This is a genomic window from Aliisedimentitalea scapharcae, assembly GCF_045277565.1.
Lineage (GTDB): Bacteria > Pseudomonadota > Alphaproteobacteria > Rhodobacterales > Rhodobacteraceae > Aliisedimentitalea > Aliisedimentitalea scapharcae.
Genome location: NZ_CP123584.1, coordinates 340,176 through 455,518 on the forward strand (window position 1 = coordinate 340,176; position 115,343 = coordinate 455,518).

Annotated in this window: 74 protein-coding genes, 2 tRNA genes and 2 riboswitches (2 of these 78 cut by a window edge); of the genes, 41 read left to right on the forward strand and 35 right to left on the reverse strand. The window is 59.7% G+C overall.

The window, feature by feature from the left end; genetic code table 11:
• The 3 genes from QEZ52_RS01695 to QEZ52_RS01705 all read right to left on the reverse strand — a co-directional run.
• On the reverse strand, positions 1 to 456 hold the start of the coding sequence (locus QEZ52_RS01695) for an SIS domain-containing protein (RefSeq protein ID WP_406647422.1). 510 nt of this gene lie to the left of the window's left edge; the window shows 456 of its 966 coding nt (coding positions 1-456); its start codon is at positions 454 to 456; the stop codon falls past the left edge of the window.
• Positions 453 to 1,067 (reverse strand): ribonuclease D, encoded by a 615-nt coding sequence (locus tag QEZ52_RS01700; protein WP_406647424.1) that lies wholly within the window; start codon positions 1,065 to 1,067, stop codon positions 453 to 455. Before QEZ52_RS01700 ends, QEZ52_RS01695 begins: the two co-directional genes overlap by 4 nt.
• A gap of 189 nt (positions 1,068 to 1,256) precedes the next feature.
• Positions 1,257 to 1,342: transfer RNA gene (locus QEZ52_RS01705), tRNA-Leu, on the reverse strand.
• 211 nt (positions 1,343 to 1,553) lie between these two features.
• Between QEZ52_RS01705 and QEZ52_RS01710 the strand changes: the two genes are divergently transcribed.
• Positions 1,554 to 2,537: a complex I NDUFA9 subunit family protein gene (locus QEZ52_RS01710; RefSeq protein WP_406647426.1), complete on the forward strand. Its 984-nt coding sequence runs from the start codon at positions 1,554 to 1,556 to the stop codon at positions 2,535 to 2,537.
• Between the two features lie 100 nt (positions 2,538 to 2,637).
• Here QEZ52_RS01710 and QEZ52_RS01715 read toward each other — a convergent pair whose 3' ends face one another.
• Positions 2,638 to 3,444 (reverse strand): undecaprenyl-diphosphate phosphatase, encoded by an 807-nt coding sequence (locus tag QEZ52_RS01715; RefSeq protein ID WP_406647428.1) that lies wholly within the window; start codon positions 3,442 to 3,444, stop codon positions 2,638 to 2,640.
• A gap of 241 nt (positions 3,445 to 3,685) precedes the next feature.
• Between QEZ52_RS01715 and QEZ52_RS01720 the strand changes: the two genes are divergently transcribed.
• The 9 genes from QEZ52_RS01720 to QEZ52_RS01760 all read left to right on the forward strand — a co-directional run bounded on the left by QEZ52_RS01720 (position 3,686) and on the right by QEZ52_RS01760 (position 16,055).
• On the forward strand, positions 3,686 to 5,125 hold the full coding sequence (locus QEZ52_RS01720; protein WP_406647430.1) for an NAD(P)-dependent oxidoreductase: 1,440 nt from the start codon (positions 3,686 to 3,688) through the stop codon (positions 5,123 to 5,125).
• Positions 5,126 to 5,254: 129 nt separating this feature from the next.
• The gene (locus QEZ52_RS01725) at positions 5,255 to 5,692 is read left to right on the forward strand and encodes a GFA family protein (protein WP_406647432.1); all 438 of its coding nucleotides are present in this window, start codon (positions 5,255 to 5,257) and stop codon (positions 5,690 to 5,692) included.
• The gene (locus QEZ52_RS01730; protein WP_406647434.1) at positions 5,689 to 6,150 is read left to right on the forward strand and encodes a GFA family protein; all 462 of its coding nucleotides are present in this window, start codon (positions 5,689 to 5,691) and stop codon (positions 6,148 to 6,150) included. The genes QEZ52_RS01725 and QEZ52_RS01730 overlap by 4 nt, the downstream gene beginning before the upstream one ends.
• Positions 6,147 to 10,679 (forward strand): glutamate synthase large subunit, encoded by a 4,533-nt coding sequence (gltB, locus tag QEZ52_RS01735; RefSeq protein ID WP_406647436.1) that lies wholly within the window; start codon positions 6,147 to 6,149, stop codon positions 10,677 to 10,679. The genes QEZ52_RS01730 and gltB overlap by 4 nt, the downstream gene beginning before the upstream one ends.
• 154 nt (positions 10,680 to 10,833) lie before the next feature.
• Positions 10,834 to 11,211, forward strand: coding sequence for a DUF4189 domain-containing protein (locus QEZ52_RS01740; protein ID WP_406647438.1), 378 nt, complete (start codon positions 10,834 to 10,836; stop codon positions 11,209 to 11,211).
• 77 nt (positions 11,212 to 11,288) lie between these two features.
• Complete coding sequence (gene mtgA, locus QEZ52_RS01745) at positions 11,289 to 12,026, forward strand: monofunctional biosynthetic peptidoglycan transglycosylase (RefSeq protein ID WP_406647440.1); 738 nt, start codon at positions 11,289 to 11,291, stop codon at positions 12,024 to 12,026.
• A gap of 58 nt (positions 12,027 to 12,084) precedes the next feature.
• Positions 12,085 to 12,750 carry a glutathione S-transferase family protein gene (locus QEZ52_RS01750; protein ID WP_406647442.1) on the forward strand — a complete coding sequence of 222 codons (666 nt, stop codon included), beginning with the start codon at positions 12,085 to 12,087 and terminating at the stop codon, positions 12,748 to 12,750.
• Positions 12,751 to 12,840: 90 nt separating this feature from the next.
• Positions 12,841 to 13,869: a tRNA epoxyqueuosine(34) reductase QueG gene (queG, locus tag QEZ52_RS01755; RefSeq protein WP_406647444.1), complete on the forward strand. Its 1,029-nt coding sequence runs from the start codon at positions 12,841 to 12,843 to the stop codon at positions 13,867 to 13,869.
• A gap of 179 nt (positions 13,870 to 14,048) precedes the next feature.
• The gene (locus QEZ52_RS01760; RefSeq protein WP_406647446.1) at positions 14,049 to 16,055 is read left to right on the forward strand and encodes a hydantoinase/oxoprolinase N-terminal domain-containing protein; all 2,007 of its coding nucleotides are present in this window, start codon (positions 14,049 to 14,051) and stop codon (positions 16,053 to 16,055) included.
• Between the two features lie 126 nt (positions 16,056 to 16,181).
• Here QEZ52_RS01760 and QEZ52_RS01765 read toward each other — a convergent pair whose 3' ends face one another.
• Positions 16,182 to 16,604 (reverse strand): glyoxalase, encoded by a 423-nt coding sequence (locus QEZ52_RS01765; protein WP_406647448.1) that lies wholly within the window; start codon positions 16,602 to 16,604, stop codon positions 16,182 to 16,184.
• 142 nt (positions 16,605 to 16,746) lie between these two features.
• Between QEZ52_RS01765 and ade the strand changes: the two genes are divergently transcribed.
• The 3 genes from ade (at position 16,747) to QEZ52_RS01780 (ending at position 20,458) form a co-directional block, all read left to right on the forward strand.
• Positions 16,747 to 18,564, forward strand: coding sequence for an adenine deaminase (gene ade, locus QEZ52_RS01770; RefSeq protein WP_406647451.1), 1,818 nt, complete (start codon positions 16,747 to 16,749; stop codon positions 18,562 to 18,564).
• The gene (locus QEZ52_RS01775; protein ID WP_406647454.1) at positions 18,561 to 20,027 is read left to right on the forward strand and encodes an AMP nucleosidase; all 1,467 of its coding nucleotides are present in this window, start codon (positions 18,561 to 18,563) and stop codon (positions 20,025 to 20,027) included. Before ade ends, QEZ52_RS01775 begins: the two co-directional genes overlap by 4 nt.
• A 143-nt stretch (positions 20,028 to 20,170) precedes the next feature.
• Positions 20,171 to 20,458 carry an HU family DNA-binding protein gene (locus QEZ52_RS01780; RefSeq protein ID WP_406647456.1) on the forward strand — a complete coding sequence of 96 codons (288 nt, stop codon included), beginning with the start codon at positions 20,171 to 20,173 and terminating at the stop codon, positions 20,456 to 20,458.
• Between the two features lie 220 nt (positions 20,459 to 20,678).
• On the opposite strand, the gene QEZ52_RS01785 is transcribed toward QEZ52_RS01780, so the two are convergent.
• From QEZ52_RS01785 to QEZ52_RS01835, 11 genes are all read right to left on the reverse strand, one after another.
• Complete coding sequence (locus QEZ52_RS01785; RefSeq protein WP_406647458.1) at positions 20,679 to 21,956, reverse strand: ABC transporter permease; 1,278 nt, start codon at positions 21,954 to 21,956, stop codon at positions 20,679 to 20,681.
• Positions 21,953 to 22,873 (reverse strand): ABC transporter permease, encoded by a 921-nt coding sequence (locus tag QEZ52_RS01790; protein ID WP_406647461.1) that lies wholly within the window; start codon positions 22,871 to 22,873, stop codon positions 21,953 to 21,955. Before QEZ52_RS01790 ends, QEZ52_RS01785 begins: the two co-directional genes overlap by 4 nt.
• Positions 22,874 to 22,884: 11 nt before the next feature.
• Positions 22,885 to 23,997, reverse strand: coding sequence for an ABC transporter ATP-binding protein (locus QEZ52_RS01795; RefSeq protein ID WP_406647463.1), 1,113 nt, complete (start codon positions 23,995 to 23,997; stop codon positions 22,885 to 22,887).
• Positions 23,998 to 24,127: 130 nt separating this feature from the next.
• A complete protein-coding gene (locus QEZ52_RS01800; protein WP_406647465.1) occupies positions 24,128 to 25,246 on the reverse strand; it encodes a PotD/PotF family extracellular solute-binding protein in 1,119 nt (372 codons plus the stop codon).
• A 441-nt stretch (positions 25,247 to 25,687) separates the two neighbouring features.
• Positions 25,688 to 26,833, reverse strand: coding sequence for an iron-containing alcohol dehydrogenase (locus QEZ52_RS01805; RefSeq protein WP_406645369.1), 1,146 nt, complete (start codon positions 26,831 to 26,833; stop codon positions 25,688 to 25,690).
• 35 nt (positions 26,834 to 26,868) lie between these two features.
• Positions 26,869 to 28,251, reverse strand: coding sequence for an aldehyde dehydrogenase family protein (locus QEZ52_RS01810; RefSeq protein WP_406645368.1), 1,383 nt, complete (start codon positions 28,249 to 28,251; stop codon positions 26,869 to 26,871).
• A 103-nt stretch (positions 28,252 to 28,354) separates the two neighbouring features.
• A complete protein-coding gene (locus QEZ52_RS01815) occupies positions 28,355 to 29,716 on the reverse strand; it encodes a glutamine synthetase family protein (protein WP_406647467.1) in 1,362 nt (453 codons plus the stop codon).
• Complete coding sequence (locus QEZ52_RS01820) at positions 29,713 to 30,465, reverse strand: N-formylglutamate amidohydrolase (RefSeq protein WP_406647468.1); 753 nt, start codon at positions 30,463 to 30,465, stop codon at positions 29,713 to 29,715. The genes QEZ52_RS01815 and QEZ52_RS01820 overlap by 4 nt, the downstream gene beginning before the upstream one ends.
• A complete protein-coding gene (locus QEZ52_RS01825) occupies positions 30,462 to 32,144 on the reverse strand; it encodes a Na/Pi cotransporter family protein (RefSeq protein ID WP_406647470.1) in 1,683 nt (560 codons plus the stop codon). The genes QEZ52_RS01820 and QEZ52_RS01825 overlap by 4 nt, the downstream gene beginning before the upstream one ends.
• Before the next feature lie 4 nt (positions 32,145 to 32,148).
• Complete coding sequence (locus QEZ52_RS01830; protein ID WP_406647473.1) at positions 32,149 to 32,922, reverse strand: inositol monophosphatase family protein; 774 nt, start codon at positions 32,920 to 32,922, stop codon at positions 32,149 to 32,151.
• Positions 32,906 to 33,709: a DeoR/GlpR family DNA-binding transcription regulator gene (locus tag QEZ52_RS01835; protein WP_406647475.1), complete on the reverse strand. Its 804-nt coding sequence runs from the start codon at positions 33,707 to 33,709 to the stop codon at positions 32,906 to 32,908. The genes QEZ52_RS01830 and QEZ52_RS01835 overlap by 17 nt, the downstream gene beginning before the upstream one ends.
• A 178-nt stretch (positions 33,710 to 33,887) precedes the next feature.
• Here QEZ52_RS01835 and QEZ52_RS01840 point away from each other — a divergent pair, with 178 nt between their 5' ends.
• The 4 genes from QEZ52_RS01840 to msrA all read left to right on the forward strand — a co-directional run bounded on the left by QEZ52_RS01840 (position 33,888) and on the right by msrA (position 37,577).
• Positions 33,888 to 35,429, forward strand: coding sequence for a sulfatase-like hydrolase/transferase (locus tag QEZ52_RS01840; protein WP_406647478.1), 1,542 nt, complete (start codon positions 33,888 to 33,890; stop codon positions 35,427 to 35,429).
• 160 nt (positions 35,430 to 35,589) lie between these two features.
• Positions 35,590 to 36,480, forward strand: a complete 891-nt coding sequence (locus QEZ52_RS01845) for a DMT family transporter (RefSeq protein WP_406647480.1) — start codon at positions 35,590 to 35,592, stop codon at positions 36,478 to 36,480.
• A 138-nt stretch (positions 36,481 to 36,618) separates the two neighbouring features.
• On the forward strand, positions 36,619 to 37,068 hold the full coding sequence (gene msrB, locus QEZ52_RS01850; RefSeq protein WP_406647482.1) for a peptide-methionine (R)-S-oxide reductase MsrB: 450 nt from the start codon (positions 36,619 to 36,621) through the stop codon (positions 37,066 to 37,068).
• Positions 37,065 to 37,577 carry a peptide-methionine (S)-S-oxide reductase MsrA gene (gene msrA, locus QEZ52_RS01855; RefSeq protein ID WP_406647484.1) on the forward strand — a complete coding sequence of 171 codons (513 nt, stop codon included), beginning with the start codon at positions 37,065 to 37,067 and terminating at the stop codon, positions 37,575 to 37,577. Before msrB ends, msrA begins: the two co-directional genes overlap by 4 nt.
• Positions 37,578 to 37,645: 68 nt before the next feature.
• Here msrA and QEZ52_RS01860 read toward each other — a convergent pair whose 3' ends face one another.
• Positions 37,646 to 38,545 carry a LysR substrate-binding domain-containing protein gene (locus tag QEZ52_RS01860; protein ID WP_406647486.1) on the reverse strand — a complete coding sequence of 300 codons (900 nt, stop codon included), beginning with the start codon at positions 38,543 to 38,545 and terminating at the stop codon, positions 37,646 to 37,648.
• Between the two features lie 160 nt (positions 38,546 to 38,705).
• On the opposite strand from QEZ52_RS01860, the gene QEZ52_RS01865 reads away from it, so the two are divergent.
• The 4 genes from QEZ52_RS01865 (at position 38,706) to QEZ52_RS01880 (ending at position 42,653) form a co-directional block, all read left to right on the forward strand.
• Positions 38,706 to 39,461, forward strand: coding sequence for a class II aldolase and adducin N-terminal domain-containing protein (locus QEZ52_RS01865; protein WP_406647487.1), 756 nt, complete (start codon positions 38,706 to 38,708; stop codon positions 39,459 to 39,461).
• Between the two features lie 69 nt (positions 39,462 to 39,530).
• Positions 39,531 to 40,649: an aromatic ring-hydroxylating dioxygenase subunit alpha gene (locus QEZ52_RS01870; protein ID WP_406647489.1), complete on the forward strand. Its 1,119-nt coding sequence runs from the start codon at positions 39,531 to 39,533 to the stop codon at positions 40,647 to 40,649.
• Complete coding sequence (locus QEZ52_RS01875) at positions 40,646 to 41,485, forward strand: 3-methyl-2-oxobutanoate hydroxymethyltransferase (RefSeq protein WP_406647491.1); 840 nt, start codon at positions 40,646 to 40,648, stop codon at positions 41,483 to 41,485. The genes QEZ52_RS01870 and QEZ52_RS01875 overlap by 4 nt, the downstream gene beginning before the upstream one ends.
• Before the next feature lie 136 nt (positions 41,486 to 41,621).
• Positions 41,622 to 42,653, forward strand: coding sequence for a sterol desaturase family protein (locus tag QEZ52_RS01880; protein ID WP_406647493.1), 1,032 nt, complete (start codon positions 41,622 to 41,624; stop codon positions 42,651 to 42,653).
• 38 nt (positions 42,654 to 42,691) lie between these two features.
• Here QEZ52_RS01880 and QEZ52_RS01885 read toward each other — a convergent pair whose 3' ends face one another.
• Positions 42,692 to 43,636 carry a GlxA family transcriptional regulator gene (locus QEZ52_RS01885; RefSeq protein WP_406647496.1) on the reverse strand — a complete coding sequence of 315 codons (945 nt, stop codon included), beginning with the start codon at positions 43,634 to 43,636 and terminating at the stop codon, positions 42,692 to 42,694.
• Between the two features lie 36 nt (positions 43,637 to 43,672).
• The gene (locus tag QEZ52_RS01890) at positions 43,673 to 44,308 is read right to left on the reverse strand and encodes a class I SAM-dependent methyltransferase (protein WP_406647498.1); all 636 of its coding nucleotides are present in this window, start codon (positions 44,306 to 44,308) and stop codon (positions 43,673 to 43,675) included.
• Between the two features lie 74 nt (positions 44,309 to 44,382).
• Between QEZ52_RS01890 and QEZ52_RS01895 the strand changes: the two genes are divergently transcribed.
• The 3 genes from QEZ52_RS01895 to QEZ52_RS01905 all read left to right on the forward strand — a co-directional run bounded on the left by QEZ52_RS01895 (position 44,383) and on the right by QEZ52_RS01905 (position 46,750).
• A complete protein-coding gene (locus QEZ52_RS01895) occupies positions 44,383 to 45,219 on the forward strand; it encodes an SDR family oxidoreductase (RefSeq protein WP_406647500.1) in 837 nt (278 codons plus the stop codon).
• A gap of 84 nt (positions 45,220 to 45,303) precedes the next feature.
• Positions 45,304 to 46,020, forward strand: coding sequence for a class II aldolase/adducin family protein (locus QEZ52_RS01900; protein ID WP_406647502.1), 717 nt, complete (start codon positions 45,304 to 45,306; stop codon positions 46,018 to 46,020).
• Entirely contained in the window at positions 46,010 to 46,750 is a 741-nt protein-coding gene (locus QEZ52_RS01905; protein ID WP_406647504.1) for a hypothetical protein, read from the forward strand. The genes QEZ52_RS01900 and QEZ52_RS01905 overlap by 11 nt, the downstream gene beginning before the upstream one ends.
• Here QEZ52_RS01905 and dxs read toward each other — a convergent pair whose 3' ends face one another.
• From dxs to QEZ52_RS01940, 7 genes are all read right to left on the reverse strand, one after another.
• Complete coding sequence (gene dxs, locus QEZ52_RS01910) at positions 46,751 to 48,679, reverse strand: 1-deoxy-D-xylulose-5-phosphate synthase (protein ID WP_406647506.1); 1,929 nt, start codon at positions 48,677 to 48,679, stop codon at positions 46,751 to 46,753. It abuts the gene before it with no gap.
• 38 nt (positions 48,680 to 48,717) lie between these two features.
• A complete protein-coding gene (locus tag QEZ52_RS01915; RefSeq protein WP_406647508.1) occupies positions 48,718 to 49,584 on the reverse strand; it encodes a polyprenyl synthetase family protein in 867 nt (288 codons plus the stop codon).
• Between the two features lie 4 nt (positions 49,585 to 49,588).
• Positions 49,589 to 49,831, reverse strand: a complete 243-nt coding sequence (locus QEZ52_RS01920; RefSeq protein WP_406647510.1) for an exodeoxyribonuclease VII small subunit — start codon at positions 49,829 to 49,831, stop codon at positions 49,589 to 49,591.
• Positions 49,828 to 50,766: a histone deacetylase family protein gene (locus QEZ52_RS01925; RefSeq protein WP_406647512.1), complete on the reverse strand. Its 939-nt coding sequence runs from the start codon at positions 50,764 to 50,766 to the stop codon at positions 49,828 to 49,830. The genes QEZ52_RS01920 and QEZ52_RS01925 overlap by 4 nt, the downstream gene beginning before the upstream one ends.
• 250 nt (positions 50,767 to 51,016) lie before the next feature.
• Positions 51,017 to 51,502, reverse strand: coding sequence for a hypothetical protein (locus QEZ52_RS01930; protein ID WP_406647514.1), 486 nt, complete (start codon positions 51,500 to 51,502; stop codon positions 51,017 to 51,019).
• A 188-nt stretch (positions 51,503 to 51,690) separates the two neighbouring features.
• Complete coding sequence (locus tag QEZ52_RS01935; protein ID WP_406647516.1) at positions 51,691 to 52,392, reverse strand: response regulator; 702 nt, start codon at positions 52,390 to 52,392, stop codon at positions 51,691 to 51,693.
• The gene (locus QEZ52_RS01940) at positions 52,389 to 52,901 is read right to left on the reverse strand and encodes a MarR family winged helix-turn-helix transcriptional regulator (protein ID WP_406647518.1); all 513 of its coding nucleotides are present in this window, start codon (positions 52,899 to 52,901) and stop codon (positions 52,389 to 52,391) included. The genes QEZ52_RS01935 and QEZ52_RS01940 overlap by 4 nt, the downstream gene beginning before the upstream one ends.
• Before the next feature lie 160 nt (positions 52,902 to 53,061).
• On the opposite strand from QEZ52_RS01940, the gene QEZ52_RS01945 reads away from it, so the two are divergent.
• Entirely contained in the window at positions 53,062 to 53,928 is an 867-nt protein-coding gene (locus QEZ52_RS01945; protein ID WP_406647520.1) for a branched-chain amino acid aminotransferase, read from the forward strand.
• A 61-nt stretch (positions 53,929 to 53,989) separates the two neighbouring features.
• On the opposite strand, the gene QEZ52_RS01950 is transcribed toward QEZ52_RS01945, so the two are convergent.
• Entirely contained in the window at positions 53,990 to 54,928 is a 939-nt protein-coding gene (locus QEZ52_RS01950; protein WP_406647522.1) for a DMT family transporter, read from the reverse strand.
• A 95-nt stretch (positions 54,929 to 55,023) separates the two neighbouring features.
• Between QEZ52_RS01950 and QEZ52_RS01955 the strand changes: the two genes are divergently transcribed.
• Positions 55,024 to 56,526 carry a malonate--CoA ligase gene (locus QEZ52_RS01955; RefSeq protein ID WP_406647525.1) on the forward strand — a complete coding sequence of 501 codons (1,503 nt, stop codon included), beginning with the start codon at positions 55,024 to 55,026 and terminating at the stop codon, positions 56,524 to 56,526.
• Between the two features lie 12 nt (positions 56,527 to 56,538).
• Here the strand turns inward: QEZ52_RS01955 and QEZ52_RS01960 are convergent, their stop codons facing one another.
• Genes QEZ52_RS01960 through aroC form a run of 3 tightly spaced genes read right to left on the reverse strand, consistent with a single transcriptional unit; the run spans position 56,539 to position 59,260 of the window.
• The gene (locus QEZ52_RS01960) at positions 56,539 to 57,483 is read right to left on the reverse strand and encodes an AEC family transporter (protein WP_406647527.1); all 945 of its coding nucleotides are present in this window, start codon (positions 57,481 to 57,483) and stop codon (positions 56,539 to 56,541) included.
• Positions 57,480 to 58,157 carry an HD domain-containing protein gene (locus tag QEZ52_RS01965; protein WP_406647529.1) on the reverse strand — a complete coding sequence of 226 codons (678 nt, stop codon included), beginning with the start codon at positions 58,155 to 58,157 and terminating at the stop codon, positions 57,480 to 57,482. Before QEZ52_RS01965 ends, QEZ52_RS01960 begins: the two co-directional genes overlap by 4 nt.
• The gene (gene aroC, locus QEZ52_RS01970; RefSeq protein WP_406647531.1) at positions 58,157 to 59,260 is read right to left on the reverse strand and encodes a chorismate synthase; all 1,104 of its coding nucleotides are present in this window, start codon (positions 59,258 to 59,260) and stop codon (positions 58,157 to 58,159) included. Before aroC ends, QEZ52_RS01965 begins: the two co-directional genes overlap by 1 nt.
• Positions 59,261 to 59,482: 222 nt before the next feature.
• Positions 59,483 to 59,575: riboswitch (TPP riboswitch) on the forward strand.
• 32 nt (positions 59,576 to 59,607) lie between these two features.
• Between aroC and thiB the strand changes: the two genes are divergently transcribed.
• Genes thiB through QEZ52_RS01985 form a run of 3 tightly spaced genes read left to right on the forward strand, consistent with a single transcriptional unit; the run spans position 59,608 to position 62,796 of the window.
• Complete coding sequence (gene thiB / locus QEZ52_RS01975) at positions 59,608 to 60,585, forward strand: thiamine ABC transporter substrate binding subunit (protein ID WP_406647534.1); 978 nt, start codon at positions 59,608 to 59,610, stop codon at positions 60,583 to 60,585.
• On the forward strand, positions 60,561 to 62,117 hold the full coding sequence (locus tag QEZ52_RS01980; RefSeq protein WP_406647536.1) for a thiamine/thiamine pyrophosphate ABC transporter permease ThiP: 1,557 nt from the start codon (positions 60,561 to 60,563) through the stop codon (positions 62,115 to 62,117). The genes thiB and QEZ52_RS01980 overlap by 25 nt, the downstream gene beginning before the upstream one ends.
• On the forward strand, positions 62,104 to 62,796 hold the full coding sequence (locus QEZ52_RS01985; RefSeq protein WP_406647538.1) for an ATP-binding cassette domain-containing protein: 693 nt from the start codon (positions 62,104 to 62,106) through the stop codon (positions 62,794 to 62,796). Before QEZ52_RS01980 ends, QEZ52_RS01985 begins: the two co-directional genes overlap by 14 nt.
• Before the next feature lie 21 nt (positions 62,797 to 62,817).
• On the opposite strand, the gene QEZ52_RS01990 is transcribed toward QEZ52_RS01985, so the two are convergent.
• Positions 62,818 to 63,252, reverse strand: coding sequence for a 6,7-dimethyl-8-ribityllumazine synthase (locus QEZ52_RS01990; RefSeq protein WP_406647540.1), 435 nt, complete (start codon positions 63,250 to 63,252; stop codon positions 62,818 to 62,820).
• A gap of 78 nt (positions 63,253 to 63,330) precedes the next feature.
• Positions 63,331 to 63,482: riboswitch (FMN riboswitch) on the reverse strand.
• A 195-nt stretch (positions 63,483 to 63,677) separates the two neighbouring features.
• Between QEZ52_RS01990 and QEZ52_RS01995 the strand changes: the two genes are divergently transcribed.
• The 4 genes from QEZ52_RS01995 to QEZ52_RS02010 all read left to right on the forward strand — a co-directional run bounded on the left by QEZ52_RS01995 (position 63,678) and on the right by QEZ52_RS02010 (position 67,203).
• Complete coding sequence (locus QEZ52_RS01995) at positions 63,678 to 64,280, forward strand: glutathione S-transferase (protein WP_406647542.1); 603 nt, start codon at positions 63,678 to 63,680, stop codon at positions 64,278 to 64,280.
• A 211-nt stretch (positions 64,281 to 64,491) separates the two neighbouring features.
• Positions 64,492 to 65,052 carry a ubiquinol-cytochrome c reductase iron-sulfur subunit gene (petA, locus tag QEZ52_RS02000; RefSeq protein ID WP_406647544.1) on the forward strand — a complete coding sequence of 187 codons (561 nt, stop codon included), beginning with the start codon at positions 64,492 to 64,494 and terminating at the stop codon, positions 65,050 to 65,052.
• A gap of 12 nt (positions 65,053 to 65,064) precedes the next feature.
• Complete coding sequence (gene petB / locus QEZ52_RS02005; RefSeq protein WP_406647546.1) at positions 65,065 to 66,393, forward strand: cytochrome b; 1,329 nt, start codon at positions 65,065 to 65,067, stop codon at positions 66,391 to 66,393.
• Positions 66,394 to 66,408: 15 nt separating this feature from the next.
• Positions 66,409 to 67,203, forward strand: a complete 795-nt coding sequence (locus QEZ52_RS02010) for a cytochrome c1 (protein ID WP_406647548.1) — start codon at positions 66,409 to 66,411, stop codon at positions 67,201 to 67,203.
• Between the two features lie 171 nt (positions 67,204 to 67,374).
• On the opposite strand, the gene mtaB is transcribed toward QEZ52_RS02010, so the two are convergent.
• Positions 67,375 to 68,637, reverse strand: coding sequence for a tRNA (N(6)-L-threonylcarbamoyladenosine(37)-C(2))-methylthiotransferase MtaB (mtaB, locus tag QEZ52_RS02015; protein ID WP_406647550.1), 1,263 nt, complete (start codon positions 68,635 to 68,637; stop codon positions 67,375 to 67,377).
• Entirely contained in the window at positions 68,637 to 69,491 is an 855-nt protein-coding gene (dapF, locus tag QEZ52_RS02020) for a diaminopimelate epimerase (RefSeq protein WP_406647553.1), read from the reverse strand. The genes mtaB and dapF overlap by 1 nt, the downstream gene beginning before the upstream one ends.
• A gap of 106 nt (positions 69,492 to 69,597) precedes the next feature.
• Between dapF and QEZ52_RS02025 the strand changes: the two genes are divergently transcribed.
• The 5 genes from QEZ52_RS02025 (at position 69,598) to QEZ52_RS02045 (ending at position 108,864) form a co-directional block, all read left to right on the forward strand.
• A tRNA-Lys gene (locus QEZ52_RS02025) sits at positions 69,598 to 69,673 on the forward strand.
• A 570-nt stretch (positions 69,674 to 70,243) separates the two neighbouring features.
• The gene (locus tag QEZ52_RS02030) at positions 70,244 to 81,463 is read left to right on the forward strand and encodes a tandem-95 repeat protein (protein ID WP_406647555.1); all 11,220 of its coding nucleotides are present in this window, start codon (positions 70,244 to 70,246) and stop codon (positions 81,461 to 81,463) included.
• 554 nt (positions 81,464 to 82,017) lie between these two features.
• The gene (locus QEZ52_RS02035) at positions 82,018 to 86,172 is read left to right on the forward strand and encodes a beta strand repeat-containing protein (protein WP_406647557.1); all 4,155 of its coding nucleotides are present in this window, start codon (positions 82,018 to 82,020) and stop codon (positions 86,170 to 86,172) included.
• A gap of 1,128 nt (positions 86,173 to 87,300) precedes the next feature.
• On the forward strand, positions 87,301 to 88,347 hold the full coding sequence (locus QEZ52_RS02040; RefSeq protein WP_406647559.1) for a helix-turn-helix transcriptional regulator: 1,047 nt from the start codon (positions 87,301 to 87,303) through the stop codon (positions 88,345 to 88,347).
• Between the two features lie 891 nt (positions 88,348 to 89,238).
• Positions 89,239 to 108,864, forward strand: coding sequence for a beta strand repeat-containing protein (locus QEZ52_RS02045; protein ID WP_406647561.1), 19,626 nt, complete (start codon positions 89,239 to 89,241; stop codon positions 108,862 to 108,864).
• A gap of 443 nt (positions 108,865 to 109,307) precedes the next feature.
• On the opposite strand, the gene QEZ52_RS02050 is transcribed toward QEZ52_RS02045, so the two are convergent.
• Positions 109,308 to 111,647: an aldehyde dehydrogenase family protein gene (locus QEZ52_RS02050; protein WP_406647563.1), complete on the reverse strand. Its 2,340-nt coding sequence runs from the start codon at positions 111,645 to 111,647 to the stop codon at positions 109,308 to 109,310.
• Positions 111,648 to 111,731: 84 nt separating this feature from the next.
• Positions 111,732 to 112,721 carry a deoxyribose-phosphate aldolase gene (gene deoC / locus QEZ52_RS02055; RefSeq protein ID WP_406647565.1) on the reverse strand — a complete coding sequence of 330 codons (990 nt, stop codon included), beginning with the start codon at positions 112,719 to 112,721 and terminating at the stop codon, positions 111,732 to 111,734.
• 198 nt (positions 112,722 to 112,919) lie between these two features.
• Here deoC and QEZ52_RS02060 point away from each other — a divergent pair, with 198 nt between their 5' ends.
• The 3 genes in view from QEZ52_RS02060 to QEZ52_RS02070 are tightly spaced (at most 5 nt apart) and all read left to right on the forward strand, a layout consistent with a single transcriptional unit that may run on beyond the window.
• Positions 112,920 to 113,879, forward strand: a complete 960-nt coding sequence (locus QEZ52_RS02060; RefSeq protein ID WP_406647567.1) for a metal ABC transporter solute-binding protein, Zn/Mn family — start codon at positions 112,920 to 112,922, stop codon at positions 113,877 to 113,879.
• A 2-nt stretch (positions 113,880 to 113,881) separates the two neighbouring features.
• Positions 113,882 to 114,688: a metal ABC transporter ATP-binding protein gene (locus tag QEZ52_RS02065; RefSeq protein ID WP_406647570.1), complete on the forward strand. Its 807-nt coding sequence runs from the start codon at positions 113,882 to 113,884 to the stop codon at positions 114,686 to 114,688.
• Positions 114,689 to 114,693: 5 nt separating this feature from the next.
• Positions 114,694 to 115,343: the 5' portion of a metal ABC transporter permease gene (locus QEZ52_RS02070; protein ID WP_406647573.1), read on the forward strand. The gene runs 556 nt beyond the window's last position; 650 of the gene's 1,206 nt are visible here — the first part of the coding sequence; it begins with the start codon at positions 114,694 to 114,696; its stop codon lies beyond the right edge, outside the window.

A 115,343-nucleotide genomic window follows, 5' to 3' on the forward strand; every position in this document is an offset into this window, starting at 1 on the left:
CGGAACGATGCCGGATCCGCAGGCTTCGGGCGCCGCGGGCAGCAACAGCGCCACATCGGACTGCTTCAACAGGGTCGATTCCGCCCGGCTGGCCACACCGATCAACGGAATGGCAAAACGGCGGGTATAGGCGACCATATCGGCCAGCTCTGGTGTTTCGCCAGAGTTCGACAGCACCAACGCCACGTCGCCCTGGGCCATCATGCCCAGATCCCCATGGCTGGCCTCGGCCGGATGTACGAAATGCGCCGGAGTTCCGGTCGATGCCAGGGTCGCCGCAATCTTGCGCGCGATATGGCCCGACTTGCCCATGCCCGAGATGATCACCCGACCTGTTGCATTCAGCAACGTGTCCACGGCCTGGTCAAAGCTGTCATCCAGGCTGTCAGCCAGCAGGCTCAGTGCCTGGGCTTCGATGCCGACAACCCGGCGGGCGGTGTCCTGAAACCCGCTCATGAGTGTGCAAAAATGTCGATTTCGGGCCAGCCTGCCAGGTCCAGCTTTGCCCGCATGGGCAAAAAGTCGAAACAGGCCTGGGCCATCTCGGTACGTCCTTCGCGGGCCAAACGTTTGTCCAGCTGTTCACGCAGACGGTGCAGGTGCAGAACATCGGATGCGGCATATTCCAGTTGCGCATTGGTCAGGGTTTCGGCCCCCCAATCACTCATTTGCTGCTGTTTGGAAATGTCGACCCCGATCAACTCTTGTGTCAGGTTCTTGAGCCCATGGCGGTCTGTATAGGTGCGTACCAGCCGGCTCGCGATTTTGGTGCAATAGACCGGGGCGGTCAGCGCGCCAAAGGCATTGTACATGGCGGCAATGTCAAACCGGCCGAAATGAAACAGCTTGAGCACGTTGGGGTCGGTCAGCATTGCGCACAGGTTGGGGGCTTGGGTCTGGCCTTTTTCGACCTGCACGATATGTGCATTGCCGTCGCCTCCGGACATCTGGATCACACACAGGCGGTCGCGATGCGGGTTCAACCCCATGGTTTCACAGTCGATGGCCACGATTGGGCCCATATCCAGCCCATCGGGCAGATCGTTTTTGTACAGATGGTTGGCCACGATGTCGTCCCTTTGGAGAATATATGGATCGGGACTGAGATAGGCGCTTTGGCGGGCAAACTCAACGGGCGGGCACCTGCAATCGCGCCGTTCGCCATTCCCCGCTGATGCACAGACCCGATAGTCCGACAAAGCACCGCGATTCGTGGCGGAGCTGGATTTTATCTGTGAGATTTCGATCGGGGAATTTGGTGCCCAGGAGAGGACTCGAACCTCCACGTCCAAAAGGACACTAGCACCTGAAGCTAGCGCGTCTACCATTCCGCCACCTGGGCAGGTGTCGTGAGGGGGCGTTTAAGCCCAGTCGCTGAGGGTGTCAATCGGAATAATCCGATTTTTTTCAAACTTCTTGAACATTCCTGTGGAAAAAAATGGTGCCGTATCGGCGGCAACGCAGCGAAGCCTGCAAAAGCGGCGTTTTGCGCCTTGTTTGCCGGGGTTCAGAGCGGTAGATCGGTGTCAAAGCTAACTCGCAGGAGCCATACCATGTCCAAGCTGGTCACGATTTACGGCGGTTCAGGCTTTGTCGGGCGTTATATTGCGCGCCGCATGGCCAAAGAAGGTTGGCGCGTTCGCGTCGCCGTGCGTCGCCCGAACGAGGCAATGCATGTCAAACCTTATGGTGTCGTGGGGCAGGTTGAACCCGTGTTCTGCAATGTCCGCGATGATGCATCGGTCGCCGCCGTTATGCAGGATGCGGATGCGGTCGTGAACTGTGTCGGAATTCTCAACGAAACCGGCAAGAGCACATTTGACGAGGTGCATGTCCAGGGCGCTGGGCGGATTGCCCGGATCGCAGCTGATCAGGGTATCGCCACAATGGTGCACCTGTCCGCAATTGGCGCGGATGCAGAGGCCGCGAGCGCGTATTCCCGCAGCAAGGCCGCTGGCGAAGCCGCTGTTCTGGCGCATATGCCGGGTGCCATGATCCTGCGCCCGTCGGTTATCTTTGGGGCCGAAGACGGGTTCTTTAACTTCTTTGCCGGGACAACCCGGTTTGGTCCGGTTTTGCCGATTGCCGGGGCCGACACGCTGTTTCAGCCGGTTTATGTGGATGATGTGGCCAAAGCAGCGGTCAAAGGGCTGTTGGGCGAAGTGCCGGGCGGTATCTATGAATTGGGTGGCCCAGAGGTCAAATCGCTCGGGGCGCTGCTCGACCAGATGCTGGACGTGATTCACCGTCGCCGTTTGGTATTGCCGATGCCCGGATTTGTCGCGCGCCTGTTGGCCGGTAGCCTGGATATCGTGCAATTTGTCAGCTTCCAGCTGATTTCCAACAACATCCTGACGCGTGATCAGGTGCGCAGCCTGAAGACCGACAATGTTGTGGCCGAAGATGCGAACAGCTTTGCTGAGCTGGGGATCAAGCCGGTAACTCTGGCGTCGGTTCTGCCGGATTACCTGTGGAAATTCCGGCCTTCGGGTCAATATGATGCGATCAAGGATTCGGCCAAGAACCTGCAAACCTGACGGGTGTCTTGGACACTGGAACAATGCAGCGCGTCAGCCAATCAGGTTGGCGCGTTTTCTTTTGCATGGGGGTCGGGATTGCCGGGCTGTGGCGCACCCCTTAGTTGCTGTAGGCGATGATCAGCAGAACGGATCCCAGAACCACCCGATAGATCACATATGGGGTGAAGCTGACGCTTTGCAGCAACCGCATCATCAGGCTTAGCGCGGCCAAGGCTGAAACACAGGCAAGCCCGGCTGCGATCAGCGCATCCCGGATGACGCCGGTGTCTGCCTGGACCGCGACTTGGGTGCCCAGCAGGATGCCCGAGGCCAGAATCGTAGGGATCGACATCAGCATCGACAGGCGTGCCGCATCGGTGCGGTCATATCCCAGGGTGCGGGCACCGGTAATGGTGATGCCGGACCGAGAGGTGCCTGGGAGCAAGGCCAGAACCTGCCACAGCCCCATGATCAGCGCATGTTTTGCTGTCCAGTCTTTGGCCGTGTTGGTGGACGGGCTGTGGGTGTCGGCCCAATACAGAACCACGCCGAATCCCAACATGGTCCAGCCGATGACGGTCATGGACCGCATGGCATCGCTGAGCCCGGTGACATGCAGGATCGCCCCGGCGATCACGGTCGGGATCGTGGCAATGATCAGGCCCAGCGCCAGCTTTGCCCCCGGTGTATCGCATCGCCCCATGGCGAGCCGCGGTAGCCCTGCCAGGCCTGTTGAAACGTCGCGCCAGAAATAGATGACCACGGCCACCAGGGTGCCCACATGAACCGCCACGTCGATGGTTTGTCCCTGGTCGTCCAGTCCGGTCAGGCTGGGCAACAGAATCAGGTGACCAGAGGACGAAATGGGCAAAAATTCGGTGATACCCTGGATCACGGCAACGAGTATCAATTGAAAAAGCGGCATGAGGCAAAAAACCTGAGGAGTATTGAGGGGGCGTGTGGGTTTAGGGATCGGTATAAAGTGCCTGTTTTTAAAGGGAAGGAAATAAATAGGTCCGATATGAAGCCTAAAAATGCTGTACATTTTGGCAAAGCTTGGGCAAATCAAAGCTGAGATCGAAATTTAGGTCAGCATAGTTGACTTTTAATCCGCAACGCTACGGTTTATCACCAGCCGAAGCCAGCCAAACGACGGAGTCCCAGCCATGGCAAAGCAGCCAATGCTCAAATTTGTGCAGATCGACCGCGACATGCCGCAAAAGCGTGCAGCGACTCTCCGCAAAAATGACTTCGATGAGATTTATGCAGAGTACGCCGCCGCCAAGGCCGAGGAACAGGCCAGCCGGTGCAGCCAATGTGGCGTGCCCTATTGCCAGTCGCATTGCCCGCTGCACAACAATATCCCAGACTGGCTGCGTCTGACCGCCACCGGGCGGATGGAAGAGGCCTATGCCACCAGCCAGGCCACCAATACCTTTCCCGAGATCTGTGGTCGTATCTGTCCGCAGGACCGCCTGTGTGAAGGCAACTGCGTGATCGAGCAATCCGGCCACGGCACTGTCACCATTGGTGCGGTCGAAAAATATATCACCGATACGGCGTGGGATCAGGGGTGGGTCAAACCCATCGTTCCCGCAGCAGAGCGCACTGAAAGCGTTGGCATCATCGGGGCCGGTCCCGGTGGGTTGGCAGCAGCGGATATGCTGCGCCGCGCCGGTATTCAGGTGACGGTCTATGACCGGTCCGACCGTGCCGGCGGGTTGCTGATGTACGGCATCCCCGGCTTTAAATTGGAAAAGGACGTGGTGCAGCGGCGCAATGATCTGTTGGCCGCAGGCGGGGTCACATTCGAGCTGAATTGTGACATTGGCGACGACGTCACATTTGATGCTGTGCGGGCCAAACATGACGCCATCATCATTGCTACCGGTGTCTATAAATCCCGCGACCTGTCGATGCCGGGCAGCGGGGCCAAAGGCATTGAAAAGGCGATTGATTTCCTGACCGCGTCCAACCGCAAAAGCTTTGGCGATGCGGTCAAGGAGTTCGATTCCGGGCGGTTGAATGCCGAGGGCAAAAAGGTCGTCGTCATCGGTGGTGGCGACACGGCCATGGATTGTGTGCGGACCTCCGTGCGTCAGGGCGCGACTTCGGTCAAATGCCTGTATCGTCGTGACCGGGCCAACATGCCGGGATCACAGCGCGAAACCCAGAACGCCGAAGAAGAAGGCGTGGTGTTCGAATGGCTGAGCGCGCCCAAGGGATTCACCGACGCCAAGGGCAAGGTCACCGGGGTGATGGTGCAGAAAATGCGTCTGGGCCAGCCCGATGCCACCGGCCGTCAGGCCCCGGAGGTGATCGAAGGCGCGGATTATGTCGAAGAGGCCGATTTGGTGATCAAGGCACTGGGATTCGAGCCCGAAGACCTGCCGACATTGTGGGATCAGCCCGAGTTGCCGGTGACCCGCTGGGGCACCATCAAGGCGGCGTTCCAGACCGGGGAAACCGACATGGACGGGGTCTATGCGGTGGGTGACATCGTACGTGGTGCGTCGTTGGTGGTCTGGGCGATCAAGGACGGGCGCGACTGTGCCGACGCGATCATTGCGCGTTTGAATGCCAAGGCTGCAGTTGCAGCAGAATGACCTGGTAACCGGGGGGTGACATGCGTGCACCTTGCGTGCACCACCCGTACACCGCCGCAACGCAGAAGAAATGCTGCAACACAGCCAAAAGGTCACCCGGTGTGACCCATCGCCAAGGGGACAGATGTCATGACTGAATTGAGAGGCCAATGTTTGTGTGGTGCGGTCACGGTCACTGCGACCCCGGACCGGTCTGCGCTGGCCGCCTGTCATTGTGAAATGTGCCAACGCTGGGGCAGCGGCCCATTCCTGAGCTTTCAGGCGGCGCAGGGCTATGCGGCGCTGGGCCCGGTGAAAACCTATCAGTCGTCCAGTTGGGCAGAGCGGGCGTTTTGTGGCCAATGCGGATCGTCGCTGTGGTACCGGATGACGGGCCCCGGATCGCATCAGGGCCAGACCCAGATGTCGGCTGGTCTGTTTGAAGATGCCGCTGGTGCCCGGCTCAAGCTGGAAATCTATGTGGACAAGAAGCCGGACGGCTATGGGTTTGACGGCAATTGCCGCAAGATGACCGAGGCGGATGTGATTGATGCCTTTGCGCCTGCACCGGTCGAGGGGTCGACATGAGCCAGACCAGAACCGGACATTGCATGTGCGGTCGCGTCCGTTTTGTCGCGCGCAATGTGCCCCAGGTATTCGGGGCCTGTCATTGCGACATGTGCAAACGCTGGTCCGGGAACATGTTCAACGGGGTGTCGGTTGTGTCCGGCGATCTGGATTTGACCGGTCAGGACCATATCAGACGCGTCCAGACGTCCGAGTGGGCCGAACGCGCCAATTGCGAGAGCTGCGGATCGCCGCTGTGGTACCGGGTGACGGAACCGGAGTTCGAGCCCAAGACCCATAACATGGCCCTGGGCCTGTTCGACGACACCAGCGGCATGACGCTGGGACATGAATTTTTTGTGGATCGCAAAACATCGGCCAACGATCTGCCCAAAGACCGGAAACAGTTTACCGAAGCGGAAACCCTGGCGCTGTTCGCGCCCGAGGACGCATCGCACGACCAAGGAGACAAGCAATGACCAAATTTGATGCCAATTGGGTGCGCGCCGAAGAAGAAAAGCGCAAGTGGATGGCCGAAAACGGTCTCTATGCCGAGGAAGAAGAGCATTCTTCGTGCGGCGTTGGTCTGGTGGTGTCGGTTGACGGCAAGAAAAGCCGCAAGGTGGTCGAAGCCGGGATTGATGCGCTGAAAGCGATCTGGCACCGCGGTGCTGTGGATGCGGATGGCAAGACCGGCGATGGCGCGGGCATTCACGTGCAGATCCCTGTGTCGTTCTTTTACGACCAGATCCGCCGTACCGGTCACGAACCGCGCATGGATCAGCTGATGGCCGTTGGGCAGGTGTTTCTGCCGCGCACCGATTTTGGGGCCCAGGAACGGTGCCGGACCATCGTGGAATCCGAAGTTCTGCGCATGGGCTATTACATCTATGGCTGGCGGCATGTGCCGGTGGATGTGACTTGTTTGGGGGAAAAGGCCAATGCGACCCGCCCCGAGATCGAACAGATCCTGATTTCCAACACCAAGGGCGTCGACGAAGACACATTCGAGCGCGAGCTGTATGTGATCCGTCGCCGCATCGAAAAGGCTGCGGCTGCTGACAATGTGACCGGTCTGTATATCGCGTCGTTGTCGTGCCGGTCGATCATCTACAAGGGCATGATGCTGGCCGAACAGGTGGCGGTGTTCTACCCGGACCTGATGGACGAGCGGTTCGAATCGGCATTCGCGCTGTATCACCAGCGGTATTCGACCAATACCTTCCCCCAGTGGTGGCTGGCCCAGCCGTTCCGCATGTTGGCCCATAACGGCGAGATCAACACGCTGCGGGGCAATCTGAACTGGATGAAGAGCCACGAGATCCGCATGGCGTCGTCGTTCTTTGGCGAAATGGCCGAGGACATCAAACCGATCGTGCAGGGCGGATCGTCGGATTCGGCGGCGTTGGATGCGGTGTTCGAAGTCATGGTGCGCGCGGGCCGGTCGGCGCCGATGGCAAAAACCATGCTGGTGCCGGAAAGTTGGTCGAAACAGGCGGTGGATCTGCCACAGCCGTGGATCGACATGTATTCCTATTGCAATTCGGTGATGGAACCCTGGGATGGCCCGGCTGCTTTGGCGATGACCGATGGGCGGTGGGTCTGTGCCGGTCTGGACCGCAACGGGCTGCGCCCGATGCGTTATGTGGTGACAGGTGACGGGTTGCTGATCGCGGGATCCGAGGCCGGCATGGTGCCGATCGACGAGGCTGGTGTTGTCGAAAAGGGCGCATTGGGTCCGGGGCAGATGATCGCCGTCGATATGGCCGAAGGCAAATTGTTCCACGATACCGAAATCAAGGACACCCTGGCGGGATCGCGTCCGTTTGGGGAATGGGTCGGTAAGATCCACAATCTCGAAGAGGATCTGAACGGGGTCGAGGAAACACCGCTGTTCACCGGCGAAGAGCTGCGCAAGCGTCAGATCGCGGCGGGGTATTCGGTGGAGGAGCTGGAGCAGATCCTGTCCCCGATGGCCGAGGACGGCAAGGAAACGCTGGCTTCGATGGGGGATGACACCCCGTCCGCCGTGCTGTCGAAAATGTATCGTCCGCTGAGCCACTTCTTTCGCCAGAACTTTAGCCAGGTGACCAACCCGCCGATCGATTCGTTGCGTGAATTCCGGGTGATGTCGCTGAAAACCCGGTTCGGCAACCTGAAGAACGTGCTGGACGAAGACAGCAGCCAGACCGAGATCATCGTGCTGGAAAGCCCCTTTGTCGGCAATTCCCAATGGGACAAGCTGGAAGCGGCGTTCAATGCGCCGATGGCGGAAATCGACTGTTCGTTTGAACCGGGCACCGGCGCGCTGAGCGCGGCGCTGGCCCGGATCCGGTCCGAGGCCGAGGACGCCGTGCGGTCGGGCGCTGGGCATCTGGTGCTGACGGATGAACATTCGGGGCCGGGCAAGGTCGCGATGCCGATGATTCTGGCCACATCGGCGGTGCATTCGCATCTGACCCGCAAGGGGCTGCGCACCTTCTGTTCGTTGAACGTGCGGGCCGCCGAATGTATCGACCCGCATTATTTTGCCGTGTTGATCGGCTGTGGCGCCACGGTCGTGAACGCCTATCTGGCCGAAGATTCGATTGCCGACCGAATCGAGCGCGGGTTGTTGGACGGGACGTTGACCGAAAACGTCGCACGTTATCGCGAAGCCATCGACCAGGGTCTGTTGAAAATCATGGCCAAGATGGGGATTTCGGTGATTTCGTCCTATCGCGGCGGTCTGAATTTCGAAGCCGTGGGTCTGAGCCGTGCCATGTGCGCCGAATTCTTCCCCGGCATGACCAGCCGGATTTCGGGCATCGGTGTCACCGGTATTCAGTCCAAGGCCGAAGAGATCCACGCCAAGGGCTGGACCAGCGGGTTGGACGTGCTGCCGATTGGCGGGTTCTACAAGGCGCGCAAATCCGGCGAAACCCACGCGTGGGAAGCCACGTCGATGCATATGTTGCAGATGGCGTGCAATCGCGCGTCGTTTGAGCTGTGGAAACAGTATTCAGCCAAGATGCAGAGCAACCCACCGATCCATCTGCGGGATCTGTTGGACATCAAACCGCTGGGCAAATCGGTGCCGATCGAAGAGGTCGAATCGATCACAGCGATCCGCAAGCGGTTCGTGACACCGGGCATGTCGTTGGGCGCGCTGAGCCCGGAGGCGCACAAGACGCTGAACGTGGCGATGAACCGGATTGGGGCAAAGTCTGACAGCGGCGAGGGCGGCGAAGATCCGGCGCATTTCGTGCCCGAACCCAATGGCGACAATCCATCCGCCAAGATCAAACAGGTGGCATCGGGCCGGTTTGGTGTGACCGCCGAATATCTGAACCAGTGTGAAGAGCTGGAAATCAAGGTGGCCCAGGGTGCAAAACCGGGCGAGGGTGGCCAGCTGCCGGGCATGAAGGTCACCGACCTGATCGCGCGTCTGCGTCATTCGACCAAGGGCGTGACCCTGATTTCACCACCGCCGCACCACGACATCTATTCGATCGAGGATCTGGCGCAGCTGATTTACGATCTGAAGCAGATCAACCCGTGCTGTAAGGTGACGGTGAAATTGGTGGCGTCATCCGGGGTGGGCACGATTGCCGCCGGTGTGGCCAAGGCCAAGGCCGACATCATCCTGATTTCGGGCCACAATGGTGGCACCGGGGCGTCGCCTGCGACGTCGATCAAATATGCGGGTCTGCCGTGGGAAATGGGTCTGACCGAAGCGCATCAGGTTCTGTCGATGAACAACCTGCGCGAACGCGTCACCCTGCGGACCGATGGCGGTCTGCGCACTGGCCGTGACATTGTCATGGCCGCGATGCTGGGGGCCGAGGAATACGGCATCGGCACGGCGGCGTTGATCGCCATGGGCTGTATCATGGTGCGTCAGTGCCAGAGCAACACCTGCCCGGTTGGGGTCTGTACCCAGGATCAGGCGCTGCGCGACAAATTCACCGGCAGCGCCGACAAGGTGGTCAATCTGATCACGTTCTACGCACAGGAAGTCCGCGAGATCCTGGCCAGCATCGGAGCGCGGTCGCTGGACGAGGTGATCGGTCGGGCCGATCTGTTGGCGCAGGTCAGCCGGGGGTCCGCACATCTGGACGATCTGGACCTGAACCCGCTGTTGATCACCGTCGATGGCGCAGCCGACATCGTGTACAACCGCGACAAGGACCGCAACGCGGTGCCCGATACGCTGGACGCGGAAATCGTGCGCGATGCGGCGCGGTTCCTGCAGGATGGCGAGAAAATGCAGCTGTCCTATGCAGTGCAGAACACCCATCGGACCGTGGGCACGCGGACATCGTCGCATATCGTGCGCAACTTTGGGATGCGCAATGCGTTCCAGCCGGATCATCTGACGGTGAAGCTGCAGGGGTCTGCCGGGCAGTCGTTGGGCGCGTTTGCAGCACCGGGGCTGAAGCTGGAAGTGTCGGGCGATGCCAATGATTATGTCGGCAAGGGTCTGTCGGGCGGCACCATCGTGGTGCGCCCACCGCAGGTCAGCCCATTGAATGCGTCCGAAAACACCATCATCGGCAATACGGTTCTGTATGGGGCCACCGATGGGCATCTGTTTGCCGCCGGTCGCGCCGGGGAACGGTTTGCGGTGCGCAATTCGGGTGCATCCGTGGTGATCGAAGGCTGTGGCACCAATGGGTGTGAATATATGACCGGCGGGATTGCGGTGATCCTGGGCAGCATCGGGGCCAACTTTGGCGCGGGCATGACCGGCGGCATGGCCTATCTGTATGACCCGGATGGTCAGGCGGCGAGCGTGATGAACATGGAAACATTGGTGAACTGCCCGGTCACGGTGGACCATTGGGAGGCCCAGCTGAAGGGGTTGATCGAGCGCCACGTGGCCGAGACGGGCAGCCGCAAGGGGGCCGACATCCTGCAGCATTGGGATCTGGAGCGGGCCAATTTCCTGCAGGTCTGTCCCAAGGAGATGCTGAACAGCCTGCCTCATCCGCTGAGCATCGAAGAAAGCGCCATCCCGGCCGAATGATCGGGATTGCCTCTGCGGAAAACCCCGTCGGCCTGTGGTCGGCGGGGTTTTTCGTTTGACGACAGAGGGTTGCGAGAAAATTTCCAGACTCTTCGGAAAATATGTTCAGATGAAACCCTGAGACGAATGTCGATTTGAACCGGGGAGATTTGCGATGAAGATGAAGACTGCGACCCGAATTCTGTCCGTTGTGGCGGCAACATTGGGATTGGCCGGGACCGCGACAGCGGGAAGTTGCGGATATGACTATTGTTGGGGCGCTGTGGCTGTGGGGCCCAATGGGGCCTATGGGTTTGCCCATTCCTGGGGATCGGAACAAGAGGCCCATGATGTCGCCAATTCCGGGTGCGAATGGGACTGTACGATCACCCGCACATTCTACAACGCCTGCGCGGCGATTGCGGTGGCGGACAATGGCGGCTGGGGATGGGCGTATGAGTCGAGCCGGGAATTGGCCGAAAGCAGCGCCATGAGCTATTGCATGGACAACGGATATAATTGCCGGGTCCGCGTCTGGAGCTGTTCAAAATAGCCCTCCAAGGCAGGGTTTGTTGACCGGTCCCAAATCCCTGTCTTTTTCGATGGCCCCGAGTGGCCTATAGAGTGGCTATGGCGAAGGCAGTACAGAAAAAGACCCGACCGGCAAAAAGGGCCAAGACGGAGCGCAAACCGTTCCGGCCGATCCGCTGGGTCGGGCGTGTGGCTCTCAGGGTGATTTCGGTTTTTGTGGCGGTCGTGACGCTGATGATTTTCCTGTTTGCCTTTGTTGATCCGCCGATCACCCATACAATGTGGTCCGAACGGAGCCGATTGGGCGAATTGGACCGCGAATGGGTGGCGATGGACGATATCGCGCCTGTGATGGCCCGGTCGGTTGTTGCCGCCGAAGATGCCCGGTTCTGTCAGCATTGGGGATTTGACGTGCAGGCCATTCGCGCCGCCATTGCCGGGGGCGGATCGCGGGGCGCGTCGACGATCACACAGCAAGTCGTCAAGAACGTGTTTCTGTGGCAGGGGCGCAGTTGGATCCGCAAGGCGTTGGAAACCCTGATCACCCCGGCCGTCGAGGCGGTGTGGTCGAAACGGCGTATTCTGGAGGTCTATTTGAATGTGGCCGAGATGGGCGAAGGCATCTTTGGGGTCAAAGCCGCAGCCCAGGCCAATTTTGGCGTTGGTCCGGATCAGTTGAGCCCCCGTCAGGCGGCGTTGATTGCCGCTGTTTTGCCCGCACCACGGGTGCGATCGCCAAAACAACCCACCTCAAATATCAAACGCAAGGCGTCCCGGATCATGGATGGGGCGGCCACCATCCGCGCAGATGGGCGATCCGACTGTTTCGAGGATTGAAAAACCTGACGTGGCAGGGCATTCCTGCACAACACCCTTTTTGAATTTCTGGACGCACATGGCCCGCCTTTATCACGTTCCGCTTTCCCCGTTTTGTCGCAAGGTCCGTTTGGTTCTTGCGGAAAAGAAGATCGAAGTCGAATTGGTGGAAGAGCGGTATTGGGAAAAGGACCCGGATTTTCTGCGCCGCAACCCGGCGGCCAAGGTCCCGGTGGTGCGTTTGGACGGCAAGATGATGGCCGAAAGCGCGGCGATCTGCGAATATCTGGAAGAAACCCGCCCGGATCCGGCCTTGATGCCTTCCGATCCCGAAGGGCGTTTTGAAGTGCGCCGGTTGGTGAGCTGGTTTGATGACAAGTTCCACAATGAAGTGACGTCAAAATTGTTGTACGAGCGGGTCAACAAGAAGGTAACCGGCGAAGGATACCCGGACAGCCGCAATGTGAAATCCGGGGCGAAGGCGGTCAAATACCATCTGGATTACATGGCGTGGTTGCTGGATCATCGGCGTTGGCTGGCCGGGGATCAGATGACGTTGGCCGATTTTGCCGCCGCGGCGCATCTGTCGTCGCTGGATTATATTTCGGATGTGGATTGGAACCGGTCCGAAGTGGTCAAGGATTGGTATGCCAAGATCAAGTCGCGCCCGGCGTTTCGGTCGATCCTGGCCGATCAGGTGCCGGGGTTTCGCCCGCCCGCCCATTACACCGACCTGGATTTCTGATAGGGGTTCGGGGATGGGGGCGCTGCCCCCCGCCCTGGAATTCGGTGAATTCCAAGGCTCCCCCCGAGGTATTTGGGACCAGAAAGAAGCATGAGCGCCGAGCTGAAAGAAAAACTGGTGGCGCGGGCCCTGGAAGAGGGGTTCGTGGCGGCGCGGATTTGTCGCCCCTGGGATGTGCCGCAGGTGCCCGACCGGTTGCAGGCCTATGTCGATGCCGGGTGGCATGGGCAGATGGGGTGGATGGCAGAGCGCATGCAGTGGCGCGGCAACCCGGCGGCATTGTGGCCCGAGGCACGATCCGTGATCATGTTGGCCGAGAGTTACACCCCCGAGGAAGATCCGATGGCCGTTGTGGGCTGTCCGGATCGCGGTGCGGTGTCGGTCTATGCACGGGCCAAGGATTACCATGATCTGGTCAAGAAGCGGCTGAAGCGGCTGGCGCGGTGGCTGATCGCCGAGGGCGGTGGCGAGGTCAAGGTGTTTGTCGATACCGCACCTGTGCCAGAAAAGGCATTGGGTCAGGCGGCCGGGTTGGGATGGCAGGGCAAACACACCAATCTGGTCAGTCGGGATTGGGGCAATTGGGCCTTTTTAGGGTCTGTTTTTACCACATTGGAGTTGCCGGAGGACACGGCCGAGCCGGACCGCTGTGGGTCGTGCCGGTCCTGTCTGGACGTCTGTCCGACCGATGCCTTTGTCGCCCCCTATCAGTTGGATGCGCGCCGGTGCATTTCCTATCTGACCATCGAGCACAAGGGGCCGGTGGCGGAAGATCTGAGGGCGCGGCTGGGCAATCGGATCTATGGCTGTGACGATTGTCTGGCAGCCTGTCCGTGGAACAAGTTCGCAGTGGCGGCCAGCGATCTGCGGTATGCGGCGCGCGCGGAATTGAAAGCGCCAAAGCTGGCCGAGTTGGCGGAGTTGGATGACGCTGCATTTCGCGCGTTTTTTTCCGGCTCGCCGATCAAGCGGGTCGGGCGCGACCGGTTTGTGCGCAATGTGTTGTATGCCATCGGCAATTCCGGTCAGGCAGAGTTGCGGTCGGTGGCACAGGGGTTGTGTGACGATCCCGATCCGACAGTGGCCGATGCGGCCCGTTGGGCGGTGGCGCGTCTGTAGAGCGTTGCCGATTTCACGCGGTACCTCTTGACGCTGCCTGAAATCAGAGATTTCAACGCGGCAAGAGATGGAGAGCGTTTCAGTTTAAAAATCGAAACGCGTGAGATGACGCAAACAGGCGGGACGTGTCGCGAAACCTTGGTAGACCGTTCCAGCGAACAGTCAGGGAGGAACGCGGCATGGCGCTGGCGTTGGGGGTCGATACAGGTGGAACCTATACGGATGCGGTGTTGATCCGTGACGAGCGCGAGGTGATTGCCTCGGCCAAGTCGCTGACCACACGACAGGATCTGGCCATTGGTATTGGCGGCGCGATCCGGGCGGTTTTGGCCGACAGTGGCGTGGCCGCTGCGGATGTGGGGATGGCGGCGTTGTCCACGACTTTGGCCACCAATGCGTTGGTCGAAGGGCAGGGCGGGCGCGTGGCGTTGATCTATATCGGGTTTCGGGCCGAAGATCTGGAGCGGCACGGGTTGGCCGAGGCGCTGAAGGGCGATCCGGCATTGGTCATGGCGGGGGGGCACACCCATGCTGGAGGCGAGGCGGCGGCGCTGGATGTCGAGGCGTTGAACGCATTTCTGGAGAGCGAGGCCAAGGGGGTGACCGGATTTGCGGTTGCCGGTGTCTTTGCCACCCGCAACCCGGGACATGAATTGGAAGTGGCGCGGATCATCGGTGAGACCACCGGACGGCCCGTAACCTGTTCGCACCAGTTGTCGGCCAAATTGAACGGACCCAAGCGCGCGGTCACGGCGGTGTTGAATGCGCGGTTGATCGGGATGATCGACCGGTTGATTGGGCGGGCGCAGGAGACATTGGTGGATCTGGGCATTCAGGCGCCGATGATGGTGGTGCGCGGAGACGGGGCGTTGATGTCGGGCGAACAGGCCCGCGAGCGGCCGATCGAGACGATTCTGTCCGGGCCTGCGGCGTCGATTGTCGGGGCGCGCTGGATGACCGGGGTCGAGGATGCGTTGGTGTCCGACATTGGCGGGACAACGACGGATGTGGCGTTGTTGAGCGGCGGAAAGCCAGCGATTGATCCGGCCGGTGCCCGGGTTGGCGGGTTTCGCACCATGGTGGAAGCGGTTGCCATGCGCACCAGCGGGCTGGGCGGTGACAGCCAGGTCCATATGAACACCTCCGGGTTGGCCGGGGGGCTGTTCCTGGGGCCGCGCCGCGTTTTGCCCGCGTCGCTGATTGCCATGGAGGCCCCGGAGCTGGTGCACGACACATTGGATGCGCAGCTGCGATCGTCCACGGCCGGGGAATATGACGGGCGGTTTGTGCGGGCGGTTCCGAACATGCCGGTGGTTGGCCTGTCGGGGCGCGAAGAGGTGGTGCTGGAGCGGATCGGGGACCGGGTGCTGCCGATGGGGGATGTGCTGAGGACCCGGATGGAGCAGGGCGCGCTGAACCGGTTGGTCGATCGTGGCGTGGTGCAGGTGTCGGGGATTACCCCATCGGATGCCAGCCACGTATTGGGCCGGGTCGACGCCTGGGACCGGGATGCGGCGGACAAGGCGCTGACCCTGTTTGCGCGACGCCGGATCGGGTCCGGCGACATGGCCGCGACCGGGTCACAGCAGTTGGCTCAGATGATCATTGACCAGCTGACCGAGCAGACGGCGCTGACCCTGTTGGAAGCGGCCTTTGCCGAGGAAGCGGATGGATTTGGCATTCCCGGTGATCAACTGGCGCGTCACGTGCTGATGCAGCGGGGGTTGGACAAACACCGGGGGCTGATCGCGCTGGATGCATCGGTGAACGTGGATGTGGTTGGTTTGGGCGCATCGGCACCCAGCTATTACCCGGCAGTGGGCGACCGGCTGCATTGTCGGATGATCCTGCCACCGCACGCCGGTGTGGCCAATGCGATCGGAGCTGTTGTGGGCCGTGTATCGGTGCGGCGCAGCGGCACGGTCACCAGCCCGTCGGAGGGACGGTACCGGGTGCATCTGGACACCGGACCGGAGGATTTCGAGGCGTCCGATGCGGCGTTGGAGATGCTGGAGCGTGCTTTGACACAGGACGCGCGGTCGGCGGCTGAAGAGGCCGGGGCCCAGGATATCAACATCCATGTGGAGCGGGACCTGAGGACTGCTTTGGTGGAGGCCAAGCAGGTGTTTGTCGAAGGCATGTTGACGGTTGAGGCCAGCGGCCGGCCGCGGGTGGCCGTGGGGTGAGCCCAGCGTGAGGGGCTGGATGTGGTGAACCGGAAACGGCGGGCTCCCGCCCGGTCTTATTGCATCAAAATGCAATGCGCCCCGTTGGGCGTGGCAGCGCGGCACGCCGCGCTGCGGGCAGGCGGGTCAGTCTTTTGGGCGGCTTGGCACCCAGGCATATCCGTTGGCACATAGAATATAGGCTTCGCGCAGGCCGTGGGGTTTGTCGGAGGGCGGTTGCAGCACCATGGCCCCGAACGCCGTGGCCCGTTGCACGGCGTCATCCGGGTCGGTGTCATACAGACGGATTTCCAACCCGGCCCCGCGTGGCGGGTTTTCCGGCAGCAGGTTCAACAGCGGGTTGGCGTGATAGGTGCCATCCGCGTGCAGCTGAAACACCTGGTCGCCATAGGTGACGATGGCGAAATCTGCTGTGACCTGATGGCCCGTCATATCAAAAACAGTCTCTAAAAAGGCGATTTCGCCGGGAACATCCTGCACCAGCAGGTTTATTCCGATCCCTTTGAGGCCACGCCCAAAGCTGTCTGCATCTATTGTGTCATACTCCATGCGCCAAGGTTCGCCGGTGCGGGCAGTTCAGGCAAGCGGAGAATTGCGATTGGCCCCGGATTTGACGCCCGTTGTCATTGTATTGTCATCGCGCACCAGTAGCGGGGGTTGAACTCTGACGCACAATCATAACAATTGGTTCATGGAACAGACGCATTTCCCGACATGGCCCGAAACCGCCCCGAAACTCATCTCTGTTGCTGCAGGTCGTGCCCCTGCGGACACGGTCATTCGTGGTGGGATCTGGGTGAATGTGCACACGCGCGAGGTGCTGCCCGGGCATGACATTGCCATTGTCGCGGGGCGGATTGCCTGTGTGGTGCCGGATGCCACATATTGCACCGGGCCCGACACCCAGATCATCGAGGCCAATGGGCGGTACATGATTCCGGGGCTGTGTGATGCGCATATGCATATCGAAAGCGGTATGCTGACCCCGGCGGAATTTGCCCGCGCGGTCATCCCGCATGGCACCACCAGCATGTTCACCGACCCGCATGAGATCGCCAATGTCATGGGGTTGGAGGGCGTGCGGCTGATGCATGACGAGGCGCTGTTGCAACCGGTCAACATCTTTACCCAGATGCCATCCTGTGCGCCGTCGGCACCGGGATTGGAAACCACAGGGCATGAGATTTCACCCGAAGACGTGGCCGAGGCGATGACCTGGCCCGGCATTGTCGGGTTGGGGGAAATGATGAATTTCCCCGGCGTTGCCAACGCGGACCCCAAGATGCTGGCCGAAATCGCGGCGACCCAGAATGCCGGGAAAACCGTGGGTGGGCATTATGCGTCGCCCGATTTGGGGCCTGATTTTGCGGCCTATGTGGCCGGTGGCCCGGCGGATGACCACGAAGGCACCTGCGAGGCGGACGCCATTGCGCGGATGCGACAGGGGATGCGGTCGATGATCCGGTTGGGGTCGGCGTGGTACGATGTGGAAACCCAGATCACCGCGATCACCAAAAAGGGGCTGGATCCGCGCAACATGATCCTGTGCACCGATGATTGTCATTCCGGCACGCTGGTCAATGACGGCCATATGAACCGGGTGGTGCGCCACGCGATCGACTGTGGCTGTGATCCGGTGGTGGCCTTGCAGATGGCGACGATCAACACCGCCACGCATTTCGGGTTGGAGCGGGAGATCGGATCGCTGACGCCGGGACGCCGGGCGGATGTGATCCTGACGTCGGATCTGCGCACGCTGCCGATCGAGGTGGTGGTTGCGCGCGGACAAGTGGTGGCCAAAAGTGGCTCTATTACGGTGGAATGTCCGCATTTGCAGTGGCCGGACCATGCGCGGGGCACCGTGCATCTGGGGCATGCGCTGAGCGATGCGGATTTCCGGATTGCGGCACCCGAGGGGGCCAATCAGGTGCGCGCCAATGTGATCGGTGTGGTCGAAAACCAGGCCCCGACACGGGCGTTGCAGTTTGATCTGCCGGTGCGCAACGGGTTGGTCGAGACCGGGGAACTGTCCGGGGAGGCCGACGTTTGTCAGATCGCTTTGGTGGAGCGGCATCGCGCGACCGGGGGCGTGACCAATGCCTTTGTCTCTGGGTTTGGATACCAGGGCTGTATGGCGATGGCGTCAACCGTGGCGCATGACAGCCACCATATGATTGTGGTGGGGACCGACCGGGCGCAGATGGCGTTGGCGGCCAACCGATTGGCCGAGGTCGGCGGCGGTATCACCGTGTTCCGCGATGGTCAGGAATTGGCGCTGGTCGAATTGCCGATTGCCGGGTTGATGTCGGACAGCCCCGCCACAGACGTCGCGGCCAAGGCGCAGGCGATGATGGAGGCCATGCAGGCCTGTGGCTGTCAATTGAACAATGCCTATATGCAGCATTCGCTGTTGGCGCTGGTCGTCATTCCAGAACTCAGGATTTCGGATCTGGGGTTGGTGGATGTGCGATCTTTCACGAAAATCCCAGTATTAGAGCCTGTTTCATGATCAACCTGTGTCTGCCACCGGATCTTCCGGCCCCCGAAACCTTTACCGATGCCACGGCAGCGGTGGATCGGTTGGTGGAGCTGTATGAAAGCGCCACCGAATATCTGTGTACCGAATTTTCCCGCGCCATGGTCAAGGGCGCGCCGGATTGCCGGATCCGCGCCTATTACCCGGAAATTCGGGTCACAACATCCAGTTTTGCCCAGGTCGACACGCGGCTGAGCTATGGCCACGTGGTGTCGCCGGGCACCTATGCGACCACCGTGACCCGACCCAGCCTGTTTCGGCACTATCTGACCCAGCAGATTGATCTGCTGATCTGCAATCACGGCCAGCCCGTCACCATTGGCCCGTCAAACACGCCAATTCCGCTGCATTTTGCGGTTGCCTCGCAGCCCGGCCTGACCGTTCCCCAAGAGGGGGCGGCGGGGTTCACGTTGCGCGATGTGTTTGATGTGCCGGACCTGAGCACCACCAACGACGATATCGTCAATGGAACGGTCCAATCGGATAGCGCAACAGGGCCGCTGGCCTTGTTCACCGCCCAACGGATTGATTATTCGCTGGCCCGGCTGTCGCATTACACGGCAACCGAGCCCGAACATTTCCAGAACCATGTTCTGTTCACCAACTATCAGTTCTATGTGGCCGAATTCGAAGCCTATGCGCGGGGACAGCTGGCAGACCCGAAATCCGGCTACGTCAGCTTTGTTTCGACGGGGAATGTCGAAATTACAGATCCGGATATGGCGATTGCGCCGGTTGAGAAACAACCGCAAATGCCGACCTATCACCTGAAACGCGCCGATGGCAGCGGCATCACCCTAGTCAATATCGGGGTTGGCCCGTCAAACGCCAAAACCGCGACGGACCATATTGCTGTGCTGCGGCCGCATGCCTGGTTGATGGTGGGCCATTGCGCGGGGCTGAGGAATACGCAGGCGCTGGGCGATTTCGTGCTGGCGCATGCCTATCTGCGCGAGGATCACGTGCTGGACGATGACCTGCCGGTGTGGACTCCGATCCCGGCGCTGGCCGAGATCCAGATCGCGTTGGAACAGGCCGTGGCCGAAGTGACCGAGCTGAAGGGGTATGACCTGAAGCGCATCATGCGGACCGGCACAGTCGCCACCATCGACAACCGCAACTGGGAGCTGCGCGACCAATCCGGGCCGGTTCAGCGGCTGTCGCAATCGCGCGCCATTGCGTTGGATATGGAGAGCGCAACGATTGCGGCAAACGGGTATCGGTTCCGGGTGCCTTATGGCACGTTGCTGTGTGTCAGCGACAAACCGTTGCACGGGGAACTGAAGCTGCCGGGGATGGCGTCAGATTTTTATAAAACGCAGGTGGCACGCCATTTGATGATTGGTATACGTGCTATGGAACAGTTGCGCGGTATGCCGCTGGAACGGTTGCACAGCCGGAAATTGCGTTCATTTGACGAGACCGCGTTCCTGTAACCCCACGGAAATTGCGATTTTCTGGTGGAAAAGGCGCGATTTTCCCTTGTTTTCTTACACAATCCGTTGTGTTCATACACTACATACCGTTAAAGTTACGCGATGAGGCCCCATAAGTCGGGCAGTCTTAAGGAGAAAAAAAGATGGCCAAACCGATGACCAAGACCCAGCTCGTAGCTGCTCTGGCCGAGGAAATGGGCACTGACAAAAAAGCGGCTGGTGCCGCTCTGGATGCAATCAGCGCCCTGATTACCCGTGAAGTTGCAGGCGGCGGTGCCGTGACTCTGCCCAACATCGGCAAGATCTATTGCCGCGAGCGCCCCGAGCGTATGGTGCGCAACCCTGCCACTGGCGAACAGTTCAAGAAAGAAGCCGACAAAGTGGTCAAGATGACCATTGCCAAGGCTCTGAAAGACAGCGTCAACGGCTGATAGAAACCAGGATTGGTTTTTTGGAAAGGGTCGCCTGTGGGTGACCCTTTTTGTTTGTGTGATGCCACGTTCGAGTTTTGAACACGCGTTTGCCCCGTGCCCTGGGTTCAGGTTGGTGAGAGAAAAGCGGCGGGCGGTTTTGATCCGATACGCGGGATGCAAAAAGCCCCCCGGCGCAGGCGCGCGTCGGGGGGCTTTCAGGTTTGAGCTGATGCGATGATCAGTTGTCTGTATCCGTCGACAACGTGCTGGGTGCAAACACATTGCCAAACCCGGAGTCGTTGGAAGGCGCTTTGGATTCTTCCTCTTCTTCGCCGGATTCGTCGGACTGTAGGGTATTGGGGGCAAACACACCGCCAAAGCCCGAGTTGTTGGATTTGGGCTGGGTGGTTGTGTCTTCCTGGGTTGTGCCCTCTTCCGCAGCCTTGGCGGCCGCTTCGGCAGCGCGGGCGGCGCGTTCTTCGCGCAGTTTCTGGATCCGCAGTTCTGTTTCCAGTTTTTTCTGTTCCTTGATGCTGGCCACGCATTGCGCCGGGCTGTGCACCATGGCGGTGCCGACCACGGTGATCGACCCGATCACAAAGAGCACCAGCGCCATGGCCGCAGCATTGCCGGTCAGCAGACGAGGCAGGCGGAAGCCGGTGGAGACGTCTTTGACCGAGGCGCCTTTGCGCGCCAGTGCGGCCAGTTCCTTGCGTTTGATGTTGGCTTCGTTGAACAGCGCGGCAAAGATGGTCAGCACAACGATCATAAAGGCCAGGGCCGAAATCGCAGGTGTGATGCCATAGCGGACCTTTTGTGCCAGTTCGATGGTCAGGGTCGGATATTCGCCAAAGGTGAAGGTGGTGGTGTTGTAGTTTTCGAATGACGCCAGGAACGCCAGCACCGCCGCAGATGCGATCGCGGGCCGCATGAAGGGCATCAGGATCTTGCGGAAGGCCTGGGCATGGGTGGCGCCCAGATCCAGAGCCGCTTCGGTCAGGGCGATGTCATAGCGTTGCAGGCGCGCCACCAGCACCAACATGCAGTAGCTGGCGATAAAGGTGGATTGCCCGATGATGGTCAGGAACAGCCCGTTGGACAGGAAGCTGTCAGCCCCCAGCCCGAGAAAGCGGTTGACCCGGTCCCAGAACACCAGCGTCGAAATCCCCAGCACCACGCCCGGAATCAGGATCGGGGCAATGATGATGGTGTAATAGGTCGCCCGCAGCTTTGGCCAGATCTGGGTCAGCATCAGCGCCCCGGCCAGCCCCATGGTCACCGACAGGATGACGGTGCCAAAGCCGACCAGGATCGAGTTTTTGATGCCGTTCAGTATGCGTTCGTCCTGAAACAGAGCCGAAAACCATTCAAACGTCAGGCATTCCCAGGGGGCCGCCCGCGGAAACCCGGGCGAGTTGAAGGCGGTGATCGACATGATCACCAATGGGCCCAGCAAATAGGCAAAGAAGAGCGCCAGATAGGCCCAGATCGAAAGGCGCAGGAAGGAATTTTTCATTTGCCGATGTCCCCCATGTTCACCTTGAACAGGCGCATCACGGCCAGAACCAACAGGATACAGGTGACAAGCAGAACCACCGCATAGGCCGCGCCCTGGGGCCAGTTCGAATTGTCATTGAACCATTGATAGATGATCTGAGTGAACCACAGGGACGAAGGACCGCCCAGGATTTGTGGCGCAGCCAACGCGCCGGCCGATAGCATGAAGACCATGGTACAGCCCGAGCTGATCCCCGGTTTGGCATAGGGAATGACCACCCGCCAATGGATCCGCCACCAGGGTGCGCCCAGGTCGCGGGCGGCTTCGATCTGGTTGTGATCCAGGCTTTCGATGACGTTGTACATCGGAAAGATCATCAACAGGATATAGGCATAGCCCAGCCCGGCATAGAGCGCGATGTCATTGCGGATAAAGTCGAACGGGGTGTCGAATACCCCCAACCCCACCAGTGCCGTGTTCAGCACGCCGGATTCGCCAAAGATGATGCGCAGGGCAAAGGCGCGCAGGATTTCATTGATCCAATAGGGAATGATCAGCATCAGCGCAAAAATGCGGATATGGTTGCCTTTGGTCTGACCCAGGTAATAGGCGATCGGATAGCACAGAATCAGGTTGAAGATGGTCACCAGCACCGCCGCAATCAAAGTGCGGTAGAACACGGTCAGATCAACCGCATTGTAATCCTGGCTGCCACCTTCGGGGCCAAAGACCAGGTATTTGTAATTCTGCAGCGTATAGACGTCGTTGGGTCCGCCGATTTCCGGGGGCGGCAGGTTGGGACGGAAGGAAAAGTCGAGCATCGACAATTGAGGGAGGATGATCAGGCCAATGGTCCAGAACAGGACCAGACCCAGCATCACGGAACCCATCAATGTGCCGTTGCGATTGAAGAAGTCTTTCAAAAAGCGTGGCATGATCTGGATCCCTATTCCGCCGCCAGTTCGCCGGCGGGAACGACCACGGCGTTGTGGACTTCGTATTCCAGGGTCATTTTCTGACCGGTGTGATCGTCAAAGGATTGTCCCAGGTTCGGAATCGACACTTTCAGTTCCTTGCCGCCATCGCCCTGGCAGAAGATGTTGAAGCTGTTGCCTTCGAATTCTTCGTGTTTGACCTGGGCGGTGACGAAATGATCGCCCTGGGTGCCGGTGGGCGCGATGGACAGGGCTTCGGGGCGGATGAACAGCATGGCGTCGTCGCCCACATTCATCCTGCCCTGGTTGGCCGTGGTGATCCGGGCCATCAGGTCGCCCGAGCGGTTGGTGCGGATCAGGGCTTCGTTTCCGATGATCTTGGAGACTTTGCCGCGGAAGACGTTGTTTTCACCGACAAAGGAGGCGGCAAAGGCGGTCGAGGGATCGTTGTAGATGGTTTTGCCATTGCCGATCTGGTCGATCACGCCCGCGCGCATCACCGCCACATCATCGGACATGGTCAGAGCTTCGCCCTGATCGTGGGTGATGTAGATAAAGGTGATGCCAACCCGTTTCTGGATTTCGCGCAGTTCGGTGCGCATGTGCTGGCGCAGCTTCAGGTCCAGCGCCGACAGCGGTTCATCCAGCAGCAGCACATCGGGTTCCGCACACAGCGCGCGGGCGATGGCCACCCGCTGACGCTGGCCACCGGACAGTTCGCTGGGCAGCTTGTCGCCCTGACCGGGCAGGGCGATCATGTCCAGCAGTTCGTCGGCCCGTTTGCGCCGTTCGCCAGCAGATGCGCCTTTGATTTCGAGCGAAAAGGTAATGTTTTCCCAGACCTTCATCAGTGGGAACAAGGCCAGGTTTTGAAAGATCAGCGCCGTGGGGCGTTTGTTTGGCCCGATCCCCGCCATGTTGCGCCCGCCGATCAGGACATTGCCTTCGGACGGTTCCAGGAACCCGGACACAGCGCGCAATATCGTGGTTTTGCCACAGCCCGATGGGCCCAGGAACGAAAAGAAATCGCCACCCTTGATATGAACATTGGCGTCACGCACAGCAACGAAATCGCCAAAGCGGATCCAAATATTTTCGAGATCAACGCCGACTCCAGCACTCATCTGGCTACTCCCTGATGCCAAATTCCACCGCGTCCAATTGGGCGCGTGATTTGGTCTTGGATTTGTTGTTATTGGTCGTGTGTCCGCGCCCCCAGAGCCGATCCGGGGACGCGGTGATCAGCGCCAGAAATCAGGCGCTCTTGAACTTGTTGACGAATTCCGTCCGCACATCCGCATACCACGGTGCTTCGGCCGGCCAGGGGTTCAGATTGGCCAGGCTGTCGCCGGGATAGGCTTCGGCAAAGTTCTTCTTGTAGGTGTCCCCCGAGAAGGTATCGGCACCCAGAACTGGCGAATTGTAGCCATGGCTGTCGATCGCCTTGCCCGCCGGTTGCTTTTGGTAGGCATAATTGATGAAGGCATAGACCTGTTCGGTATTGGTCGCGCCAACCGGCATGGAAATGCCGTCAACCCAGGCCATCGCGCCTTCGACCGGTGCCTGATAATGCACCGGCTCACCGGCGGATTTCAGAGCCAGTGGCGGCCCGTCCCAGGTCTGGCCAACGACAACACCTTCGTTCAGCAGGCCGTTCTTTTGGGTGTCGGCATCGTTCCAGATCAGTTTGATCCGCGATTTGTAAGAGATGCACCAATCCGCGATCTGTCCCCAGACCTTGCGCATGGTGTCTTCGTCACCATAAGCCGCCCAGACCGATCCCGGTTCCATCTGACCCGAGGCCTCCATGTACAGACCCGCGCCCAGCATCATCGAATGCGCGCGCCCCATGGTTTTGCCGGCGTTTTCTTCGCTCCAGACATCGCCATACGACGGGGCATCCCCGGCGGGCAGCCATTTGTCAGTGCGATAGGCAATGCCTTCGGTGCCCCAGATATGCGGCAGCCAATGCGACCCCTGATCTGCAAAGTTCCAAGCAACCGTGCCGATCTTGGCCATCGCGGGGTTCACCGCGTCGATATTGACCTTGTTCATGTCAAAGGGCTGCAACAGTTCCAGCGGGCCCCACTGCAAGGACCGGTTGTTGGTGGGCGATACGATATCGAATCCCTGACCCTTGGTGGCTTTCATCTTGTTGATGATTTCTTCGTTCGACCCGATGCCGGTGTAATTCACCTTGATCCCGGTTTCGGCTTCGAACCCGGCGATGAATTCCGGTGGCAGGTAATCGGACCACATCAGAATGTTGACTTCGCCGGACGAGGCAAGTGCGGATTTCGAATAAAGCGGTGCAGCCAGCGCCGCAGCCCCGGACATTTTCAGAATTGAACGACGTGAGATTTGTGTTTTCATAATATTCCCCTTGTTGGTTCTTTGTCGGCCTTATGTCTTGCCGATTTTGTGGAAACGTTTGGTTGATTGCTCCTTTGACTTCTCCTGTGACAGGTCTCGGCGTTTATGAAACCAGGCGACTTCGCGGTCATGCCAGATCATTTTGACAGTTATGTAAACGAGACCAAGATCTCCAAATTTTCAGTTCCTTCCGAGACAGCCGGGCCTCAATTTTCAAAGCCTCTGAAATCGAGGGGCGGCCCCGACGTCCGTGAATACATGGAAACAGGAACTGGACCGCGGTCTGTCCTCTTTACGAAACGCCCAAGTCGGCCACTTGTCCAGACATTTATCGGGCTCCGTGGCGGGAGCTTTGTGTCGTTGTGTGGTTTTTTGGGCTTTTCTGGGTGTATTTTATGGGCGGTGCGGCTTGGTGCGCCGCCCTTTGATTTTGGGGGTGTTTCAGATTGATTGATTGAAGAGCTGCGTGAGGTTTTGTTGGGTGAGTGTGACGGGGTTTCCGCCGCATGAGGGGTCTGTGAGCGCGCCTGCGACGAGGTCTGGGATTGCGTCTGCTGTGACGCCGAGCTCGGTGAGTTTGCGGGGGATGGCGAGGCTGTCGTTGAAGGTCTGGACAAAGGTGCAAAACCCGTCAAAGCCGCCGGTGATGCCCAGATAGGCGGCGGCCTGATCAAACCGGTCGGCGATTTCGGGTGCGTTCAGCGCCAGCACGGCGGGCATGCAGACCGCATTTGTGGTGCCGTGGTGGGTGTTGAACATGGCGCCGACGGGGTGGCTCATGGCGTGGATGGCCCCGAGACCCTTCATGAAGGCGGTGGCCCCCATGGCGGCGGCCGACATCATCTGGGCGCGGGCCTCCAGATCGGTGCCGTCCGTATAGGCGCGCGGCAGATATTCCTTGACCAGGCGCATGCCTTCGAGCGCGATGCCCTGGCTCATCGGGTGGTAATGGGGGCTGGAAAACGCCTCGACGCAATGGGCGAAGGCATCGAGCCCGGTGCCTGCGGTGATGGCCCTGGGCATGCCCACGGTCAGCTCGGGGTCGCAGATGACGACTTCGGGCAGCACCTTGGGGTGAAAGATGATCTTCTTGGCGTGGGTCACCGAATTGGTGATGACGCTGGCGCGGCCGACTTCGGATCCGGTGCCTGCGGTGGTGGGCACGGCCACGATGGGCGCGATGGCGTCCGCATCGGCGCGGGTCCACCAATCGTCCACATCCTCGAACTCCCACACGGGCCGGGTTTGGCCGGCCATAAAGGCCACCATCTTGCCCAGGTCCAGCCCCGAGCCGCCGCCAAACGCAATCACCCCATCGTGGCCCCCGGCGTTATAGGCGGCAACCCCTGCGGCCAGGTTGATCTCGTTGGGGTTGGGATCGACCTCGGCAAACAGACCCCGGCCCAGACCGGCGGCCTCCAGGATGTCCAGGGTGGCTTTGGTGATCGGCAGGTCGGCCAGGCCGCGGTCGGTGACCAGCAGGGGGCGTGTCATGCCGGTGGCGGCGCAGGCGGCGGGGAGTTCGCTGATCCGGCCAGCGCCGAATTTGATGTTGGTCGGATAGGACCAGTTTCCAACGAGAGACATGTTCGTTCTTCCTTCAGACAGGGTCAGGGCGGCTCTCAGCCGGTGACTTTCTTGAGATGGTAGGATTTGGGCCGGGTCAGATTGTGATAGCCGATGATGGAGAGCCCACCGCCGCGCCCGGTGTTCTTGCAGCCGGTCCAGCACAGGCCGGGGTCCAGGTAATCGGCGCGGTTCAGGAACACGGTGCCGGTCTCGATGCGATCGCCGACCGCTGCGGCGCGGTCCACATCCGCCGTCCACAGCGATGCGGTCAGGCCAAAGTCGCTGTCGTTCATCAGGGCGATGGCCTCCTGGTCACCGGACACCTTCATGATGCCCACCACGGGCCCAAAGCTCTCGTCGCGCATCACCGCCATGTCATGGGTCACGCCGGTTAGGATCTGCGGCGTCAGATAGGCCCCACCATCATCGGCCACCATCGGCGCGATATGGGCGGTTGCACCGGCGGCCACGGCGGCGTCGATCTGGGCGCGCACCTCGGCAGCGAACCGGACATTGGCCATCGGCCCCAGGGTGGTGTCCGGGTCCAGCGGATTGCCCAGGGTATAGCCGCTGACGATCTCCACGGCCTTCTCGACAAAGGCGTCATAAAGGCTCTCATGCACGTAAATCCGTTCGATCCCGCAACAGCACTGACCGGCGTTGAACATCGCCCCATCGATCAGCGTGTCGACGGCGGCGTCCAGATCGGCATCCTCCATCACGTATCCCGGGTCCTTGCCGCCCAGCTCGGTGCTGACGCCGGTGAAGGTCCCGGCGGCGGCGCGTTCCATCGCCTGGCCACCGCCGACCGAGCCGGTGAAATTGACAAAATCGAACGCCCGGCGCGCGATCAGCTCGGATGTGGTGTCATGATCCAGGAACACGTTCTGGAACACGTCCTGCGGCACGCCCGCATCGTGGAACGCCGCGGCCATGCGTTCGCCCACCAACAGGGTCTGGGTGGCGTGTTTCAACACCACGGTATTGCCGGCAATCAGCGCCGGGGCCACGGTGTTGATGGCGGTCATATAGGGATAGTTCCAGGGCGCGACGACCAGCACCACCCCATGGGGAATCCGTTTGATATATCGTTTGAAGGTCGCGTCCTCGCCCACGGCGATATCAGCCAGCGCCTCCGCCGCAATCGACGCCATATGGCTGGCGCGCTCGTTGAAACCGCCAAATTCACCACCATACCGAATGGGCCGCCCCATCATATGGGCCAGCTCGGGCACGATGGCATCATTCATCGCGCCCACCGCCGCGACCCCGGCCATCACCAGGTCAATCCGCTCGGCCAACGGCCGCGCCGCCCAGGCGGCTTGCGCATCCCGTGCCCGCGCCGCCACCGCAACAGCCGCCTCGCGCGACAGCACATCGCGTTCGGCAAACACCGATCCGTCAATCGGGGAAATACACGTTAATGTCTGGCCCATGCCCTCAACTCCACATCTCGGATCAGGGGCACGCGCCCCTGCTTCTTTCTGGTCAAAAATACCTCGGGGGTCTGGGGGCAGCGCCCCCAGCCTTGACCCGAACTCACGCCCGTTCGAACCCGCGCGCGACCTCCCAATCGGTCACCACCCGGGCAAACTCTTCGATCTCCACCTCGGCGGCGCGGGCGTAGTGGTCGACCACATCGTCGCCCATCGCCGCGCGCAGCATGTCCGAGCCGTGCAGCGCGGTGCGCGCCGCGCCCAGATCGCCGGGGATCAGGCCGGTGTCGCCCTGATAGACATCGCCCACCGTGGCGGGCTGCAGCTCCAGACCTTCCTCGATCCCGGCCAGGCCGGCGGCCAGCATGCCCGCCATCGCCAGATAGGGGTTCATGTCCGATCCCGGGATCCGGCATTCGACGCGGATGGCCTTGGACCCTTCGCCACACAGCCGATACCCGGCGGTGCGATTGTCCACCGACCAGATGATCCTTGTGGGGGCAAATGTCCCCTTCATGAAGCGTTTGTAGCTGTTGATATAGGGGGCCATGAAATAGGTGTAATCAGGCGCATATTTGAGCAGCCCGGCCATATAGGACTTCATCAGGTCCGACATCCCCAGCGCGTCATCCGAGTCGTGAAACGCCGGTTTGCCATCGGCCCACAGGGATTGATGCACATGGCTGGAACTGCCGACCTTGTCATGATGCCATTTGGGCAGAAAGGTTGCGGCGTGGCCCTGCTGCCAGGCGATCTCCTTGATCGCGTGTTTGGCGATCGAATGATATTCCGCCGTGTCCATGGCAGGCGCATATTTGATGTTCAGTTCTTCCTGACCGGTCTCGGCTTCGCCCTTGGTGCATTCGATCGGCAGACCCGCCTCCCACAGGTGATTGCGGATCGGGCGCATCACATGTTCTTCCTTGGTGGTCTGCAGGATGTGGTAATCTTCGTTATAGCCCGAGATCGGCGTCAGGTCCTGAAAGCCGCCCTTGCGGATCTCGTCAAAGCCCTTCTCGAACAGAAAAAACTCCAGCTCGGTCGCCATCATCGGCTCGAACCCCAGGGCGCGCACGCGGGCGACCTGACGCTTCAGCATCGCGCGCGGACTGTGGGGCACCTCGGCGTGGGTGTGGTGATCCAGAACATCACACAGCACCAGCGCGGTCCCCTCCAGCCAGGGCACAAGGCGCAGGGTGCTCAGATCCGGCTTCATCACATAATCGCCATACCCCCGCTCCCAGCTGGTGCTCGCATAGCCATCCGGCGTCCCCATCTCAAGATCCGTCGCCAGAAGGTAATTGCAGCAATGCGTCTCCTCCCACGCACCCCCAACAAAATGACCCCCATGAAACCGCTTCCCCATCAAACGGCCCTGCATGTCAACAAAACACACCAATACCGTGTCAATGCTGCCACCAGCCACCTGAGACTCAAGTTCCTTGAATGTGAGCGTGCTGTTCATGTCTGGTCCTCCCGAACCGCTATGTCTGTCAGTGCCGGTTCCAGCAGCATCAGGATTTCCTGCGCGCGGTCGGCAATTTCATCGGGTGTGCGCAGCAGATCGTTGCGCACCTCAAGCATGACGTTGGCCAGCCCACGCGACAGCGCATGCAGGCAGAGCGAATGGGTGACCCCATCCGCAGGGCCATAGGGTTCATTGCGGGCGACGTGGCGCTGTGGGATCCGGTCCGCATGCGCCAGCATCGTGTCCACCAGACGGCTGTCGGTGTCGTGCAACAGGCCCAGTTCAACAGCGCGGGGCTGGCCAAAGTAGGTGGGGGTGAAGGAATGCACCGTCACCACGATGGTGTCTGGGCCACGGGCGTCCAACACAGAGTTCACAGCGACGCAGAACGGATCATAGACCGCCCTGGTGCGCGCATCGCGGTCGGATTGGGTCAGGTCGGCATTGCCGGGAACCTGGATCAATTCCGATTTTGTGGGCATGGCGCTGGCGGCGTCGGGCGGGCGGTTGCAGTCATAGACCAGCCGCGACACGGTCGCGGCCACAACCGGCGCATCCAAGGCGCGCGACAACGCCAGCGCCAGATCCCGCGCACCCGGATCCCAGGCGGCGTGGCTGTCGCGGTCCGAGGGTTTTAAACCCAGATCGCCGTAGTGCTGTGGGATGCGGCGGCTGGCGTGTTCACACAGGATCACCACGCGGCCTGTGCCGTCTGGATTCAGGACTTCGACGGGAGCGGCTGTCATGCCGGGGTTTCCGACTTGGGCATGTCTTCGATCAGGCGGGTTTCCAGCAATTGGCCGTTGCGATACAGGATCGGATAGGCCACCGCGGCGATATGGCTGTTGAATTCGCGGAACGCGCGCAGGGTTTCCAGGTGGATGTCGCTGGTTTCGAAACTGTCGGTGGTGCCGTGTTGCAGCCGTTTCAGATGGCGTTTGCGGCTGTCGCGTTCGGCGCGTTTGATTTCGGTTTTTTCCAGGCTCAGCAGGCGGGCGCTTTCGAGATCGTCGGAGATCAACACGTTTGACGCCAGACGCATATTGGCCAGGATGCCTTCGTGCATCTGCACCAGCTCGCTCCAGCCGTCTTTGGAGAAGGTGGCACCTTTGGATCGCATCTCGCCGGCCAGGATGGTCAGGCGTTTGGCGACCACATCGCCGGCGGTCTCTAGCCGGATGGCGTATTCCATCAGGTCACGGGCGATTTTTGCATCGGCCTTGGAGAATTCGTCCGACGGCAATGCGGCGACAAACCCACGGATGCCTGACAGGCAATCGTTGACATCATGGTCGATGGCCTGCACCGCCTTGATCTGGTCCTTGTCCCCGGCCTGATACAGGTTGAGACAGGGTTGGAACATGGCTTCGACCAGATCGGCCATGCGCAGGAGCTCCCGTTTCAGCGCTGAGAGCGCCTGGGTCGGGCTGTGCACCTGGCGCAGGTTCAACGCGCTGGTCGGGCGCATCAAACCCTGGGTTTGTTCGGCGCGGATCGGATCCTTGATCAGGTTTTCAAATGGCGATTGCAGTTTGCGACAAAAGGGCAGCGCCAGAACCAGCAGCGAGGCGTTAAAGGCCAGATGCGCAGTGACCAGCATTTGCCCGCCTTGCGGATCGCCCAACAACCCGGTGCGCAGGGCCAGATTGGCCCCGAACAGGGTGATCACCGCCCAGGTGCCCCGCAGGGCCAGATTGGCAAAGGGGATGCGGCGCGCCACCGGATCCATGCCGCGCGACAGCCAGACCGGGATAAACCCCGAGCCAAAGTTGGCCCCCAGCACCAGCGACAGGCCCGCGGCAAAGGGGATGGCGCCGATCTGAACCAGGGTGACGCACATCAGGATGGCGGCGACGCTGGAATGCATGACAAAGGCCAGCGCCCCGCCCACAAGAAAGGCGGTGATATAGTCGCGGGCCAGATATTCCGCGATCGCGGGGAGAAAGGCGCTGTCACGGATCGGGTCCATGGCTTCGCGCAGAAACCGCAGAGAGATCAGGATAAAAGCGACGCCCATCAGGATGCGGCCCAATTGGCGGGCTTTGCGGGCTTCGGTTTTGACAAACAGATAGCCACCAATGGCCAGCAGCAGCGGCACCAGCCAGTCCAGTTTGAATGACAGGATCTGAATGATCAGCGCCGATCCCAGATCGCCGCCCAGCACGATCGCCAGGCCGGTGGGAAAGGTCAGCAATCCGCTGGCCGCGAACCCTGAGGTCAGCAGCGCCACCGCCGCCGAGCTTTGCAGGACGATGGCCAATGCAATGCCCACCATGCTGGCCTGTGCATTGCTGCGTTGTCCGGTCAGAACACGTTGGAACGACGCGCCATAGCTGCGTTCGATGCCGGTGCGGACCATGCGCACCGCAAACAGCAGCAACATGGTCGCGCCTGCCAGGCTGATGAGAAAGCTAACAATTGCCATATGATTATCCGTGGATCAATTGGAGGAGCTGTTGATGCAGCTCAGGGGTTGCAGCCGAGACTACGCGCCCGTCTGACTCCATCGTCAGCGGATTTCCGACCCAATCCGTCATGATCCCGCCTGCGGCTTGGATCACGACAGACACTGGCATATAGTCATAGGGCTGCAGGTCGTAGTCGATCACCGCATCCACATGACCAGCGGCCAGCAAGGCATGGGGATAGCAGTCATAGGCAAATCGGCGGGTTTGGCCTGCACGGGTCAGACGATCAAACAGGGCCGGGTAGTCGCGATAGATCTTTTCGCCTTCGTTGATGAACAGGATCGACTGGTTCAGATCGGTTTGGGTCGAAGTGTGGACCGGGTCGCCGTGGAGCGTGGTCTGATGACCACGGACCCCGACAAAGGTTTCGTTCAGGGCCGGCATTCCGATCACGCCGATCTGCGGCACCCCGTCAACCAGATGCCCCAGCAGAAACCCGAACAGCGGATGGCCCGACAGGAACGAACGGGTGCCGTCGATGGGGTCGACAATCCACAGGTTGCGGCTGTCTCCACCGGTGATCCCCTCTTCTTCGCCAAAGACGCCGTGATCGGGGAAATGTTCGCTCAGATAGGCACGGACCTGCGCTTCGACGCCTTTGTCGGCCTGGGTGACCGGGCTTTCGTCGGATTTGAAATCAATGCCCAGCGCGCCGCGAAAATATCCGCGTGCGGCGTCGGCTGCGATGTCGGCGATGCGGGTTGCGTGTTCGACCAGATCAGACTGTGTCAGCATTGCGGGTCTTTCCGTCTGCGAGAAGTGTCGTGATGTCCCAATCGGCCAGCGCCTGTGCCAGAGTCGGATCTGGGGTCTGGTCGGTCACCATGTCGTCGACCTGGGACGGTTTCAGCCCGATGTGGGGGGCTTTTTCGTTGAATTTGTGATGGGTCATCGCCATCAGCACACGGTCGGCATTTTCGGCAATGATCCCGCCCAGGTCGGCTTCGGCGGCGTTGAGATACAGAAAGCCGCGTTTGGGTGACAGGGCATCGGCGCTGAGCACGGCCATGTCGAAGGAAAACCGACGGGCCTGTTTTTCGGTGACATAGCCAAAGGCACCGCGTTCGTCGCTTTGCATTTCTCCGCCCAGCAGATGCACCCGGTTGTCATTCTGGCTGACCAGGGTCTGGGCCACACCGATGGAATTGGTTGCCACGGTCAAATTCGACCGGCGGCTCAGCTTTTCCGCGACAAAGGCCGTGGTCGAGCCAACATCGAGAAACAAGCACATGCCGTCATGGATCTGGTCCACCACACCGGCCGCGATGACGCGTTTTTCGGCAGCGTTCTGGGAGATGCGCCGGAAGAAGCTGGGGTCGTTCTTGTTTCCGACCAGATAGGCGCCGCCGTGTACGCGGGCGACTTCGCCGGATTTGGACAGGGATTTGATGGTTCGACGCACGGTTTCTTCGGAGACGTCCAGCGCCTTGGCCAGATCGGCGCTGCGGGCGGATCCACCCAATCGACGCAACGCTTCGATCAATTCGACCTCTCGATGTGTGTGTGGCGCCCGAACTTGCACATTTATCCCCATTTTCCCAAACAATTCACACAAAGACACACAAACTTCACAATTATCAAGCTCTTTTTTGTTGAGAGATGTGTGGATTTGTGGAAAGTCGGGATGTGTCAGGGTCAGGGACCGAGGGGTCCGTCGCGTGATCCGGCCCCCAGAAATCGAGCTTCGGCAGGAAAATCAGATGACCGAAAACCGGAATGTTCTCTTTGTTATCATCGACCAATTGCGGGCCGATTGCCTGTTCGGGTCACTGGCGGATCATGTGGATTTGCCCAACCTGCGCGCCCTGATGGACGAGGCTGTGACCTTTACCCGGCATTTTTCGGTGACCAACCCCTGCGGGCCGTCACGCGCGTCGATCCTGACCGGGCAATATGCGATGAATCACCGGTCGGTGCGCAATGGCACCCCGTTGCGCCACGATGCGCCCAATATCGCGACCAGTATGCGCAAGGCCGGGTATCTGCCGCTGTTGTTCGGGTATACCGACACCTCGCAGGATCCGCGTGTCTTTGATGCGGATGATCCGTTTCTGACATCATATGAAACCCCGATGCCCGGGTTTCACGAGGTGATGGAAATGCGCCAGGAAATGTCGATACCCTGGCGGTCGCATTTGATGAACCAGGGCTATGAATTCGATAGGTATTGGGATGTCTACACACCCGTTTCTCCGGCTGGCGCGCCGCCGCGGTTGAACGATCCGGCGCTGTATCGGGCCGAGGACAGCGATACCGCGTTTCTGACGGATGCGTTTCTGAACCACATGCCGGCCTGTCGTGATCAGGGGTGGTTTGCGCATTTGACCTATATTCGGCCCCACCCACCATTGGTGGCCCCTGCGCCCTATAACGACATGTATGATCCGGATAGTTTGCCCAGCCCCGTCGGTCTGGACACGGCCGCAGCGGAAACCGCGCTGCATCCATTCTTTGGTCCGGCGTTGGGCTATGCGACCCCGGCCAAATTTGTCGAAGGGTTTCCGGATCTGGAGCCAACGGAGGACAATATCCAAACCCTGCGGGCGATCTATCTGGGGTTGGCAACCGAAGTGGACCACCATGTGGGGCGGGTCGTGCAATTTCTCAAGGACAGCGGGCAATACGACAGCACGTTGATCGTGGTGATGGCCGATCACGGCGAAATGCTGGGGGATCGGCATGCGTGGGGCAAGATGAATGTTCATGATGCGGCCTATCACACCCCGCTGATCATCCGGCAGCCCGGCAATGCCGCGCGCGCGGGGACCCGGATCACAGCGCCGACAGAGTCGATTGATGTCACACCGACGATCCTGGACTGGATCGGGCAGGAGATCCCCAATTCCATGGACGGGCGGTCGTTGTTGCCGTTGCTGCGCGGGGACATGCCGCAGGATTGGCGGCCGTATACGTTTTCCGAGCTGGATTTCGGGGCTCCGATGCAGCCGACCGTCTGGCAGACCGCATTGGGGACGGACGCCAGCGAGTCCAATCTGAGCATCCTGCGAGATGATCGGTTTACCTTGGTCGAATTTGCCGCCGACCTGGCCCCGATGCTGTTTGATGGGGGCGGTGCCGGATCCGACGCCTTGGTGAATGTTGCGGACAGGCCGGAGTATCAGGCGGATCTGGCCCGGTTGACGCGACAGATGCTGCGCCATCGCATGAAGAACATGGATCACACGTTGTCGTTGACGACGATTACCGATGCTGGTGCCGTGGTTCGGCCACGGCGCGGCTGAGGCGCAACGGGGGCGCAGCTGAGGGGACAGCGAGGGCGGATCAGGCCCTGACAGTGCTTTTCATGTTCAGGATTTTCTTGTAATCGCCGGATGGGTGGGCAAGGGTCCGCGGGATGGGCCCGGACGGACCCGGATGGACCTGTCAGGCAAAGGATCTGCTATGGATATGCGCGCGATCGCCATGGGGCTGATGTTTGCGTTGATGTGGTCATCGGCCTTCACATCGGCACGGATTATTGTTGAGGATGCCTCGCCGTTGTTTTCGCTGGCAGTCCGATTCCTGATTTCCGGGCTGATCGGGGTCGCGATTGCCCGCGCCATGGGGCAGAGCTGGCGGCTGACGCCGTTGCAATGGCGCGCCACGATCCTGTTCGGGGTGTGTCAGAACGCGCTGTATCTGGGGCTGAATTTTGTCGCGATGCAGACGGTTGAGGCATCGCTGGCGGCGATCATCGCATCGACCATGCCTTTGCTGGTGGCGCTGGCGACCTGGTTGGTGATGGGTGAAAAGCTGAAACCGCTGGGGTTTGCCGGGCTGATCGCCGGGATTGTCGGCGTGGCGCTGATCATGGGGACGCGGATCGGGTCGGGAACCGATATGTTCGGCGTGCTGTTGTGCTGTATCGGGGTGTTGGCGCTGACCTTTGCCACATTGGCGGTGCGGGGGGCGATTTCGGGCGGCAATTTCATGATGGTTGTGGGGTTGCAGATGTTGGTGGGGTCCGCCGTGTTGTTTGTTGTGGCACCGCTGACCGAGGATATTTTTGTCAACCCGACGTTGCGTTTGGGGTTGGCCTTTGCCTATACCACATTGGTGCCGGGGTTGGCGGCGACGTTGATCTGGGTGCTGTTGCTGAACCGGATCGGCCCGATTCGGGCGGCGACCTTCCATTTTCTCAACCCGGTGTTCGGGGTTGCAATTGCCGCCGTGTTGCTGGGGGAAAAGTTGGGCCCGCTGGATGTGGTAGGTGTGCTGGTCGTGACCGTGGGCATTCTGGCTGTGCAGTTGTCCCGGCAACCGGCGCGCTCCCGCCCGGTCACGCAGGGCTGACGCCCGGCGAGACCCGTTGGGCGTGGCTGCGCCGTTTGGCGCGGCGGGTGCACAGATCCGCGAGACGTTGAAATAATAGTTGGAAATCGCCCGGGGCCAGCCCATCTGTTGACGAACGACAAAACATCGGAGGATGACATGCGCCAATACACCAAGGATCCCGACGCCGTTGCCGCCCTTTCGCCCGAGGAATATCGCGTGACCCAGCAATCGGGTACGGAGCGACCGGGCACTGGCAAATTGTTGGAGAACAAGGATCCCGGGATCTATGTGGATATCGTATCCGGCGAGCCGCTGTTTGCATCGTCGGACAAATACGAAAGCGGCTGTGGCTGGCCGAGTTTCACCAAGCCGATCGAACCGGCCCATGTTGCCGAGATCGAAGACCGGACATTGGGCATGATCCGCACCGAAGTGCGGTCGACCCATGGCGACAGCCATCTGGGTCATGTGTTTCCGGATGGCCCGCGGGATCGGGGTGGGCTGCGGTATTGCATCAATTCGGCGTCATTGCGGTTCGTGCATCGCGACGACATGGAGGCCGAAGGGTATGGGGATTATCTGAACCAGGTGGAGGACATCGCATGAGCACCACGCAACGCGCCGTTTTGGCGGGGGGATGTTTCTGGGGGATGCAGGAGTTGATCCGGCATCGTCCGGGCGTGATTTCGACCCGTGTGGGATACACCGGAGGCGATGTGCCCAATGCCACCTATCGCAATCACGGCACCCATGCCGAAGGCATCGAGATCGTGTTTGATCCGGCCCGTACATCCTATCGTGAGATGTTGGAGTTCTTCTTTCAGATCCATGACCCGACGACCACGAACCGGCAGGGCAATGATGTCGGGATGAGCTATCGGTCAGCGATCTATTTTGTCGACGAGACGCAAAAGGCGGTGGCAGAGGACACCATTGCCGATGTCGAGGCGTCAGGGATCTGGCCCGGCAAGGTTGTCACCGAAGTCGAGCCGGTTGGCGCGTTCTGGGAGGCGGAACCGGACCATCAGGATTATCTGCAACGTTTGCCACAGGGCTATACCTGCCATTTCCCGCGCCCGGATTGGGTGTTGCCGAAACGGGCGCAGGCCTCCTGAGCAAGGGCCGGACGGTGCGTGCAAGCACGCACCCTACGCAGGGTCGGCTGCGGCTGACCCGTGGTGGATCAGCCGGTCGTCGGCCAGTCTGGTCCGCCGCCGGGATCCAGGGCCATTTCGGCCCGGATCCAATCGGCGAATGCGGTGATATGCGGCGAGTTGTCCGCCTGGGGAGACAACAGCAGGTAGTAGGCTTCGGGCATTCGGGCGCGATGGGCAAACGGGGCGATCAGCTGTCCGGTTTTGAGCAGCCGCAGGGCAATCGCATCATGCACGAGACACATGCCACCACCGGTCATCGCCACCGACAGGCTGACCAGATATGTGGTGGAATAGGTGATTGGGGGATCTGGCCACGGCAGGTCCTGATCCTCGGCCCAGCTGGCCCAATTGGCCAACAGATTTGAACAATCATACAGCGGATGATCGGCCAGCGTATCCAGCGTGACCGGATACCCCGGCGCACAGACCGGGTAATAGTGATCCCCCCGCAGGATTTCGGTGCGCACTGTATCGGATGGGCGCAGGGAATAGCGGATTTCAATATCCGCGCCTTCGGCCATTTCGCGGGGTTCCCACAGTTCGGTTGACAGGCTCAGCCGGACCTCGGGGTGTTGCGCATAGAACCGCGGCAACCGGGGGGCCAGCCAATTCACCGCAAAGGTAATATTGGACTGCACCCGCACCACATTCTGTTGCGTGCCGGTGATGGCGCGGGTGCCGCGCACCAAGGTGTGAAACGCCTCGCGCACCACAGGCAGATAGGTGATTCCGGATTCGGTCAGCACCAGCGCCCGGGGGCGGCGGTGAAACAGGGGGCGGCCCAGATGCGATTCGAGCGATTTGATCTGCTGGCTGACCGCGCTTTGGGTCATGTTCAGATCCCGCGCCGCGCCGGTGAATGACAGGTGGCGGGCGGCGGCTTCGAATGTGCGCAGCCAGCCGAGAGGAGGGAGGGCGTTTTTCATGTTCATAATCTTGGCATAAGTCATGCTAATGGCAAGAAGCGTTTTTTTTCGTTGGTCAAATGCGGGCGCAAGATGCAGGTTTTAGCGATCAGATCCGACCCCTCCGATCCCCGGGGACCTCTTTCGGGACTACCCCCAGGACTTACCAAGGACAGAATTTATGAGCGTGACCAATCTTCGCCCCAATATCGATCACTGGCAGGAACGTGTCGATATGGCTGCGACCTTTCGCTGGACCGAGCGGCTGAACATGCACGAAGGCGTGGCCAATCATTTCAGCCTGGCGGTGAATGACGATGGCACCCAGTTTCTGATGAACCCCAATCAGATGCATTTCGCCCGCATTCGCGCGTCTGATTTGTTGTTTCTGGATGCCAATGATCCGGATGTGATGAACCAGCCCGGTGCCCCGGATCCGACCGCATGGGGGCTGCATGGGTCGATCCATCGGCTGTGTCCGCATGCGCGGTGTGTGATGCATGTGCATTCGATCCACGCCACGGTGTTGGCGACGCTGGCCGACAGCACCCTGCCACCGATCGATCAGAACACCGCGACGTTTTACAACCGCTATGTGATCGACGATCATTTTGGCGGGCTGGCATTCGACGACGAAGGCGCGCGCTGTGCGGCGGCGTTGAGCGACCCCAAGAAAAAGACCATGATCATGGGCAATCACGGCGTGCTGATCATTGGCGATAGCCCCGCCGATACATTCAACCGGCTGTATTATTTCGAACGTGCGGCGGAAACCTATATCCGGGCGTTGCAGACCGGGCAAAAGCTGAGGGTTCTGTCGGATGAGATTGCCGAAAAGACCGCGCAGGAGCTGGAAGATTACCCCAATCAATCCGAAGCGCATCTGAGCGAAATCAAAGCGATCCTGGACGACGAAGGATCGACTTACGCCAGCTGAGCCAAGATCGGGCAGTGGCGGGAAAACCCTGCGCTGCCCATCTGATTGGCCCGCCACGAGGACCCCACCATGTTGGATACCAAAGACACCCGGGCGCGCACCCTTGCCGCCCGCCACTATATCCGTGCCGACGTTCTGGAGAACGAGCGCGAATTGTTCCTGCGCAGCTGGCAGCTGGCCGGTCATGTCGGGCAACTGAAAGAGCCCGGTGATTTCATCACCCTGTCGCTGTTTGATCAGAACATATTTCTGGTCCGGGACCGGTCGAACGTGGTGCAGGCGTTTTACAATGTCTGCCCGCATCGGGGTCATCAGCTGGTCGAAGGGTCGGGACACAAGGCGGTGCTGACCTGTCCGTATCATGCCTGGACCTTTGGGTTGGATGGCAATCTGCGCGGCATGCCGAAACGCGGTGGCGCGGGCGCGCCGGAACGCTCGGATGTTTGTCTGAGCGCGGTGCGGGTCGAGGAGTTGGCCGGGTTCCTGTTTGTGAACCTGGACCCCGAGGCCCAGCCGCTGGCAGAATTTGCACCCGGTTTGGCGGCGCAGATGTTGGAGCGCGTGCCCGAGCTGGTGGATCTGGTGGTCGAGGGGGACACAGCCTATGGCCACACCTATACCTGCCGGTCGAACTGGAAGGTGATGTTGGACAATTATCTGGAGTGCCATCACTGCGGCCCGGCGCATCATTCGTTTGATGACATGATGAACATCGCCCAGAACCGGTTCGAGCTGTACCAGAATTACACCTATCAATGTGCCCCCACCGCGATGAAGGCCGACAATGCGGCCTTCCGGCTGGATCTGGAGCATGACGTGCTGGAGGGGCAGTTCTGGTTCCTGTTCCCCAACACCATCTTTGGTCAGTTCCCCGGTGCGCGCGGCTTTTATGCGTCGCGGTTTGATCCGGTGACGCCGGATCTGACCGAACGGCGGTCGTTGTCGTTGACCACGGCCGCGCCCACAGACCCGGATATGGCGGAGCGCAACCGGTTGCGCACCGAATGGTCGACGACTGTGGTGTCGGTCGAAGATCGCAACCTGTGCGAAAACGTTCAAAAGGGCATGCATCAGCGCGGGTATCAACAGGGGTGGTACATCACCGACCCGGATGCGCATGACATTTCCGAACACGCGATGCGCCATTTCCACGACATCTATCTGGCAGCGATGGGGGAAGAATCGTGAAGAACATCTACACCTTTGGCGGCCAACCGGCGCGGCGCAATCTGACCGTGGCCTGTCTGCGCGCCAACAAGGCGGCCGGGGTCAAGATGACCCAGGTGTCAGCCGCGACCGAGGACGAGGCCCGCGCGTGCGAAGAGATGGGGATCGACATGATTACCATTTCGGATGTGGATTATGACGCTGTGCGCCGGGGCGCGCCGCAGACGTTCATCACGTCCAGCCAGACCATGTGCCAGTATTACGAGCCGCAGGAATGCCTGACGGCGGCGTTGAAATCGGCGGAAAAAGGTGCGGACGCGGTGTTCACCCCGCGCGGCATGGGCATTGTCGAACTGATCGCCAACGAAGGGTTGGCGGTGCAGGGACATGTGGGATTGGTGCCGCGCAAATCGACCCTGACCGGGGGGCTCAGAACCTATGGCAAGACCGCCGAGGAAGCGATGCAGTTGTTGGAGTGGATGCGCCGGTACGAAGACGCAGGCGCCACGGCGGTCGAGGTCGAATGCGTGGCGGTCGAGGCATTGGCCGCGATCAATCACAAGACCACGCTGGTGACCCATTCCATCGGGGCCGGGTCGGGGGGCGACATCATCTTTTCGTTCATGGAGGACATCTGTGGTGACGTGGAAAACCCGCCCCGCCATGCCAAGGCCTGGGGCGATGTGGGGTCGATCCGCAAGGCGTTGGCCGCCGAACGGGACAAGGCGTTGACCGGGTATCGCACGGATGTGCAATCGGGGGTTTTCCCCGATGCCGACCATACGGTTTCGATGCTGCCGGGCGAGGCCGACAAGCTGGCCGAGGCGTTGCACGGGTGGAAGACACTGCACCAATAGGCGTGCCAGACGACAGTCAATATGGGTGCCAGAGCGCCTGACCTGAAACCGACACGACACAGATGTCGCACACTCTTTGAGGGACTCTTGCCCCATGGGCGGGCCCTGAAGTGATGGACAGCAAGGAGATGCCAAAATGTCCGACACCACATCCTCTTCGCAGCAGCTCACCGGGCCCGTATCGGGTGCGCAGGTGGAAAACATGACGCGCGAGTGGAACTATCACCCCGAGTTACCGTTACAGGATTCGTCCGTTTTCAAATGGCCGCCCAACCCGGTTTTTCTGGCCGGTTGGCTGACGCGCAATTGGTTGATGCTGAGCGAACGGGTGATGATGGCCATTGTCGCCGTTGGCCTGTGGTATTTCTTTTACCCCTCGCTGGAGGTTACACAGACATTTGCCTGGGGCTGGATCGCCCAGATCTGGATCGTGAATTTTGCCATGATCTGCCTGTTTGCAGGCAGTCTGCATTGGTATTTCTACATGCGCAAAGGGCAGGGAAAGAAGCTGAAATTTGACCATCGTCCCCAGGGCACCAGCAACAAGCTGTGGAATTTCAGCGATCAGGTGCATGACAACATGTTCTGGTCGCTGGGGTCGGGCGTGTTGCAATTGACCGGGTTTCAGGCGGTCAGCATGTGGCTGATGGCGAACGGGTATACCCCAACCATCACATTTTCCGAAAACCCGGTCTGGTTCCTGGGGTTCCTGGTGATCATTCCGATGTGGTCGGCCTTCCATTTCTATTGGGCGCATCGCCTGTTGCATCAGCCATTCCTGTACAAACGCGTGCATGCGCTGCACCACCGCAATGTGAACATCGGTCCGTGGTCGGGGTTTTCGATGCATCCGGTGGAACATTTCCTGTATCTGTCGACACTGTGCATCCATTGGATCGTGCCCAGCCATCCGATCCATCTGTATTTCCATATCGTGTTTCAGGGCCCTGGTGCTGCGATGTCGCATACCGGATACGAGGATCTGGTGATCAAGGACAAACGCAGCCTAGCGCTGGGCACATTCTATCATCAGCTGCACCACCGGTATTACGAATGCAACTATGGCAATCAGGAAATGCCCTGTGACCGCTGGTTTGGCACGTTCCACGATGGCTCGCCCGAGGCAACAGCCGTGACGCGGGCCCGCAAGAAGCGAATGTTCGGCTGAGAAAACGACACCCGGTCGGTCAGTGGCCGGGTGTCATCCTATTGCCCGGTCGATCGCAGGGATCGGGGCGTCACCCCGAATTCGGTGCGAAAGGCGCGGGTCAGGGCGCTGGGGTCCTCGTAGCCGCTGCGCAGGGCAATTTCGGCAACGCTCAGACCTGTTTCCAGCACCAGTTTGCGGGCCTGTATCAGGCGAAGCCTGCGATAGATTGCCTGGGGTGTGGCCCCCAGTTCTGATCGCATCCGGGATTCGAGATCTTTTTGACTGCGCCCGGTCTGACGGGCGATGGCCCCGATGGGCAAGGGGTGCTCCAGATGTGCCTGCATCACCGCAATGGCCCGGGCCACCGATTTTGATCGCCCCATCAGGGTGCCCTGCTCGCCGGTGGCTTCGGGGCTCATGAACAATGTGGCCACTTCCAGCCGCAGGGCCTGGCCCTGTTGCTGGCTGATCAGCTCCAGAATAGTTTCAAAGGCGGCCAGCGCACCGGAACAGGTGATGCGATTGCCGTCCTGAACGTGGCGCACCCGTTCGGCGTCGACATCGGGAAAGGTTTCGGTAAAGCGGTTCAGCTCTTCCCAGTGGATGGTAGCGCGGCGCCCGTCCAACAGCCCGGCGGTGGCGAGCAACCATGCCCCGGTATCAAAGCCCGCCATCACACGGTACCTGCGGTCCGCCGCCCGCAGGGCCCGGTTTGCACCAACGGTGGCATGGCGCAGGAAATCATAGCTGGGCATGGCAATCAGGATGTCGCCGCTGCATTCGGACAGCTTGGCATGGGCCCGCACCTCCATCCCCGACGACGACACAGCCGGCGCGCCATCCAGTGTCAGGAACCGCCATTCATAAACCGATCGCGCAGCAAATTCATTGGCCGCCCGCAGCGGTTCGACCGTATTGGCCAGACACAGGGCGGAAAAGGCGTCGAACAACAGCACGTCAACCTGTTGCGTGGCCATCGGATCAGAGTGCCATTTCTGCATGAGCCGGGTCTAACCCTGCACGGTCCATGGGACAAGTCAGGTTTTGCGGAACAGGGCAATCAACGCGGTGTCATCCCGGTGCGGGCCGGTGGCGCGGTCGCCATAGATCCGGTGTTCGGGCAGGGACAGGTTGTGAATGCGTCGATCTGATTGAAGTTGGTCAAACATCTCGGCAAATCCACGGTCCTGAAAATGCCGCGCGTTGATCGACAGGGAAAACAGCGCATCACGTCGGGCAATGCGCAGCAGCAGCGGAATGGCGTCGGGCCCGACATGGCCATGGGTAAAGGTGCCAGAGGATACGAACCCGGCATAGCTGTCGCGCGGCATCGGCACGCCCTGCATCAGGTTCGCTTCGATGGCGTCGCGATAGATGTCCTTGCGCAGGGCCTGTTCCAGCATATCGGGGCTGATGTCTGTGGCGTCGATGGTCCGAATTCCCAATTGGGTGAGCCAGAACCCGCACAGCCCGGTCCCGGCACCGATGTCCAGCACGGGTCCGCGGCCGCTGGCGTTGACGAAACAGCGCGCGGTGATTTCCGGCAGCAGATAATCCTGATCCGCGGCAAAATTCTGATCATAGGATTCCGCCCAATCGGCATACAGCTGCTTTGCCCCCTCGGGGGTGTCCAGCGCATAGGCGGACTGTAGATCAGGGTTTGCGCGTTTCATGCAGACATGAAAAGGGGGTTTTGGATTCGAATCAAGTCTTGCGCTTGGTGCCGCATCGCAGCATCAATAGGCGTATGAATAAAACGCTTCTGTGTCTTGGATTTGGTTACTCGGCGCGAGCGCTGGCGCAACAGCTGGTGCCGCAGGGATGGCGAGTCATCGGAACCACCCGTGATCGTCTGGCCCCTGTTGATGGGGTTGAAGTGCTGCAATGGCCGGGGGACGAGATCCCGTTGGACGGTGTCACCCATATCCTGAGTTCGATTGCACCAACTGCTCAGGGCGATCCGATCCTGATTGAGATGCGCGACCAGATTGCACGCGCGCCGGATCTGGAATGGGTCGGGTATCTGTCCACCACCGCCGTTTACGGAGATCGGGGTGGCGATTGGGTTGACGAGGCATCGGATCTGAGCCCGGCCAGCCCGCGTGGACAGTGGCGTGTGGATGCCGAACGCGCCTGGCAGGCCATCGACGGTCTGCCGCTGCACATATTTCGGCTGGCCGGGATCTATGGCCCCGGGCGTGGTCCGTTTTCCAAGCTGAAGTCGGGCAACCTGCGCCGGATCATCAAATCGGGACAGGTCTTTTCGCGGATTCATGTGGATGACATCGCCCAGGTTCTGGTGGCGTCGATGACACAACCCAATCCGGGCGCAATTTATAACGTCTGTGACGATGAACCGGTGCCGCCGCAGGATGTCATCGGCTATGCCGCCGAATTGCAGGGGCTGCCCTTGCCCCCCGAAGTTGCGTTTGAGGACGCGGATATGACCCCGATGGCGCGCAGTTTCTATTCGGAAAACAAACGCGTGCGCAATGATCGGATCAAGGACGAGCTGGGCGTGCAGTTGATTTATCCGGACTATCGGACCGGGTTAGAGGCGCTGGTTGCGGCGGAAAGCATCTAGGATCAATTTGCGACATGCCTGTGCCGGAACTGGAAGGGATCGTGCCTGTTTTCTCTGCCTAGCTTGAGCGGAAGAGGGAGGACGATGATGCAGTTTTGGGATGAACGGGTTGAATTGGCGGCAGTGCTGCGGCTGGCGGCGCGGGGCGGCTGGCAGCGTGGCGTGGACAATCATTTTTCGCTGGCGGTGGGGGATGGATTGTTTCTGGTCAACGCCCGCGGTCTGCATTGGTCCGAAGTCACGGCGTCCAATCTGTTGTTGCTGGATCATGATGGGTCCGTGATCGAAGGTGACGGTACGGTCGAGGCGTCGGCGTTCTACATCCATTCCCACATCCATCGCACGGTGCCATCGGCGACCTGTGTGCTGCATGCCCATCCCACGTATGCGACCGCGCTGGGCTGTGTCACCGGTGGGCGGCTGGAAAATTGCCATCAGGACGCGCTGCGGTTTTATGGGCGGGTCGCCTATGATGATGGGTTCAATGGCTCGGCCTTTGGCGATGACGAAGGCAGCCGGATCGCCAATACCATCGGCAATGGGTCCATCGTGGTAATGGCGCATCACGGAATCACGGTCGTCGGCCCGAGCGTGGCCAAGGCCTATGATGATTTTTACAATTTCGAGGTCGCCTGTGAATATCAGATCACGGCGATGTCGACGGGCCAACCGTTGGCCATCATGCCCGAAGCGCAGGCCGCGAAACTGGCCCCGACCATGTTCGACGACGAACAGACCAACATGCATTTCGCCGCAATGCTGCGGATGCTGGACCGCGAAGAGCCGGAGTATGCGCATTAGCGATCAGGGCGAACAGCAGAGCAGAAGGGAAAGCGATATGGATGACGCGGCCTTTCAGGCGTATCTTCAATCGTCGTTGAACCCGCTGCATGCCTATTTACGCATTGCCCGCACGATGCAGGCAATTTGGCTGGATCAATGCGCCGAAGAAGGGCGTCCGGTTGATCAAGTGGCCTTTGCCGATCTGGCGGAGAAGATCACATTTGAATCCCGCGCCCGAGCGCTGGAGATGCGTGGGATGACGGATTGTTTTGTCCACATCCAGTCACAGGGGTTGGAGTTTCTGTATTACAACGACCTGGCGGGGACATTCTGGGGGTATGACGGCGTCGCTATTCAGCCCAATGGGCGACCCGTAATCTATGAGGCCAAGGCAACGGCGCGTCCAATTGCAAAAAGCGCGGGTCGATATCTGCGCAAGACACGTCACAAGGGGCGTCAATTGGGGTGGGAGTGGTGCTGGTCAACATTGACGGAATGCGCCTGTCTGGGGGCAAGCGCCTATGTTTTTCTGGCGCTGGTCCGCCCCATGATCGAAGGGCGATGCGATCGTCGGCTGCTGGTGTCCCGCTGTCAGTGGGATGGGGCCGATTGGGACAGTTGCGAAATCCGCGTGTTCAACGAAGACGAGCTGATGCCCGCAGATCGGGAGCCGTTTGATTTTGTCAAACAGCGGGAATGGTTGAAAGAGATCGACCGCGCGTGCCCCGAGGAACGCCCGAGGCCGTGATCAGGCCCGTTTCTCTCCAATCGACGCGATGCCGAGAACGTCCAGAACCTTGGCTTCGATCTGGGGGGCGTTCATGGCGGCGGTGGCGTACATGTCGGCGGGGCTGGATTGATCGATGAACGTATCGGGCAGCACCATTGCGCGGAATTTCAAGCCGTCGTCAAAGACACCCTCATCGGCGAGCATCTGGGCCACATGGCTGCCGAACCCGCCCACGGCTCCTTCTTCGATGGTGATCAGGGCCTCGTGATCGGCGGCCAATTGCAGGATCATGTCACGGTCCAGCGGTTTGGCAAACCGCGCGTCGGCGATGGTGGGGGTGATGCCCTTGGCCGCCAGGGATTCGGCGGCTTTGCGCACCTCGCCCAGACGGGTGCCGAAGGACAGCAGCGCCACGCGTTTTCCGGTCTGGATCATCCGACCCTTGCCGATTTCCAGCACCTCGGGCGTTTCGGGCATTTCGACACCTTCGCCTTCGCCACGGGGATAGCGGAAGGCAATCGGGCCGGCGTCATGCGCGGCGGCGGTGGCAACCATATGCACCAATTCGGCCTCATCCGCGGCGGCCATGACGACCATACCGGGCAGGTTGGACATGAACCCGATGTCGAATGACCCCGCGTGGGTCGCGCCATCTGCGCCGACCAACCCGGCACGGTCGATGGCAAAGCGCACGGGCAGGCGTTGGATGGCCACGTCGTGCACCACCTGATCGTAGCCGCGTTGCAGGAAGGTCGAATACATCGCGCAGAACGGTTTCATCCCACCGGCAGCCAGCGCGGCGGCAAAGGTCACCCCATGCTGTTCGGCAATGCCCACGTCAAAACAGCGCGACGGATAGCGTTCGGCCATCAGGTTCAACCCGGTGCCGTCGGGCATCGCGGCGGTCACGGCACAGATCTTGTCATCCTTGGCGGCCAGTTTGACCAGCTCATCCCCGAAGACATTGGTGTAGGAGGGCGCGTTTGAGGGGGCCTTTTTCTGTTCGCCGGTGATGACGTCGAATTTGGCGGTGGCATGGCCCCGGTCGCGGGCGGCCTCGGCGGGGCCGTAGCCCTTGCCCTTTTTGGTCAGCACGTGGATCAGCACCGGACCGGTGGCGCGCGCCTTGACCGTGCGCAGAACCGGCAGCAATTGGTGCAGGTCGTGCCCGTCGATGGGGCCGAGATAGGAGAAGCCCAGTGCCTCGAACAACGTACCACCCACGGCCATGCCTTTGAGCATGTCCTTGGCGCGTTTGGCCCCTTCGCGGAAGGGTTCGGGCAGCAGGGAGACCGCGCCCTTAGCGGCGGCCTTGAGCTCCTGAAACGGTTCTTCGGCGTAAAGGCGCGACAGATAGGAGGACAGCGCGCCAACGGGGGGCGCAATGCTCATCTCGTTGTCGTTCAGGATCACGAACATGCGTTTGTCCAGATGCCCGGCATTGTTCATCGCCTCGAACGCCATGCCCGCCGACATCGACCCATCACCGATCACGGCGATGGCATCGCCGTTGCCTTCGGGAATCACCCCGCCCAGATCGCGGGCGGTGGCAAAGCCCAATGCCGCGCTGATCGAGGTCGAGCTGTGCGCCGCACCGAACGGGTCATAGGGAGATTCGGAGCGTTTGGTGAATCCGGACAGGCCGTCCTTCATCCGCAGGGTGCGGATGCGATCGCGCCGTTCGGTCAGGATCTTGTGCGGGTAACATTGGTGGGACACGTCCCAGATCAGCTTGTCCCGCGGGGTGTCGAACACCGCGTGCAATGCCACAGTCAATTCGACCACGCCCAGACCTGCGCCCAGATGGCCGCCGGTGACGGACACGGCGGACACGGTTTCAGAACGCAATTCAGAGGCCAGTTGAATCAATTGGCCATCGCTGAGCGATTTCAGATCAGCGGGGCGCTGGATCTGATCCAAAAGCGGGGTCTGGGGCCGGTCTGACATGGCGTCTCCACAAGGGTTCGCTGTGTGTGTTCGTTGGTTCAGCTGTCACGCGCAATAACGAAGCGTGCGGCTTCCTTCAAGGTTTCAGCCCGATCACCGTAAATTGCCAGCGCGTCGCAGGCCTGATCGGCCAGCTCGGCAGCGCGGGATTTGGCTGTTTCAAGCCCGAGCAGGGACACGAATGTTGCCTTGCCTGCATCGGCGTCCTTTTGCACGCGTTTGCCGACCTTTGCCTCGTCCCCTTCGACATCCAAGATGTCGTCAGCGATCTGAAAGGCAAGACCCAGCGCATCGGCATACTGACGCAGGGCGGTGCTGTCGGCCCCGGACATCACCGCACCCGCAGTGGCGGACCAGGAGATCAGGCAGCCGGTTTTGCGGTTCTGCAGTTTGGTGATCTGATCCAGTGTCAGCGGTTCGCTGGCGGTTTCGGCCGCCATATCCAGCATCTGACCCGACACCATGCCGTCCTTGCCTGCGTCCTGTGCCAGGCCCCGGATCAGAGACAGCGCATTGGGGCCAAGGGTCGGATCGGACAGCAGTTCAAAGGCGAGGGTCTGGAGTGCGTCCCCGGCCAGCACGGCCAGGTCTTCGCCAAATTTGCGGTGCACGGTGGGCTGACCCCGGCGCAGGTCGTCATCGTCCATGCAAGGCAGGTCGTCATGCACCAGAGAATAGGCATGGATGCATTCGATGGCCAGTGCCGCCCTGAGCGCCACCCCCTGGTCCACGTCATGCAACCGTGCGCTTGCCAGAACCAGGAACCCACGCAGCATCTTGCCTCCGACGATGGCATAGCGCATGGCCTCGAGCAGCCGGTCATCCCCGGCCAGCACTTTGTTGGCATACCCGGTGACCAGACGCTGTGCGTCTGCCAGGGAATTGGCAAATTGGGTCGTGGTCATGCAGTTATCCGGCATCCAGCGGGGCCGTGCCCATTGGGGTGCCCTCTTCATCCAATGTGATGGCGGCGACCTTTTCCTTGGCGCGCTGCAATTCATCCTTGCAGCGTTTTTTCAATGCTGCACCGCGTTCATAGAGCGAGATCGACGCATCCAGCGCCACATCTCCGCGTTCCAGCTGATCGACCACAGTCTCCAGCTCTTTCATCGCCTGTTCAAAACTCATTTCTTCGACGGGGGTCTGGGTCATGTTGCGGCCTTCATCAATTCTTGCACATGCGCCTTGGTTGCAGCGGCTAGGGCGTTCAGATCATATCCGCCTTCCAAAGTCGAGACGATACGCCCCTGGCACAGCTCATCGGCGAGCGCGCACAATTCGGCCGTGATCCAGGCAAAATCACCGGTGGACCAGTTCAGATTGGCCAGCGGGTCGTCCTGATGGGCATCGAACCCGGCAGAGATGATGATCAGTTCGGGTTTGAAGGCGCGCAGGCGCGGGAAGGCCTGGGATTCATAGGCGGCTTTCATCTCGGCTCCGCCTGAATCGGGGGCCAGCGGCATGTTCAGGATATTGCCGTGGGCGCCGTCTTCGTCGGGGCGGCCCGACCCGGGCCACAGCGGCATCTGCTGTGAGGTGATGACCAGGGCGCGCGGGTCGTCCCACAGCAGATCCTGGGTTCCGTTGCCGTGATGGACGTCGAAGTCAACCACGGCCACACGGTTCAGCCCGTGGTGATCCAGCGCGTGTTTCGCAGCCAGCGCCGCATTGCCAAACAGACAGAACCCCATCGCGGTTTCGGTTTCGGCGTGGTGCCCCGGCGGGCGTATCGCGGCAAAGGCATTCTGGACGTCCCCGCCCAGCACCATGTCCACGCCGCGCACCGCGGCGCCTGCCGCGCGAAAAGCCGCGTCCAACGATCCCGGAGACAGGAACGTATCGCCGTCGATCTGTGCAAATCCATCCGAGGGCAAGCCCCGACGCAGGTTGTCCAGATAACCTGCGGGATGGACACGCAGAATGTCGTCTTCAGCCGCCATCGGGGCCGATACACGGATCAGGTCGAGCGGTTCCAGCGCATGCAGGACATGTTCCAGCCGCGCCACCCGCTCCGGGTGACCCTGTGGCGTTACATGGGTCAGGCAATCGGCATGGGTGATGAGGGCCGTTTTTGCGGCGTTGGTCATGGGGAGATGGTCCTGTCGCGGCGTCAAGATGGGGCGAGATTAGTTTGCAATCCGAGCAGGGGAAACCGGTTTTTTATGCACCATTGCCCGAGAGGGGCCGGGGCTGTGCCCCGTGGCCGTTTCGGACTTGGGGCTCTGCCCCAAACCCCGAGGTATTTGGGACCAGAAAGAAGCAGCAGGCCCGTCAGCCCGAAAGGGTGCGCGCAGCCCCTGGTTCCCGGTTTTACGCAACTACAGCGGTCTGGCGTGCTCAGCCCATTTCGTCCTGACAGGCGATGGCGGCTTCGAGGCCGACCATGGTGCCGCCGAGGTCAATGGCCATGACTTCGCCGTGTTCGTTATACAGTGTCATCGTATATTTTGCCGCGATATCGAACAGGAAATCGGAGTTGGTAAAATAGATGTCGGCACCGGGCACGTCGTTCAGGTAAATGCCTTGGGCTTCGCCTTCGTATTCCTGACCGTCCAGATCAAAGAGGATCGGATATGTTTCGCCTTCGACGATGTCCCCCCAGGATTCATTGAAAGCGGTGATGTAGCCCGCGCCTTCGGTGCGATCAAATCCGATGCGGACAACGCTGCCATCCTGATACGCTGCCTGAATCAGGCATCCGTCGCCCAGTGTCGGGTCAATCATTACGTCCCAGCCCCCGGCTTCGCCCCAGGGTTCAAGTTGCTGTGCCACAGCGCAAAATGGCAGCGCGGCCAGAAACAGGGTGGTCGTCAGGATTTTCATTTCGTGTCCTCCATAGTGCGGCGGCTGCTGCATCTGTGCGGAGCAGGTGCAGCGTCGATTTTAGCCGCGCGGGTCGATCAACTGGAATTCATGCACCCAGAATACACGGGCGATGCGGGTTTGTCTTTTCTTAATCCATGAGCTGTTGGCCCAGGGGTGTTCGGCCCGCCAGCCGCGGTGGGTCAGGATCAATCCGGTGCCAGCATGTAGCCCGCGCCGCGCACGGTTTGCAGGTACCGCGGCTGTTTGGGGTTGGGTTCGATCTTGCGCCGCAGGCGGGTGATCTGCACATCCACAGCGCGTTCCTGTGCCTGTCCCCGGTCGCGCCCCAGGTCTTCGACCAGCTTGGCCCGGCTGATTGGTTCGCCGGGTTGCGCGGAAAAGATCTTCATCAATTGGGTCTCTGTGGCAGTCAGCCGGACCAGCGCGTCGCCCTGCCACATTTCGCTGCGTTCGATATCGTAGCGGATCGGGCCCAGGTGCAGGATCTTTGGCACGGTGTCCTGGACAGGGGTTTCAGGCATGCGGCGCAGAATGGCATTGATCCTGAGCAAAAGCTCCTTGGGTTCAAAGGGTTTGACCAAGTAATCGTCTGCCCCGGCCTCCAGCCCGGCAATCCGGTGTTCGGTCTCGCCTTTGGCGGTCAAAAGCATGACGGGGGTGGTGTTGGTCTCGCGGATGGCGCGGGTCAGGCTGACGCCGTCTTCTCCGGGCATCATCACGTCGATCACGATCAGATCGAAATCCAACCCGGACAAGACCCGCCGGGCGTGGGCGGCATCCCGTGCAGCGGTGACCAAAAACCCGTTGCGGACCAGAAATTTCTTGAGCAGATCCCGGATGCGTTCATCATCATCCACGATCAGCAGGTGGGCGTCCAAATCACTCATGTGCTGCTATCCCGCAATTTTCCATAGGCCCGGCGCATGTCCGGATCCATCATGGCCTCGAGAACCTTTTTAAAACCTGAAACTGCATCCGGGCCAGCTTCCTTGTAGGCGGCCCGCATCCGGGTGCGCTGGGCGTCAGAGAGTTTTGATTCCAGAGTGCGCCCATCTTCGGTCAGGAACAAGTGACGTTCGCGTTTGTCGACGGTGCCCACCCGGCTTTCGACCAACCCGTCATCGATCAGGGTGCGCAGCACCCGGTTCAACGATTGTTTGGTGACACCAAGGATGGCCAGCAGGTTGTTCACCGTGGTGCCCGGCGCGCGGTTGATGAAATGGATCGCCCGGTGATGGGCCCGCCCATAGGCCATTTCCACCAGAATGCGGTCCGGATCCGCGGTGAACCCGCGATAGGCAAAGAACATTGCCTCGATTCCCTGACGCAGTTGTTCATCCGTCAGAAACAGCAGGCTTTCGCCGCCAAACCCCGGCGCTGATCGACCCTCAGACATGGCTCGTGTCCTTTTCTGGTTTTGTTACAGTTTAAGTCAGCCTTGTTGACATTCCAAGAGCAAAGAGGTATCGAATCGCTGTTTTGGCGCAATATTATGTCCGGTTCGGTCGTAAAGAGCGCAATATTCGTAAAGCAACCCCGCGTCAGGAGGATTTGGTATGTCGGGTTATGATGATCGGGACGGTCTGATCTGGATGGATGGAGAGATGGTCAATTGGCGTGATGCCAAGGTCCATATTCTGACTCATGCCATGCATTATGCCAGTTCCGTATTTGAAGGCGAACGGGCGTATAACGGCAAGATTTTCAAAAGCCGCGAACACTCCGAGCGGTTGATTGCCTCCGCCGAGGCGCTGGACATGCCGATGCCCTATACGGTCGATCAGATCGAAGCGGCCAAGGAAGAAACGCTGAAGGCCAGCGGTCTGACCGACGCCTATGTGCGTGCGTTGGTCTGGCGTGGGTCGGGCGAAGACATGGGTGTCGCATCGGCCAAGAACCCGGTTCGGATGGCGATCGCCGTCTGGGGCTGGGGCGCCTATTACGGCGACGCCAAGATGAAAGGCGCCAAGCTGGACATCGCGGAATGGAAACGGCCCAGCCCGGAAACCATTCCGGTTCATGCCAAGGCCGCCGGTCTGTACATGATCTGCACCATCTCCAAGCACAAGGCCGAAGCCAAAGGCTGTTCGGATGCGTTGTTCATGGATTGGCGCGGTTATGTAGCCGAAGCCACCGGTGCCAACGTGTTTTTCGTCAAGGGTGGCGAAGTGCACACACCGCTGGCCGATTGCTTTTTGAACGGGATCACCCGGCAGACCGTGATCGGGATGCTCAAGGACAAGGGCATCACCGTGCATGAACGTCGGATCAAACCCGAAGAGATGGCGGATTTCGAACAGTGCTGGCTGACAGGTACTGCGGCCGAGGTGACTCCGGTGGGGCAGATCGGGGATTATACGTTCGAGGTTGGTGATCTGACCCGTGGAATTGCCGAAGATTACGAGAAGCTGGTACGCAGCTGATCTCACGCGACTTGGGGTTTGAAAACGGGCGTCCATATGGGCGCCCGTATTTCGTTTGCGCTCAATTCTTTGGGTCTGTTGCAGCGCGGGTGCGGCGGCGGTCCAGGCCCAGGCGGCTTTCGCGCCAGATGACCAGGATGTTGCCGGCAATGACCAAGGTCGCCCCGGCCAGCATGACCCAGGTCGGTAATTCCGCGAACCAGACATAGCCGATGATGATGGCAAACAGCATCGACATATAGTCATAGGGCGCCAGCATCGACGCCGGGCCAAAACGATAGGAAGAGGTCACAAGGATCTGTGCGATACCGCCGACCAAACCGGCCCCAATCAGCAGCAGGGTCGTTTGCAGGTCCGGCACCACCCAGCCAAATGGCAGGGTCAGCAGGGACAGACCGGATGCGGTGGCCGAGAAATAGAATACGATGGCTGCGGTGTGGTCTGTCTGGACCAGCTTGCGCAGGTGGATCTGGACCATCGCCCGGGCCATGGTCGCGAGCAGAACGCAGATCGCGCCCAGCGTGGCGGTATCGCTCATGTCTGCGCCGCCGCCCAACCGGGGCCAGATCATGATCAACACCCCGACCAACCCGATGGCCACCGCAGACAGGCGCACCAACCGGATTGTTTCGCCCAGCAAAAGCGCTGCGAGGATGACTGTAAAAATGGGGGTGGCATAGCCGATGGCCGTGACTTCGGGCAGCGGCAGCAACCCCAAACCGGTAAATGTCAGCGCCATCGCAGATGTCCCCAACACCCCACGCCAGACGTGACCCATCGGATTCTTGGCAACAAACCCGTGGCGCAAGTCGCCCCGGATCGCCAACCAGACAACGATGACGGGAATCGCAAAGAACGAGCGGAAGAACACCGCTTCGCCCGCAGGCACAACATCCGATGTCGCCTTGATCACACCGGACATGGCAGTAAACAGGCCGATGGCGGTCACTTTGAGAAAAACCGCGAGAATCGGTCGATGCGATGTTAATGATTGTGCCATGGCCGCGACCCTGCGCCTCAGCGACCGAAAGATCAACGGGTTGATTTTGCTTTGCCGCATGACGCAAAACGGAGCCATCAGCCGGAGCGACCAGAATGTATGACACCAACCATTTGATTTCCCGATTACATGCGGCATCACGCGGGCATGAAACCCGGAACTTTGCGCGGTTTCCAGCGCGGGCCAGTGTCACCTTTGGTGAGCTGTTTGCCGGGGCCGAACGCAATGCGGCGGCTTTGGTGGCGATGGGGGTGCAACCGGGGGACCGCGTTGCCGTGCAGGTTCACAAGACGATCGAAGCGATCCAGCTGTACCTGGGAACGGTGATGGCGGGGGGCGTGTTTCTGCCGCTGAATACCGCCTATACCACGTCCGAAGTCGCTTATTTCCTGGGGGATGCGACACCACGCGTTGTGGTGTGTGATCCGGACCGGTCGGAGGCAATACGCGGGATCTCCGGAGATGCGCGGGTGGTGACGCTGGATGCCAAAGGCAATGGTACGCTGACCGAGTCCGTCGTGGGCCGGGGGGCGTTTACCCCGGTGGCGCGCGGGGCACAGGATCTGGCTGCTATCCTCTATACGTCGGGGACCACCGGGCGGTCCAAGGGCGCGATGCTGAGCCATGACAATCTGGCGTCGAATTCAGAGATGTTAAAGGAATACTGGCGGTTCACGGACCAGGATGTGCTGATCCATGCCCTGCCGATCTTTCACACGCACGGGCTGTTTGTGGCGACCAATGTGGCGCTGTTGGCCGGGGCGGGGGTTGTGTTCCTGCCGGGCTTTGACGCGGACGCCATTCTGGAGGCGATGCCGAACGCCACCGCTTTGATGGGGGTACCGACGTTCTATACCCGCCTGTTGGCGGATGAGCGGCTGACGCGGGAACGGGCAGCCAACATGCGTCTGTTCATTTCGGGATCGGCACCCTTGTTGGTTGAGACCCACGAGCTGTGGGAAGCGCGCACCGGTCATCGGATCCTGGAACGCTATGGCATGACCGAAACCAATATGAGCACCTCGAACCCTTATGAGGGGGAACGGCGCGCTGGCACGGTGGGTTTCCCGCTGCCCGGCGTCGAGGCGCGGATCATGGTAGATGGCGTCCCGGTGCCGACGGGCGAGACCGGGGTTTTGGAAGTGCGCGGATCAAATGTGTTTCAGGGCTATTGGCAGATGCCCGAGAAAACCGCCGAAGAGCTGCGCCCGGACGGGTGGTTCATCACCGGCGATCTGGCCCGGATGGACAGTGATGGCTATGTCACCATCGTGGGGCGCGAAAAGGATCTGATCATCACCGGCGGGTTCAATGTTTACCCAAAGGAGGTCGAAAGCCTGATCGACGATATGCCGGGGGTGCTGGAGAGTGCCGTCATTGGGGCACCACATCCCGATTTCGGCGAGGCGGTCGTGGCCATCGTTGTGGCAACTGATCCGGAATTGCAGGCGGATCAGGTGCGGGAGACGTTGGCCGCAGACCTGGCAAAGTTCAAGCAGCCCAAGCAGGTGATCCTGGTGCCGGAGCTGCCCCGTAACACCATGGGCAAGGTTCAGAAAAAGGCGCTGCGCGAGGAATACGCCGGTTTGTTTGCCTAAGGGTCCCGGGCCTTAGGTCAGGAACAGAAGGAACAGGTTGAGCGTGACAAAGGCGGTTGTTGTGGCCCCCAGCATGGCGATCGACGCGGCACCTTCGAGCCCCTGTTTCTGGGCCAGAACCGTATAGATGCCGAACATCGGCATCGCCGCCGACAGGATTGCTGCGCTGTGGAAATCCGGGGTCAGCGCGATCCAGCCCAAAGCGCTCAGCGTCAGAGCCGCACCGGCAACCAGCCCGGGGTGGATCAGTAGTTTGGTCATGGTGATCTGCGCGGCCAATCCCCGGTTGCCATGCAGCGGCAGGCCGACCAGTGATCCACCGATCACCACCAGCGACAATGCCGAGGCCGAGGCCGCCAGCATACCGGTCAGGCGGGTAAAGGGGGCGGGCAGAGGGACATTGACAAGCGAGACCGCCAGGCCCAGCAACAGCCCGATCACCATCGGCATTTTCAACACATTGAACAGAATTGCTCCGATGTGGCGCAGCAATGATTCCTGTCGGTTGCCCGATGCGCCTTCCATCAGCAACAGGCACAGCGGCACCAACAGGATGTTTTCGACTAGCAGGTTCAGAGCCAGGATGATTTCGGCCTGGGCCGGGAAAGCCAGCAACATGATCGGAAACCCGATGAAAGCATTGTTGGGACAGGTCGAGCCCATAACGCCCAACGCGCGCCGTTGCGGGTCAGTGCCGCGCAGGGTGAACAAGATCCAGGCGGTGGCGATGGTCGCCAGCCCCCCCAACCCATAGGCCAGCATGTAATCGGGTTGAAACACATCCGCGATCCGGCGCGACGCCACCGCATTGAACAGCAGCGCGGGCAGGGCGATATTCAGGACATATTTGCCCAGCGTGCGCATTTCGGCAGCGGCGAACCAGCCTTTTGCCACCACCAGATACCCCAGCGCGATTGCGCCATAGATCGGGAAGGTGATCGCCAGGATCTGGGTCATGTCAGTAGGTCAGACCAATGGTTGGGCAGGTCGGTGTCGATCTCTTTGGACAATTGTTCGAGATAGGCCAGCATCAGCTTGGCCCGTTTTTCGGCAATCTCGCGGCCCTTGGTGGTGACCATTTCCTTGGGCAGCTGCAGCAGTTTCAGGTGCCAATGGTCGATGGACCAATCCTGATCATCCAGCGGACGGTCGGCGGCAAAGGGATCGGCCGGATCATAGATCGCGCGCCTCATGCTGCCTGCGACAATGAACGTGCGGGCAATGCCGATGGCACCCAATGCGTCCAGCCGGTCCGCGTCACGCAGGATTTCGGCTTCGGTCGATTGCGCCGGGATACCGGCGGAATAGCTGTGCGCCGCAATGGCGTGTTGGGCGGCTTTGATTTCGGCCCCGGTATACCCCAGGTCCTGCAGGATCGGCACGGCGCGCTGGGCCGATAGGGTCGAAGCCTCGGCCCGATTGGGGGCGTCCTTGGGCAGGTTGACCAGATCGTGCAGATAGGCCGCAGCCATCAGAACCCGCAGGTTTACAGAGTCTTCGTGATCGGCCTGATGGCGGGCAATACGGTGGGCATTGGTCCAGACCCGATCCAGATGGGCCAGATCATGCGCCGGATCCTGATCCATCTGCTGGGCGACAAGGCGGCGCAGCCGCGCGTGAATGTCCTGCATCAGCCGATCGTGCCCTGGTTTTCGCCAATCTGACCACGATGCAGCAGCAGGTGATCCAGAATCACACAGGCCATCATCGCTTCGGCCACGGGCACGGCGCGGATGCCGACGCAGGGGTCATGACGACCCTTGGTAATGACTTCGATGGCGGTGCCGTCCTTGCGGATCGACTGACGCGGGGTCAGGATCGACGAGGTCGGTTTGACCGCAAAGCGCACCACCACGTCCTGTCCGGTGGAAATACCGCCCAGAATGCCGCCCGCGTGGTTCGACGAATATTCGGGACCGTTTTCGCCCATATAGATCTCGTCGGCGTTTTCCGTGCCACGCAACAGGGCTGCGGCCATGCCTTCGCCGATTTCGACGCCTTTGACCGCGTTGATCGACATCATCGCGGCGGCCAGATCGGTGTCGAGCTTGCCATAGATCGGAGCGCCGATCCCGGCGGGCACATTCCGGGCCACCACTTCGACAATGGCACCGACCGAATCGTGATCCTTGCGCAGCTTTTGCAGGTAGTCTTCCCATGCCTGCGCCTGATCTGCGCCCTGGGGGATCCAGAAATCATTCTGGTCAATCGCGTCCCAGTCGAATTGGGACCGGTCGATCTCCATCTCGCCCATGCGGGTCATGTAGCCTTTGATTTCCAGGTCAGGGACCAGTGCCTTGATCGCCGCGCGTGCGACGCCACCGGCGGCGACACGGGCTGCGGTTTCCCGGGCCGAGCTGCGCCCGCCACCGCGATAATCGCGGTTGCCGTATTTCTGGTGATAGGTGATGTCAGCGTGGCCGGGGCGAAACGTCTGGGCGATTTCGCCATAATCGCGCGACCGCTGGTCGGTGTTTTCGATCATCAGCTGAATCGGAGTGCCGGTGGATTTTCCGTCAAACACACCCGACAGGATTTTCACCGCATCCGGTTCGTTGCGCTGGGTTGTATTCTTGTTCTGACCCGGGCGGCGTTTGTCGAGCCAGAGTTGCAGCATCTCGGGTTCGATTGCCACATTGGGTGGGCACCCGTCCACGGTCGCACCCAATGCGGGTCCGTGGCTTTCACCCCAGGTGGTGACGCGGAAGAGGTGGCCAAAGCTGTTCATCGACATGGGACGCGGTCTCCTTTGGGGGATGTGATTAGCGACGCGTGGTCAGGGGCTCAAGCGGATTCGCGTGTTGGGATGTGGGTTGGGGGCGCTGCCCCCGTCACCTTTGGTGACTCCCCCGGGATATTTGGGGCCAGATGAACAGGGGATCAGTCCACTTGGTCCTGACTGTTAGGGCCTGATGGCTGCCATAGCTTGTGTTTGGTGGCATTGCGGCCTAGGGTCTGCGCCACCTCGGGGTGCACCATTGGTGCTGAGATGACACCCGTTGAACCTGAACCGGCTAAAACCGGCGGAGGGAAGGTTTCGGAGACATCCACCCTTGCCCTATCGCCGCAAAGGAGGATGAGATGAAACATCTTGCATTTGCAGCGGGACTTTTGAGCGCGACGGCAGCCTATGCCGAAACGCCTGAATTGACCGTTTATACCTATGACAGCTTTGTCTCCGATTGGGGCCCGGGCCCGGCGGTGGAAAAAGCGTTCGAAGACGTCTGTGGCTGTGACCTGAAGCTGGTCGGTGCCGGCGATGGTGCGGCGTTGCTGGCGCGGGTCAAGCTGGAAGGCGCACGGTCCGACGCAGATATCGTGCTGGGGTTGGACACCAATCTGACCGCTGCTGCGGCTGAAACCGGGCTGTTCGCCGTCCATGATGTGCGCGCCGATTATGCGTTGCCGGTCAGCTGGGAAGATCCGCTGTTCGTACCCTATGATTGGGGGTATTTCGCGTTCGTGCATAATGCCGATGCTGCCGCGCCGACGGATTTCAAGGCGCTGGGCGCCAGCGACAAGAAAATAGTGATTCAGGACCCGCGGTCGTCCACGCCCGGTTTGGGCCTGCTATTGTGGGTCAAGGCGGCCTATGGCGATGAGGCCCCGGCGATCTGGGAGGGGCTGGCCGACAATGTGGTCACCGTGACCAAAGGCTGGTCTGAAGCCTATGGCCTGTTTCTGGAGGGCGAAGCGGACATGGTGTTGTCCTATACGACATCTCCTGCTTATCACCTGATTGCCGAAGAAGATGCGTCCAAGGCAGCAGCATCATTCAGCGAAGGCCATTATATGCAGGTCGAAGTGGCCGGCAAGCTGGCCGCCAGCGACCAACCCGAACTGGCCGATCAATTCCTGGCGTTCATGGTGTCGGATGCGTTCCAGTCGATTATCCCCACGACCAATTGGATGTACCCGGCGGTCACTCCGGCGGCCGGTTTGCCGGATGGATTTGACACGTTGGTGACGCCCGAGAAATCGCTTTTGTTGCCTGCCTCCGAAGCGGCAGCCGTGCGGGATGTAGCCTTGGGCGAATGGCTCGGCGCGCTGAGCCAGTAAGCGCAGCCTCTGGGATTTGCGCGGCGATTGCTGTTGCCGCGCTGATTCTGGGGACGTTGTGCGCCGTTGTTTGGCGGGCCGAGGCCGGGTCGGGTCTGGGCCCGTCCGATTGGGCGGCGCTGCGGTTCACCGTGTTTCAGGCCAGCCTGTCGGCGCTGTTCAGCGTCGGGCTTGCGATTCCTGTGGCGCGGGCTTTGGCGCGGCGCAGGTTCTTTGGTCGCCGCCTTTTGATCGGGCTGTTGGGTGCGCCGTTTATCCTGCCGGTGATTGTTGCCATCTTGGGATTGCTCGAAGTGTTTGGGCGCGCCGGGTGGATCAGTACGGCATTGGGCTGGATCGGGATGGAGCCGATCCGCATTTATGGCCTGCATGGTGTCGTGCTGGCGCATGTGTTTTTCAATTTGCCGCTGGCAACCCGGTTGATCCTGCAAGGATGGCAGGAGATCCCGGCAGAACGGTTTCGTCTGGCCGCACAATTGGGTGCCGATGGTCGGGATATGTTCCGCCTGTTGGAGGTGCCGATGCTGCGTCAGGTGGTGCCGGGGGTGTTGGCGGTGGTTTTTGCAATCTGCCTGACCAGCTTTGCCGTGGCGTTGACCCTGGGTGGCGGGCCGCGTGCGACAACAATTGAATTGGCAATCTATCAGGCGTTTCGGTTTGATTTTGATCTGGGTCGGGCGGCGCTGCTGTCGGGCCTTCAGCTGGTGTTGACCGGATTGGCGGCCTGGGTCGCGTTGCGGGTGTCGGTAGGCGAAGGATTTGGCGGCGGGTTGGACCGGCTGGTCAGACGCTGGGATGGAGAGAGCCCGGGCGCACGCGCCGTCGATGCCGGGTGGATCTGTGCCGCGGCGGCATTTTTGCTTTTGCCGTTGATGGCCATCGTGGTGTCCGGGGCACCGGGGTTGGTCGACTTGCCCTGGGCGGTTTTACAGGCCGCAATGACATCGATTGGGGTGGCTGCCGCCAGCACGTTGGTTCTGTTGCTGTTGGCTTTGCCAATGGCGGTGGCCGTGGCGCTGGGTCATGGTGGCGCAATCGAAATATCCGGAGTGCTGGGATTGGCGGCGTCGCCTTTGGTGATTGGCACCGGGTTGTTCGTGGTCATTCATCCCTTTGCAGATCCCAGCGATTTTGCTCTGATCGTGACGGCTGTGGTCAATGCGGTGATGGCGTTGCCCTTTGCGCTGCGGATCCTGGTGCCACAGGCCCGGTCTGTGGTGGCGCGCTATGGCAAGCTGACCCTGTCGCTGGACATGGACGGTTGGCCATTCGTAAGGCGCGTTCTGCTGCCGCGGATGCGGGCGCAGATCGGATTTGCCGCCGGGTTGGCGGCGGCGCTGTCGATGGGGGATCTGGGGGTCATTGCGTTGTTCGCGGATCATGAGCTGGCGACATTGCCCTTGCAGATCTATCGATTGATGGGGGCCTATCGGATGGAAGCCGCCGCCGGGGCGGCGCTGTTGCTGTTGGGTTTGTCGATGGGGGCATTTTGGGTTTTGGACCGGGGAGGGCGTTGGCATGCTGAAGCTTGAGAAATGTCGCATCTCCAACGGCGGTTTTGATCTGAGCGCAGATCTGTGCGTTTCGCGGGGTGCGCGCGTGGCGGTCATTGGCCCATCCGGGGCAGGCAAGACCACCCTGATCGAGGCGATCGCCGGGTTTTTGCCCTTTGCCGCGGGGACGTTGCGGTGGGATGGTCAGGATCTGGGCGCGATGGCACCGGGCAAGCGGCCTGTTGCGATGTTGTTCCAGGATGGCAATCTGTTTCCGCATTTGAGCGTGGCGCAGAATGTCGGGCTGGGGATTCGGGCCGATCTGCGGTTGGACACGCAGGACACCGCACGGGTTGAACAGGCAGTGAACCGGGTTGGGTTGGACGGTATGGGCGATCGCAAACCTGCGGCGCTGTCCGGGGGACAGCAAAGCCGGGTGGCATTGGCCCGGGTGCTGGTGCAGGGGCGCGATTTGCTGTTGCTGGATGAACCCTTTGCCGCGCTGGGGCCCGCATTAAAGGCCGAGATGCTGGATCTGGTGGCGGACCTGATCGCGGAAACCGGTGCGACTCTGATGATGGTGAGCCACGATCCGAATGACGCGCGCCGGATCGCCGATCAGGTGATATTGGTGGCAGACGGTCAGGCGCATGCGCCAGTGGCGACGGCGGAATTGCTGGACAATCCGCCGCCTGCGTTGCGGGCCTATCTGGGGTGACAGGCGCGCGATTTACCTAGGTCAGGCTGCAAGAGCCGCACGGGTTTTGCCGATCTGTAGCGCGGCCTGGGCGGCTTCACGGCCCTTGTCCACAAAATGTTCGCGGTAGATCGCGTTGTGGTGATCAGTTTCCTGATAATGGTGCGGGGTCAGCGAGACCGAAAGCACCGGAACCCCGGTGTCCAGTCCGGCGCGCATCAATCCGTCGACGACAGCCTGGGCCACGAAATCATGACGATAGATGCCGCCATCAACGACAAAGGCGGCGCAGGCCACGGCGCCATAGCGTCCGGTCGCGGCCAGATCCCGCGCCACCAGCGGCATTTCGAACGCGCCGGGGACGTCATAGACATCGACCTGATCGGCGGGGATGAGTTCGCAGAACCCCTCCAATGCGCGATCGACAATATCGGCGTGCCATTGCGCCTTGATGAAAGCATAGCGGGTGTGTGTCATAGTGATCTCCTTTGGTTACAGACACGGCACCCAAGGCGATCACGAACGTCCAGACACACCGATGGCGTGATCTGATCCGCACGTTCTCTTCCATCCGGACTTTCACCGTCGGCTCTGGCCTCTCACCAGATCTGCTGACACTCCCAATGACCGGGAGCCGCTCGCGGGCTGGCAGGATCAATGCCCTGCATACCGCCGGTGGGGAATTTCACCCCGCCCTGAGAACAGACCGGACATTGGCCATGATTGCGATGATTTTCAAGCGTTGAGTGTTGCGGGTCTGAAAAAATTCGGGGCGTGACAAAAATCAGGGGCCTGACAAAAATCAAGGACCAAAGGAGGGTCAAGCGATCATCTTTGCGACCCAATGCCCTTTCCAAATGCGATCGAGTACTTACCTTGGGTCGCAACAGGAGGAGAAAGACATGAAGCTATATTATGCCGGGGCGTCGCCCTTTGTGCGCAAGGTTGTGGTTCTGCTGCACGAAACCGGTCAGCTGGATGATGTCGAGATTGTCGATGTGGCCACCTCGCCGGTTGCCCCCAGCGCAGATGTCAGTGCCTCGAATCCACTGTCCAAGATCCCGGCGCTGGAGCGGGGCGACGGGCCGACATTGTACGACAGCCGGGTGATCTGTGAATATCTGGACGACCGTGCGGGCGGCAAGCTGTACGCCGGTGGTTGGGACACAAAAATTCTGGAGGCGACCGCTGACGGGATCATGGATGCGGCTGTTTTGTTGTCGTATGAAAAACGCCTGCGCCCCGAAGAAAAACGCTGGCCCGAATGGATTGACGGCCAATTGGGCAAGGTTCTGGGCGGATGTGCGGCGTTGAACGCGCGGTGGATGCCCCATTTGCGCGGCCCGCTGAATATTGGTCAGATTGGCGTGGCCTGTGCGCTTGGCTACGTTGACTTTCGGCATCCGGATTCTGGCTGGCGCACCGGAAATGAAGCCCTTGCCGATTGGTTTGCGGCGTTCGAATCGCGCCCCAGCATGGAGGCCACGCGACCGCCTGAAAGCTGATAATTAGCCGACCCTCTCCCAATTCCGGTGATTTCGCCTGGGCAACTGTGTCCGGTACGTTACATAAATATGTATCTGCGACTTCATGCGCACGCATGAAGTCTGGACGAATGCATTTTGCGTCGATAGATACGCGCCTTGAGTCACCGCAAAACCAGCGGTGCATGCGCATGTTTGCCCTTAAGCGGGCGCTGGAATTGGAGAAAACCTCGTGTCCCACGCAGAAGACCACGAAGGAACCCGGAGAGATTTCCTCTACTACGCCACTGCCGGCGCCGGGGCAGTGACCGCGGGTGCCGCCGTATGGCCCCTGGTCAACCAGATGAACCCCTCGGCCGACGTCAAGGCGCTGTCCTCGATCCTGGTGGACGTCAGTGATGTAGAGATCGGAACACAGATCAGTGTCATGTTCCTGGGCAAGCCGGTGTTCGTTCGCCGTCGCAGCCAGGAAGAAATTGATGACGCCCGTTCAGTCGAGCTGTCCGAGCTGATTGACCAATCATCGGAAAACCCCAACAAACCCGGCACCGATGCTGCCGATGCCAACCGCACACTGGATGATGCGGGTGAATGGCTGGTGATGATGGGTGTTTGTACCCACCTGGGCTGTGTGCCTCTGGGTGATGGCGCAGGTGATTTCCACGGTTGGTTCTGCCCGTGCCACGGGTCGCATTATGACACCGCAGGCCGGATCCGCAAAGGCCCCGCACCTGAGAACCTGCACGTGCCGGTGGCTGAATTCACCGACGCAACAACGATCAAACTGGGATAAGGAAGCGCGCTCATGTCCGGAATTCCGCACGATCATTATGAACCAAAGACGGGCGCAGAGAAGTGGCTGCACAGCCGCCTGCCCATCGTTGGTCTGATCTACGACACAATCATGATCCCGACCCCCAAGAACCTGAATTGGTGGTGGATCTGGGGCATCGTTCTGGCGTTCTGCCTGGCCCTGCAAATCGTTACCGGTATCGTTCTGGTGATGCATTACACCCCGCATGTTGATCTGGCGTTCGCCAGCATCGAACACATCATGCGCAACGTGAATGGCGGCCATATGCTGCGGTACCTGCACATGAACGGCGCGTCGCTGTTCTTTGTTGCGGTATACATCCACATCTTCCGAGGTCTGTTCTACGGCTCCTACAAGGCCCCGCGTGAGATCACGTGGATCGTCGGCATGCTGATCTATTTGATGATGATGGGCACCGCATTCATGGGGTATGTGTTGCCTTGGGGTCAGATGTCCTTTTGGGGTGCGACCGTCATCACCGGCCTGTTTGGTGCCATTCCGTTCATCGGCGAACCGATCCAGACCTGGCTGCTGGGCGGGCCCGCTGTTGGCAACGCCACGCTGAACCGTTTCTTCTCGCTGCACTATCTGCTGCCGTTTGTGATTGCCGCCCTGGTCGTGGTTCACATCTGGGCCTTCCACACCACAGGCAACAACAACCCGTCGGGTGTTGATGTCCGCAAGGGATCGAAGGAAGAAGCCAAGAAAGACACGCTGCCGTTCTGGCCCTACTTTGTGATCAAGGACTTCTTTGGTCTGGCCGTTGTTCTGGTTATTTTCTGGGCGATTGTCGGCTATATGCCCAACTACTTGGGTCACCCCGACAACTACATCGAAGCCAACCCGCTGGTGACACCTGCGCATATCGTTCCAGAATGGTACTTCCTGCCGTTCTACGCGATCCTGCGTGCCTTCACTTCGGAAGTCTGGGTTGTTCAGTTCGCGTCCTTCGTGACCGGTGGCATCGTCGACGCCAAGTTCTTTGGTGTGCTGGCCATGTTTGGCGCGATCGCGGTGATGGCTCTGGTGCCATGGCTGGATACCAGCCGGGTGCGTTCGGGGACCTATCGTCCGATGTTCAAATGGTGGTTCTACCTGCTGATCGTCGACTTCTTTGCCCTGATGTGGCTGGGTGCGATGCCTGCTGAAGAGCCCTATGCTTCGTTCTCGCTGATCGCTTCGGCCTATTGGTTCGGTTACTTCCTGGTCATTCTGCCCATCCTGGGTGTGATCGAAAAGCCGGACGCACAGCCCGCGACCATCGAAGAAGACTTCAACGCGCATTATGGCAAGGCGTCTGACGCTTCGCCCGCCGAATAAGAGGGACCGAAACCCATGTTCAAGAAACTTGCAATCGGTGCTGCCTTTGCTCTGGCGATTGCCCCTGTCGCGTCCAACGCGGCAGGTGGTGGCGACCAGCACATCGAGGACTTTGCGTTCTCGTTCGAAGGCCCGTTCGGCACCTACGACCAAAACCAGCTGCAGCGCGGTCTGCAGATCTATACCGAAGTCTGCGCAGCCTGCCATGGCCTCAAGCAGGTTCCGATCCGGACCCTGTCTGACGAAGGCGGCCCGCATATGGCCGAAGATCAGGTGCGCGCCTATGCAGCTGAAAACTTCTCGGTGTTTGATGCAGAGCTGGATGATGATCGCCCGGCAAAGCCGGTTGACCACTTCCCGGCCAACACGGCAGCGGGTGCGCCCGACCTGTCGATGATGGCCAAGGCCCGTGCCGGGTTCCACGGCCCCTATGGGTTGGGTATCAACCAGTTCGTCAAAGGTATGGGTGGTGCTGAATACATTGCATCGCTGCTGGACGGTTACACTGGCGAAGAAAAGGAAGAGGCAGGCACTCTCTTTTACGAAAACACTGCCTTTCCTGGTGGCTGGATTTCGATGGCACCGCCGCTGTTCGACGAACAAGTCGAATTCGCCGATGGTCATGCTAATGATGTGCATAACATGTCCCAGGACGTCGCGGCGTTCCTGATGTGGACTGCCGAGCCCAAGATGATGGCCCGCAAGCAGGCTGGATTTGTTGGCGTTCTGTTCCTGACGATCCTGTCTGTTATGCTGTATCTGACCAACAAGCGCATCTGGGCCCCCCACAAGAGCAAGACGCGCGACTGATCGCTGATCAATCCGTCAGTACATTGAATATCAAAGCCCCTGCCAGATCATCTGGTGGGGGCTTTTCTTGTTTGGTTTTCTATTGGGGGCGTTGCCCCCTCTGCCTCTGCGAGGCATTCACCCCCAAGGTATTTGAAACCAGAAAGAAGCAGCAAGCTGCCGAACGGGAGATCAGGCGGAGAGCCGGGTCTCGGTCACACCGATGATCTGGGCGGTCACGATGCTGCCCTCGCGCTGGGGCTGTGCAAATGTGACTTCGGTGAATTGTTCAGTCCGACCCATATGGGGGTTTTCCATCAGAATGTGATGGGTTTTGCCGATCTGGTCGGCCAGATGAGCCTGAACCTGTGCGTCCCCTGCAGCCCGCAAACGGGCGGCGCGTTGCTTGATCACATTGCCATTGATCTGGTTGGGGATTTTAGCCGCCGGCGTGCCATCCCGTTTGGAATAGGGGAATACGTGCAGCCAGGTCAGATCACAATCCGTGACCAGTTTCAGCGAGTTTTCAAAATGCGCATCGGTTTCGGTCGGGAAACCCGCGATGATATCAGCGCCAAAGGTCATGTCCGGTCGCAGTCGGCGGGCGTCTTCCGCAAAGCGGATTGCGTCGTCGCGCAAATGCCGCCGTTTCATCCGTTTGAGGATCAGGTCATCGCCGTGTTGCAGGGACAAATGCAGATGCGGCATAAGGCGCGTTTCTGTTGCGATGGCTTGCATGAGGTTCTCGTCTACTTCGATCGAGTCGATCGACGAGATCCGCAGGCGCGGCAGGTCTGGCACCAGTTTGAGAATCCGCATCACCAGGTCGCCCAGTTTGGGCTGTGCCGGTAGATCTGCCCCCCACGAGGTCAAGTCGACCCCGGTCAGCACAACTTCGTTGTAGCCTTTGTCCACCAGCCGTTTGATCTGATCGACAACGACACCTGCCGGGACCGAGCGTGAATTGCCGCGGCCATAAGGAATGATGCAGAACGTACACCGATGATCACAGCCGTTTTGAACCTGCACATAGGCGCGCGACCGCGTACCAAACCCGTCGATCAGGTGGCCGGCGGTTTCGGAAACGGACATGATGTCATCCACCTGGACCCGTTCGGTCTGGCCAATGAAATCTGCGGCCATGTTCTGCCAGGTGCCGGGTTGCATTTTTTCGGTGTTGCCGATGACAGTGTCGACTTCGTCCATGGCCGCAAAAGTTTCGGGTTCGGTCTGGGCGGCGCATCCGGTCACGATAATCCGCGCATCCGGGTTCTCGCGGCGCAGTTTTCGAATTTCCTGACGCGCCTTACGAACGGCTTCGGCGGTGACCGCGCAGGTGTTGATCACCACGGCATTGTCCAACCCGGCCTGTTGTGACAGCTCTTTCATCGCCTCGGTTTCATAGGCGTTAAGACGACACCCGAGGGTCGTGAACTGGGGTGGTTTCGAGATCATCAAACAGAGTCCAGAAATTCACGGGTAAGAATGCCATCAAACACGTGGGTTGCGGTGCCGGTCATCCAAATCCCGTCCTCGCGCCAATCGATCTCCAATGGCCCCCCATCCAGATGCACTGTGATCTTGCGCTCTGTCAGGCCCTTGAGATGGGCCGCGACGGCCGCAGCGCAGGCACCGGATCCACAGGCAAGAGTGATCATGCCGCCCCGCTCCCAGACCCGCATACGGATTGCGTTGCGGTCGATGACATGGATGAATTCGACGTTGGTCCGTTCCGGGTACAGCGCGTGGTGCTCCAGGTTTGGTCCAACGGTTTTCAGGTCGACAGATTCGGCATCCCGGACCACGAAAACCATATGCGGGTTGCCCATGCCGACCGCGACGGGAGAGCCTGGGAGTGGCAGGTTCATCAGATCCTCGACCGGCCCCGCCAGGGGGATCTGGTCCCATGCCAATTGCGGCAGGCCCATATTCACGCTGAAGATATTGTCACCCAAAGACCTGGCTTGCAGCACCGCATGATCGGTTTTGAACGACATGTCGGATTTTCCGGTCTCTTCGGAAATCAGGCGTGCGATACAACGGCTTGCGTTGCCACAGGCCCCGGCCCGCGACCCATCCGAGTTCCAGAATTCGACGTCCAGATCGGCGACATCCGAGTCGCGCAAGACAACCAACTGGTCGAAGCCAACACCAAAAGCGCGATGTCCGATCGCCCGCGCCAATGCATGGGTGATCAGATCCGGCGCACTGCGCGCATCGACAATAACAAAGTCATTGCCCAGCCCGTGCATCTTGCGAAATGGCAAGCCCGAGGTCGCTTTGCGAGTGGTATTTGATCCGTTGTTCATAGGCCTCATATAGTTCAGCGAGAAAAATCTATCCAGAGGTCGATTTCTTTGATTTTGGGCCTTGACCGCTATGCACTGTGGGCATAGTAACCGCGCCACAGAGTGTGGGCCGTTAGCTCAGTTGGTAGAGCAACTGACTTTTAATCAGTGGGTCGCAGGTTCGAATCCTGCACGGCTCACCACTGAAATCCTTTAAATATAGACTACTTAGCCTCATTTTTGGCACCCTTGAGATGTATGGTAAGCCCATACTGAGGGCTTAGTCTGCATGTTTGAAATTCAAGCGTCTTTACGCTGATTCAGCGATGTTCTGGCTTTGGCGGCCACATCACTCTTGTAGAGCTTGGTGTGCCTTTGGGTTTTGTCATCGTCTTTGCCTGCTCATCACTGTGCGCGTAGCTCTCACAGATCGCCGGATTTGGAGGCTCAAGAATGCTATGGATATCCGCGGGGCAATGGGCGTTTTGGGTCCGCCATCTCGGCCTGGGGTCGTCCGGTGTTCTTTGTCAGGCAATGGCCGAACGGATGGTGCGAATTCTGGCGCTGTCGTGGCAAAACCCCCAGCGGGTCGATCCCGGTGTGTTGTCCGATCGCTGTTCCGCTCTTCGTCCGGGTGCGGCCTGTTGCTGTTCGGACACGTGGATTTGAACATTGCAACCACAGCTGTCGACAACAGCAGTTGCGCCGTTCCGTGGCGAACGTTAGCATCGCGGAAAACCATGTGTATTCAGTGAATTTTAGGAGAGTTTAACATGACCGAATTGAATGCTGGCGGCGTCGCCATTCTTGGCTTCAATGGTGACGGCTCCAACGATTTTTCGTTCGTGTTGATGTCTGATGTTGCTGCTGGCACCGTCATTTACTTTACCGACGCAGGTACAAACAGCGGCAGCAATCAGTTTCTCGACAATGGGATTGATGGGGTAAAGGCCTGGACGGCCTCTGTGGACTATGCGGCGGGGACCGTCGTGAATTCGGTGACAGGCCCGCATGTTAGTGAGTTTGCCGACCCGTTCATTTTGGGCGATTTCTCGCTGTTTGGGGCATTGAACCTGGCTGGCAAGGTTGCTGGTGGTGATCAATTGTTCGCCTTTCAGGCAACCGGGACGGAGTTGGCACCTGGGGTCATTGAGGCGGATTCCGTCAATTTTCTGTTTGCGATTCAATCCAATTCGACCAATTTTCAGGGCTCTACAAGCGATGGTGGAGCCTCGGACGGAGACCCCAGCGATCCTAACCAGTCCGGCGTGCCGCTGGGGCTGACCGAGGGCGATACCGCGTTGGCCTTGGGGGCCGGTTCGGATCCCGAAGATCCGACAGGTAACCTGGTCTATTCCGGTCCGACCACAGGAACCCGTGCAGGTTTGTTGGCCGCAATTGCGGACGAGTCGAACTGGACCAAATCCGATACACCGCAGACCCAGCTGACAGCCGCATTTACTATTACGGACGCGGCTGCGAATGCCGATCCGGTTGTCAGCATCCCTGCGGTAATCCCGACCACGGCGCATCATTTTGAAACGGATGAAGACACCGTTGTGAACGTGACGGGGGTGTCCGTTTCTGATGCCGAAGGCGACGCAGTCACGGTGATCCTGACGGCAGATGGCACCATCACCGTCGCCAATTCGGGGACCGTGACAGACAATGGATCAAACAGTGTAACGGTGACGGGCAGTGTCGCAGAGGTGAATACGGCACTGGCCGGTTTGACTTATCTGCCATCATTCGAATTCAGCGGTGACGAAGTCATCACCATCAAGGCGTTTGATGATCTTCTGTCCTTTACGCAGGAGCGTATCACTGTTCAGGTGGCACCGGTCGATGATCCGACCGCGATTGGTGATATACCGTCCAGTTTGGATTTCACGTCTGCTGAATTGCTTTCCGGCGCGCAATTGCTTTTTGACGATGTTGGCGGCGACGTCCCGGTTGCAACGGTCACAGACCCTGACACGATCCTCTTTGGGGGCGGTCGTATCGAGGTTACCTATTCCAGTGGCGGAGTGCCAAGCGATCAGCTTTCGGTGCGAGATGTGAGTTTTATTGTTCCGGGAACAACCACCAGACTCGGAATTGAAATTGTCGAGCCTGTTCAGCCGGCCCCACCCGCAGCTCAGTTGCCGACTGAGATTTTCAGCACTGTCAGCCTCGGTCCAGACTCGGAGGGCCGGGCCAAAATCGGCGAAATTCGCGTTGGCAACGATGGTAGCAATGGATCATCTCTGATTATTGATTTGGTTGGCACAGTTCATGCTGCTGCTATCGAAGACATTTTGCTGGCATTGGAATTCGGCAGCTCGATGCCAGGGGCAGGCACCCGAACAATCGACATCACGGTGTACGATGCCGCCGACAATGCGTCCAACACAACCAGCACGGATGTTTCGATTACTGTCGCCAATGCTGTCCCGGTTCTGGATGGGCTTGAATCAGTCGTGGAACTGGACGTTGCCACCCTGGGAACACCGCAGCATTTCATCGATACGGCGCTGGATGTCATTGATCCGGATTCGAACGATTTCGACGGTGGATCGGTGCGCATCGAATTCACCAGCCTGCGCGATGGCGAAGGCGATTTCCTGGTTGGCGACGAATTCTTTGGTATTGCCGATTTGGGCGATATCACCGTGGTCGGGACTGCGGTGTTCCATCTGGGCAATCAGATCGGCACCATTACCGGTGATGGCACTGGCGGAACGCCCTTTGTTGTCGACCTGGCAGGAGCGAACGCAACCCCGGATGCTGTCGAGGCGCTGATCGAGGCGCTGACATATACCAATATTGCAGGCACGCCTGAAACCACACGTGGCGTTGATCTGACAGTATCCGATGGAGATGGCGGCACGACCGATCCCCAGTCTTTCCGGATCGAAGCCATTACCCCGCCGCCGCCGCCGCCGCCAGCCGACTTTACCATCACCTATACTGAAAACGACCCGATCCAGGTGATCGATGACGAGGCTCAGATTTCGGTGCCGACCTTTACGCCGGATGATTTTGTCAACCTGACGGTCACGATCACGGGTGGCGGTGTAACAACCGAAGACGTGTTGACAGCGGCCTCGGGCGTTTCAGGTGTAACACCAGTTTATAGTGGCTCGACAATAACAAGTGTAAGCGTTTCTGTCGGAGGCGTATCAGCTCTTTTTTATGCTTCGGGTGGGTCCAATGGCACTCCACTTGTTCTTACCCCGAGTTTTGCAGGGTTTTTTGGCTTTTTCGGCGAAACAGTCGAACACGTCCAATTGCTCAGCCAGGCCCTTGGCTATGTGAACACCAGCGACGATCCGACCGATGCGAACCGGACAGTTACCGTTGATCTCGACACCGGGGCAGGTGCTGTGACCTTGAACACGTTCACGGTTGACGTTGACCCGGTGGCCGATGCCCCGGTTATTTCGGATCTGGCGACGCAGGTTGATCTGCTTTTCGCCAATGTTTCTGGCGCATCCGCTTTCATTGATACGTCCATCACCGTCACCGATGCTGACACAACCAATTTCAATGGCAGCAAGCTGACCGTAGAACATACCGGTGCAGCCCCGGCAGGCGATCAGCTGACCGTCGAAGATCTGGGTGCGGTCACTGTATCAGGGTCAACGATTTCCCATACGGGTACTGCTGTTGCCACCATCACCGGCGGCAGCAATGGGTCGGCGCTTGTCATTGATTTCACTGGAGCAACCGTCAGCGCTGCTATGGTCGATGAGATTATGGAGGCCATTTCGTTTGAAACGACCGATCTCGATCCCGCGCTATCACGAACGCTCCGGTACACGCTGGAAAATGCTGAGGCCGGAACTGCTGGCTCGGCACCAGTAACAATCAACATCACCGGGCCCGGCGCCAACCAGGCACCGGAAATTGCCACCCCGGATCCGATATTTGGCGTGAACCGCAGCGATCTGCTGGACACGCCACAGGCCGTTTTTGCGACTGTTTCAGTCACCGACAGCGATTCCGCGGATTTTGACGGCGGTTCGCTGACGATTTCCTATGTCGAGTCGCGTGTGCGGACAGAGAACCAGCTGAGCATTCTGGATGCCCCACCGTTTATTCTCGCTGGCGATCAGTTGTTTCACGCGCTCGGTAACCTCGGTACGATCGTGAGCGATGGCAGTGACGGCTCGCCTCTTCAGATCGACTTTACGTCGGCTTTGGTAACACCATCGATTGTTAACCAAATTCTGGACGCGGTTCGGTATCAGAATACCTCTCTGACGCCCGGAGCAAGTATAGATTTGACGGTCGAGCTCAGTGACGGAGACGGAGAAACCTCGCTCCCGGCGCAGGTAAGAGTTGACATTGTATTTGATGCGGTGGCCGTTGATGACACTGTCGCTGGCGTCGAAGATACTCAAACGGTCATTTCCTTTGCCGAACTGCTTGCAAATGACCCTGATGCGGACCCGGACGCCACAGTGACCGGCGTATCCGGCGCCGTAAACGGAACCGTGGCTATTTTTGGCGATACCGTCAGGTTCGATCCAACGGCTGAATTTTCCGGTGACGCATCCTTTACCTATGAAATCAGCAATGGCCAGTCCACGGATCAGGCCACGGTCACGGTGTCTGTTGCTGCGGTTAATGATGCCCCAACGGCGGTGACACTGACGCAGACGCTGAGCGACATTGACGAGAATTCGGACACCAGCAGCCGGATCCAGGTGGCGACGATTGCGGTGACGGATGATGCGCTGGGGGTCAATGACCTGGGGCTGAGCGGCGCGGATGCGGCCGAATTCGAGATCGACGGCGGGGTTCTGTACCTGCGGGCGGGCACCACGCTGAACTTTGAGGATCAGGACCAGTTCGACGTGACGGTGACGGTGGATGACACCAGCGTCGGCGCAACGCCGGATGCCCAGGCCAGCCTGAGCGTCGCGGTCAACGATGTGAACGAAGCGCCAACGGCGGTGACGCTGACGCAGACGCTGAGCGACATTGACGAGAATTCGGACACCAGCAGCCGGATCCAGGTGGCGACGATTGCGGTGACGGATGATGCGCTGGGGGTCAATGACCTGGGGCTGAGCGGCGCGGATGCGGCCGAATTCGAGATCGACGGCGGGGTTCTGTACCTGCGGGCGGGCACCACGCTGAACTTTGAGGATCAGGACCAGTTCGACGTGACGGTGACGGTGGATGACACCAGCGTCGGCGCAACGCCGGATGCCCAGGCCAGCCTGAGCGTCGCGGTCAACGATGTGAACGAAGCGCCAACGGCGGTGACGCTGACGCAGACGCTGAGCGACATTGACGAGAATTCGGACACCAGCAGCCGGATCCAGGTGGCGACGATTGCGGTGACGGATGATGCGCTGGGGGTCAATGACCTGGGGCTGAGCGGCGCGGATGCGGCCGAATTCGAGATCGACGGCGGGGTTCTGTACCTGCGGGCGGGCACCACGCTGAACTTTGAGGATCAGGACCAGTTCGACGTGACGGTGACGGTGGATGACACCAGCGTCGGCGCAACGCCGGATGCCCAGGCCAGCCTGAGCGTCGCGGTCAACGATGTGAACGAAGCGCCAACGGCGGTGACACTGACCCAGACGCTGAGCGACATTGACGAGAATTCGGACACCAGCAGCCGGATCCAGGTGGCGACGATTGCGGTGACGGATGATGCGCTGGGGGTCAATGACCTGGGGCTGAGCGGCGCGGATGCGGCCGAATTCGAGATCGACGGCGGGGTTCTGTACCTGCGGGCGGGCACCACGCTGAACTTTGAGGATCAGGACCAGTTCGACGTGACGGTGACGGTGGATGACACCAGCGTCGGCGCAACGCCGGATGCCCAGGCCAGCCTGAGCGTCGCGGTCAACGATGTGAACGAAGCGCCAACGGCGGTGACGCTGACGCAGACGCTGAGCGACATTGACGAGAATTCGGACACCAGCAGCCGGATCCAGGTGGCGACGATTGCGGTGACGGATGATGCGCTGGGGGTCAATGACCTGGGGCTGAGCGGCGCGGATGCGGCCGAATTCGAGATCGACGGCGGGGTTCTGTACCTGCGGGCGGGCACCACGCTGAACTTTGAGGATCAGGACCAGTTCGACGTGACGGTGACGGTGGATGACACCAGCGTCGGCGCAACGCCGGATGCCCAGGCCAGCCTGAGCGTCGCGGTCAACGATGTGAACGAAGCGCCAACGGCGGTGACGCTGACGCAGACGCTGAGCGACATTGACGAGAATTCGGACACCAGCAGCCGGATCCAGGTGGCGACGATTGCGGTGACGGATGATGCGCTGGGGGTCAATGACCTGGGGCTGAGCGGCGCGGATGCGGCCGAATTCGAGATCGACGGCGGGGTTCTGTACCTGCGGGCGGGCACCACGCTGAACTTTGAGGATCAGGACCAGTTCGACGTGACGGTGACGGTGGATGACACCAGCGTCGGCGCAACGCCGGATGCCCAGGCCAGCCTGAGCGTCGCGGTCAACGATGTGAACGAAGCGCCAACGGCGGTGACGCTGACGCAGACGCTGAGCGACATTGACGAGAATTCGGACACCAGCAGCCGGATCCAGGTGGCGACGATTGCGGTGACGGATGATGCGCTGGGGGTCAATGACCTGGGGCTGAGCGGCGCGGATGCGGCCGAATTCGAGATCGACGGCGGGGTTCTGTACCTGCGGGCGGGCACCACGCTGAACTTTGAGGATCAGGACCAGTTCGACGTGACGGTGACGGTGGATGACACCAGCGTCGGCGCAACGCCGGATGCCCAGGCCAGCCTGAGCGTCGCGGTCAACGATGTGAACGAAGCGCCAACGGCGGTGACGCTGACCCAGACGCTGAGCGACATTGACGAGAATTCGGACACCAGCAGCCGGATCCAGGTGGCGACGATTGCGGTGACGGATGATGCGCTGGGGGTCAATGACCTGGGGCTGAGCGGCGCGGATGCGGCCGAATTCGAGATCGACGGCGGGGTTCTGTACCTGCGGGCGGGCACCACGCTGAACTTTGAGGATCAGGACCAGTTCGACGTGACGGTGACGGTGGATGACACCAGCGTCGGCGCAACGCCGGATGCCCAGGCCAGCCTGAGCGTCGCGGTCAACGATGTGAACGAAGCGCCAACGGCGGTGACGCTGACGCAGACGCTGAGCGACATTGACGAGAATTCGGACACCAGCAGCCGGATCCAGGTGGCGACGATTGCGGTGACGGATGATGCGCTGGGGGTCAATGACCTGGGGCTGAGCGGCGCGGATGCGGCCGAATTCGAGATCGACGGCGGGGTTCTGTACCTGCGGGCGGGCACCACGCTGAACTTTGAGGATCAGGACCAGTTCGACGTGACGGTGACGGTGGATGACACCAGCGTCGGCGCAACGCCGGATGCCCAGGCCAGCCTGAGCGTCGCGGTCAACGATGTGAACGAAGCGCCAACGGCGGTGACACTGACGCAGACGCTGAGCGACATTGACGAGAATTCGGACACCAGCAGCCGGATCCAGGTGGCGACGATTGCGGTGACGGATGATGCGCTGGGGGTCAATGACCTGGGGCTGAGCGGCGCGGATGCGGCCGAATTCGAGATCGACGGCGGGGTTCTGTACCTGCGGGCGGGCACCACGCTGAACTTTGAGGATCAGGACCAGTTCGACGTGACGGTGACGGTGGATGACACCAGCGTCGGCGCAACGCCGGATGCCCAGGCCAGCCTGAGCGTCGCGGTCAACGATGTGAACGAAGCGCCAACGGCGGTGACGCTGACCCAGACGCTGAGCGACATTGACGAGAATTCGGACACCAGCAGCCGGATCCAGGTGGCGACGATTGCGGTGACGGATGATGCGCTGGGGGTCAATGACCTGGGGCTGAGCGGCGCGGATGCGGCCGAATTCGAGATCGACGGCGGGGTTCTGTACCTGCGGGCGGGCACCACGCTGAACTTTGAGGATCAGGACCAGTTCGACGTGACGGTGACGGTGGATGACACCAGCGTCGGCGCAACGCCGGATGCCCAGGCCAGCCTGAGCGTCGCGGTCAACGATGTGAACGAAGCGCCAACGGCGGTGACGCTGACGCAGACGCTGAGCGACATTGACGAGAATTCGGACACCAGCAGCCGGATCCAGGTGGCGACGATTGCGGTGACGGATGATGCGCTGGGGGTCAATGACCTGGGGCTGAGCGGCGCGGATGCGGCCGAATTCGAGATCGACGGCGGGGTTCTGTACCTGCGGGCGGGCACCACGCTGAACTTTGAGGATCAGGACCAGTTCGACGTGACGGTGACGGTGGATGACACCAGCGTCGGCGCAACGCCGGATGCCCAGGCCAGCCTGAGCGTCGCGGTCAACGATGTGAACGAAGCGCCAACGGCGGTGACACTGACGCAGACGCTGAGCGACATTGACGAGAATTCGGACACCAGCAGCCGGATCCAGGTGGCGACGATTGCGGTGACGGATGATGCGCTGGGGGTCAATGACCTGGGGCTGAGCGGCGCGGATGCGGCCGAATTCGAGATCGACGGCGGGGTTCTGTACCTGCGGGCGGGCACCACGCTGAACTTTGAGGATCAGGACCAGTTCGACGTGACGGTGACGGTGGATGACACCAGCGTCGGCGCAACGCCGGATGCCCAGGCCAGCCTGAGCGTCGCGGTCAACGATGTGAACGAAGCGCCAACGGCGGTGACGCTGACGCAGACGCTGAGCGACATTGACGAGAATTCGGACACCAGCAGCCGGATCCAGGTGGCGACGATTGCGGTGACGGATGATGCGCTGGGGGTCAATGACCTGGGGCTGAGCGGCGCGGATGCGGCCGAATTCGAGATCGACGGCGGGGTTCTGTACCTGCGGGCGGGCACCACGCTGAACTTTGAGGATCAGGACCAGTTCGACGTGACGGTGACGGTGGATGACACCAGCGTCGGCGCAACGCCGGATGCCCAGGCCAGCCTGAGCGTCGCGGTCAACGATGTGAACGAAGCGCCAACGGCGGTGACGCTGACCCAGACGCTGAGCGACATTGACGAGAATTCGGACACCAGCAGCCGGATCCAGGTGGCGACGATTGCGGTGACGGATGATGCGCTGGGGGTCAATGACCTGGGGCTGAGCGGCGCGGATGCGGCCGAATTCGAGATCGACGGCGGGGTTCTGTACCTGCGGGCGGGCACCACGCTGAACTTTGAGGATCAGGACCAGTTCGACGTGACGGTGACGGTGGATGACACCAGCGTCGGCGCAACGCCGGATGCCCAGGCCAGCCTGAGCGTCGCGGTCAACGATGTGAACGAAGCGCCAACGGCGGTGACGCTGACGCAGACGCTGAGCGACATTGACGAGAATTCGGACACCAGCAGCCGGATCCAGGTGGCGACGATTGCGGTGACGGATGATGCGCTGGGGGTCAATGACCTGGGGCTGAGCGGCGCGGATGCGGCCGAATTCGAGATCGACGGCGGGGTTCTGTACCTGCGGGCGGGCACCACGCTGAACTTTGAGGATCAGGACCAGTTCGACGTGACGGTGACGGTGGATGACACCAGCGTCGGCGCAACGCCGGATGCCCAGGCCAGCCTGAGCGTCGCGGTCAACGATGTGAACGAAGCGCCAACGGCGGTGACACTGACGCAGACGCTGAGCGACATTGACGAGAATTCGGACACCAGCAGCCGGATCCAGGTGGCGACGATTGCGGTGACGGATGATGCGCTGGGGGTCAATGACCTGGGGCTGAGCGGCGCGGATGCGGCCGAATTCGAGATCGACGGCGGGGTTCTGTACCTGCGGGCGGGCACCACGCTGAACTTTGAGGATCAGGACCAGTTCGACGTGACGGTGACGGTGGATGACACCAGCGTCGGCGCAACGCCGGATGCCCAGGCCAGCCTGAGCGTCGCGGTCAACGATGTGAACGAAGCGCCAACGGCGGTGACGCTGACCCAGACGCTGAGCGACATTGACGAGAATTCGGACACCAGCAGCCGGATCCAGGTGGCGACGATTGCGGTGACGGATGATGCGCTGGGGGTCAATGACCTGGGGCTGAGCGGCGCGGATGCGGCCGAATTCGAGATCGACGGCGGGGTTCTGTACCTGCGGGCGGGCACCACGCTGAACTTTGAGGATCAGGACCAGTTCGACGTGACGGTGACGGTGGATGACACCAGCGTCGGCGCAACGCCGGATGCCCAGGCCAGCCTGAGCGTCGCGGTCAACGATGTGAACGAAGCGCCAACGGCGGTGACGCTGACGCAGACGCTGAGCGACATTGACGAGAATTCGGACACCAGCAGCCGGATCCAGGTGGCGACGATTGCGGTGACGGATGATGCGCTGGGGGTCAATGACCTGGGGCTGAGCGGCGCGGATGCGGCCGAATTCGAGATCGACGGCGGGGTTCTGTACCTGCGGGCGGGCACCACGCTGAACTTTGAGGATCAGGACCAGTTCGACGTGACGGTGACGGTGGATGACACCAGCGTCGGCGCAACGCCGGATGCCCAGGCCAGCCTGAGCGTCGCGGTCAACGATGTGAACGAAGCGCCAACGGCGGTGACACTGACGCAGACGCTGAGCGACATTGACGAGAATTCGGACACCAGCAGCCGGATCCAGGTGGCGACGATTGCGGTGACGGATGATGCGCTGGGGGTCAATGACCTGGGGCTGAGCGGCGCGGATGCGGCCGAATTCGAGATCGACGGCGGGGTTCTGTACCTGCGGGCGGGCACCACGCTGAACTTTGAGGATCAGGACCAGTTCGACGTGACGGTGACGGTGGATGACACCAGCGTCGGCGCAACGCCGGATGCCCAGGCCAGCCTGAGCGTCGCGGTCAACGATGTGAACGAAGCGCCAAGCGGCTCTGTAGCCCTAACAGGGGTTGAAGCGGAAACATTTGTTCTGACCGCTGACGTGTCCGCCATTGAGGATCCCGAAGGGATTCTTGCTGGAAGCTTTGTTTATACCTGGTTCCGTGATCTAGTTGCGATTGCGGGAGCGACAGAGCAAACATACACCCTGACCGAGGCAGACGTGGGTTCGGAGATTTCGGTATCCGTGACCTTTACCGATTTGCTTGGCAAATCAGAGACCGGCGGGACCGCGGAGACGGATGTCATTACGGCGACCAATCAACTTTTGACCGGAACGCCGGACATGGACACCCTGACCGGCGGCGGCGGGGACGATACAGTTCTTGGCCTGGGCGAAAACGATCGGCTGTCAGGTTCCGGTGGCAATGACAGTATCGAAGGCGGTTCTGGAAATGATCTCATTGATGGTGACACGGGCCGCGATACCCTGGAGGGCGGTGATGGCGCAGACATCCTGCGCGGAGGCGAGGGCAATGACGAATTGGACGGTGGCACCGGATCTGACAGGATAAATGCCGGGGCGGGAGATGATTTTGTATTCTCGTTCTCGTCCAGTTCGGCGGACAGCGATCTTATCTTTGCAGGGTCAGGAGACGACACGGTGGTGTCTGGAAACGGACAAGACACGGTCTTTGGTATGGAAGGCGATGATCTGATTTCCGGAGGCGCCGGATCTGATTTCCTGGTGGGTCAAGACGGTGATGACGTTCTGAGCGGCGGTGCCAATCAGGATATTCTGTTCGGTGGCGATGGTGATGACTTCCTGAACGGTGGGTTTGCACACGATCTGCTGCATGGCGGAAGCGGCGCGGATCGGTTCTTTAGGTTTGATGGTCTGGGCCATGGTACGGATTGGATCGCTGACTATGACGCCAGCGAAGGCGACCTCTTGGTCTTTGCTGGACCTGCGGCCACAACATCAGACTTTACCGTATTCTTTACAAATGCGGTTGATGATCTGGGCATTCTCTCCGGCGATGACGCGATCGAGGAGGCATTTGTGCTCTACAATCCTACGGGTCAAAGGATCTTTACCCTGGTCGATGGAGCCAGCCAAACAGAGTTGATCTTGCGCGTTGCGACGACCGGAGAAGAGTTCGATCTGTTGGCCTAATGCGATCTCGGGCTGCGTGCTCTTTGGGCGCGCAGCCTTTTATGGCTGTATGAATATCGAAGATCGACTGACCTGGGTTTGAAACCCGGTTTTGCGATTGTGACGCTGCTGTCAGGATGCTGCTTCCTGAGGCGACCGAATGCGTACATCCCGCCTCTGTCGCACTTGGTGGTACCATATTGCAGAGTATCATCCTGGCCTGGTGACCAAACCACCGTCCATGCCGACGCGCCAAAAAGTTCCCTGTCGTGGCGATGGTGCCGTTGGGAGGATCAGATTGCTTTGGCAGATTGACGGCGGTGCCCGAGACACCTGATCGAGAAAGACGCCCGCAATCGAGAAGACATGAGGAGGCTTTCGTGTCGTTTCAGCCCACCAAGCGGCAGGCTCAGGCAGCGGTTACTTTACGTTAACATTTTCTATCTTTTTGTGCATTCTGTGTTAATGTTTTGGAAAGTCGGACAAAGATTGAGTTGGTCATAGTAGACTAAGTGCGGCTGATTTTGATGTCCGAGATTTTCGAATTTTTTTGCTGCCACAAGGAGTTGAATACAATGGTTGACCCGAGCCTGTTTACACCCGTCACAGATAACACGCTGCTGCCATTTGGGGGGACTCTGCTTGCGCAGGGGGATGACAACGAAGAAGGCCCATTTGACATTACTGCCATCTTCGAGTCCGGTTTTGTTTTTGGAAGTCAGACCTTTACGGAAATGTTTGTCGGCACAAACGGCGGGGTTACATTCAATGCCGCCAACCCGCAGGTGTCCTTTAGCAATACCTTTCTTAGTAATCCGTTCTCTATTGCTCCGTTCAACGATGACATGGATACCAGAACATTCCCGGCTGGGGCCAATCCGGGGGTTTATTTTGACACCAATCCAGACCGCGATTCCATTGTCGTAACGTGGAACAATATTGGACGGTTCTCCAACAACGTCACGACGCCGAATACGTTCCAGTTGGAGATCATGGATCTGGGCGACAATGATGCCGAATTGATCTTCCGTCACTTCGACATCCAGGGCAGCAACGGTGCCTTCCACATGGGTGCGGTTACTGACAACGGGTTGCCAGTCTACCTGAGCGGCGGTGCTGCGGGCGACCAACTGGGTACGGCTGCGGACCTGGAAACGCTGGTGGGCAATACCGGTGTGGCCGGTGTTTGGCAGATGCGCGTGATTGACGGCGAATTGCAACCCGCTGATTTCGGCGGCGAAGTTTTGACCGGCAACGCCAACGGCAACACGATCAATGGGTCGAACCTGAACGATCTGATTTCTGGCGGCGGCGGCAATGACACAATCTTTGGGTTGGATGGCATTGATACACTGAACGGGGATGACGACAACGACTCCATCGAAGGTGGCGATGACGGCGACCTGATCAACGGCAACGACGGAGAGGATACTCTGCGCGGTGGCAATGACAATGACCGCATTTTTGGTGGCCTTGGAGATGACGAACTGTACGGCGAAGGGTCGTCAGCAGGTGGCGCAAACGAATTGGAAGGTGGTGCCGGAGCGGATGCGCTGTTTGGCGCAGGTGGCACATCCATTGCTTCCTATACCACATCTGCAACCGGGTTGCGGGTTGACCTGAGCAACACCTCCTCGAACACAGGCGATGCAGCGGGCGATACATATTCGTCCATAAGCCAGGTGCGTGGCTCTGATTTTTCCGACGCTTTGGTCGGTAACAGCAGCAGCAACATTCTGTTTGGGGGCGGCGGAAATGACAGCCTGACCGGTAATAACGGCAATGACCGCCTCGAAGGCCAGGATGGCGACGATCTGCTCAGCGGTGGATCGGGCAATGACTCGCTGGTTGGCGGTGCAGGTGCGGACAATTTGATCGGTGGTGCCAATACTGACTATGCGGACTATCGTGACGCAAGCACAGCCGTGCTCGCCGACTTGCAGGACAATTCTGGCAACACCGGTGATGCAGCCGGTGACGTGTATTCCGAAGTCGAGGGCCTGCTGGGTAGCAAGTTCGATGATACGCTTCGCGGTGACACCGGAGCGAATGATCTGCGCGGCGAGGACGGCAACGATGAACTGATCGGACGTGACGGCAACGATTTCATGCGCGGCGGTGATCAGGACGACCTCCTGAACGGTGGCCTTGGCGGAGACAATCTGTTTGGCGACAGCGGGTTGGATACAGCCTCTTACGCCGACGCAACAACCGGTGTTCGGGCTGACCTTGCGAATTCTGGGACCAATACCGAAGAAGCAGCCGGCGATACCTATAGCAGCATTGAAAACCTGTTGGGGTCGGCGTTTGGCGATACGTTGCGGGGCAACAGCTCTGACAACCATATCGATGGCGGTGACGGCAACGACTCGCTCTATGGCCAGAACGGTGAAGATACGCTGCGTGGCGGTTTGGGCGAAGACACGCTGTCTGGTGGCAGCGGCTCGGATACGGCCGATTATTCTCAATCAACCGCCGGGCTTCAGGTGGATCTCAGCGATTCATCCAGGAACACTGGCGAAGCCCGTGGCGACACGTTCTCCAGCATCGAAAATCTGATGGGCTCGGGCTTTAACGATACGCTCGTCGGCAACAGCAGCTCCAACAGCCTGTTTGGGATGGGCGGAGATGACATGCTGATTGGCGGTGGTGGCACCGACAACTTTGATGGTGGCGAAGGCAACGATACGGCGACCTTTGAAGGTGGTGGTTTTGTGGTCATCGACCTCGAAGACAGCACTGCAAACGGCGGCGATGCGTCGGGCAGCACTTTCACCGGCGTTGAAAACCTGATCGGTACCAGCAATTCGGACGATCTGCTGGGTGATAGCGAAAACAACCTGTTGTCGGGTTTGGACGGGGTTGATCGTCTCGAAGGTCGTGGTGGCGATGACACCCTGAACGGTGGCGGCGGTAATGATACCCTGACCGGCGGTGATGGTGCCGATACCATCGTCATCGAAATGGGCATGGGCAATGACACCGTGACCGATTTTGTGGTCGGACAGGACAGCCTGGATTACTCGAGCCTGACCAGCGAAGAGCGGGATGCCGTGACCTTTTCGGCGTCCGGTAGTGGCGACCGGGTTGTCACTCTCAGCGATGGGTCGACCCTGACCATGACCGGTGTGGCGCGCAATACCCCAGCAACGGGTGAGCCAACCATTTCCGGTGATGCCACACAGGGCGGAACGTTGACCGCTGATGCGTCTGCAGTTGCGGATCCGGATGGTCTGGGTACCCTCTCGATGCAATGGCAGCGCGGTGGGGTGGATATTCCCGGGGCAACTGCTGGCACCTATGTTCTGACCCAGGACGATGTGGGGGAAACCATCACAGTTGTCGTCAGCTTTACTGACGGGTTCGGCACGGACGAATCCAGAACCAGCGCGCCGACGTCGGCTGTTGCGGATGTGAATGATGCGCCGGTTGGAGCGGTTGTGATCAGCGGCACGGCCGAGCAGGGGGGGACGCTGACGGCGGATCCTTCTGGTGTGAGCGATGCGGATGGGATCAATGCGGCGACCCTGTCGGGTCAGTGGTTGCGCGATGGTGTCGCGGTGGCTGGTGCGACGTCGACGACCTATGCGCTGACGCAGGCTGATGTGGGGGCGCAGATGTCGTACCGCTTTGGCTATACCGACAATGCGGGCACGGCTGAAACCGTGACCAGCGCGGCGACGGTTGCGGTGGCCAATGTCAACGATCTGCCAACCGGGGCCGTGACGATTTCGGGCGGCACCAAAAGCGGCGATACGCTCACTGCGGATACGTCGGGGGTTGCGGATGCCGACGGGATCAACGAATCGACCGAAGCCGGACAATGGCTGCGGGATGGCACCCCGATTGCGGGTGCCACCAATGAAACCTACACCCTGACATCCGACGATGTGGGCCGCCAGATTTCGGTGGTGTTCACCTATACGGACACCTTTGGAACGGATGAAAGCGTCACCAGCGCTGCCACAGGTCCGATCACGCCAGGCGCGTTGAACCTGACGGGGACACCGGGGCGCGATGTTCTGATCGGGGCCGAAGGCAACGACACGATCACCGGTCTGGGCGACAACGACCGTCTGGTCGGGAATGCCGGCAATGACATCATCAACGGGGGCGATGGCGCCGATACGCTGAACGGTGGCGAAGGCAATGACACCATTCAGGGCGGGGCCACGGATGCTGACCTGCGCGATGTGGTTTTTGCCGGAGCGGGCGATGACAGCGTGGACGCGGGCGCGGGCAACGACCAGGTGTTTGGTCAGGAGGGCAACGATACCATCGCCGGTGGCGCGGGTGTTGATGACCTGCAGGGTCAGGACGGCGACGACGTGATCACCGGCTCGGCGTTTTCCGATCTGGTGTTTGGCGGCGCGGGCAATGATTTTGTCAACGGCGGCTTTGGCAGCGACCGGATCAATGGCGGCTCTGGCGCGGACAAGTTCTTCCATGCCGGTGTCGAGGGCCACGGATCGGACTGGCTGCAGGATTACCTGTCCACCGAAGGCGACGTGCTGTTTTGGGGCGGTGTCCCCGCCACGGCGGGCGATTTCCAGGTCAACCTGGCCCATACCGCCAATGACGCGGGCGAACGGTCAGGCGATGACACGGTGCAAGAGGCGTTCGTGATCTACAAACCCACCGAACAGATCATCTGGGCGCTGGTCGATGGCGGCGGTCAGAGTTCGATCAACATCCAGATCGGAACGGACACATTCGATCTGTTGATCTGAGGATGTAACCTGCTGCGTCCGACCGATCAGGTCACAGTACAGGGGGCCGTTTCGGCCCCCTGTCTTCACTACCACCCCTCCACAGCCGTATGAGCCGATTGGGCCAGAGTGCCGTGGGAAGGCCCTTTCCAGAGAGAGCCAACGTCCGGATCCAGGCCAGAACCCGTCAGCAGGGTGCAGGTTTTGAGATCGGATGCGGATGGTTTCCGATTTTCCCACACTTTGTGATCGCCAAAATCGGCCTAGAGCCTGCCGTGGCGGGTGATGGTTTTATGCCGCGTCGCACCCATTGCCCAACAGGCGGATCGCAAGCCATTGTCCCGAGAAGAGGCCAATGGGAAATGTCGGTGCACCAAACGTGGTTTGGAGGTGCAATGCTGCGCCGACTCCCGGATTTTCAGCTTTGTCATAGTGAGTGTGTCGCCCTGACGGATCATTTGGTGACTTCAGCCGATTAGAAGGGCGGCATGACCAAATCGGTGACCTAACACTACCGCCCGCCCGCCTGGTCCAAAAACAATGGTTCTCTGTCGATGTGGCTGTCGGCATATGGGCAGGCCAGCCCCGAGACCGCCGGCGGGTCCGATGATATTCGCCCGAGCTGTCGCACAGCATTCAGCGAGACGTCAACGACATTGCCCTATCCTTCGGACCATCAGTAGTGGCCGAAAGGGGGCTTGGCCGCCAGAGCTCCTTTGCGTGCCGGTGCCCTTTGGCGACGTGTTCAAAAACGGGGAGCGGAGATCGCAGCCGACGTTGCGCCAAAGCGGATAGCGGACGTAACTTGAGCCGGGTAGCTCACGAAATCCAGACCCGCAACGCCCGGATGATCCTATCTTTGGGTTTTGCACGGTCGGGATCCGCCGTTTGAATTGAGCGCCATTGGGAAGGAGGAAATCGCCGCTTGGCTGTCGGTTCTGTGTCACGGACGGGTAACAGCGCTAGGTAAATCCAGCGGCGGCCAGGGGGTCGATTTTTGCGATAGAGGTAGAAAAAAATGAAAGCTACCTCAATATCTCTGTCAGGGAGTAAAATTGGATTTTCTTAATTCATTGATCGAAATAATTGCCAAGAGGGACACTGTGAGTAATAGTAAGGGTATTATTTGATTTGTTTTGGAGTTGAGGCATGTCCGCCCAATATTTCGAGAATGAAAACCTGCAAGATAAGCAGGTATGGGTTGGTTTGTTTGACCAAATCGCGGCGCGTGTGAGTGCATCTGGTGTTTGCTTTTTTCGCCTTGACCGTACGGATATACTCAAATGTCAAAAATACAATCAAGCTGTGCCACACGATACGAAAGAGATCGTTTTACAGATACTACAGCATCACCAAAAAACTCTGGCAGAAGAGTTCGAGCGCAGCACATTGGTATGGTTGAGCGAACTTGTCGCCAGGGACAGAAAACTTCAAGATTTTATTGATGCGTCGTCGGTTTTTCCCGAAGAAGATGGTTCCTTGGTGTTTATGTCGGTCGAGCTTGAAGAACTGCCTTTAGTAGTTGGAATCTTCATGACAGACATTGACAGGCCAGACGCGCAAGCCAGTCTTCTTTCGGCACGCCAAGAGATCGCGACCATCGTAGGAGCGGAAGTCCTTACCCAAAAAATGGCGGCACGGCGCGACTTTGATGAAAAGGCGCGCCATTTTGATGATCTGAAAGTTGGGATTGTCGGGGTGAATGCTGGGGGCACGAATAGTGTCATGAATTCATTTGCAGAGAAAATTATTATCGATGAGGGGCTTGGCGTGGAAGACTTGCCTGACTTCTTTACGCCAAGCTCAAAAACGCCTCCCGCATCTACAGGGCATAGCTTTGACAATCCAAAAGCTAGCGCCACCTCTGTCTATCGGACCGGCGATCTATCGTGGCTCGTGCGGCCCGGGGACGTATATGATGATCTGACCTCTCCGTTTCAACACATTCTTGTGCTTATGAAGTCGACTTCGCGCCAAAAGGCAGTAGAGGCATTTGGAGAGCAGAATGGACTGTTGAAGTCAGAGGTTCGTGCTGTCGGTGCGCTCTGCGATGGGCTTTCAGTTGCTGAAATTTCAGCGACATATGGTATCGCCGAGTCAACCGTGCGCCAGCAATTGAAGTCTGTTTTCCAGAAGTCCGGTCTGCGGTCGCAAACAGGTATCGTGGCAGCTGTTTTACGAACCGTATGTGGTTGAATTCGCGTGTTATTTAACAGACACCTCTCCACAAAAAGCTGATCCAGATCCATGTATTTGGCGCTGTTGACATGTTTCAGATACCGTTACCGCGCGCTTCACCCCACCATGGCAACCCGTTCTGGTTCACTGCGGTGAAGATAGGCTTCTGTTCCCGGAACTGCGGTCGTCGGGGGTTCTGACCGAAGACGCACTGCGAACAGCATGGTTTTTCAATTGCCTGGGGCACGCGGTCGAGATGTGTTTGAAACAGGTGATCCTCTCGGAACGGTGTGAAAACGCAGGAAAGGTTTGAACACCTGAGGCATTTGTTGGGTCAATAGGCGGTCATGCCCTTTCACATTGATTGCAAAGCAAAAAACTGTCGGGCTGCGGCCCCACTTGCTGGCCGTCGCTCCTGGGTGTTTCCTTTGGCAAATATGCACCTGCAACCCGCCTTTTGCTCGTTTTCAATTCTGCACCAATGGAATGAAGAAAGTTAACAATAAGTAAACGCAGCCTACCATTTGGGAGTTTGCCGGAAAGGAGAGCTGTGGCAACAATCAATTTGTAGTTCGTAGTGACTGCGTGGCTCCAGATTTTTCTGGGCTGCGTTACTGTCTTATATTCTGATGTTCTGATTATGGTTGCCGGCACTGGTTTGCCTGGTTTCTTTTGGGGGAAATTATGCACGTTCATTTTGTTATTTCGTGTTTTCAAGAACCACATTTAGAGCAAAGCCGACGAAAGCTCATTTAGCTTGGATTCTGAAGTCAACCGATAATCTTATGGATTGATCCATAGGTCACCGTTGCGTCTCAAAAAAACAGTCGTTCCAAATAGGCTCCGAATGTATTCGGAGCACTTGTCGAATTGTGCGCACTCAAAAACTATCCCTGAGGAAGAAAATTCATGACCGCCCCTGTAATCACTAGCATTGTTCCGTCCATTACAACTCTGGTTGAAGGTGAAACGTCGTTCAGCCTCACGATCCAATTCGACCAAGGTCTTGATTCGGCCGTAACGCCATCAATTTCTCTCGATCCTGCGCTGGCCGCGACGCTAGGGGTACCAACGGGCATTGCGTTTTCCACAACGACAACTGCGGACGATACGGTTGTTGTGACATATGTGGTAACTGACGCGAACCTAGAATTGGCTGATGTGGATGTTTCTGTGTCGGGCGCGCAGAACTTGTCCGCAGAGGTGATTTCTCCGACCGTGATTACAGATGTCTTTTCGGTGGACATGGCCGTTGAAACACCTGCCGCGCCTGATCTGACACCCAGTTCGGATTCCGGCAGCAGCACATCCGACAACATTACGTTTTTCCAAACACCTTCGCTGAATGTGTCTTTGGTTTCTGAAGTCGGGGCAACTGTTCAGTTGCTGCGCAGCCCAGCGGGTGCAGGGACCTATACGCTGGTCGGCAGTGAAACGGTGACATCAGGAAATGCCGGTTCGATCGTTCAGTTCCAGGACAATGGCCAGGTTTTGTCCGATGGTGTTTATGACTATATCACCCGGGTTACTGATGCAGCCGGGAACCAATCCTCGTCTTCCATTCTGTCCGTAACCGTCGACACGCAAGTTGTTGCACCCGGGACAATTCAGATGGTGGCCGCAGACGATTCGGGCTTGTCCAACAGCGATGCGGTAACCAGCGAGGGTGCGCCGGACTTTACCATCGACCTCGGCGCGGCTGCCAAGATTGGTGACGTGATCGAACTGCTGGACAATGGCAGCGTCGTGGCATCGGTGACGTTGACATCGGATGGGGCCCAGACTGTCACCTTCGAAAACGTTCCATTGAACGAGGCGGCACATGTGATGACCGCCCGCGCCAGCGACACAACCGGCAATTCGGCGGTTGGAACAGCGTCTCTTGACGTTGTGGTTGACCAATCCAACCCGGGCACTCCCACCTTGTTGGTGCCGGGAAGCGAAACCACGACTTCGGATATTGCTATTTCGCTCAATGGATTGACGGGAGGCGTCGCCAGCGGAACCGTGACCCTCAGCGATGGCTCGGCGAGCGAAACGTATACCTTTACCGATGCGGAAATCTCCGGCGGGTCAGTCGCCCTGACCGAAGAAGATCTGTCGGGCTCTGGTTTGTCCTTGGCTGATGGAACGATCACTGTATCTGCGGTGGTTATGGATTTGGCTGGCAACAGCTCCACAGCAATCAACCAGAGCTTTGTGCTCGATAGCACAGCAGACGAACTGAACGACCTCTCCGTAACCTTCAACGGAACTGCAACAGACGGGTTTATCAACGCGTCGGAGGCAGGGGCCGCTGGGGTCAACATCATTGTTGATGGAATAGACGGCGACATTGTCGGGCCGGTAGATATTGTCCTGACGTCGGACGGTGGCGGAACTGCGACGATCTCGAATGTTACCAACGGGACCCATGCGATTGCGCCTGCGGCGTTGGCCTTGTTGAACGATGGCACCCTGACAGCCACGGTCGTCGTCTCGGATGATGCCAATAACACCAAAACTGTGACAGATAACGCCGTATTGGATACCGGCCTTCCGACTGTCACGGTGACGTCAAGCATCACGGGCACGGCCAACGCGGCTGACGGGGATGTCACCTTTACCTTCGAATTCGACGAAGATGTTTCTGGTTTCGACACGTCGGATGTCACGGTTGCCAACGGCACCAAGGGAAGTTTCACGGCTGTTGACGGCAATACTTACACGTTGGTGGTCACGCCTGATGCAGCGCTCGAAGGCAACGTGACCGTGGATGTCAGCACCAGCGGTGTGGTAGATGCCGCCGGCAACGTCGCAACCGCACCTGCACAATTTGTTCAGGCCGTCGACAATATCGCTCCGTCGATCACGTCGGTTTCGGTCAGCGACGCAACGGTTGGCGGTGATGACGTTTCGGGAACCGTCACTATTGATGTCACTTACGATTCCAATATGGACCAATCGGTGGATCCATCGATTGCATTCTCCTCGCCCGTAGACACGACACTGGGACTGAATGCCGGTATGTCGGGCTGGCTCGACGCGACCACTTATCGTGCGGTCTATGACGTGCTCGACGGTGATGTTGATGTCCAGGATGTCGATTTCACCGTCACGGGGGCGCAAGACCTGGCTGCCAACCCCCAAGCCCTTCAGAGTTTTGACGAGAATATCGATATCGACACGGTGAACCCGACAGTGACGATCTCGGATAATACCATGGGTGTATCCAACAGCACCTCAGGGGACGTCACCTTTACTTTCGAATTCACCGAAGGTGTGACCGGATTCTCTGCATCCAACGTCACGGTGACAAACGGGACAAAAGGTTCGTTTGTGCCAGTGGATGGCAATACTTATACGCTGGTTGTCACGCCTCAGGCGGGTGTTTCAGGGGACATTTCCGTCGAGTTGAATACGGCTGGTGTGGTCGATGCCCAGCAGAATGTTGCCGTAACTCCAGCCGTCTATACTCATCCGATTGATACGGTTGTGCCCACGGTGACAGGCATCAGCGTGACTCCGTCTTCTGTGAACGAAGACACGGCTTCGATTGACATCGTTGTGACCTTTAGCGAGGCGATGGATCAAGCGGGTGGGCAAGAGCCTGTGGTTTCCCTGTCACCTGCTCCGGCGGGTCTGAGCCTGGGTGCAGGCGTATGGACGTCTGGCGGCACGGTTTTCACCGTGACGGCAACGCATACCGACAGCGACGAAGCCGTTGCCGATATTGATGTGACTGTCACCGGCGGTCAGGACGTGAATGGCAACGCGCATGTCTCCACCAACGAAGTGGACGCGATCTCGGTCGATAGTGTGGCCCCGGTTGCGATGATCACCATGGACAGCGCCGCGCTGAACGCCGGAGCGGACAGTGCCACCGTGACGATCAGCTTTTCCGAGGCCGTGACCGGGCTCGAGATCAGCGACTTTACGGTGCCGAATGGCGCGCTGTCTGGGCTGACCACCGCCGATAATGTGACCTGGACGGCGACCTATACCGCGAACTCTGATGTGGACAGCGCGACCAACCAGATCGAGCTGACCGCGGGCACGGTTCTGGATGCGGCGGGCAACGACAATGCTGTGGCTTCGGGCCCCAGCTTTGCGATTGATACGGTTGTGCCCACGGTGACAGGCATCAGCGTGACTCCGTCTTCTGTGAACGAAGACACGGCTTCGATTGACATCGTTGTGACCTTTAGCGAGGCGATGGATCAAGCGGGTGGGCAAGAGCCTGTGGTTTCCCTGTCACCTGCTCCGGCGGGTCTGAGCCTGGGTGCAGGCGTATGGACGTCTGGCGGCACGGTTTTCACCGTGACGGCAACGCATACCGACAGCGACGAAGCCGTTGCCGATATTGATGTGACTGTCACCGGCGGTCAGGACGTGAATGGCAACGCGCATGTCTCCACCAACGAAGTGGACGCGATCTCGGTCGATAGTGTGGCCCCGGTTGCGATGATCACCATGGACAGCGCCGCGCTGAACGCCGGAGCGGACAGTGCCACCGTGACGATCAGCTTTTCCGAGGCCGTGACCGGGCTCGAGATCAGCGACTTTACGGTGCCGAATGGCGCGCTGTCTGGGCTGACCACCGCCGATAATGTGACCTGGACGGCGACCTATACCGCGAACTCTGATGTGGACAGCGCGACCAACCAGATCGAGCTGACCGCGGGCACGGTTCTGGATGCGGCGGGCAACGACAATGCTGTGGCTTCGGGCCCCAGCTTTGCGATTGATACGGTTGTGCCCACGGTGACAGGCATCAGCGTGACTCCGTCTTCTGTGAACGAAGACACGGCTTCGATTGACATCGTTGTGACCTTTAGCGAGGCGATGGATCAAGCGGGTGGGCAAGAGCCTGTGGTTTCCCTGTCACCTGCTCCGGCGGGTCTGAGCCTGGGTGCAGGCGTATGGACGTCTGGCGGCACGGTTTTCACCGTGACGGCAACGCATACCGACAGCGACGAAGCCGTTGCCGATATTGATGTGACTGTCACCGGCGGTCAGGACGTGAATGGCAACGCGCATGTCTCCACCAACGAAGTGGACGCGATCTCGGTCGATAGTGTGGCCCCGGTTGCGATGATCACCATGGACAGCGCCGCGCTGAACGCCGGAGCGGACAGTGCCACCGTGACGATCAGCTTTTCCGAGGCCGTGACCGGGCTCGAGATCAGCGACTTTACGGTGCCGAATGGCGCGCTGTCTGGGCTGACCACCGCCGATAATGTGACCTGGACGGCGACCTATACCGCGAACTCTGATGTGGACAGCGCGACCAACCAGATCGAGCTGACCGCGGGCACGGTTCTGGATGCGGCGGGCAACGACAATGCTGTGGCTTCGGGCCCCAGCTTCGCGATTGATACGGATGTGCCCGTAGCACCGATTATTACCGAAATTTTTGACGATACATTCGTGCCTGCAGGTGCGACCACGTCGAACGACCCACGCCCAACAATTCGCGGTACGGGCGAAATCGGGGCAACTGTGACGGTCTATGTTGCCGAAGGTATAGGGGGGACTCCGTCCGCGCTGGCTGAAACGGCTGTGGTTGATGGCAGCGGAAACTGGGAGATTACGCCGACAACCGATATTGTCTCCTCGCTAACTGGCACGTACGAGCTTTTCTTTACGGCATCGCAGACTGATCCGGCAGCCAACACGAGCCCGGTATCGTCTTCAGTGCAACTGGACCTGGATTTTGCGCCCGAAATTACAGGCTACACTGATGGCGGCAATCCAGTGCCGTCACCTGACCAGACCGTTGCCGAGCGGGATGATGGCGCAGTGGACGAAAACGCTGGCGACATCATTACCACCGGACGAATTCTGTTCGAAGACGCACCGACGAGCCAAGTGATGGGTCTTTCGATTACGCCACCTGTTGGTGGGATTGGTGTGCTCAGCGCGTCTGTAGTTGACACGACCGAAACCGACAGCTCGGGTCAGATCGAATGGACCTATACGGTTTCAGCTGCCGAGCTGGATTATCTCGGTGCCGATGACACCTTGAATTTTGATTACACGCTCGTCTTGGTGGATGGGTCGGACCAATCGGATCCGATCGACATCACGATCACAATTACTGGTACGAACGACGCCCCGGTCGTTTCGCTGACCCAGCCTGATGCTGTGAGTGAAGATGCCGATGCATCGGCTCAGGCATTGTCTGTTTCTGGCAACATCATGGTTACGGATGTGGATGCCGGGCGAACCGTGCCAACGGCACAGGCGGCGGATGCAGATGCGTTGACATTGACACTCGCGGGAGCGGCCACGGCCAAATTGAATGGAGCGGATTATACTGGTCCCAACGATATTTCTGCGTTGACCCAGGCTGTGAACCTCACACTGACCACCACTGCGGCGACTGCGACGGGATCCGCACAAATTTTTGCTTTTTCTTATTCGGCAACGGGCAATATCGATTGGTTGAACAATGGCGAAACGCTGACTTTGACGTTCGTTGTTAATGTGGCCGATGGTACCGACACGGTTTCACAGGAAGTCAATATAACCATCACCGGCAGCAATGATGCGCCTGTTGTGACGGTGGATACGGATACGGCCACGGATGATTCCGTTGCGGCGACCGGCAATGTGCTGAGCAACGACAGCGATGCGGATGGCTCCGATGTGCTGGCCGTTGCGACGGCGGCGGCTTCGGGGGGCAGCGCCACGGCGGTGACCACCGGCACGGTGATCACGGGGATGTATGGCACGCTGACGATCTCGGATGACGGCGGCTACAGCTATGTGGTGACGGACGAGAGCCTGGATGACACCGACGCGGTTCAGGATGTGTTTGACCTGGGGGTCAGCGATGGCACCGCCACGGTGGCCTCGACCCTGACCATCGCGATCACCGGCAGCAATGATGCGCCTGTTGTGACGGTGGATACGGATACGGCCACGGATGACTCTGTTGCGGCGACCGGCAATGTGCTGAGCAATGACAGCGACGCGGATGGTTCTGATGTGCTGGCGGTTGCGACAGCGGCGGCTTCGGGGGACAGCGCCACGGCGGTGACCACCGGCACGGTGATCACGGGGATGTATGGCACGCTGACGATCTCGGATGACGGCGGCTACAGCTATGTGGTGACGGATGAGAGCCTGGATGACACCGACGCGGTTCAGGATGTGTTTGACCTGGGGGTCAGCGATGGCACCGCCACGGTGGCCTCGACCCTGACCGTCGCGATCACGGGCAGCAATGATGCGCCTGTTGTGACGGTGGATACGGATACGGCCACGGATGATGCCGTTGCGGCGACCGGCAATGTGCTGAGCAATGACAGCGATGCGGATGGCTCTGATGTGCTGGCGGTTGCGACGGCGGCGGCTTCGGGGGACAGCGCCACGGCGGTGACCACCGGCACGGTGATCACGGGGATGTATGGCACGCTGACGATCTCGGATGACGGCGGCTACAGCTATGTGGTGACGGATGAGAGCCTGGATGACACCGACGCGGTTCAGGATGTGTTTGACCTGGGGGTCAGCGATGGCACTGCCACGGTGGCCTCGACCCTGACCATTTCGATCACGGGCAGCAATGATGCGCCTGTTGTGACGGTGGATACGGATACGGCCACGGATGATGCCGTTGCGGCGACCGGCAATGTGCTGAGCAATGACAGCGATGCGGATGGCTCTGATGTGCTGGCGGTTGCGACGGCGGCGGCTTCGGGGGACAGCGCCACGGCGGTGACCACCGGCACGGTGATCACGGGGATGTATGGCACGCTGACGATCTCGGATGACGGCAGCTACAGCTATGTGGTGACGGATGAGAGCCTGGATGACACCGACGCGGTTCAGGATGTGTTTGACCTGGGGGTCAGCGATGGCACCGCCACGGTGGCCTCGACCCTGACCGTCGCGATCACGGGCAGCAACGATGCGCCTGTTGTGACGGTGGATACGGACACGGCCACGGATGATGCCGTTGCGGCGACCGGCAATGTGCTGAGCAATGACAGCGATGCGGATGGCTCTGATGTGCTGGCGGTTGCGACGGCGGCGGCTTCGGGGGACAGCGCCACGGCGGTGACCACCGGCACGGTGATCACGGGGATGTACGGAACACTGACGATCTCGGATGACGGCAGCTACAGCTATGTGGTGACGGACGAGAGCCTGGATGACACAGACACGGTTCAGGATGTGTTTGACCTGGGGGTCAGCGATGGCACCGCCACCGAGGCCTCGACCCTGACCATCGCGGTCACGGGCAGCAATGATGCGCCTGTGGTGACGGTGGATACGGACACGGCCACGGATGACTCCGTTGCAGCGACCGGCAATGTCCTGACCAACGACAGCGATGCGGATGGCTCCGATGTGCTGGCGGTTGCGACAGCGGCGGCTTCGGGGGACAGCGCCACGGCGGTGACCACCGGCACGGTGATCACGGGGACCTACGGCACGCTGACGATCTCGGATGACGGCAGCTACAGCTATGTGGTGACGGACGAGAGCCTGGATGACACAGACACGGTTTCGGATGTGTTCGACCTGGGTGTCAGCGATGGCACCGCCACCGAACCCTCGACCCTGACCATCGCGATCACCGGCAGCAATGATGCGCCTGTGGTGACGGTGGATACGGACACGGCCACGGATGACTCTGTTGCAGCGACCGGCAATGTGCTGAGCAACGACAGCGATGCGGATGGCTCCGATGTGCTGGCGGTTGCGACAGCGGCGGTCTCGGGGGGCAGCGCCACGGCGGTGACCACCGGCACGGTGATCACGGGGATGTACGGAACGCTGACGATCTCGGATGACGGCGGCTATAGCTATGTGGTGACGGATGAGAGCCTGGATGACACCGACGCGGTTCAGGATGTGTTTGACCTGGGGGTCAGCGATGGCACCGCCACGGTGGCCTCGACCCTGACCATTTCGATCACGGGTTCCGAAGATCTGGCTACTATCTCAGGTGACTTTGTCGACACCATTTCCGAAGCTGGAGTGGATGGCGGCAACATGGCTGTTTCCGCGACCGCGGCGTCGGGCACGCTGACAGTCACTGATCTGGATGCAGGTGAAAACCTGCTCAAGGAGAAAACAGAAAGTGGGGACAACGCCTATGGCGTATTCTCCGTCAATGCGAATGGCAGTTGGAGCTACGCCTTGACGGATCCCGAAGTATCCGGGGTTCAGGAGCTAGCCGTCGGAGAAAGTGTGACCGACACGATCACCGTCGAGTCGCTTGATGGTTCGGCGTCGCAACTGATCACCGTTACAATCCAAGGCACCAATGACGCACCCTTTATCGTGGGTACATCGGACCTGAGTGGCGATGTCGTCGATGGGGGAGTTCTCACCGCCACTGGAACAATCAACTTCAATGACCATGAAATCGCCGACAACCATACAATTCTGGTTGCGCCTGCGACGACCGGATATGTGGGTGCCTTTGCCAGTTCCGTTACTGCGCTTGCAGTTGGCTCGACCGCATCGGGTTCGATCAATTGGACGTTGACGGTTGGCGCATCGGAAATTCAGGGCCTGAGTGAGGGTCAAGAGATTGTTCAATACTATGATGTGGCCATCACGGATCCGCATGGTGGGCAGGTGCAGGAACAGATTGCAATTACCCTGATGGGCACAAACGATCTGCCAGTGATTTCCGCCACGACGTCGCCGGCCGCCATCAGCGAAGACGTCGACGCGTCCGCTCAAACGATTGCTGCAAATGGAATGCTCGAAGCATCGGACGTTGATATTGGCGAAAGTGTTCAGGGCCAGGGTAATGCCCCGGACACGATAAGCGCATCGGTTATAGGTGATGCTGCTGTGACATATACAGGAACCGGGACGCTTCCAGATGTTTCAGCTCTTGCTGCAAATGCGAATCTCGCGTTTTCGACCGCACCGCAAGTCTCTACCGGAGCTGCACAGACCTTTGCTTTCAGCTACAATGCCACCGGAGATCTGGACTTTCTCGCCTTGGGAGAAATGCTGGAACTAACCTATACGGTGCAGATTTCTGATAACCACGGCGGAGCTGTCACAGATACAGTAACGGTTACGATTACGGGGACAAATGACGCCCCCACTGCAGTCGCCGATACCGGGTCTGCGGTCGAAAACGGCGGCACTATTCTTGTCGATCTCACGGGCAATGATACGGACCCGGATTCTGCTGACGATTTGGAAATTGTGTCGATTGATACAACCGGAACGCTAGGCACAGTAGCGATCAATCTCGACAACGATACGGTTACCTATGACCCGAACGGTCAATTCGAAGCCCTTGCTATTGGAGAAATGGCAACTGATACATTTACTTACACGATTTCCGACGGCAATGGAGTTACCTCGACCGGGACGGTGACCATCGCGATCACGGGCAGCAATGATGCGCCTGTTGTGACGGTGGATACGGATACGGCCACGGATGATTCCGTTGCGGCGACCGGCAATGTGCTGAGCAATGACAGCGATGCGGATGGCTCTGATGTGCTGGCGGTTGCGACGGCGGCGGCTTCGGGGGACAGCGCCACGGCGGTGACCACCGGCACGGTGATCACGGGGATGTATGGCACGCTGACGATCTCGGATGACGGCGGCTATAGCTATGTGGTGACGGATGAGAGCCTGGATGACACCGACGCGGTTCAGGATGTGTTTGACCTGGGGGTCAGCGATGGCACCGCCACGGTGGCCTCGACCCTGACCATTGCGATCACGGGCAGCAATGATGCGCCTGTTGTGACGGTGGATACGGATACGGCCACGGATGATGCCGTTGCGGCGACCGGCAATGTGCTGAGCAATGACAGCGATGCGGATGGCTCTGATGTGCTGGCGGTTGCGACGGCGGCGGCTTCGGGGGACAGCGCCACGGCGGTGACCACCGGCACGGTGATCACGGGGATGTATGGCACGCTGACGATCTCGGATGACGGCAGCTACAGCTATGTGGTGACGGACGAGAGCCTGGATGACACCGACGCGGTTCAGGATGTGTTTGACCTGGGGGTCAGCGATGGCACCGCCACGGTGGCCTCGACCCTGACCATTGCGATCACGGGCAGCAACGATGCGCCTGTTGTGACGGTGGATACGGATACGGCCACGGATGACTCTGTTGCGGCGACCGGCAATGTGCTGAGCAACGACAGCGATGCGGATGGCTCCGATGTGCTGGCGGTTGCGACGGCGGCGGCCGCGGGGGACAGCGCCACGGCGGTGACCACCGGCACGGTGATCACGGGGATGTACGGAACACTGACGATCTCGGATGACGGCAGCTACAGCTATGTGGTGACGGACGAGAGCCTGGATGACACAGACACGGTTTCGGATGTGTTCGACCTGGGTGTCAGCGATGGCACCGCCACCGAACCCTCGACCCTGACCATCGCGATCACCGGCAGCAATGATGCGCCTGTGGTGACGGTGGATACGGACACGGCCACGGATGACTCTGTTGCAGCGACCGGCAATGTGCTGAGCAACGACAGCGATGCGGATGGCTCCGATGTGCTGGCGGTTGCGACAGCGGCGGTCTCGGGGGGCAGCGCCACGGCGGTGACCACCGGCACGGTGATCACGGGGATGTACGGAACGCTGACGATCTCGGATGACGGCGGCTACAGCTATGTGGTGACGGACGAGAGCCTAGCTGAAGGGGTCGCGGTTTCGGATGTGTTCGACCTGGGTGTCAGCGATGGCACCGCCACGGTGGCCTCGACCCTGACCGTCGCGATCACCGGCAGCAATGATGCGCCTGTTGTGACGGTGGATACGGATACGGCCACGGATGATGCCGTTGCGGCGACCGGCAATGTGCTGAGCAATGACAGCGATGCGGATGGCTCTGATGTGCTGGCGGTTGCGACGGCGGCGGCTTCGGGGGACAGCGCCACGGCGGTGACCACCGGCACGGTGATCACGGGGATGTATGGCACGCTGACGATCTCGGATGACGGCGGCTACAGCTATGTGGTGACGGATGAGAGCCTGGATGACACCGACGCGGTTCAGGATGTGTTTGACCTGGGGGTCAGCGATGGCACCGCCACGGTGGCCTCGACCCTGACCATTGCGATCACGGGCAGCAACGATGCGCCTGTTGTGACGGTGGATACGGATACGGCCACGGATGATGCCGTTGCGGCGACCGGCAATGTGCTGAGCAATGACAGCGATGCGGATGGCTCTGATGTGCTGGCGGTTGCGACGGCGGCGGCTTCGGGGGACAGCGCCACGGCGGTGACCACCGGCACGGTGATCACGGGGATGTATGGCACGCTGACGATCTCGGATGACGGCGGCTATAGCTATGTGGTGACGGATGAGAGCCTGGATGACACCGACGCGGTTCAGGATGTGTTTGACCTGGGGGTCAGCGATGGCACCGCCACGGTGGCCTCGACCCTGACCGTCGCGATCACGGGCAGCAATGATGCGCCTGTTGTGACGGTGGATACGGACACGGCCACGGATGACTCTGTTGCGGCGACCGGCAATGTGCTGAGCAATGACAGCGATGCGGATGGCTCTGATGTGCTGGCGGTTGCGACGGCGGCGGCTTCGGGGGACAGCGCCACGGCGGTGACCACCGGCACGGTGATCACGGGGATGTATGGCACGCTGACGATCTCGGATGACGGCGGCTACAGCTATGTGGTGACGGATGAGAGCCTGGATGACACCGACGCGGTTCAGGATGTGTTTGACCTGGGGGTCAGCGATGGCACCGCCACGGTGGCCTCGACCCTGACCATTTCGATCACGGGCAGCAATGATGCGCCTGTTGTGACGGTGGATACGGATACGGCCACGGATGATGCCGTTGCGGCGACCGGCAATGTGCTGAGCAATGACAGCGATGCAGATGGCTCTGATGTGCTGGCGGTTGCGACAGCGGCGGCTTCGGGGGACAGCGCCACGGCGGTGACCACCGGCACGGTGATCACGGGGATGTATGGCACGCTGACGATCTCGGATGACGGCAGCTACAGCTATGTGGTGACGGATGAGAGCCTAGCTGAAGGGGTCGCCGTTCAGGATGTGTTTGACCTTGGGGTCAGCGATGGCACCGCCACGGTGGCCTCGACCCTGACCATCGCGATCACCGGCAGCAATGATGCGCCGACCTTTGTCTTCGCCCCCACTGTTTTGCCACTGTCGGATACTCCCAATGATGACACGTTTGCCACTATCGATGGTGTGGTAGTGGTCGACGACATAGATACTGGTGATTTTCCGGCGCTGTCTCTGGATGGTGGTTCGAGCACGCTTGAGGCCGGCTTTACGCATGAAAGTATCGGGCAATTCGGCACTCTCTATTTCAATAGCACTAATGGAGCATTCCGCTTTGCTCCGAATGACGCTGCGATCGAAGGACTGGATGACGCTGAAACTGGTTCGGATGTCTTCACGATTACGGTTACTGACAGTCAATTGGCTAGGGCCCAGCAGGCGATCACCATCTATCTAACAGGTACGAATGACGTTCCTGTTATCGTTGCTGATGTTTCTGCGGCGACCGAAGATGGAGCAACGATCACTGGCGACTTGTCATCCAATGACGTGGATCGCGACGGGGAGGCGCTCAGCTATACGCTGGATGCGCCAGTTTCGGGGTTTGTGCTCAGCAGTGATGGAAATTGGAGTTTTGACCCCAGCCATGCCGATTACCAATATCTGGCCCGGGATCAGATGGTTACTGTTGTGGTCAACTATTCCGCTACGGACGGTACGGTTGCAGACTCTGGAACACTGAGTATCACTCTTACTGGTACGAATGATGCGCCGAACGCTGTTCTTGATACGGTTACTGTTGTCGAAGGCCAAAGTGTCGGCGGCGATCTGTCTACGAACGACGACCCTGTCGATGATGGGTCTGTATTGAATTACACGCTGAACGCGCCGGTTGATGGGCTCACAGTGAACACCGATGGAACGTTCACTTTTGATGCTTCGCATGCAACCTACGATTCTCTGGGTGCGGGCCAAACCACCGTCGTGGTCGCGTCGCAGCGGGTCGAGGATCAGGATGGAGCATTCGATAATGAAACGCTCCTGGTCACTGTAAACGGCGTCAATGATGCTGCGGTTATCACCGGTGACGACACTGGTTCGGTCACTGAGAATGCTGAAGTTGCAGCGACTGGCAATTTGGATCACACGGATGTTGATGCAAACAATGCCAATGATGCGTGGTCTACTACTGTGGTCACACAAGGCATCTACGGCCTGCTCACCATTACCGGAAGTGGGAGCTGGACTTATGTTCTGGACGAAGCCAATCCCACTGTTGATGCGTTGAATGCAAGCATGTCCTTGACCGATACGATTACGGTCGAGACCACTGATGGGACGCAGGAAACCATCCAGATCACCATTAGCGGCGACAATGATGCACCGACGGTGTCGGCTGGTGTTACTGGGGGCGCGGGTGAGGATGATGCGGGTTTCACCATAGACTTGCTGAGCAATGCCTCGGATGTGGATACTGGCGACACGCTGAACGTAGCAGGGCTGAACCTGGTTGGTGGCGATGACAGGGGCGTGAGCGTCGTTGGCAATAGCCTCGATGTGGACCCCTCGGCATACGACCATCTTGCCGCAGGCGAGACCGAGATCATCAGCTACTCTTTTGTTGTCCAGGATGGCAAAGGTGGCAGCGTGGCACAGACCGCAACCATCGCGATCACGGGCAGCAACGATGCGCCTGTTGTGACGGTGGATACGGACACGGCCACGGATGATGCCGTTGCGGCGACCGGCAATGTGCTGAGCAATGACAGCGATGCAGATGGCTCTGATGTGCTGGCGGTTGCGACGGCGGCGGCTTCGGGGGACAGCGCCACGGCGGTGACCACCGGCACGGTGATCACGGGGATGTATGGCACGCTGACGATCTCGGATGACGGCGGCTATAGCTATGTGGTGACGGATGAGAGCCTGGATGACACCGACGCGGTTCAGGATGTGTTTGACCTGGGGGTCAGCGATGGCACCGCCACGGTGGCCTCGACCCTGACCGTCGCGATCACGGGCAGCAATGATGCGCCTGTTGTGACGGTGGATACGGATACGGCCACGGATGATGCCGTTGCGGCGACCGGCAATGTGCTGAGCAATGACAGCGATGCGGATGGCTCTGATGTGCTGGCGGTTGCGACGGCGGCGGCTTCGGGGGACAGCGCCACGGCGGTGACCACCGGCACGGTGATCACGGGGATGTATGGCACGCTGACGATCTCGGATGACGGCGGCTATAGCTATGTGGTGACGGATGAGAGCCTGGATGACACCGACGCGGTTCAGGATGTGTTTGACCTGGGGGTCAGCGATGGCACCGCCACGGTGGCCTCGACCCTGACCATTGCGATCACCGGCAGCAATGATGCGCCTGTTGTGACGGTGGATACGGATACGGCCACGGATGATGCCGTTGCGGCGACCGGCAATGTGCTGAGCAATGACAGCGATGCGGATGGCTCCGATGTGCTGGCGGTTGCGACAGCGGCGGCTTCGGGGGACAGCGCCACGGCGGTGACCACCGGCACGGTGATCACGGGGATGTATGGCACGCTGACGATCTCGGATGACGGCGGCTATAGCTATGTGGTGACGGATGAGAGCCTGGATGACACCGACGCGGTTCAGGATGTGTTTGACCTGGGGGTCAGCGATGGCACCGCCACGGTGGCCTCGACCCTGACCATTGCGATCACGGGCAGCAACGATGCGCCTGTTGTGACGGTGGATACGGATACGGCCACGGATGATGCCGTTGCGGCGACCGGCAATGTGCTGAGCAATGACAGCGATGCGGATGGCTCTGATGTGCTGGCGGTTGCGACGGCGGCGGCTTCGGGGGACAGCGCCACGGCGGTGACCACCGGCACGGTGATCACGGGGATGTATGGCACGCTGACGATCTCGGATGACGGCGGCTATAGCTATGTGGTGACGGATGAGAGCCTGGATGACACCGACGCGGTTCAGGATGTGTTCGACCTGGGGGTCAGCGATGGCACCGCCACGGTGGCCTCGACCCTGACCGTCGCGATCACGGGCAGCAATGATGCGCCTGTTGTGACGGTGGATACGGATACGGCCACGGATGATGCCGCTGCGGCGACCGGCAATGTGCTGAGCAATGACAGCGATGCGGATGGCTCTGATGTGCTGGCGGTTGCGACGGCGGCGGCTTCGGGGGACAGCGCCACGGCGGTGACCACCGGCACGGTGATCACGGGGATGTATGGCACGCTGACGATCTCGGATGACGGCGGCTATAGCTATGTGGTGACGGATGAGAGCCTGGATGACACCGACGCGGTTCAGGATGTGTTTGACCTGGGGGTCAGCGATGGCACCGCCACGGTGGCCTCGACCCTGACCGTCGCGATCACGGGCAGCAATGATGCGCCTGTTGTGACGGTGGATACGGATACGGCCACGGATGATGCCGTTGCGGCGACCGGCAATGTGCTGAGCAATGACAGCGATGCGGATGGCTCTGATGTGCTGGCGGTTGCGACGGCGGCGGCTTCGGGGGACAGCGCCACGGCGGTGACCACCGGCACGGTGATCACGGGGATGTATGGCACGCTGACGATCTCGGATGACGGCGGCTATAGCTATGTGGTGACGGATGAGAGCCTGGATGACACCGACGCGGTTCAGGATGTGTTTGACCTGGGGGTCAGCGATGGCACCGCCACGGTGGCCTCGACCCTGACCATTGCGATCACCGGCAGCAATGATGCGCCTGTTGTGACGGTGGATACGGATACGGCCACGGATGATGCCGTTGCGGCGACCGGCAATGTGCTGAGCAATGACAGCGATGCGGATGGCTCCGATGTGCTGGCGGTTGCGACAGCGGCGGCTTCGGGGGACAGCGCCACGGCGGTGACCACCGGCACGGTGATCACGGGGATGTATGGCACGCTGACGATCTCGGATGACGGCGGCTATAGCTATGTGGTGACGGATGAGAGCCTGGATGACACCGACGCGGTTCAGGATGTGTTTGACCTGGGGGTCAGCGATGGCACCGCCACGGTGGCCTCGACCCTGACCATTGCGATCACGGGCAGCAACGATGCGCCTGTTGTGACGGTGGATACGGATACGGCCACGGATGATGCCGTTGCGGCGACCGGCAATGTGCTGAGCAATGACAGCGATGCGGATGGCTCTGATGTGCTGGCGGTTGCGACGGCGGCGGCTTCGGGGGACAGCGCCACGGCGGTGACCACCGGCACGGTGATCACGGGGATGTATGGCACGCTGACGATCTCGGATGACGGCGGCTATAGCTATGTGGTGACGGATGAGAGCCTGGATGACACCGACGCGGTTCAGGATGTGTTCGACCTGGGGGTCAGCGATGGCACCGCCACGGTGGCCTCGACCCTGACCGTCGCGATCACGGGCAGCAATGATGCGCCTGTTGTGACGGTGGATACGGATACGGCCACGGATGATGCCGCTGCGGCGACCGGCAATGTGCTGAGCAATGACAGCGATGCGGATGGCTCTGATGTGCTGGCGGTTGCGACGGCGGCGGCTTCGGGGGACAGCGCCACGGCGGTGACCACCGGCACGGTGATCACGGGGATGTATGGCACGCTGACGATCTCGGATGACGGCAGCTACAGCTATGTGGTGACGGACGAGAGCCTGGATGACACCGACACGGTTCAGGATGTGTTTGACCTGGGTGTCAGCGATGGCACCGCCACGGTGGCCTCGACCCTGACCATTGCGATCACCGGCAGCAATGATGCGCCTGTTGTGACGGTGGATACGGATACGGCCACGGATGATGCCGTTGCGGCGACCGGCAATGTGCTGAGCAATGACAGCGATGCGGATGGCTCCGATGTGCTGGCGGTTGCGACAGCGGCGGCTTCGGGGGACAGCGCCACGGCAGTGACCACCGGCACGGTGATCACGGGGATGTATGGCACGCTGACGATCTCGGATGACGGCGGCTATAGCTATGTGGTGACGGACGAGAGCCTGGATGACACCGACACGGTTCAGGATGTGTTTGACCTGGGTGTCAGCGATGGCACTGCCACGGTGGCCTCGACCCTGACCATTGCGGTGTCGGGCAGCAATGATGCGCCTGTTGTGACGGTGGATACGGACACGGCCACGGATGATTCCGTTGCGGCGACCGGCAATGTGCTGAGCAACGACAGCGATGCGGATGGCTCCGATGTGCTGGCGGTTGCGACGGCGGCGGCTTCGGGGGGCAGCGCCACGGCGGTGACCACCGGCACGGTGATCACGGGGATGTATGGCACGCTGACGATCTCGGATGATGGCGGCTACAGCTATGTGGTGACGGACGAGAGCCTGGATGACACCGACGCGGTTCAGGATGTGTTCGACCTGGGTGTCAGCGATGGCACCGCCACGGTGGCCTCGACCCTGACCATTGCGATCACCGGCAGCAATGATGCGCCTGTGGTGGTTGTTGGCGCTGCAGGCCAACAGGTCGCTGGGTTGCCTTATGTTCTTGGAACTGGAGACATTTCAGCGAGTGATGTCGATACTGGTGACGTGCTGACCTATACTGTGACCCCTGTGACCGGCGGTGGGTTGCAAGTGAATGGAGTGGCATCGACCAGCTTTACCCAAGCGCAGCTCGAAGCTGGGCAAGTTGCGGTTCTGTATGATGGTGGCTCCAACTTGTCGCCGATCTTTGATGTTTCGGTCAGCGATGGGACAGACAGTGTGTCTGCGACTGCCAGCTTCCAGGTTGATTTCTCGCCAACCAGTTTCACCCTGGTTCCGGAACAAGCTGAAACAGATAACTATGGCAACCGCTTTGGAGCGGCGTTGAGCCCGACCGGGGTCGTTTCCGGCAGCTTTGATGCGCCGGGGAACGAAACAGTTCTGCGTTTTGATGGGTTCGACATCGACTTTGCGGATGAAGTGCGGTTGTTGGTGAATGGCAGCGAGGTCGGTTTCCTGGGTGTCGGTGTTGATAACGGCGTACAGGCCTATGAGTTTGTTATCTCGGATACGCTCGTGAATCCAACAGGCAACGTCGTCCAGTTCCAGCAGATGCTGAACCCCGATTTCAAATGGGGCGTGACCAATATCGTGCTTGATAGCCGTGTCCGGTTGACGGAGGACGTCTTGGAAACCGGTGAGTTCGGGAACAACTTCAACGGCTCGTCTGATGCAGATGGCATTGTGACGGCAGTGTTCGAGGGCCTGGGCAAGGATGCGACATTGTTTTTCAATGCCTTCGACATTGACTCTGGTGGTGAAGTTGAGGTGCTTCTCAATGGGACAAGCCTTGGTTTCCTGGACAAGGGATTGGACAATGGGCTGTCGGCGAACGAGTTCCAGATTGAACTGTCTGATCAGATGGTTGGCGACAATGTCGTCCAGTTCATTCAGCGACAGCAAAGCACCTATACGTGGGGTGTAACTGATTTGGTGATCACCGAACGCTCTGCTGTGGATTTCAACCTTGAACGCGAAGCTCTGGAAATCGGCAAGTTTGGCAACAACTTTGGTGGCAGCTCCGATGCCGACGGGGTTGTGACCGGTTCGTTTATTGGATCCGGCGAAGATCTTGTGCTGGGCTTTTCTGCCTTCGACATCGACACGGCGACCGAATTGCAGGTTGCAGTGAACGGCGTTGATCTGGGGCCGGTTGCACCGACTTCAAATGACGGAACAGCGTTCTATCAGTTCCGCATCGACAGCAGCGCGCTCTTGTCCGGTGAAAACCTGGTTACATTCACCCAAGCTGATAATCCGGCCTACAAGTGGGGCGTAACAGATATCAGTATTCAGTCCATTGATGCCGAGCTGACCCAGGGGACGACGGAAACTGGCAAATGGGGGAACAACTATGCAGGGCGGACAGAGGCCGATGCCTCCGCCGTATTCAGCTTTGCCGGTTCGACGAAAGATCTGTCTGTCGATCTGACAGGATTTGATATCGACACAAATAACGAGGTCGAGATCTTCCTGAATGGTCAGAGCCTTGGGTTCCTGGAACAGGGAACGAATGGAGGCAACTCCAGTCATTCAGTGTTCCTGTCCTCGGACATTCAGATGAGTGGTGAAAACACGCTGAGCTTTGTTCAGGAAGACAATCCGAACTACCAATGGGGTGTCACTGATTTGCTCTTGTCTGAACATGTGGATGCAGTCCTGGCGGCAGATGTGACCGACACCGGATCCTTTGGCAACAATTTCAATGGAACCAATACACCTGATGCAGAACTTCTTATGACGTTCATGGGTGGTGTCGATGACTTCGAACTGACCTTCAATGCATTCGACATCGACACGGACAATGAAGTCGAGGTCTTTTTGAATGGCAACAGTCTTGGGCGTCTTGATGCAGGTGTGGATCAGGGATTGTCGGCGTACCAGTTTGACATAGCGCAGGCGGATCAACTGGCCGGTACCAATATGTTGACATTTGTTCAGCTGCAGAACCCGAATTTCGTTTGGGGTGTCACGGACATTCTTCTGCAGACCGCTATGTTGCCGGATGAACCGATCACGATCGAATAAGCCTTTGGGGCCGACCCTACTTTGTCGGCCTTAGCTTTGCGAAACCCTGCGTAACTTAGTTATGCAGGGTTTTTCGAAATGGGGGTGCGAGCACAGCCTGAGTAACACCATGACAGTGGGGTACTGGCGAAAACTGTGCTCTTCTGCCTGCTAACCTGGAAAAAACACAGCATCGATGGACGCCCCATTGATCGGCAACAGGACGGCATTCCTCCGCACGCCTCAGCGATCGAAATTCAAGCTGGGGATGATGTCCATAGGTTTCGCGGCAAATCCTGACACTGCGGAGTCATTCCTGCGCTTGAGAAACATTGAACAATGTAGCAGGATGAGCCCAAAATGCTCTGCGGGGCACACGCATCGCCCGTGACCGTTTGAAGCGAACAAGCGGACCAGGTATGGCAACCTGTCCGCCCTAGCATACTACCATCAAGAAAGCGGGATCATTCGCCATAAGGCACCCAGATCGTTTTGATCTCGGTGGACGCTTCCAGGAAACGGCGTGTGACGTCCGTGGACCAATCCATGGTTTGCCGGTTGTTGACCCAAGTCCGCTTGAGATTGCTGGCCGAGGCGTCTTCGACTTCCCGAGATAGATCACTGGACGAGAATGACCACATGGCGTCCACATTCATATGCCCGGCGAGCGGCACTGCTATGTCAGAAGGCGTCCCCGTAAGGATGTTCACGACGCCTGCGGGAACATCCGATGTTTCAAGCACCTGATAAAAATCTGTCGCGGCCAGCGGGTAAGGGTCGGAGGCGGCCAAAACGACTCGGTTACCCATCGCCAAGGCGGGAGCCATAACCGACACAAGTCCCAACAAAGGGGCCTCATCTGCGCACAGAGCACCGATCACGCCAACCGGTTCCTTCATGGCCAGGGCCACGCCACGTATCGGTACGCCGTGGGCCTGACCGTCATATTTGTCGGCCCAGGCTGCGGCTGTGAAAAGACGCTGAAGCGAGGCTTCGACCTCGGATGCACCGCTCCGTTTCCCGGTCATGGCATTGATGCGCTGCGCGAATTCATCGGCGCGCACAGACAGGTTTTCACCGATGTAATACAGGATCTGCGCCCGCAGGTGGCCGGTGGTCTTGGCCCAACCTTTTGCCCCGGCTGCGGCCTCGACCGCGTTGCGGACGTCCTTGCGATTGGCCAGGCCCACGTGGCCCAACAATGCACCGGACCGATTGTAGATCGGTTTGGAATAGCCGCTGTCCGGGCGGGTCTGTTTGCCACCGACATACATTTTGGCCGTGCGGTCGATTGCGTCGACTGGTGCGCCTTCGCCAGCATAGGCCTCAACGGGTTTCAATGGCTTGGTTTTGGCCTTGGGTTTGGTATAGGCGCTCAAGCCTTCCCAGCCACCTTCGCGACCAAAGCCGCTTTCGCGCACGCCGCCAAACCCGGCGGCCGCATCAAACAGGTTGGTGGCATTGACCCAGACCACGCCTGCGACCAGTTTCGGCGCAATATCCAGCGCCAGGTTCACGTTTTCCGTCCACACTGTCGCGGCCAACCCATAGCGGGTGTTGTTGGCCACCTCGACCGCCTCGGCCGGGGTGCGGAAGGTACAGGAAACTAGCACAGGGCCAAAGATTTCTTCCTGCATCAGCGGATCGGAGGGTTCCATCCCTTCGATCAGGGTAGGGGGATAGAAACAACCCTGGCTGGGCATTTCGATCCGGGCCTGATGCATGGACCCAGCTGTATTGGCCGCAACCATCTGGGAAATAGTCTGTAACTGTACGGGGTCAACAACCGCACCGATATCAATGCATTTGTCCAGGGGGTTGCCAATGCGTAGCTTGTCCATCCGCGCCTTGAGCTTGGCATGAAAGGCCTCGGCAATGCCTTCCTGTACCAACAGGCGGGACCCGGCGCAGCAGACCTGACCCTGATTGAACCAGATCGCGTCCACCAACCCTTCGACAGCGGAATCCAGATCGGCGTCGTCGAATACGATATACGGGGACTTGCCTCCCAGTTCGAGTGTCATCGCCTTGCCGCTGCCTGCGGTGGCCTGACGGATCCGGCGACCGACGCTGGTCGATCCCGTAAAGGCGATCTTGTCCACGTCTGCGGCGACAATCATTTCGCCCACGGCACCATCACCAGTGACAATATTAACCACCCCATCAGGTAGCCCGGCTTGACGACAGATGTCGGCGAACAGCAATGCGGTCAAAGAAGTATATTCAGCCGGTTTCAAAACCACCGTATTGCCCATGGCCAGCGCTGGAGCGATTTTCCAGGCCAGCATCAATAGCGGGAAGTTCCACGGGATGATCTGACCACACACACCCAGAGCCTGGGCATCGGGCAATTCGCCCTCCATCAGCTGGGCCATGCCCGCGTGGTAATAGAAGTGCCTTTGGGCCAGCGGGATATCGATATCGCGGGATTCCCGTATCGGCTTGCCGTTGTCCATCGTTTCGAGAACGGCGAACAGGCGGGCGTGTTTTTGCAGCAGACGGGCAATGGCATAGAGGTAACGTGCCCGACCTGGCCCGCCCTGGTTTTCCCATTTGCCCTGCGCTTTGCGGGCGGCGGCAACGGCCATATCCACATCCGCTTGTGTGGCTTGGGTCAAAGACGCGAGAACCTCGCCCGTTGCGGGATTTCGGCTTTCGAACGCGTGTGCGCCGGGGTTGGTGAAATCACCGTCGATGAAATGCCCGAAGCGATCGCCTTGATCGACCAACCAGGCCAATGCCTCGGCGGCGCTTTCGGGAGCAGGGCCATAATCCATGGACTCAAAAATCTCTTTGACAGTCATCGTGGTTCCTCGGTCTTCGCGGTGTCGTTTTTTCGAAAGGGGACGACCCGGAAATTCGTTTCGTCTCGGCGTCAGATGCGCCGATCAGCCCATAGCATGCCGGTATCCGGCGGAATAATGGCCGGTCAGGTGGTGTTCCAGCTGGCGTTCAATATCGCCCAACAGGGACGACGCGCCAAAGCGGAACAGGTCGGGTTGCAGCCAGCGGTCGCCCAGCTCTTCCTTGATCAGAGACAGATACACCACGGCGTCCTTGGCCTTGGAGATACCGCCGGCCGGTTTATAACCAACCCGATACCCGGTGCGGTCAAAGTAGTCGCGTATTGCCCGGATCATCACCAGCGTCACTGGCAGGGTGGCATTGACGCTTTCCTTGCCGGTTGACGTTTTAATGAAATCGGCCCCGGCCATCATGCACACCAATGAGGCACGTGCCACATTGCGCAGGCTGCCCAGCTCACCAGTGGCTAGGATCGCCTTGACGTGGGCGTCGCCGCAAGCGTGGCGAAAGGCGCGCATTTCATCATACAGTGCCTGCCAGTCCCCGGTCAGCACGTGACGACGCGAAATAACGATGTCGATCTCATGTGCGCCTGCCTTAACACTCTCTTCGATTTCGGCGACGCGCAAATGGAACGGTGACAGTCCGGCGGGAAATCCGGTCGACACTGCGGCCACCGGAATGCCAGACCCACGCAAGGCGTCCACGGCGGTGGTGATCATGTCGTGATAGACACAGACTGCTCCGGTGGTCAGTCCAGGCATTCCCAATGCGTCCAGCATGTCGGTGCGCACTGGCTGGCGCGCCTTGGCGCATAGGCGTCGAACCCGCCCGACTGTATCGTCGCCGGACAGGGTGGTCAGGTCGATGCAGCTGATCGCCTTGAGCATCCAGGCCGCCTGATAGTCCTTTTTCACGCTGCGCCGCCCGGGAAGGGTTGCCGCGCGGCGTTCAACGGCCGACGTGTTCGCCTGCACCGCCCGGACCCAATCCAGGTTCAACGCCATGCCGGGGTTGCGCGGTTCCGTCACCAGCGGCAAATGCGTTGTGTGTTCTGCTGTTTGGTTATCCATGTTTTTGATCCCAGAAACCGACAGGGAAACCTCGCATGGGTGCGACATGTTAGCAAGCGATGGGGGCAGTTTCCGTTCGGGAAATTTGACCATTTGGGCAAATAATGACCCTTATTGCGAATAAGTCGCAATATCATTGACTTTGTTGCGAATCATTCTCATATTGCCAGTAACGAAATTCACAGGAAGGAGTCCGCCATGCGGATTCGCCGGTTTGCTCTGATCGTCACTTCACTGCTTCTCCCGTTGATCGGGGGACAGGCGATGGCGCAGGAGCCAATGAAAGTCGTTGCCACAACTGGCATGATCGCGGATGCCGCGCGCCAGGTTGGCGGGGACCAAGTCAAGGTCAAAGGGCTGATGGGTCCCGGGGTTGACCCACATGCCTACCGTCAGACCCGCAGCGACATTGTCGCCATGACACGTGCTGATCTGGTGCTGTGGCATGGTCTCTATCTCGAAGCGCAGATGGAAGACTTCTTTCACGATCTGGAGCGCAAGCGCAACGTCGTCGCCGTCGCTGATGGCCTGCCCAGGGACGTTCTGCGCGGTCATGATTCCTATGCGGACAAATTCGACCCACATGTCTGGATGACACCGGTTCTGTGGAAGCAGATGGTACGCCAAGTGCAAAAGGCACTGACAGATACCCGACCAGAATCAGCCGAGTTTTTTGCCGCAAACGCGGATGCGCATCTGGCAGATCTGGACCGGCTGATTGCCTATGGAACCGAAACACTGGCCAGCGTTCCGGTCAGCAACAAGGTGCTGGTCACAGCCCATGATGCCTTTGGATATTTTGGGCGGGATTTTGGGTTTGAGGTGCTGGGAATTCAGGGAATTTCGACCCAATCCGAAGCCGGGCTGAACCGGATCAGCGAACTGGTCGACATGCTCGCGGATCGCAAGATTTCAGCTGTCTTTGTCGAAAGCTCGGTTTCGGATCGGTCGATCCGCGCCTTGATCGAAGGTGCTGCGTCGAAGGGCCACGAGGTTAAAATTGGCGGCGAACTTTTCTCGGACGCAATGGGTGCCGACGGTACCTATGAAGGCACCTATCTAGGGATGCTGGACCATAATATGACAACAATAGCCGGGGCGCTTGGCGCCGAAGTGCCCGAGCGCGGCATGGATGGCAAGCTTTCGGCAGGGTTTTGAGCATGACATTGGAATTGGCAAGCAATCAGGGTCAGGCACCAGCGGAAAAAGGGTTGGAACACAGCCCGCTGGCCATTCGTGGTTTGACTGTGACCTATGGTCAGAAACCAGCGGTGTTTTCTGTCGACATGACAGTCGAACCGGGCAAGATGACTGCCATAATCGGTCCCAATGGGGCCGGTAAATCCACCACGCTCAAAGCTGCATTGGGCATCATCAAACCGGTCTCGGGGCAAGTGCAGGTGTTCGGCAAGCCGCTGGAGGATCAGCGCGCCCGCATTGCCTATGTCCCGCAACGTGCCAGTGTAGACTGGGACTTTCCCACGCGAGTGATCGACGTCGTCCTGATGGGGCTGTATCGCGAATTGGGCCTGCTGGGGCGTCTGCGCAATCGGCACAAGGCCCGCGCGATGGAGTGCCTGAACCGGGTCGGTATGCATGATTTTTCGGATCGTCAGATCGGTCAGTTGTCCGGTGGCCAGCAACAACGTGTCTTCCTGGCGCGTGCGTTGGCGCAGGAGGCGGATCTGTACCTGTTGGACGAACCGTTTGCCGGGGTGGATGCCGCCACCGAGAAGGCAATCATCAATGTCCTCAAATCCCTGCGTAAATCGGGCAAGACCGTTGTCGTTGTTCATCATGATTTGGCAACTGTGCCCGAATATTTTGACAATGTGTTCCTGATCAACACGCGCAAAGTTGCCGAAGGATCTGTTGCGACAACCTTTACCGCCGAAACCTTGCAGGCCGCCTATGGCGGGCGGCTGGCCACTGCACAGGTGGATCAGCTGACACTGGCCGCGGGGTAAATACCATGCTGTTCGAAGCTCTGACGCTTCAGCTTGGCTATAACGCCACGCTGGTGGCTATTGGTGCGACCCTGCTGGGGGTTTCAGCCGGTGTCACCGGGACTTTCCTGTTTCTGCGCAAGCGGGCTTTGGTCAGCGATGCTGTATCTCATGCGACGCTTCCTGGAGTATGCGTGGCCTTCATCCTCATGGCCATGCTGGGCGGGGATGGGCGAAATCTGGTGGGTCTCTTGCTGGGCTCGGCGGTGTCGGCTGGAATCGGTCTGTGGTGTCTCAACTGGTTGACTCGCAACACACGGCTGGCCGAAGACGCGGCGATCGGTGCCGTGTTGTCGGTGTTCTTTGGGTTTGGGATTGTGCTGCTGACTGTCATCCAAACGCTGGGTGTGGGTCGCCAGGCGGGTCTCGAGGGGTTCCTGTTGGGCTCGACCTCTGGGATGTTGTGGGCCGATGCTTTGGTGATTGCGGGCGGCGGGGCGGTTACCCTGTTTCTGATCCTTCTGCTGCGCAGGCCGATGACGTTGGTGGCATTTGATCCCGAATATGCGGCTGCGCGCGGGTTGCCCGTCGACAGGATTGATCTGGCGATGATGGGGCTGGTTATGGCTGTAACGGTTGTGGGGCTCAAGATCGTGGGGCTAATCCTGATCGTCGC

Bases quoted from the DNA above. Each gene is read 5' to 3' on its own strand.
- QEZ52_RS01815 (WP_406647467.1), bottom strand. From the start codon at position 29,716: ATGAACAGCACGCTCACATTCAAGGAACTTGAGTCTCAGGTGGCTGGT.
- QEZ52_RS01885 (WP_406647496.1), bottom strand. From the start codon at position 43,636: ATGCAGAAATGGCACTCTGATCCGATGGCCACGCAACAGGTTGACGTG.
- thiB (WP_406647534.1), top strand. From the start codon at position 59,608: ATGAAACATCTTGCATTTGCAGCGGGACTTTTGAGCGCGACGGCAGCC.
- QEZ52_RS02065 (WP_406647570.1), top strand. From the start codon at position 113,882: ATGACATTGGAATTGGCAAGCAATCAGGGTCAGGCACCAGCGGAAAAA.
- QEZ52_RS01960 (WP_406647527.1), bottom strand. From the start codon at position 57,483: ATGACCCAGATCCTGGCGATCACCTTCCCGATCTATGGCGCAATCGCG.
- QEZ52_RS01765 (WP_406647448.1), bottom strand. From the start codon at position 16,604: ATGGAGTATGACACAATAGATGCAGACAGCTTTGGGCGTGGCCTCAAA.
- QEZ52_RS01775 (WP_406647454.1), top strand. From the start codon at position 18,561: ATGATCAACCTGTGTCTGCCACCGGATCTTCCGGCCCCCGAAACCTTT.
- QEZ52_RS01805 (WP_406645369.1), bottom strand. From the start codon at position 26,833: ATGTCTCTCGTTGGAAACTGGTCCTATCCGACCAACATCAAATTCGGC.
- mtaB (WP_406647550.1), bottom strand. From the start codon at position 68,637: ATGATCTCGAAACCACCCCAGTTCACGACCCTCGGGTGTCGTCTTAAC.
- QEZ52_RS01710 (WP_406647426.1), top strand. From the start codon at position 1,554: ATGTCCAAGCTGGTCACGATTTACGGCGGTTCAGGCTTTGTCGGGCGT.
- QEZ52_RS01780 (WP_406647456.1), top strand. From the start codon at position 20,171: ATGGCCAAACCGATGACCAAGACCCAGCTCGTAGCTGCTCTGGCCGAG.
- QEZ52_RS02040 (WP_406647559.1), top strand. From the start codon at position 87,301: ATGTCCGCCCAATATTTCGAGAATGAAAACCTGCAAGATAAGCAGGTA.
- QEZ52_RS01720 (WP_406647430.1), top strand. From the start codon at position 3,686: ATGGCAAAGCAGCCAATGCTCAAATTTGTGCAGATCGACCGCGACATG.
- QEZ52_RS01750 (WP_406647442.1), top strand. From the start codon at position 12,085: ATGGCCCGCCTTTATCACGTTCCGCTTTCCCCGTTTTGTCGCAAGGTC.
- QEZ52_RS01790 (WP_406647461.1), bottom strand. From the start codon at position 22,873: ATGCCACGCTTTTTGAAAGACTTCTTCAATCGCAACGGCACATTGATG.
- queG (WP_406647444.1), top strand. From the start codon at position 12,841: ATGAGCGCCGAGCTGAAAGAAAAACTGGTGGCGCGGGCCCTGGAAGAG.
- QEZ52_RS01725 (WP_406647432.1), top strand. From the start codon at position 5,255: ATGACTGAATTGAGAGGCCAATGTTTGTGTGGTGCGGTCACGGTCACT.
- QEZ52_RS01935 (WP_406647516.1), bottom strand. From the start codon at position 52,392: ATGAGTGATTTGGACGCCCACCTGCTGATCGTGGATGATGATGAACGC.
- QEZ52_RS01785 (WP_406647458.1), bottom strand. From the start codon at position 21,956: ATGAAAAATTCCTTCCTGCGCCTTTCGATCTGGGCCTATCTGGCGCTC.
- dapF (WP_406647553.1), bottom strand. From the start codon at position 69,491: ATGAACAACGGATCAAATACCACTCGCAAAGCGACCTCGGGCTTGCCA.
- QEZ52_RS01900 (WP_406647502.1), top strand. From the start codon at position 45,304: ATGATGCAGTTTTGGGATGAACGGGTTGAATTGGCGGCAGTGCTGCGG.
- QEZ52_RS01920 (WP_406647510.1), bottom strand. From the start codon at position 49,831: ATGACCCAGACCCCCGTCGAAGAAATGAGTTTTGAACAGGCGATGAAA.
- deoC (WP_406647565.1), bottom strand. From the start codon at position 112,721: ATGGATAACCAAACAGCAGAACACACAACGCATTTGCCGCTGGTGACG.
- QEZ52_RS01985 (WP_406647538.1), top strand. From the start codon at position 62,104: ATGCTGAAGCTTGAGAAATGTCGCATCTCCAACGGCGGTTTTGATCTG.
- QEZ52_RS01830 (WP_406647473.1), bottom strand. From the start codon at position 32,922: ATGCTGACACAGTCTGATCTGGTCGAACACGCAACCCGCATCGCCGAC.
- QEZ52_RS01740 (WP_406647438.1), top strand. From the start codon at position 10,834: ATGAAGATGAAGACTGCGACCCGAATTCTGTCCGTTGTGGCGGCAACA.
- QEZ52_RS01890 (WP_406647498.1), bottom strand. From the start codon at position 44,308: ATGAAACGCGCAAACCCTGATCTACAGTCCGCCTATGCGCTGGACACC.
- QEZ52_RS01870 (WP_406647489.1), top strand. From the start codon at position 39,531: ATGTTGGATACCAAAGACACCCGGGCGCGCACCCTTGCCGCCCGCCAC.
- QEZ52_RS01820 (WP_406647468.1), bottom strand. From the start codon at position 30,465: ATGACAGCCGCTCCCGTCGAAGTCCTGAATCCAGACGGCACAGGCCGC.
- aroC (WP_406647531.1), bottom strand. From the start codon at position 59,260: ATGTCGATGAACAGCTTTGGCCACCTCTTCCGCGTCACCACCTGGGGT.
- petB (WP_406647546.1), top strand. From the start codon at position 65,065: ATGTCCGGAATTCCGCACGATCATTATGAACCAAAGACGGGCGCAGAG.
- QEZ52_RS01795 (WP_406647463.1), bottom strand. From the start codon at position 23,997: ATGAGTGCTGGAGTCGGCGTTGATCTCGAAAATATTTGGATCCGCTTT.
- QEZ52_RS01945 (WP_406647520.1), top strand. From the start codon at position 53,062: ATGTCGGGTTATGATGATCGGGACGGTCTGATCTGGATGGATGGAGAG.
- QEZ52_RS02035 (WP_406647557.1), top strand. From the start codon at position 82,018: ATGGTTGACCCGAGCCTGTTTACACCCGTCACAGATAACACGCTGCTG.
- QEZ52_RS01840 (WP_406647478.1), top strand. From the start codon at position 33,888: ATGACCGAAAACCGGAATGTTCTCTTTGTTATCATCGACCAATTGCGG.
- QEZ52_RS01925 (WP_406647512.1), bottom strand. From the start codon at position 50,766: ATGACCAACGCCGCAAAAACGGCCCTCATCACCCATGCCGATTGCCTG.
- QEZ52_RS01880 (WP_406647493.1), top strand. From the start codon at position 41,622: ATGTCCGACACCACATCCTCTTCGCAGCAGCTCACCGGGCCCGTATCG.
- QEZ52_RS01860 (WP_406647486.1), bottom strand. From the start codon at position 38,545: ATGAAAAACGCCCTCCCTCCTCTCGGCTGGCTGCGCACATTCGAAGCC.
- QEZ52_RS01955 (WP_406647525.1), top strand. From the start codon at position 55,024: ATGTATGACACCAACCATTTGATTTCCCGATTACATGCGGCATCACGC.
- gltB (WP_406647436.1), top strand. From the start codon at position 6,147: ATGACCAAATTTGATGCCAATTGGGTGCGCGCCGAAGAAGAAAAGCGC.
- msrA (WP_406647484.1), top strand. From the start codon at position 37,065: ATGAGCACCACGCAACGCGCCGTTTTGGCGGGGGGATGTTTCTGGGGG.
- QEZ52_RS01950 (WP_406647522.1), bottom strand. From the start codon at position 54,928: ATGGCACAATCATTAACATCGCATCGACCGATTCTCGCGGTTTTTCTC.
- QEZ52_RS01800 (WP_406647465.1), bottom strand. From the start codon at position 25,246: ATGAAAACACAAATCTCACGTCGTTCAATTCTGAAAATGTCCGGGGCT.
- QEZ52_RS01730 (WP_406647434.1), top strand. From the start codon at position 5,689: ATGAGCCAGACCAGAACCGGACATTGCATGTGCGGTCGCGTCCGTTTT.
- dxs (WP_406647506.1), bottom strand. From the start codon at position 48,679: ATGTCAGACCGGCCCCAGACCCCGCTTTTGGATCAGATCCAGCGCCCC.
- QEZ52_RS01715 (WP_406647428.1), bottom strand. From the start codon at position 3,444: ATGCCGCTTTTTCAATTGATACTCGTTGCCGTGATCCAGGGTATCACC.
- QEZ52_RS02045 (WP_406647561.1), top strand. From the start codon at position 89,239: ATGACCGCCCCTGTAATCACTAGCATTGTTCCGTCCATTACAACTCTG.
- QEZ52_RS01895 (WP_406647500.1), top strand. From the start codon at position 44,383: ATGAATAAAACGCTTCTGTGTCTTGGATTTGGTTACTCGGCGCGAGCG.
- QEZ52_RS01865 (WP_406647487.1), top strand. From the start codon at position 38,706: ATGAGCGTGACCAATCTTCGCCCCAATATCGATCACTGGCAGGAACGT.
- QEZ52_RS01825 (WP_406647470.1), bottom strand. From the start codon at position 32,144: ATGGCAATTGTTAGCTTTCTCATCAGCCTGGCAGGCGCGACCATGTTG.
- QEZ52_RS01940 (WP_406647518.1), bottom strand. From the start codon at position 52,901: ATGTCTGAGGGTCGATCAGCGCCGGGGTTTGGCGGCGAAAGCCTGCTG.
- QEZ52_RS01965 (WP_406647529.1), bottom strand. From the start codon at position 58,157: ATGCAGGACATTCACGCGCGGCTGCGCCGCCTTGTCGCCCAGCAGATG.
- msrB (WP_406647482.1), top strand. From the start codon at position 36,619: ATGCGCCAATACACCAAGGATCCCGACGCCGTTGCCGCCCTTTCGCCC.
- QEZ52_RS01990 (WP_406647540.1), bottom strand. From the start codon at position 63,252: ATGACACACACCCGCTATGCTTTCATCAAGGCGCAATGGCACGCCGAT.
- QEZ52_RS01915 (WP_406647508.1), bottom strand. From the start codon at position 49,584: ATGACCACGACCCAATTTGCCAATTCCCTGGCAGACGCACAGCGTCTG.
- ade (WP_406647451.1), top strand. From the start codon at position 16,747: ATGGAACAGACGCATTTCCCGACATGGCCCGAAACCGCCCCGAAACTC.
- QEZ52_RS02030 (WP_406647555.1), top strand. From the start codon at position 70,244: ATGACCGAATTGAATGCTGGCGGCGTCGCCATTCTTGGCTTCAATGGT.
- QEZ52_RS01995 (WP_406647542.1), top strand. From the start codon at position 63,678: ATGAAGCTATATTATGCCGGGGCGTCGCCCTTTGTGCGCAAGGTTGTG.
- QEZ52_RS01845 (WP_406647480.1), top strand. From the start codon at position 35,590: ATGGATATGCGCGCGATCGCCATGGGGCTGATGTTTGCGTTGATGTGG.
- QEZ52_RS02060 (WP_406647567.1), top strand. From the start codon at position 112,920: ATGCGGATTCGCCGGTTTGCTCTGATCGTCACTTCACTGCTTCTCCCG.
- QEZ52_RS02050 (WP_406647563.1), bottom strand. From the start codon at position 111,647: ATGACTGTCAAAGAGATTTTTGAGTCCATGGATTATGGCCCTGCTCCC.
- QEZ52_RS01760 (WP_406647446.1), top strand. From the start codon at position 14,049: ATGGCGCTGGCGTTGGGGGTCGATACAGGTGGAACCTATACGGATGCG.
- QEZ52_RS01810 (WP_406645368.1), bottom strand. From the start codon at position 28,251: ATGGGCCAGACATTAACGTGTATTTCCCCGATTGACGGATCGGTGTTT.
- QEZ52_RS01980 (WP_406647536.1), top strand. From the start codon at position 60,561: ATGGCTCGGCGCGCTGAGCCAGTAAGCGCAGCCTCTGGGATTTGCGCG.
- QEZ52_RS01930 (WP_406647514.1), bottom strand. From the start codon at position 51,502: ATGAAAATCCTGACGACCACCCTGTTTCTGGCCGCGCTGCCATTTTGC.
- mtgA (WP_406647440.1), top strand. From the start codon at position 11,289: ATGGCGAAGGCAGTACAGAAAAAGACCCGACCGGCAAAAAGGGCCAAG.
- QEZ52_RS02010 (WP_406647548.1), top strand. From the start codon at position 66,409: ATGTTCAAGAAACTTGCAATCGGTGCTGCCTTTGCTCTGGCGATTGCC.
- QEZ52_RS01905 (WP_406647504.1), top strand. From the start codon at position 46,010: ATGCGCATTAGCGATCAGGGCGAACAGCAGAGCAGAAGGGAAAGCGAT.